At 72.6% G+C, this 112,930-nt stretch carries 104 protein-coding genes and 4 pseudogenes (1 of these 108 only partly in view); 38 read left to right on the plus strand and 70 right to left on the minus strand.

Going from position 1 to position 112,930, the window contains the following annotated elements:
- The 4 genes from ABGB06_RS11960 to ABGB06_RS11975 form a co-directional block, all read right to left on the minus strand.
- On the minus strand, positions 1 to 83 hold the beginning of the coding sequence (locus ABGB06_RS11960) for a sugar ABC transporter ATP-binding protein (protein WP_347588404.1). The gene continues 1,405 nt to the left of window position 1, outside the view; 83 of the gene's 1,488 nt are visible here — the first part of the coding sequence; it begins with the start codon at positions 81 to 83; its stop codon lies beyond the left edge, outside the window.
- 68 nt (positions 84 to 151) lie between these two features.
- Positions 152 to 1,423: an ROK family transcriptional regulator gene (locus ABGB06_RS11965; RefSeq protein ID WP_347588189.1), complete on the minus strand. Its 1,272-nt coding sequence runs from the start codon at positions 1,421 to 1,423 to the stop codon at positions 152 to 154.
- 206 nt (positions 1,424 to 1,629) lie between these two features.
- Positions 1,630 to 2,823 carry an ROK family transcriptional regulator gene (locus tag ABGB06_RS11970; RefSeq protein WP_347588191.1) on the minus strand — a complete coding sequence of 398 codons (1,194 nt, stop codon included), beginning with the start codon at positions 2,821 to 2,823 and terminating at the stop codon, positions 1,630 to 1,632.
- A gap of 411 nt (positions 2,824 to 3,234) precedes the next feature.
- Entirely contained in the window at positions 3,235 to 4,680 is a 1,446-nt protein-coding gene (locus tag ABGB06_RS11975) for a glycoside hydrolase (RefSeq protein WP_347588193.1), read from the minus strand.
- 242 nt (positions 4,681 to 4,922) lie between these two features.
- Between ABGB06_RS11975 and ABGB06_RS11980 the strand changes: the two genes are divergently transcribed.
- Positions 4,923 to 6,113, plus strand: coding sequence for an abortive phage infection protein (locus tag ABGB06_RS11980; protein ID WP_347588195.1), 1,191 nt, complete (start codon positions 4,923 to 4,925; stop codon positions 6,111 to 6,113).
- Between the two features lie 100 nt (positions 6,114 to 6,213).
- Here ABGB06_RS11980 and ABGB06_RS11985 read toward each other — a convergent pair whose 3' ends face one another.
- Positions 6,214 to 7,125 carry a lysozyme gene (locus tag ABGB06_RS11985; protein ID WP_347588197.1) on the minus strand — a complete coding sequence of 304 codons (912 nt, stop codon included), beginning with the start codon at positions 7,123 to 7,125 and terminating at the stop codon, positions 6,214 to 6,216.
- Between the two features lie 237 nt (positions 7,126 to 7,362).
- Positions 7,363 to 9,519, minus strand: coding sequence for a prolyl oligopeptidase family serine peptidase (locus ABGB06_RS11990; protein WP_347588199.1), 2,157 nt, complete (start codon positions 9,517 to 9,519; stop codon positions 7,363 to 7,365).
- Positions 9,520 to 9,786: 267 nt separating this feature from the next.
- Between ABGB06_RS11990 and ABGB06_RS11995 the strand changes: the two genes are divergently transcribed.
- Positions 9,787 to 10,671, plus strand: a complete 885-nt coding sequence (locus tag ABGB06_RS11995; RefSeq protein ID WP_347588201.1) for a glycerophosphodiester phosphodiesterase family protein — start codon at positions 9,787 to 9,789, stop codon at positions 10,669 to 10,671.
- 67 nt (positions 10,672 to 10,738) lie between these two features.
- Here the strand turns inward: ABGB06_RS11995 and ABGB06_RS12000 are convergent, their stop codons facing one another.
- Together ABGB06_RS12000 and ABGB06_RS12005 are read right to left on the minus strand one after the other, a co-directional pair.
- Complete coding sequence (locus ABGB06_RS12000) at positions 10,739 to 11,380, minus strand: peptidoglycan recognition family protein (RefSeq protein ID WP_347588406.1); 642 nt, start codon at positions 11,378 to 11,380, stop codon at positions 10,739 to 10,741.
- Positions 11,381 to 11,893: 513 nt separating this feature from the next.
- Complete coding sequence (locus ABGB06_RS12005; RefSeq protein ID WP_347588203.1) at positions 11,894 to 13,024, minus strand: substrate-binding domain-containing protein; 1,131 nt, start codon at positions 13,022 to 13,024, stop codon at positions 11,894 to 11,896.
- A gap of 338 nt (positions 13,025 to 13,362) precedes the next feature.
- Here ABGB06_RS12005 and ABGB06_RS12010 point away from each other — a divergent pair, with 338 nt between their 5' ends.
- Positions 13,363 to 14,862, plus strand: a complete 1,500-nt coding sequence (locus ABGB06_RS12010; protein ID WP_347588205.1) for a protein kinase — start codon at positions 13,363 to 13,365, stop codon at positions 14,860 to 14,862.
- A gap of 68 nt (positions 14,863 to 14,930) precedes the next feature.
- On the opposite strand, the gene gap is transcribed toward ABGB06_RS12010, so the two are convergent.
- Together gap and ABGB06_RS12020 are read right to left on the minus strand one after the other, a co-directional pair.
- Positions 14,931 to 15,929 (minus strand): type I glyceraldehyde-3-phosphate dehydrogenase, encoded by a 999-nt coding sequence (gap, locus tag ABGB06_RS12015; protein ID WP_347588207.1) that lies wholly within the window; start codon positions 15,927 to 15,929, stop codon positions 14,931 to 14,933.
- A gap of 118 nt (positions 15,930 to 16,047) precedes the next feature.
- A complete protein-coding gene (locus tag ABGB06_RS12020; protein WP_347588209.1) occupies positions 16,048 to 17,004 on the minus strand; it encodes a helix-turn-helix domain-containing protein in 957 nt (318 codons plus the stop codon).
- Positions 17,005 to 17,501: 497 nt separating this feature from the next.
- Between ABGB06_RS12020 and ABGB06_RS12025 the strand changes: the two genes are divergently transcribed.
- Entirely contained in the window at positions 17,502 to 17,993 is a 492-nt protein-coding gene (locus ABGB06_RS12025; protein WP_347588211.1) for a hypothetical protein, read from the plus strand.
- Between the two features lie 73 nt (positions 17,994 to 18,066).
- On the opposite strand, the gene ABGB06_RS12030 is transcribed toward ABGB06_RS12025, so the two are convergent.
- Together ABGB06_RS12030 and ABGB06_RS12035 are read right to left on the minus strand one after the other, a co-directional pair.
- Entirely contained in the window at positions 18,067 to 18,777 is a 711-nt protein-coding gene (locus tag ABGB06_RS12030) for a hypothetical protein (protein WP_347588213.1), read from the minus strand.
- Positions 18,778 to 19,225: 448 nt separating this feature from the next.
- The gene (locus ABGB06_RS12035; protein WP_347588214.1) at positions 19,226 to 19,678 is read right to left on the minus strand and encodes a helix-turn-helix domain-containing protein; all 453 of its coding nucleotides are present in this window, start codon (positions 19,676 to 19,678) and stop codon (positions 19,226 to 19,228) included.
- A gap of 91 nt (positions 19,679 to 19,769) precedes the next feature.
- Between ABGB06_RS12035 and ABGB06_RS12040 the strand changes: the two genes are divergently transcribed.
- Together ABGB06_RS12040 and ABGB06_RS12045 are read left to right on the plus strand one after the other, a co-directional pair.
- On the plus strand, positions 19,770 to 20,363 hold the full coding sequence (locus ABGB06_RS12040; RefSeq protein WP_347588216.1) for a dihydrofolate reductase family protein: 594 nt from the start codon (positions 19,770 to 19,772) through the stop codon (positions 20,361 to 20,363).
- On the plus strand, positions 20,360 to 20,806 hold the full coding sequence (locus ABGB06_RS12045) for a PPOX class F420-dependent oxidoreductase (RefSeq protein ID WP_347588217.1): 447 nt from the start codon (positions 20,360 to 20,362) through the stop codon (positions 20,804 to 20,806). Before ABGB06_RS12040 ends, ABGB06_RS12045 begins: the two co-directional genes overlap by 4 nt.
- A gap of 94 nt (positions 20,807 to 20,900) precedes the next feature.
- On the opposite strand, the gene ABGB06_RS12050 is transcribed toward ABGB06_RS12045, so the two are convergent.
- The 5 genes from ABGB06_RS12050 to ABGB06_RS12070 form a co-directional block, all read right to left on the minus strand.
- Entirely contained in the window at positions 20,901 to 21,524 is a 624-nt protein-coding gene (locus ABGB06_RS12050; protein ID WP_347588408.1) for a lytic polysaccharide monooxygenase auxiliary activity family 9 protein, read from the minus strand.
- A gap of 151 nt (positions 21,525 to 21,675) precedes the next feature.
- A complete protein-coding gene (locus tag ABGB06_RS12055) occupies positions 21,676 to 21,801 on the minus strand; it encodes a hypothetical protein (RefSeq protein ID WP_347588218.1) in 126 nt (41 codons plus the stop codon).
- A 387-nt stretch (positions 21,802 to 22,188) separates the two neighbouring features.
- Positions 22,189 to 23,049, minus strand: a complete 861-nt coding sequence (locus tag ABGB06_RS12060) for a carbohydrate ABC transporter permease (RefSeq protein ID WP_347588220.1) — start codon at positions 23,047 to 23,049, stop codon at positions 22,189 to 22,191.
- On the minus strand, positions 23,046 to 24,047 hold the full coding sequence (locus ABGB06_RS12065) for a sugar ABC transporter permease (protein ID WP_347588222.1): 1,002 nt from the start codon (positions 24,045 to 24,047) through the stop codon (positions 23,046 to 23,048). Before ABGB06_RS12065 ends, ABGB06_RS12060 begins: the two co-directional genes overlap by 4 nt.
- Positions 24,044 to 25,393: an extracellular solute-binding protein gene (locus ABGB06_RS12070; RefSeq protein WP_347588223.1), complete on the minus strand. Its 1,350-nt coding sequence runs from the start codon at positions 25,391 to 25,393 to the stop codon at positions 24,044 to 24,046. Before ABGB06_RS12070 ends, ABGB06_RS12065 begins: the two co-directional genes overlap by 4 nt.
- A 131-nt stretch (positions 25,394 to 25,524) precedes the next feature.
- Between ABGB06_RS12070 and ABGB06_RS12075 the strand changes: the two genes are divergently transcribed.
- Positions 25,525 to 27,141 (plus strand): family 43 glycosylhydrolase, encoded by a 1,617-nt coding sequence (locus tag ABGB06_RS12075; protein ID WP_347588225.1) that lies wholly within the window; start codon positions 25,525 to 25,527, stop codon positions 27,139 to 27,141.
- Here the strand turns inward: ABGB06_RS12075 and ABGB06_RS12080 are convergent.
- From ABGB06_RS12080 to ABGB06_RS12095, 4 genes are all read right to left on the minus strand, one after another.
- Positions 27,089 to 28,111 carry a LacI family DNA-binding transcriptional regulator gene (locus tag ABGB06_RS12080; protein ID WP_347588226.1) on the minus strand — a complete coding sequence of 341 codons (1,023 nt, stop codon included), beginning with the start codon at positions 28,109 to 28,111 and terminating at the stop codon, positions 27,089 to 27,091. The two genes, ABGB06_RS12075 and ABGB06_RS12080, sit on opposite strands and share 53 nt — an antisense overlap.
- A gap of 132 nt (positions 28,112 to 28,243) precedes the next feature.
- Entirely contained in the window at positions 28,244 to 29,215 is a 972-nt protein-coding gene (locus tag ABGB06_RS12085; protein WP_347588228.1) for a hypothetical protein, read from the minus strand.
- Positions 29,216 to 29,286: 71 nt separating this feature from the next.
- Complete coding sequence (locus ABGB06_RS12090) at positions 29,287 to 29,538, minus strand: hypothetical protein (RefSeq protein ID WP_347588230.1); 252 nt, start codon at positions 29,536 to 29,538, stop codon at positions 29,287 to 29,289.
- Positions 29,539 to 29,712: 174 nt separating this feature from the next.
- Positions 29,713 to 30,318: a hypothetical protein gene (locus ABGB06_RS12095; protein WP_347588232.1), complete on the minus strand. Its 606-nt coding sequence runs from the start codon at positions 30,316 to 30,318 to the stop codon at positions 29,713 to 29,715.
- Positions 30,319 to 30,736: 418 nt separating this feature from the next.
- On the opposite strand from ABGB06_RS12095, the gene ABGB06_RS12100 reads away from it, so the two are divergent.
- From ABGB06_RS12100 to ABGB06_RS12110, 3 genes are all read left to right on the plus strand, one after another.
- Complete coding sequence (locus ABGB06_RS12100; protein ID WP_347588234.1) at positions 30,737 to 31,048, plus strand: hypothetical protein; 312 nt, start codon at positions 30,737 to 30,739, stop codon at positions 31,046 to 31,048.
- Between the two features lie 150 nt (positions 31,049 to 31,198).
- Complete coding sequence (locus ABGB06_RS12105) at positions 31,199 to 31,594, plus strand: hypothetical protein (protein ID WP_347588236.1); 396 nt, start codon at positions 31,199 to 31,201, stop codon at positions 31,592 to 31,594.
- A gap of 5 nt (positions 31,595 to 31,599) precedes the next feature.
- Complete coding sequence (locus ABGB06_RS12110) at positions 31,600 to 31,755, plus strand: hypothetical protein (RefSeq protein WP_347588415.1); 156 nt, start codon at positions 31,600 to 31,602, stop codon at positions 31,753 to 31,755.
- Between the two features lie 21 nt (positions 31,756 to 31,776).
- Here ABGB06_RS12110 and ABGB06_RS12115 read toward each other — a convergent pair.
- The 4 genes and pseudogenes from ABGB06_RS12115 to ABGB06_RS12130 all read right to left on the minus strand — a co-directional run.
- Positions 31,777 to 31,893 (minus strand): annotated as a pseudogene (locus tag ABGB06_RS12115) (transposase family protein); the annotation flags it as partial.
- 111 nt (positions 31,894 to 32,004) lie between these two features.
- Positions 32,005 to 32,226 (minus strand): helix-turn-helix transcriptional regulator, encoded by a 222-nt coding sequence (locus ABGB06_RS12120; protein WP_347588238.1) that lies wholly within the window; start codon positions 32,224 to 32,226, stop codon positions 32,005 to 32,007.
- Positions 32,226 to 32,717 (minus strand): DUF2975 domain-containing protein, encoded by a 492-nt coding sequence (locus tag ABGB06_RS12125; RefSeq protein WP_347588240.1) that lies wholly within the window; start codon positions 32,715 to 32,717, stop codon positions 32,226 to 32,228. The genes ABGB06_RS12120 and ABGB06_RS12125 overlap by 1 nt, the downstream gene beginning before the upstream one ends.
- 250 nt (positions 32,718 to 32,967) lie before the next feature.
- A complete protein-coding gene (locus tag ABGB06_RS12130; protein ID WP_347588242.1) occupies positions 32,968 to 34,134 on the minus strand; it encodes a Dyp-type peroxidase in 1,167 nt (388 codons plus the stop codon).
- Positions 34,135 to 34,236: 102 nt separating this feature from the next.
- On the opposite strand from ABGB06_RS12130, the gene ABGB06_RS12135 reads away from it, so the two are divergent.
- Entirely contained in the window at positions 34,237 to 35,574 is a 1,338-nt protein-coding gene (locus ABGB06_RS12135; RefSeq protein ID WP_347588244.1) for a right-handed parallel beta-helix repeat-containing protein, read from the plus strand.
- 7 nt (positions 35,575 to 35,581) lie between these two features.
- Here the strand turns inward: ABGB06_RS12135 and ABGB06_RS12140 are convergent, their stop codons facing one another.
- A complete protein-coding gene (locus ABGB06_RS12140) occupies positions 35,582 to 36,346 on the minus strand; it encodes a hypothetical protein (protein WP_347588246.1) in 765 nt (254 codons plus the stop codon).
- A 233-nt stretch (positions 36,347 to 36,579) separates the two neighbouring features.
- Between ABGB06_RS12140 and ABGB06_RS12145 the strand changes: the two genes are divergently transcribed.
- The 4 genes from ABGB06_RS12145 (at position 36,580) to ABGB06_RS12160 (ending at position 40,823) form a co-directional block, all read left to right on the plus strand.
- On the plus strand, positions 36,580 to 39,066 hold the full coding sequence (locus ABGB06_RS12145) for an SdrD B-like domain-containing protein (RefSeq protein ID WP_347588248.1): 2,487 nt from the start codon (positions 36,580 to 36,582) through the stop codon (positions 39,064 to 39,066).
- 185 nt (positions 39,067 to 39,251) lie between these two features.
- Positions 39,252 to 39,578, plus strand: coding sequence for a hypothetical protein (locus ABGB06_RS12150; RefSeq protein ID WP_347588250.1), 327 nt, complete (start codon positions 39,252 to 39,254; stop codon positions 39,576 to 39,578).
- A complete protein-coding gene (locus ABGB06_RS12155) occupies positions 39,571 to 40,113 on the plus strand; it encodes a TetR/AcrR family transcriptional regulator (protein WP_347588252.1) in 543 nt (180 codons plus the stop codon). The genes ABGB06_RS12150 and ABGB06_RS12155 overlap by 8 nt, the downstream gene beginning before the upstream one ends.
- Positions 40,110 to 40,823: a hypothetical protein gene (locus ABGB06_RS12160; RefSeq protein ID WP_347588254.1), complete on the plus strand. Its 714-nt coding sequence runs from the start codon at positions 40,110 to 40,112 to the stop codon at positions 40,821 to 40,823. The genes ABGB06_RS12155 and ABGB06_RS12160 overlap by 4 nt, the downstream gene beginning before the upstream one ends.
- Here the strand turns inward: ABGB06_RS12160 and ABGB06_RS12165 are convergent.
- Positions 40,768 to 41,145 (minus strand): MerR family transcriptional regulator, encoded by a 378-nt coding sequence (locus ABGB06_RS12165; RefSeq protein ID WP_347588256.1) that lies wholly within the window; start codon positions 41,143 to 41,145, stop codon positions 40,768 to 40,770. The genes ABGB06_RS12160 and ABGB06_RS12165 overlap by 56 nt on opposite strands.
- A gap of 116 nt (positions 41,146 to 41,261) precedes the next feature.
- Between ABGB06_RS12165 and ABGB06_RS12170 the strand changes: the two genes are divergently transcribed.
- A complete protein-coding gene (locus tag ABGB06_RS12170; protein WP_347588258.1) occupies positions 41,262 to 42,338 on the plus strand; it encodes an alkene reductase in 1,077 nt (358 codons plus the stop codon).
- A gap of 35 nt (positions 42,339 to 42,373) precedes the next feature.
- Here the strand turns inward: ABGB06_RS12170 and ABGB06_RS12175 are convergent, their stop codons facing one another.
- From ABGB06_RS12175 to ABGB06_RS12205, 7 genes are all read right to left on the minus strand, one after another.
- Complete coding sequence (locus ABGB06_RS12175; RefSeq protein ID WP_347588260.1) at positions 42,374 to 42,805, minus strand: hypothetical protein; 432 nt, start codon at positions 42,803 to 42,805, stop codon at positions 42,374 to 42,376.
- Complete coding sequence (locus ABGB06_RS12180) at positions 42,753 to 43,493, minus strand: hypothetical protein (protein ID WP_347588262.1); 741 nt, start codon at positions 43,491 to 43,493, stop codon at positions 42,753 to 42,755. The genes ABGB06_RS12175 and ABGB06_RS12180 overlap by 53 nt, the downstream gene beginning before the upstream one ends.
- Positions 43,494 to 43,496: 3 nt before the next feature.
- Positions 43,497 to 44,375, minus strand: a complete 879-nt coding sequence (locus tag ABGB06_RS12185) for a carbohydrate ABC transporter permease (RefSeq protein WP_347588264.1) — start codon at positions 44,373 to 44,375, stop codon at positions 43,497 to 43,499.
- An 8-nt stretch (positions 44,376 to 44,383) separates the two neighbouring features.
- Positions 44,384 to 45,349 (minus strand): sugar ABC transporter permease, encoded by a 966-nt coding sequence (locus tag ABGB06_RS12190; RefSeq protein ID WP_347588266.1) that lies wholly within the window; start codon positions 45,347 to 45,349, stop codon positions 44,384 to 44,386.
- Entirely contained in the window at positions 45,346 to 46,662 is a 1,317-nt protein-coding gene (locus ABGB06_RS12195) for a sugar ABC transporter substrate-binding protein (protein ID WP_347588268.1), read from the minus strand. Before ABGB06_RS12195 ends, ABGB06_RS12190 begins: the two co-directional genes overlap by 4 nt.
- Before the next feature lie 39 nt (positions 46,663 to 46,701).
- Complete coding sequence (locus ABGB06_RS12200) at positions 46,702 to 49,224, minus strand: GH116 family glycosyl-hydrolase (protein WP_347588270.1); 2,523 nt, start codon at positions 49,222 to 49,224, stop codon at positions 46,702 to 46,704.
- An 894-nt stretch (positions 49,225 to 50,118) separates the two neighbouring features.
- Entirely contained in the window at positions 50,119 to 50,922 is an 804-nt protein-coding gene (locus tag ABGB06_RS12205) for an SAM-dependent methyltransferase (RefSeq protein WP_347588272.1), read from the minus strand.
- Positions 50,923 to 51,369: 447 nt separating this feature from the next.
- Here ABGB06_RS12205 and ABGB06_RS12210 point away from each other — a divergent pair, with 447 nt between their 5' ends.
- Complete coding sequence (locus ABGB06_RS12210; RefSeq protein ID WP_347588273.1) at positions 51,370 to 53,208, plus strand: S8 family serine peptidase; 1,839 nt, start codon at positions 51,370 to 51,372, stop codon at positions 53,206 to 53,208.
- A 359-nt stretch (positions 53,209 to 53,567) separates the two neighbouring features.
- Positions 53,568 to 54,971, plus strand: a complete 1,404-nt coding sequence (locus ABGB06_RS12215) for a beta-xylosidase (protein WP_347588275.1) — start codon at positions 53,568 to 53,570, stop codon at positions 54,969 to 54,971.
- A gap of 132 nt (positions 54,972 to 55,103) precedes the next feature.
- On the opposite strand, the gene ABGB06_RS12220 is transcribed toward ABGB06_RS12215, so the two are convergent.
- The 6 genes from ABGB06_RS12220 to ABGB06_RS12245 are packed head-to-tail and all read right to left on the minus strand — an operon-like array spanning position 55,104 to position 63,613.
- Positions 55,104 to 56,417 (minus strand): cation:proton antiporter, encoded by a 1,314-nt coding sequence (locus ABGB06_RS12220; RefSeq protein WP_347588276.1) that lies wholly within the window; start codon positions 56,415 to 56,417, stop codon positions 55,104 to 55,106.
- The gene (locus ABGB06_RS12225; RefSeq protein ID WP_347588277.1) at positions 56,414 to 57,808 is read right to left on the minus strand and encodes a cytochrome P450; all 1,395 of its coding nucleotides are present in this window, start codon (positions 57,806 to 57,808) and stop codon (positions 56,414 to 56,416) included. The genes ABGB06_RS12220 and ABGB06_RS12225 overlap by 4 nt, the downstream gene beginning before the upstream one ends.
- On the minus strand, positions 57,799 to 58,899 hold the full coding sequence (locus ABGB06_RS12230) for an alpha-hydroxy acid oxidase (RefSeq protein ID WP_347588279.1): 1,101 nt from the start codon (positions 58,897 to 58,899) through the stop codon (positions 57,799 to 57,801). The genes ABGB06_RS12225 and ABGB06_RS12230 overlap by 10 nt, the downstream gene beginning before the upstream one ends.
- The gene (locus ABGB06_RS12235) at positions 58,896 to 60,488 is read right to left on the minus strand and encodes an NAD(P)-binding domain-containing protein (RefSeq protein WP_347588281.1); all 1,593 of its coding nucleotides are present in this window, start codon (positions 60,486 to 60,488) and stop codon (positions 58,896 to 58,898) included. The genes ABGB06_RS12230 and ABGB06_RS12235 overlap by 4 nt, the downstream gene beginning before the upstream one ends.
- 10 nt (positions 60,489 to 60,498) lie before the next feature.
- Positions 60,499 to 62,076 carry a long-chain fatty acid--CoA ligase gene (locus tag ABGB06_RS12240; protein WP_347588283.1) on the minus strand — a complete coding sequence of 526 codons (1,578 nt, stop codon included), beginning with the start codon at positions 62,074 to 62,076 and terminating at the stop codon, positions 60,499 to 60,501.
- Entirely contained in the window at positions 62,063 to 63,613 is a 1,551-nt protein-coding gene (locus ABGB06_RS12245) for an NAD(P)-binding domain-containing protein (protein WP_347588410.1), read from the minus strand. The genes ABGB06_RS12240 and ABGB06_RS12245 overlap by 14 nt, the downstream gene beginning before the upstream one ends.
- 159 nt (positions 63,614 to 63,772) lie before the next feature.
- Between ABGB06_RS12245 and ABGB06_RS12250 the strand changes: the two genes are divergently transcribed.
- Positions 63,773 to 65,224, plus strand: coding sequence for an aromatic amino acid ammonia-lyase (locus ABGB06_RS12250; RefSeq protein ID WP_347588412.1), 1,452 nt, complete (start codon positions 63,773 to 63,775; stop codon positions 65,222 to 65,224).
- 75 nt (positions 65,225 to 65,299) lie between these two features.
- Here the strand turns inward: ABGB06_RS12250 and ABGB06_RS12255 are convergent.
- Together ABGB06_RS12255 and ABGB06_RS12260 are read right to left on the minus strand one after the other, a co-directional pair.
- Positions 65,300 to 66,385 (minus strand): annotated as a pseudogene (locus ABGB06_RS12255) (HAMP domain-containing sensor histidine kinase); the annotation flags it as partial.
- Positions 66,386 to 66,507: 122 nt separating this feature from the next.
- Complete coding sequence (locus ABGB06_RS12260) at positions 66,508 to 67,203, minus strand: response regulator transcription factor (protein ID WP_347588284.1); 696 nt, start codon at positions 67,201 to 67,203, stop codon at positions 66,508 to 66,510.
- Positions 67,204 to 67,692: 489 nt separating this feature from the next.
- On the opposite strand from ABGB06_RS12260, the gene ABGB06_RS12265 reads away from it, so the two are divergent.
- Positions 67,693 to 68,229, plus strand: a complete 537-nt coding sequence (locus tag ABGB06_RS12265; protein WP_347588285.1) for a hypothetical protein — start codon at positions 67,693 to 67,695, stop codon at positions 68,227 to 68,229.
- A 72-nt stretch (positions 68,230 to 68,301) separates the two neighbouring features.
- On the opposite strand, the gene ABGB06_RS12270 is transcribed toward ABGB06_RS12265, so the two are convergent.
- From ABGB06_RS12270 to ABGB06_RS12280, 3 genes are all read right to left on the minus strand, one after another.
- A complete protein-coding gene (locus ABGB06_RS12270; RefSeq protein ID WP_347588286.1) occupies positions 68,302 to 69,222 on the minus strand; it encodes a class I SAM-dependent methyltransferase in 921 nt (306 codons plus the stop codon).
- A gap of 70 nt (positions 69,223 to 69,292) precedes the next feature.
- The gene (locus ABGB06_RS12275; protein ID WP_347588288.1) at positions 69,293 to 70,099 is read right to left on the minus strand and encodes a nucleotidyltransferase domain-containing protein; all 807 of its coding nucleotides are present in this window, start codon (positions 70,097 to 70,099) and stop codon (positions 69,293 to 69,295) included.
- Positions 70,100 to 70,103: 4 nt separating this feature from the next.
- A complete protein-coding gene (locus ABGB06_RS12280; protein WP_347588290.1) occupies positions 70,104 to 70,862 on the minus strand; it encodes a TetR/AcrR family transcriptional regulator C-terminal domain-containing protein in 759 nt (252 codons plus the stop codon).
- Between the two features lie 92 nt (positions 70,863 to 70,954).
- On the opposite strand from ABGB06_RS12280, the gene ABGB06_RS12285 reads away from it, so the two are divergent.
- A complete protein-coding gene (locus ABGB06_RS12285) occupies positions 70,955 to 71,344 on the plus strand; it encodes a VOC family protein (protein WP_347588292.1) in 390 nt (129 codons plus the stop codon).
- Between the two features lie 51 nt (positions 71,345 to 71,395).
- Here the strand turns inward: ABGB06_RS12285 and ABGB06_RS12290 are convergent, their stop codons facing one another.
- The 5 genes from ABGB06_RS12290 to ABGB06_RS12310 form a co-directional block, all read right to left on the minus strand.
- Positions 71,396 to 71,746, minus strand: coding sequence for a DUF4190 domain-containing protein (locus tag ABGB06_RS12290; protein WP_347588294.1), 351 nt, complete (start codon positions 71,744 to 71,746; stop codon positions 71,396 to 71,398).
- A 36-nt stretch (positions 71,747 to 71,782) separates the two neighbouring features.
- Positions 71,783 to 72,355, minus strand: coding sequence for an META domain-containing protein (locus ABGB06_RS12295; RefSeq protein ID WP_347588296.1), 573 nt, complete (start codon positions 72,353 to 72,355; stop codon positions 71,783 to 71,785).
- Positions 72,356 to 72,399: 44 nt separating this feature from the next.
- Positions 72,400 to 74,172 carry a hypothetical protein gene (locus tag ABGB06_RS12300; RefSeq protein ID WP_347588298.1) on the minus strand — a complete coding sequence of 591 codons (1,773 nt, stop codon included), beginning with the start codon at positions 74,170 to 74,172 and terminating at the stop codon, positions 72,400 to 72,402.
- A gap of 120 nt (positions 74,173 to 74,292) precedes the next feature.
- Complete coding sequence (locus tag ABGB06_RS12305; protein WP_347588299.1) at positions 74,293 to 74,919, minus strand: hypothetical protein; 627 nt, start codon at positions 74,917 to 74,919, stop codon at positions 74,293 to 74,295.
- Between the two features lie 227 nt (positions 74,920 to 75,146).
- Positions 75,147 to 75,872 carry a hypothetical protein gene (locus ABGB06_RS12310; protein ID WP_347588301.1) on the minus strand — a complete coding sequence of 242 codons (726 nt, stop codon included), beginning with the start codon at positions 75,870 to 75,872 and terminating at the stop codon, positions 75,147 to 75,149.
- A gap of 215 nt (positions 75,873 to 76,087) precedes the next feature.
- On the opposite strand from ABGB06_RS12310, the gene ABGB06_RS12315 reads away from it, so the two are divergent.
- Positions 76,088 to 76,894, plus strand: coding sequence for a serine protease (locus ABGB06_RS12315; RefSeq protein WP_347588303.1), 807 nt, complete (start codon positions 76,088 to 76,090; stop codon positions 76,892 to 76,894).
- A 77-nt stretch (positions 76,895 to 76,971) separates the two neighbouring features.
- Here the strand turns inward: ABGB06_RS12315 and ABGB06_RS12320 are convergent.
- Positions 76,972 to 77,891, minus strand: a pseudogene (locus tag ABGB06_RS12320) (NADP-dependent oxidoreductase).
- Positions 77,892 to 78,027: 136 nt separating this feature from the next.
- On the opposite strand from ABGB06_RS12320, the pseudogene ABGB06_RS12325 reads away from it, so the two are divergent.
- Positions 78,028 to 78,260: pseudogene (locus tag ABGB06_RS12325) on the plus strand (dehydrogenase); the annotation flags it as partial.
- A gap of 31 nt (positions 78,261 to 78,291) precedes the next feature.
- Here ABGB06_RS12325 and ABGB06_RS12330 read toward each other — a convergent pair.
- From ABGB06_RS12330 to ABGB06_RS12350, 5 genes are all read right to left on the minus strand, one after another.
- Positions 78,292 to 78,972: a response regulator transcription factor gene (locus ABGB06_RS12330; protein ID WP_347588305.1), complete on the minus strand. Its 681-nt coding sequence runs from the start codon at positions 78,970 to 78,972 to the stop codon at positions 78,292 to 78,294.
- A complete protein-coding gene (locus ABGB06_RS12335) occupies positions 78,969 to 80,234 on the minus strand; it encodes a sensor histidine kinase (protein WP_347588307.1) in 1,266 nt (421 codons plus the stop codon). Before ABGB06_RS12335 ends, ABGB06_RS12330 begins: the two co-directional genes overlap by 4 nt.
- Before the next feature lie 89 nt (positions 80,235 to 80,323).
- Positions 80,324 to 82,618, minus strand: a complete 2,295-nt coding sequence (locus ABGB06_RS12340; RefSeq protein WP_347588309.1) for an MMPL family transporter — start codon at positions 82,616 to 82,618, stop codon at positions 80,324 to 80,326.
- A gap of 157 nt (positions 82,619 to 82,775) precedes the next feature.
- Positions 82,776 to 83,528, minus strand: coding sequence for a nickel pincer cofactor biosynthesis protein LarB (gene larB / locus ABGB06_RS12345; RefSeq protein WP_347588311.1), 753 nt, complete (start codon positions 83,526 to 83,528; stop codon positions 82,776 to 82,778).
- Between the two features lies 1 nt (position 83,529).
- Positions 83,530 to 84,948, minus strand: a complete 1,419-nt coding sequence (locus ABGB06_RS12350) for a lactate racemase domain-containing protein (protein WP_347588313.1) — start codon at positions 84,946 to 84,948, stop codon at positions 83,530 to 83,532.
- 103 nt (positions 84,949 to 85,051) lie between these two features.
- Here ABGB06_RS12350 and ABGB06_RS12355 point away from each other — a divergent pair, with 103 nt between their 5' ends.
- Genes ABGB06_RS12355 through larC form a run of 7 tightly spaced genes read left to right on the plus strand, consistent with a single transcriptional unit; the run spans position 85,052 to position 91,341 of the window.
- Positions 85,052 to 85,825, plus strand: a complete 774-nt coding sequence (locus ABGB06_RS12355; RefSeq protein WP_347588315.1) for an ABC transporter permease — start codon at positions 85,052 to 85,054, stop codon at positions 85,823 to 85,825.
- Positions 85,825 to 86,631: an ABC transporter ATP-binding protein gene (locus ABGB06_RS12360; protein WP_347588317.1), complete on the plus strand. Its 807-nt coding sequence runs from the start codon at positions 85,825 to 85,827 to the stop codon at positions 86,629 to 86,631. Before ABGB06_RS12355 ends, ABGB06_RS12360 begins: the two co-directional genes overlap by 1 nt.
- Complete coding sequence (locus ABGB06_RS12365; RefSeq protein ID WP_347588319.1) at positions 86,631 to 87,674, plus strand: ABC transporter substrate-binding protein; 1,044 nt, start codon at positions 86,631 to 86,633, stop codon at positions 87,672 to 87,674. The genes ABGB06_RS12360 and ABGB06_RS12365 overlap by 1 nt, the downstream gene beginning before the upstream one ends.
- Complete coding sequence (locus ABGB06_RS12370) at positions 87,661 to 88,584, plus strand: NAD(P)-dependent oxidoreductase (RefSeq protein WP_347588321.1); 924 nt, start codon at positions 87,661 to 87,663, stop codon at positions 88,582 to 88,584. The genes ABGB06_RS12365 and ABGB06_RS12370 overlap by 14 nt, the downstream gene beginning before the upstream one ends.
- Before the next feature lie 51 nt (positions 88,585 to 88,635).
- Positions 88,636 to 89,292 carry a GntR family transcriptional regulator gene (locus ABGB06_RS12375; protein WP_347588322.1) on the plus strand — a complete coding sequence of 219 codons (657 nt, stop codon included), beginning with the start codon at positions 88,636 to 88,638 and terminating at the stop codon, positions 89,290 to 89,292.
- Positions 89,289 to 90,140, plus strand: a complete 852-nt coding sequence (larE, locus tag ABGB06_RS12380; protein WP_347588324.1) for an ATP-dependent sacrificial sulfur transferase LarE — start codon at positions 89,289 to 89,291, stop codon at positions 90,138 to 90,140. The genes ABGB06_RS12375 and larE overlap by 4 nt, the downstream gene beginning before the upstream one ends.
- Before the next feature lie 10 nt (positions 90,141 to 90,150).
- Entirely contained in the window at positions 90,151 to 91,341 is a 1,191-nt protein-coding gene (larC, locus tag ABGB06_RS12385) for a nickel pincer cofactor biosynthesis protein LarC (RefSeq protein WP_347588326.1), read from the plus strand.
- A gap of 89 nt (positions 91,342 to 91,430) precedes the next feature.
- On the opposite strand, the gene ABGB06_RS12390 is transcribed toward larC, so the two are convergent.
- Positions 91,431 to 93,803, minus strand: a complete 2,373-nt coding sequence (locus tag ABGB06_RS12390) for a hypothetical protein (RefSeq protein ID WP_347588328.1) — start codon at positions 93,801 to 93,803, stop codon at positions 91,431 to 91,433.
- 429 nt (positions 93,804 to 94,232) lie between these two features.
- On the opposite strand from ABGB06_RS12390, the gene ABGB06_RS12395 reads away from it, so the two are divergent.
- Positions 94,233 to 94,964, plus strand: coding sequence for an alpha/beta hydrolase (locus ABGB06_RS12395; RefSeq protein WP_347588330.1), 732 nt, complete (start codon positions 94,233 to 94,235; stop codon positions 94,962 to 94,964).
- 144 nt (positions 94,965 to 95,108) lie between these two features.
- Here ABGB06_RS12395 and ABGB06_RS12400 read toward each other — a convergent pair whose 3' ends face one another.
- Positions 95,109 to 95,696, minus strand: a complete 588-nt coding sequence (locus tag ABGB06_RS12400; protein ID WP_347588332.1) for a TetR family transcriptional regulator — start codon at positions 95,694 to 95,696, stop codon at positions 95,109 to 95,111.
- Positions 95,697 to 95,799: 103 nt separating this feature from the next.
- Between ABGB06_RS12400 and ABGB06_RS12405 the strand changes: the two genes are divergently transcribed.
- From ABGB06_RS12405 to ABGB06_RS12430, 6 genes are all read left to right on the plus strand, one after another.
- Positions 95,800 to 96,843, plus strand: coding sequence for an NAD(P)-dependent alcohol dehydrogenase (locus ABGB06_RS12405; protein ID WP_347588334.1), 1,044 nt, complete (start codon positions 95,800 to 95,802; stop codon positions 96,841 to 96,843).
- Between the two features lie 154 nt (positions 96,844 to 96,997).
- Positions 96,998 to 97,681, plus strand: coding sequence for a hypothetical protein (locus tag ABGB06_RS12410; protein WP_347588335.1), 684 nt, complete (start codon positions 96,998 to 97,000; stop codon positions 97,679 to 97,681).
- Between the two features lie 402 nt (positions 97,682 to 98,083).
- Positions 98,084 to 98,821 (plus strand): ABC transporter permease, encoded by a 738-nt coding sequence (locus ABGB06_RS12415; protein ID WP_347588337.1) that lies wholly within the window; start codon positions 98,084 to 98,086, stop codon positions 98,819 to 98,821.
- On the plus strand, positions 98,818 to 99,678 hold the full coding sequence (locus ABGB06_RS12420) for an ABC transporter permease (RefSeq protein WP_347588339.1): 861 nt from the start codon (positions 98,818 to 98,820) through the stop codon (positions 99,676 to 99,678). Before ABGB06_RS12415 ends, ABGB06_RS12420 begins: the two co-directional genes overlap by 4 nt.
- Positions 99,678 to 100,445, plus strand: a complete 768-nt coding sequence (locus tag ABGB06_RS12425; protein WP_347588341.1) for an ABC transporter ATP-binding protein — start codon at positions 99,678 to 99,680, stop codon at positions 100,443 to 100,445. Before ABGB06_RS12420 ends, ABGB06_RS12425 begins: the two co-directional genes overlap by 1 nt.
- The gene (locus tag ABGB06_RS12430; protein WP_347588342.1) at positions 100,442 to 101,449 is read left to right on the plus strand and encodes an ABC transporter substrate-binding protein; all 1,008 of its coding nucleotides are present in this window, start codon (positions 100,442 to 100,444) and stop codon (positions 101,447 to 101,449) included. Before ABGB06_RS12425 ends, ABGB06_RS12430 begins: the two co-directional genes overlap by 4 nt.
- Positions 101,450 to 101,609: 160 nt before the next feature.
- Here the strand turns inward: ABGB06_RS12430 and ABGB06_RS12435 are convergent, their stop codons facing one another.
- The 5 genes from ABGB06_RS12435 to ABGB06_RS12455 form a co-directional block, all read right to left on the minus strand.
- Complete coding sequence (locus ABGB06_RS12435) at positions 101,610 to 102,416, minus strand: IclR family transcriptional regulator (protein WP_347588344.1); 807 nt, start codon at positions 102,414 to 102,416, stop codon at positions 101,610 to 101,612.
- A gap of 75 nt (positions 102,417 to 102,491) precedes the next feature.
- Positions 102,492 to 103,376, minus strand: a complete 885-nt coding sequence (locus tag ABGB06_RS12440; RefSeq protein WP_347588346.1) for a fumarylacetoacetate hydrolase family protein — start codon at positions 103,374 to 103,376, stop codon at positions 102,492 to 102,494.
- Between the two features lie 95 nt (positions 103,377 to 103,471).
- Positions 103,472 to 104,572, minus strand: coding sequence for a cupin domain-containing protein (locus ABGB06_RS12445; RefSeq protein ID WP_347588348.1), 1,101 nt, complete (start codon positions 104,570 to 104,572; stop codon positions 103,472 to 103,474).
- A 68-nt stretch (positions 104,573 to 104,640) separates the two neighbouring features.
- Positions 104,641 to 105,903 (minus strand): NAD(P)/FAD-dependent oxidoreductase, encoded by a 1,263-nt coding sequence (locus tag ABGB06_RS12450; RefSeq protein ID WP_347588350.1) that lies wholly within the window; start codon positions 105,901 to 105,903, stop codon positions 104,641 to 104,643.
- A 94-nt stretch (positions 105,904 to 105,997) separates the two neighbouring features.
- Complete coding sequence (locus tag ABGB06_RS12455; protein WP_347588351.1) at positions 105,998 to 106,225, minus strand: hypothetical protein; 228 nt, start codon at positions 106,223 to 106,225, stop codon at positions 105,998 to 106,000.
- Between the two features lies 1 nt (position 106,226).
- On the opposite strand from ABGB06_RS12455, the gene ABGB06_RS12460 reads away from it, so the two are divergent.
- Entirely contained in the window at positions 106,227 to 106,388 is a 162-nt protein-coding gene (locus ABGB06_RS12460) for a hypothetical protein (protein ID WP_347588352.1), read from the plus strand.
- A 91-nt stretch (positions 106,389 to 106,479) separates the two neighbouring features.
- On the opposite strand, the gene ABGB06_RS12465 is transcribed toward ABGB06_RS12460, so the two are convergent.
- The 7 genes from ABGB06_RS12465 to ABGB06_RS12495 all read right to left on the minus strand — a co-directional run bounded on the left by ABGB06_RS12465 (position 106,480) and on the right by ABGB06_RS12495 (position 112,763).
- Positions 106,480 to 107,043, minus strand: coding sequence for a dihydrofolate reductase family protein (locus ABGB06_RS12465; protein ID WP_347588354.1), 564 nt, complete (start codon positions 107,041 to 107,043; stop codon positions 106,480 to 106,482).
- A gap of 237 nt (positions 107,044 to 107,280) precedes the next feature.
- A complete protein-coding gene (locus tag ABGB06_RS12470) occupies positions 107,281 to 107,886 on the minus strand; it encodes a dihydrofolate reductase family protein (RefSeq protein WP_347588355.1) in 606 nt (201 codons plus the stop codon).
- An 82-nt stretch (positions 107,887 to 107,968) separates the two neighbouring features.
- Positions 107,969 to 108,310, minus strand: coding sequence for a MazG nucleotide pyrophosphohydrolase domain-containing protein (locus tag ABGB06_RS12475; RefSeq protein ID WP_347588356.1), 342 nt, complete (start codon positions 108,308 to 108,310; stop codon positions 107,969 to 107,971).
- 54 nt (positions 108,311 to 108,364) lie between these two features.
- Positions 108,365 to 109,726: a glycoside hydrolase family 43 protein gene (locus ABGB06_RS12480; protein WP_347588414.1), complete on the minus strand. Its 1,362-nt coding sequence runs from the start codon at positions 109,724 to 109,726 to the stop codon at positions 108,365 to 108,367.
- A 238-nt stretch (positions 109,727 to 109,964) separates the two neighbouring features.
- On the minus strand, positions 109,965 to 111,092 hold the full coding sequence (locus tag ABGB06_RS12485) for an endo-1,4-beta-xylanase (protein ID WP_347588357.1): 1,128 nt from the start codon (positions 111,090 to 111,092) through the stop codon (positions 109,965 to 109,967).
- A gap of 787 nt (positions 111,093 to 111,879) precedes the next feature.
- Entirely contained in the window at positions 111,880 to 112,161 is a 282-nt protein-coding gene (locus tag ABGB06_RS12490) for a hypothetical protein (RefSeq protein ID WP_347588358.1), read from the minus strand.
- Entirely contained in the window at positions 112,131 to 112,763 is a 633-nt protein-coding gene (locus tag ABGB06_RS12495) for a hypothetical protein (RefSeq protein WP_347588360.1), read from the minus strand. The genes ABGB06_RS12490 and ABGB06_RS12495 overlap by 31 nt, the downstream gene beginning before the upstream one ends.
- Positions 112,764 to 112,930: the final 167 nt, after the last annotated feature.

The following is a 112,930-nucleotide window of genomic DNA, read 5'->3' on the forward strand; positions in this document are numbered from 1 at the left end:
CAGTGCACCTCGCCCGGCCGGACGTCGAGTTCGACGCCGTCCAGGGCGCGGACGCCGGGGAACGTCTTGACGATGCCGCGCATCGCCAGCAACGTGTCCGGCACCGCGTCCTGCTTGGTCGTGTCCTGCTTGGTCGTTGGGGTTGTGTCCGTCACGCCGCGCCTCCAGACAGCCGGGTCGGGACCGAGGTGGGGTCGGTGAGCACGGCCTCGAGCGCCACGTGGGCGCCGCCGCGGCAGGCCGCGGTGAAGCCGAGCGAGGACAGCTCGATGCGGCAGCCGCCGCGTCCCGGCAGCACCACCCGCTTGTCCAGTTCGGCCTCCAGCGCCTCCCGGAAGAAGTCGCCGAGCACCGCGAAGTAGCCGCCGAGCATGAGGACCCGCGGGTTGAACAGGTTGATCAGGGTGGCCGTGCCCAGGCCCAGGCTGACGCCGATGGCGCGCAGCCCGCGCAGCGTTCGGCCGTCGCCGAGCTCCGCCCGGCGGCGGATCTCGGCGAGCCGGACCTCCAGGTCGACGGCCGGGTCGGCGACCCGGTCGGACGGGTCGGCCACCTCGCGGAGCAGGGCGGCCAGCCCGATCGACGTCTCCCAACAGCCGGACTGGCCGCAGCCGCAGGGCTGGGCCGGGTCGCCGATCGGCAGGTGGCCGATCTCGCCGCCGTAGCCCTGGGTGCCGCGGAGCAGGGCGCCGTCGACGATCACGCCGCCGCCGACGCCGGTCTCGCCGGTGATGTACAGCAGGTCGGACACGCCGGCCGAGGCGCCCATGGTGTGCTCCGCCAGGGCGCCGAGGTTGGCGGCGTTGTCGGTGTGCACGCCGGCCCGGATGCCGGCGCGGATCCTGGGGCGCAGCTCGCGGTCCGCGGTCGCGGCGCGGTCGGCGAGCCGGGCGGCCAGCTGGTCGGCCACGCCGACGTCGCGCCAGCCCAGGGTGGGCGCGTGCCGCAGCACGCCGGGCGCGGTCTCCACCATGCCGGGCAGCGCCACGGTGATGCCCGCCACCTCCCGGCCGCGCTCGCCGGCCGCGGCGATGCCGGTGGTGACGGCGGTGGCCAGCTCGTCCAGGGTGCGCTCGACGCCCAGCCGGGGCACGTCGAGCGGGGTGCGGGTGTAGAGCATCTCCTCACCCCGCAGGTCGAGTACGAGGACGGCGAGATGGTCGACGGTGACCTCGGCGCCGAGCCCGCAGATCCGGCCGTCGATCTCGACCGTCTGCCCGGGCCGGCCGACGCCGCCGCCGCGTTCCACCTCGCCGTCCCGCACCAGCCCCCGCTCGGCGAGCTCGGCCACCAGGCTGGAGACCGTGGCCTTGTTCAGCCCGGTGTCGGCGGCGATCCGGGCGCGCGAACGCGGTCCGGCCGCGCGCAGCTCGCGGAGCACCGTGGCCAGGTTGTGGCGCCGCAGGTGCTGTCCGTCACTCACCCGAGGCCTCCCCTCCCTGGCGGTGTCCCCGTGACATGAGTCACGGACGTTCGTCTGATGGCCCAACAAACTAGGAAGGCAGGAGTGCCCGGTCAAGAGCCTGGCGGCAGAATTTTCGCAGTCTCGGACGCTTGTATGCCGAACCGTTGTGAAACTTTCGACGGCGACTGGACAAAGTCGGGCCGTTTACCGTGCCGGGTGACCGCCTACGGGGTGGCGAAGACGGCGTCGCTGATGAGCGCCGCGGCCCCCACCACGCCCGCGTCGTCGCCCATCTCGCTGAGCACCACGGGGAGGTTGCCGGTGGCCAGCGGCAGCGACCGCCGGTAGACCACGCCGCGGATCTCCGCGAGCAGCGGATGGCCGAGCCGGGCCACCCGCCCGCCGATCACGATCAGGCCCGGGTTGAAGAACGACACCAGGCTGGCCAGCACCCAGCCGACCCGGTGTCCGCCGTCCCGCATCAGCTGCACGGCGTGCGCGTCGCCCTCGGCGATGGCCGCGGCCACGTCGGCGGCGTCGAGCTCGCCGCGCTCGGCGAGCCGCGTCGCCAGCGCCGGGGAACGGCCGGCGCGGGCCGCCGCCATCGCGTCCCTGGCCAGCGCCGAGCCGCCGAAGAACGCCTCCAGGCAGCCGGTGTTGCCGCAGGCGCAGGTCGGCCCGAACTCCTCGACCCGGATGTGCCCGATGTCGCCGGCGCAGCCGTCCACGCCGCGGTAGAGCTGGCCGTCCACGACGATGCCGCAGCCGACGCCGGTGCCGATCTTGACGAACAGGAAGTCCCTGGCGGTCTTGGCCACCCCGGAGTGCTGTTCGCCCAGCGCCATCACGTTCACGTCGTTGTCCAGCAGCACCGGGCAGCCCAGTTCGCGGGCGAGCGACTCGCGCACCGGATAGCCGTCCCAGCCGGGCATGATGGGCGGCGAGACGGGCACGCCGCTGTGGAAGTCGCACGGCCCCGGCACGCCGATGCCGGCGCCGGCCGGGCGCTCCACGCCCTGTTCCGAGAGCACCTTGCGGGTCAGCTCCAGGGCCCTGGCCAGCACGTGTTCGGGGCCGAGGCGCACGTCCATCTCCACGTAGCGCTGCCCGAGCACCGCCAACCGGCCGTCGGTGACGGCCACCGACATGGCGGTGGCGCCGATGGCGATGCCGACGAAGCGCAGTTCGGAGGAGAGGTCGACCAGCGTCGAGCGCCGGCCACCGCGGGAGGCGGCGGGACCGGCTCGTTCGGCGAGCCCGAGCTCGGTGAGGCGGGTCACCTCGCCGGCCATGGTGGTGCGGGACACGCCCAGCCGGTCGGCGAGCTCCACCCGGGAGAGCGGTCCCTCGTCGCGCAGCAGCTTCAGCACGCGTGCCTGGGTGGGCGTTTCCGGGCGTCCGGCGAGTGTGTAGGCCATGCCCAGATCATGCCAGCTTTCGAAAGTTTGCGTCGAAAGTTGGCTGGTATTCGTCTGGTCCGAACCGGCCCGTTCGTGCCCCGCGGCGCCCTCGCGCCCCGCCGCGCCGGCCCTCAGGTCATCGGACATGGGCGTCGACCCGCCGTCGTGGGGCGTGTGCGCGCCGCCGCGGCGGGCCACCGGCCGGGCCGTTCCCGTGCCGGTGGCCGCCGCGATGGTGGCCCTGGTGGGGCCGGGGTGCAACGCGCCGGCCGCTTCGCTGAGCGTTATTCATGATCAACTCCCGCCTTTCGCCGGGTTCCGGCGGAAGTTACACATCTATCGGGCAATGGTCAACGGGGCCGGTCTTCAATCCGCAACCCCAGGCCGATAGTCGGTCGGCTCCGCGCGCCACGCGCCACGCGGTCCCGGCTAGTCGAGCACCACCGTGGTGAGCGACCGCGGCGCCAGCTGCACGGCGAGCCGGCCGTCCGTCACCGTGGCGTCGCCGATCCGCTCCACCGCGTGGGTCTCGTCGGTGAGATAGACCGAGCCGCCGTCCGGCGCCGCGCCACCGGTCAGGTCGAAGGTCTGACTGACCGTGCCGGAGCCGGTGTTCAGTATCTCCACCACGACGCTGCCGTCCGCGTTGCGGAAGGCGGTGGCGTTCACCCCGCCGCCGCCCGACTCGGCGGCGATCCGGGTCGCGTCGGGGCGGATGAAGCGGCTGTACGCGGCCAGCGCCCACAGCCGGTCGGAGACGTGGTAGTCGGCGCCGTCCAGCTGGATCAGGGCGCGGGTGGCGCCGATCGAGGCACCGAACCAGTAGACGTACGCGCTCGCCCCGGCCTGCGCGAGCGTCGCGTGGATGTCCTCGGCGAGGCTCATCCCGTCGTAGCCGGTGCCGTCGTCCCACGCCTCGGTCCAGCGGTCGCCGTTCGGGTTCCACTCGGACATCCAGGTCGGCTGGTCGGTGGGCAGCGGGCTGCGGGCGGGATTCACGTACGGGTGTCCGGTGTGCACGTCGACGATGCCCGCGGCCACCGGGTCGGCCTCGATGGCGGCGCTGTACGGCCGCTGCACCTCCCAGCCGGCGGCGTCGCAGCACAGCACGTTCATCTCGGGGAACTCGGAGGCCGCGACGGTCGGGCCGAGCACCTTCACCATGTCCACGGCCTGCTGCGGGCTGAGCTGCATCGAGGCGTAGGAGGTGGCCAGGTCGGGCTCGTTGGTGAAGCCGAGGTCGGTGATCTCGACGCCCTCCTCGGCGTAGAACCGCGCGTACTGCACGAGGTAGTCGGCGTACGCCTGACGCCAGTCGCCGCTCGCGCACTGGGCGCCGGGCAGCCCGCACAGCGTGCCGCCGTTCGCGTCCGAACCGTTGGTCTTCATGTAGCCGGGCGCGCTCCAGGCGTCGGCGTAGAACCGCTCCACGCCGTACTCCTGGGCCTGTTGGGCCAGCCACACCTGCCCGCCGTCGTAGCCGTCCCAGACGTACCGCGGCTCGGCGTTCGGGCCGCCGGGGTTGGTCGGCTGGATCGACTTCATGTGGTCGTAGACCTCGTCCGACGAGGAGCCGATGCCCAGCCGCAGGATGCTGGAGCCGGCGCCCGCCTCCTGGTCGAACAGCAGGTCCAGCACCTCCCGCTGGTGCTCGGGGGTCAGTCCCTCGGCGCCGTTCACCTCGGCGCCGTTCATCAGGGCGGCGCGCTGGAACGCCTCGGAGATGCCGAAGCCGTCGATGGACTGCCGCGCCGCCCCGAGGTCGATGGTGCCGGCGGCCAGGCGCGCGTCGGTCTCGTCGGCGGACGCCGAGGCCAGGGGTAGCAGGGTCGCGGCCAGGGTCCCGACCAGGGCCGCGCGGATCAGCGTGATCACGAGAACTCACCTCTCTGTGATGGCCCCCTGAAAACTTCCGGAAGACTTCCGTAAGCGAGCCACACGCTAGGGACGCCCCGGACCCCGGTCAATCGGTCCGGCACCAAAGTGCCGTGTGGGGGCGGGAGTTCGCGTACCTCGGTCGGCGGCGGGGACACCATCGACCGACTGCGCGCGGGGCCTTCGCTCGGGAGGCTGAGGGCCGTTGGTCGAACGGAGAGCACGGGGAGGCGGAGGCGGACATGGGGAAGCGGACGATCAGCCGGGCGCGGTTCCTGGCCGGGGGCGGGGCCCTCGGCGTCGCGGCGGCGGTGGGAGCGCTCGGGGCGACGGGCGGCCTGGGCACGGCCGGCGCCGGCACCAGGACGGGTGCCGGGACCGGAGCGGGGAGCGAGGCGGGGACCGGTGGGGCGGGTGCGGGCGGCGGCGGGCTGACGCACCGCGGCGTGCTCTACGAGTGCGTGTCGGGCGAGTCGCCGGCGACCGGCTGGAGCGCCCGCCGGATGCGCCGGGACCTGCGGGTGATCCGCGACGAACTGCACGCCACCTCCGTCGGGGTGTTCGGCGACGGCGTGGAACGGCTCGCCGCCACGGCGACCGAGGCGGCCGAACGCGGCCTGCGGGTCTGGCTCCAGCCGCGGCTCGCCGACCGTCCGAAGCGGGAGATCCTGGACCATCTGGCGGAGACGGGCCGGGTGGCGGAGCGGCTGCGCCGCCAGGGCGCGGACGTGCACCTGAGCGTCGGCTGCGAGTTCCTGCTGTTCGTGCCCGGCATCGTGCCGGGCGACAACGTGCTGGAGCGGATCGAGAACGTGCTCGACGGGAACTTCGACCCGGAGCTGATGCAGCGGCGGCTGACCGACTTCATCGAGCGGTCGACCGCGGTCGGCAGGTCCGTCTTCGGCGGCCCGCTGACGTACGGCGCGGCGCACGGCGACGAGGTCGACTGGGACCTCTTCGACGTCGTCAGCGTCGACTACTACGAGTACCACCCCGACCGGTCGGGCTACGCCGCGGATCTCGCGCCGTACCGGCGCTGGGGCAAGCCGGTGGCGATCACCGAATGCGGCACCTGCACCTACGAGGGCGCCCCGCGGGACGGCGGCATGGGCTGGTACAGCGTCGACTACACGAAGGAGCCGGCGGAGATCAGAGGCGATCTGGTGCGCAGCGAGCGGACCCAGGCCGAGTACCTCGCCGAGGTGCTCGACGTCTACGAATCGATGAATCTCTACGCGGCGCTGGTGTACAGCTTCGTCAGCCCGGACTCCCCGCACTCGCCGGACCCCCGCTACGACCTGGACATGGCGAGCTACAGCCTCACGAAGCCGATCCGCGAGGACTTCCTGGACCCGGCGGCCGGCTGGCACTGGGAGCCGAAGGAGGCGTTCCACGCGGTGGCGGAGCGGTTCGCGCGGGCCGCGCGCCGCTGACCGCCGCCGCGCGGCGGAGCCGTGGTCACCGGCTCCGCCGCGCGGCGGCACGAGGGCGTCGGAACGGGGGCGTCGGAACGCGGTCGTCCGAACGGAGGGCTCAGGCGGTGTTGTTGGCCAGGGCGAGCAGCCGGTCCCGCGAGCCGTTGAACTTGTTCCGGTCCACGTTCCCCGAGACGCCGCTGACGGAGCCCGTCGAGGTGTACTGCCAGACCGTGTAGACCCCGAAGCCGCCTGGCAGGGTCGGGCTGCCGGTGGTCCAGTGCGCCACCCACAGCGGCGACTGCGAGGCCATGCCGGACCAGCTGCCGGTGCAGCTGTTCCACCAGCTCGGCGACGTGTAGATGACGACGTCGCGGCCGGTGCGCGCCTTGTAGGTGTTGTAGAAGTCCTGGATCCAGCTCCGCATCGAGGAGGTGGACAGGCCGTAGCAGGACGACCCGTACGGGTTGGCCTCGATGTCCAGCACGCCGGGGAGCGTCAGGTTGTCGGCCGACCAGGCGCCGCCGTTGGACGCGAAGAAGTTCGCCTGCGTCGCGCCGCTGGAGACGTCGGGACGGGCGAAGTGGTACGCGCCGCGGATCACGCCGGCGGCGTGCGCGGCCGGGTAGTTGGTGTCGAACCTGGGGTCCGTGTAGGTGGTGCCCTCGGTCGCCTTCATCCAGGCGAACTGGATGCCCGCGGACCGCACGGAGGACCAGTTGATCGAGCCCTGCCAGTGCGAGATGTCGATGCCCTGGGTGCCGCTGGTGTCGAGGGTGCTGACGCCGTCGTCGGCCTCGACACCCTCGTGTATCTGGGTGCCGACGCCCATGTACGCCTCGCCGGGCTCGAGCGAGTCGGTGGTGAGGGTGCCCGACGGCGGGCCCGAGGGGATCGCGGCCGGGGCGGCGCCGGCCGTCTGCGGGCTGGTCAGCAGCAGCGCGAAGACCGCCGTGAGCACGCCGACGAGGACGGCGGGCCTGAGGCGGGAGCGCGCGACGAGTGAGGGAAGGGATCTGCGGGAAAGCATGACTGTCTCCTGAGGCATCCGGAAGATCGCCGATGGGGGGACGGATCAGCAGTGCTTTGCACGCCCTTTACGAGGTCGCGTCACGAGTGACGCACGTAGACCCCCACGATGTGAAGACCTTTCATGTGAACTCTATGGTCTGTACCAATGAGTACGGGTCGCGCCTGCGGTGATGCGCGTGAGGCGGCGGAAACTTTCAGCTCGGGAAGCCGGAACCGCCGCCTCCTCTAGGGCGCGTCAGGTGTTCGGAGTGGTCGGAGGGTTCGGAGTGTCCCGAGGGGTCAGGGCTCGCCGGAGGAAGTCGAGTTCGAGGCGGAGCAGGGCGTCCGCCGTGCCCTCGCGGTCGACGAGGTGGCCGACGCCGGGCAGCGGCAGCACGGTGTGCGGGCGCCCGGCGGCGAGCAGCGCGGCCGAGAGCCGGAAGGCGTGGACCGGTCCCACGTTCTCGTCGGCGAGCCCGTGCACCAGCATCAGCGGGCGGCTCAGCCCCGCCGCGTGCGGCAGCAGCGAACTGCGCGCGTAGTTCTCGGGATGCAGCTCCGGATGGCCCAGATAGCGCTCCTCCCAGCACGCGTTGTACAGCCGGCGGTCGGTCGGCGCCGCCCCGGCGACCGCGGCGTGGAACACGTCGGGCCGGCGCAGCACCGCCCCGGCCGCCAGGTAGCCGCCGTAGGACCAGCCGCGGATGCCCACCCGGTCGAGGTCGAGCGCGTCGGAGCGCTCGGCCGCGTCGTGCAGCGCGTCGATCTGGTCGTCGAGGACGGGGCCCAGCCGGTCGCCGCGGATCGCCCGTAGCCAGGCGACGCCGCGGCCCGGGGTGCCGCGACCGTCCACGGCGAGCACCGCGAAGCCCTGTTCGGCGAACCACTGGGCGGCCAGGCTCCACCACCCCCGGGCCCGGGTGACGACCTGCACCGCCGGGCCGCCGTAGGGGCAGAGCAGCACCGGGAGCCGGCCCGCGCCCGGCTCGTACCAGGACGGCAGGTGCAGCCGGCCGTACGACTCGCGCCGGCCGAGCGTCAGACGCGTCGCGCGGGGCGTGACGAGCGGCTCCTCGGTCAGCACCGCGAGCCGGCCGGCGGTCCGGCCGCCGCGCAGCACCGTCACCGTCTGCCCGTCCTCGGTCCGGCTGTCCAGCACGAGCGTGTCGCCGCCGGCGACGGCCCGGTGCACGCCCGGCTCGGTCGTCAGCCGCTCGAAGCCGCGCCCGGCCGCGTGGCTCCACACATGCGTCTCGGTCGGCTCCTCGCTGGCGGTGAACCACACCCGTTCGCCGACCGCGGCCAGCACCTCGCGCACCTGGAGCCCCTCGGGGCCGACGACGTCACCGATCCGGACGGTGCGGGTGTCGCCGCGCACCTCCGGCAGCACCGGCAGGCCGGCGGCGGTCAGCGCCGGGGTGCCGGGGGTGACCGCCACCCAGTCCTCGTCGGTCGTCCGGTGCAGCGTCTCGACGGAGCCGTCCGCGGGATCGACCCGGAGTATCCAGGCCGTGCGCTGGTCGCGGCTCTGCACGGTGACCAGCGGGGCGGCGTGCGTCCAGTCGGCGATGACGTACTCGAAGGCGGGGCCCCAACCGTCCGCCGGGGCCTCGGCGGTGGGCACCTCGGCCGGCAGCCGCACCGGGACGTGACCGCCGTCGAGGCCGAGAAGGTGCAGCGTGACGCGCGGGTTGGGCGTGCCGGCGGCCGGATAGCGGTGGGTGGTGGCCGGACGTTCGGGGTCCGTGGGGTCGGCGAGGTGGCGGCGGCGCACCGGCGAGGCGTCCACCCTGGCCACCAGGAGGGCGTCGCCGCCGGGCGACCACCAGTAGCCGCGCGGGCCCGTGTTGGCCTCCGCCGCGTAGTAGGCGGCCCGGCCGTAGGTCACGTCGCCGGTCCCGTCGGGTGCCGCACCCGGGTCGGCGCCGGGGTCGGCCAGTGGCCTGTCGTCCGTGCCGTCCGCGCGCAGCACCCGCAGCACACCGCCGGCGAGGTACGCCACGTGGTCGCCGGCGGGCGAGGGCCGCGGGTCCCCGACGGGTTCGGGGCCCGCGGTCGGCAGGCGGCGTGGCGCGCCGCCGTCGGTGCGCACGGTCCACAGCGCGCCGCCCGCGACGTAGGCCACCAGCCGCGCCTCGGCGTCGGCCGCGTAGGCCGTCACGCCCGCGGCGTCGCCGGGGTCGGCGAGCAGCCGTTCGGCGCCGGCCTCGTGACACCACAGCAGGGCGCGCGGCTCCGTCCCGGAGACGGACCGCAGGAAGAGCACCCGCTCCCCGTCCCCGGAGACGGTGACGTCGCGTGGCGCGCCCAGCGAGAACCGGCGGGTCCGGGCGTACTGACGGGGGAACTTCTCCACATGTTCGGGGATGTCCATGTGCCTCTCACTCTCGACGGACGGATCGGTGTCGGACATGAAAAAGGCTCCAGGTCAATCGACCTGGAGCCGGCACATACCGCGGAACGCCACAGAACACTACGGAACACTACGGACGCGTTCCGTCCCCGGGACGCTATCAGACGCCGCCCCGACCCGGCCGTCCGGGATGACGTCGGGCGGCGTCGACCCCCGACCGACCGCCGACTGGTCACGCGCTGCTCCTGATCCGGCCAGGCCCAGGCCGCTCCCGTGTAACGTCCGCGCGTCAGCGTCACAGCCGTTCGTCGAGCACAGGAGGTCGTGATGAGAGCAGCTCAGGTGTCCCGAGGCGGTCGGGCCCGCAGACCGAGTGGGGCGGCGCTGGCCACCGTGGTGGGTGGTCTGGCCCTCACCCTGGCGCTGGCCCCCGCGGCGGCGCTGGCCGCCGAGGGGTCTGGACCCGACGTCATCGCGCACCGCGGCTCGTCGGGGATGGCGCCGGAGAACACGGTGGTCGCCAACGAGCTCGCCATCGAGCAGGGCGCCGACTTCGTGGAGATCGACGTCCAGCGCACCAGGGACGGCAGGTTGGTCAACTTCCACGACTGCACGATGGAGCGGACCACCGACATCGAGGAGGTCTTCCCCAACCGGTCCAGCTACCGGGTCTCGGACTTCACCTGGAACCAGCTGCGCCGGCTGGACGCGGGCTCCTGGTTCCACGAGGACTTCGCCGGCGAGCCGCTGATGACGGTGGACCAGGTGGTGCGCCAGGTGGACGGCCGGACCGGGCTGCTGGCCGAGATCAGCCCGTGCGGCCACTACGAGGGCATCGCGACCGACTTCGCCGAGTTCCTCCAGGCCCGGCCCGGCTACGTGGCGCGGGCGCTGTCCGCCGACCGGCTCGCGGTGCAGTCCTTCGAGCTGGACGACGCGCAGGAGTTCAACGCGCTGCTGCCCGGCGTGCCGATCGGCCTGCTGGACGCGGAGCGGCCCACGGAGGAGGAACTGGTCGCGCTGAGCGCCTGGGCGGACCAGGTGAACCCGCAGTACACGGTGACCGACCAGGCGCTGGTGGACCGGGTGCACGAGCTGGGCATGGTGATCAACGTGTGGACCGTGGACGAGCCCGGCGCGATGCGGCGGATGGTCGACCTCGGCGTCGACGGCATCATCACGGACTTCCCGCAGTCGCTCACCCAGCCCTGATCCGGGCGCCGTTCGGCCGGGCCGCGCGGATGCGCCGGCCCGGCCGGGGTGGTCGGTCGCAGGGGCGTCAGCCCATCGCGGCCGCGACCTCCTCACGCAACTGCGGCAGCATGTCGTGGAAGATGCCGGGGCACAGGGTCGCGCCGAAGTCCATGTGTCCGTAGAGCTCGGTCGGCGGGATGCCGTACTGCTGGCAGGCGTACGCGCACAGGGCGACCACGGAGTCCCACTGCTCGGTCGGCGGGACCGCGCCGTCGTGGTACGCGCCCTCGTTGCAGATGCCGATGCCGTTGGTGTTCTGGCCCGAGGTGTGCGCGCCGAACACGAAGCTGGTGCCGCCGAGCAGCGTCTCCAGGCTCCGGTGCCGACCCTCGGTGATCCAACCGCCGCGGCTGACAACGAAGTTGTAGCCGGTGTCGGACCAGCCGTTGTCGTCCATGTGCAGGTTCTGCACCCAGCGCGCGTGGGCGTGCGCCTGGGTCTGCGAGAAGTCGTTGGTGTTCGCGCTCACCGCGTGGTGGATGATGATCATGCTCGGCGTGTAGTCGAGTATGTCGATGGTTCCGGCCGGGGGTCGCGCGCCCCACACCTCGGTGCCATCGATCTGCGGTTGGGGAGCGGCGGCGGTCGGGGCCGCTCCGGCGGTGCCCGGCAGCGCGGCGCCGGCGACGCCCGCCGCGGTGACTCCCGCGGCGGCGGCGAACAGCATCCGGCGGCGAATCGCGTACTCGCGGTCCACGGTTTCTCCTTCGGAACGGCCCGGTGGGGGGACAGTTGTCGAGGCCACGTCATAGTGACGCACGTAGACCCGGGCGGCGTGAAGAGCCGTCAGGTCGCCTCTATGGTCGAGACCTGTGAAGAAGGGATACGCCTGGGGCGATGCGGCCTGGCCGCTCACAACTTTCACGCCCTGAAGGCGGGCATGGCCGCCACGACCCACGATCCATCACAATGTCATCACATTCTGCGCAAACTCCGCGCCGGGGCACGGACTTTACCGCCACCATCGCTCCACCCCCACATCACGCCCAGAGCACCGCCGTCCGCGCGAGCAGAGCGAGCAGAGGGGGAGTGCCGATGATCCAGCCGGACGACCGGCAGCCGTGGTCCGTGCCCGAGCACCCGGACGACGCGCCGCCCTCCTGGACACCACCCTCCTGGACACCGCCCTCCGGACGCCCCGGCGGACGCCGGCTCGGGCGTCCCGGCCGACAGCGTCGGCTCAGGACTCGCGCGCCGCGGCCTCGGTGGGCGCCGCGCCGCAGGACTCGCGGACGATCAGGCGGGGCTGCACGGTGAGCTGACGGGCCGACACCGGCTCCGTGGCGTCGAGTCGGTCGAGGAGGAGCCGCGCCGCCTGCTCGCCGATCTCCTGTTTGGGCGGCGCGACGGCGGTGAGCGGCACGTCGGCCAGCGCGGCGATCTCGTCGTCGTAGGCCACCAGCGCCATGTCCTCGGGGGTGCGCAGTCCCCGGGCGCGCAGCCGCTGCATCAGCTCGATGGCGTCGTGGTCGGAGTGCACCAGCGCGGCGCGGGTGCCGCTGGCCAGGCACGCCTCGATGAACGCGTCGTACTGGCGGGCCGCCTCCTCGGAGCCGAGGGTCGGCCGGCCGCCGTCCAGGGCCGGGGCCGCCGGCACCAGGTCGAGCCGTTCGACGGCCGCGGCGTGGCCCTCGCGGACCAGCGACGCCGTGGGACTGCCGTTGGTGTAGAGGCCGACCCGGTCGTGCCCCAGGTCCCGCAGGTGGCGCACCGCCGAGTAGGCGCCCTGCCGGTGGTCGGACACCACGAACTCGCACGGCTCGTACGGACTCTCCGGCTGGCGTTCCACCAGCACGAAGGGCAGCCCGCCGGCGCGCAGCCGGTCCAGGGTCTCCTGGCGGAGGTGGTGGCCGCCGGTCGAGGTCACCAGCAGGCCGGCGACGCCCGAGGAGTACAGCTCGTCGATCTGCCGCGCGTCGCGCGGCTGCGCGTAGTCGGTGAGGCCGATGACGACCCGGGCCCCCCGCTGGGCGGCGACGGCCCGCACGCCCGCGACGACCCGCGGGTAGTAGTAGGTGGCCGAGGGCACCAGCAGGCCCAGGGTGTGCCCGGCGGTCGGGGCGCCCGCACCCGGCGACTCCGCCGACTCGGGCCCGGTGCTCGCGTCGGCGTCGCCCGTGGGCTCCGCCAGCACGGCGCCGCCGCGCACCTTGGTCACCCGCCCGGCGGCGGCGAGATCGGCCAGGTCGCGCCGGATCGTCCCGCCGGAGACGCCGAAACGGGCGGCGAGTTCGGTGATCCGCACGGCCCCGGAGGCGCGCAGCTCCCGCAGCAGCAGCTCCTGACGCTGTGCGACGAGCAGGTCACTCATGCGCGCACCTCTCCCAGACCCTGAGCAGTTGTGGTGCATCGTAGGCGAAAATTGAAAGTCCTGAGAAGCCGGCCGCCCTGTCGACCAGTTCTTGCTCATCGTGCGCCCGGCGCGTGCGGCCCCGGGCCGGTCGCTGGCCGGTCGCAGGCAGGTCGCAGGCAGGTCGCGCGAAAGGGTCCTCCGGGCGGCGGCGACGCGCCACAATGTGGGACGCGACCGTCTCGTCCCTGAGGCGGGGGCCTCAAGGGGGAACGACAGGTGCTAGTGGTGACAGTGCCCGCGGCGGTGCGGGCGATCGGACCGGCGAACGGGAACGACTCGTGAAGCCGCTCACCGCCATGGACCCACGTGAGCTGGGCAGTTACCGGTTGTTGGGACGGCTGGGCACCGGTGGGATGGGCCAGGTGTTCCTCGGCCGGTCGCCGGACGGGCGGACCGTCGCGGTGAAGCTGATCCATCCGCACCTCGCCCAGGAGCCGGAGTTCCGGCGTCGTTTCCGGCATGAGGTCGCCGCCGCCCGGCGGGTGTCCGGCGAGTGGACCATGCCGGTGCTCGACTCCGACGTGGAGGCGGACATCCCCTGGCTGGCCACCGGCTTCGTGCCCGGCCCGTCCCTGACCCGGGTGGTGGACGAACTGCACGGCGCGCTCCCCGAGTTCGCGGTGTGGCGGCTCGCGGAGGGACTGGCCAGGGCGTTGGCGGCGGTGCACGAGGCGGGCGTGACGCACCGCGACCTCAAACCGTCGAACGTGCTGATCACCCTGGAGGGCCCGCGCGTCATCGACTTCGGCATCGCCCGCGCGACCGACGTCAGCGTCGCGACCCGCACCGGCGCGGCGGTGGGCTCGCCCGGCTACATGTCCCCCGAGCAGATCCGCGGCGAGCGCTCCACGGAGGCGAGCGACGTCTTCGGCCTCGGCGCCGTGCTGGCCTACGCGGCCACCGGAAACGGCCCCTTCGGCGGCATCGACTCCGCCGCCCACACGCTGATGCACCGGGTCCTCACCGAACCGCCCGCCCTGGACGACCTGACCGGGCCGCTGCGCGCACTGGTGGAACGCTGCCTGGCCAAGGACCCGGCGCAGCGCCCCGTTCCGGCGGAGATCGCCGAGGAGGCCGCGCGCCACCAGGACCCGGACGCGGCCGAGGGAGTGTGGCTGCCGCCCGCGCTGACCGCCCGGCTCGGCAAGGAGGCGGCGCGGCTGCTCGCCCTGGACGGCCGCTCCCCCGCCTCCGACGATCCGACCGGGACCCGGGTGTCCCAGCAGGAGCCGTCGACGCCCCACAACATGCCGACCATGACGTCGTCGGCGAGCGGCACCCCGCACCCGCCGAGCCCGCCGCCGTCCCACGCCACGCCGGCGCCCGGCCACACGCCGTCGCCCTATCCCGCGCCGGCGCCCGGCCACACGCCGTCAAGCTTTCCGACGCCGATGCCGGGCCACACGCCGTCCTCGTATCCGACGCCGATGCCCGGCTACGCCGTGCCGCCGCACGCGACCTCGCCCTGGCCCCAGCCCGCGCCGATGCATCCGCGCCCCGCGGTCGGGTATCCCCCGGTCGGCTACCCGGTGGCCGCCGCGTACGTGCCGTACTCGCCGTTCGGCTACGACCACCTCGGGCGGCCGCTCTCCAACAAGTCGAAGGTCGTCGCCGGCCTGCTCCAGATCTTCCTCGGCGTCTTCGGCGTCGGCCGCTTCTACACCGGCCACACGGGCATGGGCATCGCCCAGTTGCTGACCTGCGGCGGCTGGGGCGTCTGGGCCATCATCGACGGCATCATCTTCCTGGCCAGCAGCACCAGCACCGACTCCCACGGCCGGGTGCTCAGGGGCTGACGCGGGACGGTGCGGGGGCCGATTCCCGGCATCGGGAGGCGGCCCCCCTCGTCCTCGGCGGGGTCCGGTCAGGAGGCGGCGAGCAGGGTGACCGTGTCGATCACCCGGTGGGAGAAGCCCCACTCGTTGTCGTACCAGGCGACGACCTTGACGTGGCGGCCGTCGACGCGGGTGAGGGCGGAGTCGAAGATCGACGAGGCGGGGTTGCCCGTGATGTCCGAGGACACCAGCGGATCCTCCGAGTACTCGAGGATGCCGGCCAGCGGCCCCTCCGCCGCGGCGCGGTACGCCGCCAGCACGTCGTCGCGGGTCACGTCGCGGGCGACGGTGGTGTTGAGCTCGACGATCGAGCCCACCGGAACCGGCACCCGGATCGAGTCGCCCGACAGCTTGCCGTCGAGGTTCGGCAGCACGAGGCCGATCGCCTTGGCGGCGCCCGTCGTGGTCGGCACGATGTTGACGGCGGCGGCGCGGGCGCGGCGGGCGTCGCGGTGCGGGCCGTCCTGCAGGTTCTGCTCCTGCGTGTAGGCGTGCACCGTCGTCATGAAGCCGTGCTCGATGCCGGCGAGCTCGTCGAGCACCGCGGCCAGCGGGGCGAGCGCGTTGGTCGTGCACGAGGCGTTCGAGACGATGGTGTGCCGGCCCGGCTCGTACGCGTCGGTGTTGACGCCGAACGCGAGCGTGACGTCGGCGCCGTCCGACGGCGCGGTGACGAGCACCTTCCTGGCGCCCGCGTCGAGGTGGGCGCGGGCGGCCTTGGCCGACGTGAAGCGGCCGGTCGCCTCCAGCACGACGTCGACGCGGAGCTCGGCCCACGGCAGCTGCCCGGGTTCCCGCTCGGCGAGCACGCGGATGCGGCGGCCGTCGACGACGAGGGTGTCCCCGTCGACGGTCACCGGGCGGCCGAGCCGGCCGGCCGTGGTGTCGTAGGCGAGCAGCCGCGCCAGGGTGGCGGGCTCCGTGAGGTCGTTGACGGCGACGACATCGAGGTCGCTGTCGCGTTCGAGCAGCGCGCGCAGCACATTGCGTCCGATGCGGCCGAAACCGTTGATGGCGATGCGAGTCATGAGAGCTGTTCCTTTCTCCTCGTCCTCAGGTTCGCGCCCGGTATCCGCCCGCGACAGCGGCCCGATCGCCATGGTCCGCGAGGATCTCGCCACCCGGATCTCGCCACGCGGGGGCGGGTCATTCGCCCTGGGCGAAGGTGCGCCGGTAGTCGCTCGGCGTGGTGTCGAGGATGCGCTGGAAGTGCAGCCGCAGGTTCGCGCCGGTGCCGAGGCCGACGTCGGCGGCGATCTGCTCGACGCTCCGCTCCGACCGTTCGAGGAGTTCGCGGGCCACGTCGATCCGGGCGCGCAGCACCCACTGCATCGGCGTGTACCCGGTGTCCTCGACGAAGCGCCGCGAGAACGTCCGGGTCGACACCCCGGCGTGCCGGGCGAGCGCCCCGAGGGTGAGGGACTCGCCGAGCCGGTACAGCGCCCACTCGCGGGTGGCGGCGAACCGCTCGCCGAGCGGCTCGGGCACGCTGCGCGGCACGTACTGCGCCTGGCCCCCGCTGCGGTAGGGGGCGGCGACCAGGCGGCGGGCCGCGTAGTTCGACGCGGCCACCCCGAGGTCGCCGCGCAGCACGTGCAGGCACAGGTCGATGCCCGAGGCGGCGCCGGCCGACGTCAGCACGCTGCCCTCGTCGACGAACAGGACGTTCTCGTCGACCCGAACGCGCGGATGCTTCGCCGCCAGCGCCCGGGTGTAGTGCCAGTGGGTGGTGGCGCGCCGGCCGTCGAGCAGGCCGGTGGCGGCGAGCGCGAACGCGCCCGTCGAGATGGCGGCGAGCCGCGCGCCCCGGTCGTGGGCGGCGACCAGCGCGTCGATCACGGCCCGCGGCGGGTCGTCGCGGTCCGGGAACCGGTATCCGGGGACGAAGACGATGTCGGCCCAGGCCAGCGCGTCGAGCCCGTGCGCGACGTCGTACGACAGGCCGTCGCCGCCGGTCACGAGGCCGGGCGTCGCGCCGCACACCCGCACCTCGTACGGCATGCTCGCGCGGGTCGTGAAGACCTGCGCGGGAATGCCGACGTCGAGCGGTTTCGCGCCCTCCAGCACGAGGACGGCGACGCGACGCAGGCGGGAGGCTGACACGGGAGACGAGGGTACGCGGGGGCGCGGCGCCGACACGCCGGCCGCGGCCCCACTCACCGATGACACGGCCGAGGCCCGGGACCGACACCGGAGTCAACGCCGAGGCCAGGGCCGAGGTCTGGGTCGAGGCCGGGTCCAAGGCTGAGGTCGACGCCAGGGCCAAGGCTGAGGTCGGGGTCAACGCCGAGGCCGGGTCAGGGCCGAAGCCGGGGCCGGGGCCAACGCCAAGGTCGGGGCCGGGGCCGGGGGTGTCGGCCCGCGCCGGGGCCGGGGGCGGGCCCTCGTGCCGGTCTCCGCCTCGGGCCGCCCGGCCCGACCACATCCGGCCACGCGGTCTTGCGGCGGCTCCCCCACGGCTCCACCCTCTGGCGGTGGCCGGCGCCGCCGCGCGCCCCGCAGTCGGGCCAGCACCGCGGCACCGCGCGTTCCACCGCACCGTCCGAGATCCATCCCCCGAGCCATCCGCCACCCGGCTTCCCCGGAAGGAAGACCCGACGATGAGCCGCATCACCTCCATGGGACGGACGGCGCCGCGCGCCGCCGTGTTGGCCGCCGCCGCGCTGGCGGCGTTCGCCGTCCCGCTGACCGCGCACGCCGAACCGCCCGGCACGGAGACCAAGTTCGCCGCCGACACCGGCGACGACTGCCTGCTGGGCAGCACCAGGGGCGTCATGACGTGGAAACCGGCCCTCGCAGGCGAGCACATCACGGTCGACATCCTGGGCACGGTCACCGACGGCAGCGCCGTCTGCGACTTCGTCCAGGACGACGGGAGATACGCGGTCGCCTCGTTCGCCGCCTATTCGGGCGACCGCCTCGTCGAGGAGGGGGCCGCCGAGGCCGACAACGGCGCCGAACCCGTCTCCCTGTCCATCACCGCCCCCGTCATCGACCGCATCGTCGTCCAGGTGTGCCGCTACCCGTTGGGCACCGACCCGGCCACCGCCCCCGGCACCTGCGGCCAGCCCCGGACGACCGACCGCCCCTGATCTCCGGCCGGTGCCCCGGCGGTGGGCGGTGCCGCCGGGGCACGGGCGCTACCTCACACGTGAGGCCCGCGGATCACTGGTAGCTGACGCTGAACTGGTTGGTGACGAAGTCGAGTCCGCCCGACGACGAGGTGATCTCGTAGCCGAACTGGACGTCGCCGATGGGCTCGCTGGAGCTGATCCAGCCGCGGCCGGCGATCCAGCGGAGGATGGGCAGGATGTCGACGGTGCCGGCGGAGGTGTCGCCGGTGCGCATGAACGAGTAGACGTTGTTGCTGCCGTTGCTGCCCCGGTAGACGTCCCAGGTGTGGCCGCCGACGCTGACCTGGGTCTGGTACGTCCCCAGCGGGCCGACCGGGCCGTACCAGTTCATCCAGAGCATGACCTCGTGGTCGTAGTCGGTGTCCCAGATGTCGTACGCGGTGTTGTACGCGCCCGCCGACGGGACGCTGACGTTGAAGGTGCTGGTGAGCGAGGAGAGCTGGTTGAGGTTGCGGTTCACCACGCGCTTGGCGTTGGGGTAGGACTTGATGCCGCCGGTGTTCGGGTGGTTGGCCCACACGCCCCAGTTGCTGTAGCTGTTGGCCCACATGCCCTGGTATCCGGCGCCGCCGCCCCAGATGTTGTTGTAGAGCGTGTAGCCCCCGTTGTCCCACTGGCCCCACTGCTGGTCGGTCGACCAGGTGGCGGCGTGGGCGGGTGACGTGCTCACCCCGACGAACGCCGCCAGGGCGACCACCGGGGTGAGGAGTCTCAGGAACGATCTTCGTGCGGCACGTCTCACGGTTCGTGTCTCCCTAGGTCGGTCCCGCCGGGGCGGGACGGTGTGTGGTGCGGGCCGGGACCCGGGGCCGCGGCTCCGGGACGGTCCCGACCGACCTCCTCGGAGCGGGGTCGCGAGGAGGAAGCCGTGAGGAGCGGGAGGAGCGGGAGAGAGGGAGAGCGGGAGGAGCCTGTGGCGGAACGGTCAGCCGTGACACGCGCGCGGACGGTGGTGCGTGAGGCGGATCATCGAAGCGCTTCGATCGCGATGAGGGTAGGACCGCTCGCCGGGTCGCACAAGCCCTGCGGACGGAAAAACCAATGACCGAGAGTCCAGGCGTTGTTGACCGGGAGAGGAACGACGTTCCCCCGTCGGGGCAGACGCCGCCGGGAAGGGCTCTGTTCCGAGGCCAGCATCGAAGCGCTTCACACGTGCCGCCGCGCCGCCGGGGCCTCCGGGCTCGTTCCGGTCAGCTGGCCGAGCCGGGGCCCGCCAGGGGGTCGACGTCGTTGGCGTGCATCGGCCCGCCGCAGTGGGTGCAGCGCAGGTCGACGTCGCTGACCTCGCCGCACGCGCGGTGGCGGTAGAGCACGGGCGGGCCGGCCTCGCCGGCGAGCCATCGGTCCCCCCAGCGGGTCATGACCATGAGCAGGTCGACCAGCTCGGTGCCCTTCGGGGTGAGCACGTACTCGTAGCGCGGCCGCCGGTCGTAGGGGCGACGCTCGACGACGCCCTGGTCGACGAGGTGGTTCAGCCGCTCGGTGAGCACCTTGCGCGAGATCCCGAGGTCGGCCTGGAGCTGCTCGAAGCGGGTGAGCCCGACCCATATGTCGCGCAGGACCAGCGGCGACCAGGGCTCCCCGATGACGTCGAGCGTCCGCGCGATCGAGCACGCCATCCTGCTGAAGTCCGTGCGCTGCATGAAACCAGTCTAGCAATCGGGGTTCCCTGAGGGAACTCTGGATGCTACGGTCCCAGAGTCTCTTCAGGGAACCCCAGAAAGGACCACGGAGATGAGCAAGGTCATCAGCGCCCACGCGGTGTCGGTCGACGGGTACATCACCGGCCGCGAGCCCGGCCCCGGAAACGGGCTCGGCGACGGAACGACCCTCTTCGACTGGTACTTCGACGGCGACACGCCCAGCCAGGTCTTCGACGGGTTCAGACTGAGCGAGCCCAGCGCGCGCGTCTTCGACGCCCTCGCCGCGCGCGTGGGCGCCATCGTGGCGGGCCGCAACACCTACGAGGACTCCGACCACTTCGGGGGCGGCAGCCCGCACCCGACGGCCCGGCTGTTCGTCCTCAGCCACCGGCCGGCCCCGGAGATCACCGAACGGCAGACCCTCGTCACCGGCGGCATCGAGGACGCCGTCGCCGCGGCCCGCGAGGCCGCCGGCGACAGGGACGTCGGCCTCATGGGCGGCGGCGCCCTGACCGCGGCGTTGGCCGCGGGGCTCGTCGACGAGGTGGTCCTCCACCAGGTGCCCGTCCTGCTCGGCGGCGGCCGGCCCTTCTTCCAGGCGCTGCCCGAACACGTGCGCCTGCGCCTCGTCGAGGCCGTCCCGACGCCCGGCGTCACCCACCTCCACTACGAGGTCCAGCGATGACCCCCGCCGCCGACCCCCGCCGGAAGCCCAGCCACGACCCACACCAGGAGATGACCACGATGCTCGACCCCGACGTGCGCCGCGTGCTCGACGGCACCCCGATCGCCCACCTCGCCACCGTCCTGCCCGACGGCGCCCCGCACTCCGTCCCCGTCTGGATCGGCACGCGCGGCGACCAGCTCGTGTTCCTCACCGGACCCGGCACCCGCAAGGCCCGCAACCTGCGCCGCGACCCGCGGGTCGCGCTCTCCCTCGCCCCGGCGGACAACCCGTTCGAGCCGGTCGTCGTCCGCGGCCGGGTCGTCGAGTGGCTGGCGGGCGACGCGGCCTGGACGATCGTCGACGAGCTGTCCGGCAAGTACATCGGTCAGCCCTACCCGCGAGACCAGGAACGCGTCGTCGCGGTCATCGAACCCGAGCGACAGACGGTGGGTGTCGCCTAGCCGGCCACGGCCACGACAGCGGGGGCCGGGGCCGGGGCCCCGCCGGATGGGCGGTGTCCGGCGGGGCCGTGAAAGGGTCGGCGTCGCGCCGGGCTCAGAACGTGACGTCGCTGCAGGTGAAGTAGATCTGGTCGCCGTGCGAGGCCTTCCAGATCGTGTAGACGACGTGGTGGCCGCTGCGTCCCGGCGCGCTGACGTCGGCGTAGTAGTGACTGTTCGGGGCCTGCTTACCGGTCTCGGCGACCAGTTCCAGGTCGGCCCAGTCGAGGGCGTCGGTCCTGGCGTCGTAGCCCTGCTTGGTCACGTAGACCAGGAGGTAGTCGGCGCCGTGCTTGGCCTCGTCGAAGAGGTCGACGGTGAAGCTGCTGTCCACCTGGGTGGTCCGCCACGCCCCGGGGGTGTCCATGGGCGCGTAGCGGCCGCTGTCGGTGAGGCCGGCGCTGCACAGCTGGTTGTCGGGGATGTAGGCCTGGAAGTCGCCGCCGGTGCCCTCGCGGTAGAGGGCGTTCCAGAGCCACATGGCGCCGGTGGGGCTCTGCCATGCCTGGTAGCACATGGGATCTTGCTGCTCCATGTCCGGGTTCATCCAGTCGCTGCCCCAGCGCAGGTAGCAGCCGTAGATGCGGGAGAGGGGGTCGGCGACCGAACCGTGGGCGGCGGCGGGCGGGGTGGACCACGGGGTCAACAGCAACGTGGCCGCGGCCAGGGCCGCCAGCAGGGTGCGGAAGGGCCAGCTCGATGCGCCGGCGCGGTCGGGTCGACCGTCGTGCCGGCGGCCGTGTCGGAGGTCGTGTCGGAGGGATAACACTGCGGCTCCTCGCTTCTCTCACTGTGGGGGGTCGGGGATCTTCGGATCCTGTGGTGGCTCGTCAGGCGGCTCCTCCGTCCTCGTCGAGGAGCCGCTGGTAGAAGTCGCGCAGCTCGTCGCCGCCGTTGCGACGCCAGTCGTCGACCGCGTTGCGCAGGTCGCGGAGGGACCGGCGGCCGCGGACCACGTTGACGTCAACGGCCCTTTCGTGGTGCTGCTCGTCGAGGCGGACGGCCGGGCCACCGCGTCCCTCCGCCGGCTCGGCCCCTGCGCACGCCCGGCGGGGCGGGTGATGTCCCGGCGGGCTGGGCCGTCGCGCGCCAGCCTCCGCACGAGCACCTACCGAGCCGACGGTTGACGCCGGATCGGCAACATCAACCGCTTGATGTCAGATAGTTTCGCACTCTTACATCCGACAGTTTCTCCGGGAAGCGTAGCGACGGCCCTGGCGGCGGTCAACGGATGTGCCCGCTCGGCGACTTCGCCGGATCCCGGCCGACGGTCGACGCGCCGTCACGCCCGCCGGCGTACCCGGGGAGCGGGAACGATCGGCGCCGTTCCCGCCCTCCGCACCTCAGCCCTTGAGTCCCCCGGTGAGGAGGTCCGCCCGCCAGAACCGCTGCAGCACCAGGAGCAGCGCGATCAGCGGCAGGATGGAGAGGGCCGAGCCGATGATGATGAGCGGATAGAGGTCGGTGTCCCCCGCCCCCTTCGAGAGGAACGAGTACAGCCCGAGCGTCATCGGGTACTTGTCCTGGTCGGAGAGCATGATGAACGGGAGCAGGAAGTTGTTCCAGATCCCGACGAACTGCAGCAGGAACACGGTCACCAGACCCTGCGTCATCATCGGCAGCACGATCGTCGCGAAGATCCGCGCCTCGCCGCCGCCGTCGACGCGCGCCGCCTCCAGGGTCTCGGTCGGCACCGCCGTCTGCGCGAAGACCCGGCAGAGGAAGATCCCGAACGGGTTGATGACGGACGGCAGGAGCACGGACCAGTACGTGCCCGCGAGCCCCAGTTCGGCCAGCAGCAGGTACTGCGGGATCGCCAGCACGATCCCGGGCACGAGGACGCCGGCGAGGATGAAGCCGAAGAGCACCTCGCGGCCGCGGAAGACGAACTTCGCCAGGGCGTAGCCCGCCATCGCGGAGACCAGCGTCGACGCCAGGGCGCCGACCCCGGCGTAGATCAGGCTGTTGAGGCCCCAGCGCCAGAACTGCCCGTCGCCGTAGGTGCTGATCCCGACGAGGTTGTCCCACAGGCCCGTGCCCGGGGCGAACGAGAAGCTCGTGAAGAGCTCGCGCGGCGACTTCGAGGACGCGACGAGCACCCACACCACCGGCACGAGACAGTAGATCGCGCCGACCAGGAGCACCAGGGTCGCCGCCGGGGCCATGCGCGGCCGCGGCGGCCTTCGGGTGGCGGTGCCGCTCATGAGGCGCCGCCGAACGTGCGCTTCTGGAAGAAGCGGAGGATGAGGAGTGAGACCAGCAGCGTTCCGGCGGCCAGGACGACGGATGCCGCGGCGGCTCCGCCCAGGTTGTCGTTCATGAACGCCTCCTGGTGGATCTTCATCAGCGGCACCCACGTCGAGGAGATGGTGGTCGTGATCGGCCGCAGCGTCGCGGGTTCGCTGTAGAGCTGAATGGTCCCGATGACCGAGAACAGGCCTGTCAGGACGAGAGCCGGGCCCAGGAGAGGCACCTTGATGCGCCAGGCGATCGTCCATTCCCCGGCGCCGTCGATCCGCGCGGCCTCGTATATCTCCGAGGGGATCGACCGCAGCGAGGTGTAGATAATGATCATGTTGAAACCGACACCCGACCACAGGGCGATGTTGGCCAGCGAGAAGTAGAGAGTCGGGTAGGACAGCATGTCGAGCGGGCCATGGCCGAGCGACCGGGCGAGGTCGCTGATCGGGCTGGTGCTCGGCAGGTAGAGGAATCCCCACAGCAGGCTCGCGATCACGCCAGGCACCGCGTAGGGCAGGAAGATCGCGGTCCGGGTGAAACTCGCGAAGCGGACCCTGGGGGTGTCGAGCAGCAGAGCGAAGAGCAGGGCCAGGCCCAGCACGGTCGGCACCGCGATGAGGCCGTAGACGAGGAGCCGGCCGAGGCCGGCCACGAACTCCGGGTCCGTCAGCACGCTTTCGTAGTTGTCCAGCCCGATGAATCCCTCCACCCGTCGGCCGTACGCCCCGGCGCCGTCGACCCGCAGTCCGCGGAAGCTCAGGTAGAGCGCGTAACCGATCGGCACGAGGAGCAAGGCGACGAAGAAGAACGCGGCGGGGGCGACGAACAGCCACGGGACGAATCCCCGCCGCCGAGCCCGGCCGCGGGGACGCGCCGGGTCCCGCCGGGCGCCGGCCACGGTCGGAGCGCCCTGCGGGAGGACGGCGCCCCCCTCCCGCGGGCCGGAGCTGTCAAGGCTCATTGGCGCACCGTGTATCCGGACTCTTCCAGGTCCTCGATCACGGCCTCCTGCGTGTCGCGGTAGACATCGCGGAAGGAGGTGCCGTCGAGCGCCGCCTGGTTGAGCGCGTCGCCGAACGCGCTCTGCGCCACGTTGACGTTCGGACCCCACGTCATCGGGATCGTGGTGTCCTCGATGACCTGGTCGGCGATCTCGTAGAAGTCCGTCTGCTCCGGCATCAGACGCGGCGGATCGCTGGCGAGCGTCGCCTGACGACCCCCGTTGCCCGCGGGGTAGAGGTCCAGGCCGAGCAGCAGTTCGGAACCCTCGTCCGAGGCGCCGAGCCAGGCGGCGAACTCCGCGGCCTCCTCGGGATGTTGCGACTGCTCGGGGACGAGATAGGTGGATCCGCCGAGGAACGGCACGGCCGGATCGCCGGCCGTCCACTGCGGCAGCGGCGCCGACGCCCACTGCCCGGCCGTGTCGGGGGCCACGGAGTACAGGACGCTGGGCGCCCAGGAGGCGGCGGCCCAGCTGAGGATCCTGCCGTCGTTGACCTTGGCGTTCCACTCGGGTGTCAGCAGCGGCTCGACGGAGACGAGATCGCGCTCGACGAGATCCTGCCAGTAGTCCGCCGTCTCCAGCGACGCCTCGTCGGCGATGCCCACCTCCCATGCGTCACCGTCGGTGCTCCACCACTGGGAGCCGGCCTGGGCGGCCTGCGCGGCGGCGAACTCCAGCCCGGTGGCCGAGAAACTGGTGATGTAGACGTCGGGGTCCTGGGCGTGGATGGCCTCGGCCGCCTCCGCGTACTCCTCCCACGTCGTGGGCACCTCGACCCCGTACTGCTCGAAGAGGTCCTTGCGGTAGGTGAACATCATGGGCCCGATGTCCTGCGGCACGCCGTAGACGCGGTCGTCGATGCTGCTGAGCGCCCATATGTTGTCGTCGACGTTGTCCCGCACCCCGGCGACGTCGTCGGTGATGTCCCGGACGGCGCCGGACACCACGAGGGAGGGCAGCGCGCGGTACTCGACCTGCACGATGTCCGGTGTGTCGTCGGCGCGGTCGGCCGCGAGGAGCTTGGAGGACGTCTCCTGCGTGCCCCCGACCTCCGAGAGCTTGATGTTGACGCCCGGGTGCTCGTCCTCGTACCGCTCGATGATCGCCTGAGCGGCGGGATCGGCGGCCTTGAGGCTCCAGTTCCAGAACTCCAGCGTGACGGGCCCGTCCGCCTCGTCCGAACCGGAGCCGCAGCCCGTCAGGGCGGCGGTGACGCCGACGACGGCCACGGTCGCCAGTACCCGGGTGAGCCGAAATCGACCGATACGACTGCTACTTCTACGAGTCCGGGGCGGGGCGGGCATGCGCTTCTCCTTGGCCTGGGCGGGACAACCATCCGGCTCGTCCCTGCTTGGGGGTGCCTTGTGCTGAGCACACGTTGATGGAAACGTTGTCATTCGTCAAGTCCCCGCTCCCCGACAGCCCAGGAGCCGATGTGCCCGCTGCCGAGATCAACCCCGTCCTCCCCGGCTGCCACCCGGATCCGTCGATCTGCCGCGTCGGCGAGGACTACTACCTCGTCACGTCGTCGTTCGCCTACTTCCCCGGGCTTCCCGTGCACCGCAGCCGGGACCTGGTGCGGTGGGAGCTGGTCGGGCACGTCCTCGCCGAGCCGGCCCACGTCGACCTCGACGGGCTCGACGTCTCCGACGGCGTGTGGGCCCCCACCATCCGGCACCACGACGGCCTGTTCCACGTCGTCTACACCGTCGCGGAGGACCGCCGGGGCCGCGGCACCTTCGTGACGACCGCCGCCGACCCGGCGGGACCGTGGTCCGCGCCGGTCGACCTGCACGCCGAGGGCATCGACCCGTCGCTGTTCTTCGACGCCGACGGCCGCGCGTGGTTCACCGCCGCCCGCGACGCGCTCTCGCCCGACGCGACCGGCCCCGGCGAGATCTACCTGCGCGAGTTCGACCACCGCGCGCTCCGCCTCGTCGGCCCGACCCACGTGCTGTGGCACGGCGCGGTCACCGGCGCGTGGGTCGAGGCGCCGCACCTGTACCGGCGGGGCGACGACTACCACCTGCTGGCGGCCGAGGGCGGCACCGGGCGCGACCACGCCGTCACCGCCGCCGTGGCGAGCTCACCCACCGGGCCCTACGCGACCGACCCGCGCAGCCCGCTGCTGACCCACCGCCATCTCGGCGCCCTCGCGCCGGTGCGGAACGTGGGCCACGCCGATCTGGTCGACACCCCGGCCGGCGACACCTGGGCCGTGGTGCTGGGCGTCAGGACCGTGGCCGGCGTGCACACGCTCGGCCGCGAGACCTTCCTCGTGCCGGTTGCCTGGGAGCCGGCGGGGCCCGTGTTCGCCCCGGGCGTCGGCGCCGTCACCGGCCTGGGCGGGCACGACGGGCCGGCGGGTGGCCCGGCAGGGGGTCCGGCAGGGGGTCCGGAAGGCGGTCCGGAAGGGGGTCCGGAAGGGGGTCCGGAAGGCGATGTGGCGGCCGACTGGGTCGGCGTGCGCGGTGCGGTCCCCCACCGGTGGGAGGGCGGGGACCTGTCCCTCGCCCCCTCGCCCGACGACCTCGCCTCCCGGGGGCGGCCGGCGTTCCTCGGCCGGCGCCAGGACCGGCACGCCTTCGCGTTCTCCGCGCTGGTCCCCGCACCGGCCTCGGCCGAGGGGCACACCGCGCTGGTGGCGTTCCAGAGCCAGGACCGTTTCGTCGCCCACTCGGTGCGGAGCGAGGCCGGCGGCGTCGTGGTCGAGACCGTGCTGCGGGCCGGCGGGGCCGACACCGCCCTCGCCCGCCGCCCCGGCGCGGGCCGACAGCGCCTCGGCATCCGCTCCGACGGGCACCACTACGCCTTCGGCACGCTGTCCGACACCGGCGCCTTCGACGCCCACGCGACGCTCGACGCGCGGGAACTCAGCAGCGAGGCGGCCGACAGCTTCGTCGGCGTCCTGCTGGGCGTGGCCCACCACGGACCGGCCGGGGCGCCGTGGGTTCGCGTCGCGGACGTGACCTACACGGCTGCCGGCCGGGACGTGCCCGTCACCGGGGCGGCGGCGCCGAACTCCGCCGAACGACGAGGGTCGGCGCGATGAGGTGGTGACGCGGCCGCGCCCCGGCCATCAGGCCGACGAGCACGTCGATGGACGTGCGGCCGAGGGCGACGAAGTCCTGACGCACCGTGGTCAGGGAGGGGACCAGGTACTCGGAGCCCATGATGTCGTCGAAGCCGACGAGCGACACGTCCCCGGGGACCGCCACCCCCTCCTCCGCGAACGCCGCGAGCACGCCCATCGCCATCTGGTCGTTCCCGGCGAAGACGGCGGTGGGCCGCCGCTTCCTGCGCGCCACCTCCCGGCCCAGCCGGTAGCCGCTGGCGGCCGAGAAGTCGCCCTCCAGAACCTCCGGCTCCGACACCCCGGCCTCCCGCATCTTCGCTCGCCAGCCCTCGACGCGCGCGCGGGCGTCGAAGGCGGTCAGCCGGCCGGTGAGATGGACGATGTCCCGATGGCCGAGTTCGAGGAGGTGGCGCGTTGCGAGCCGGGCGCCGAGCTCCTGGTCCAGTTCGACGGAGCCGATGGCCGGGTTCATGAGATTGCCGGACGTGACCACCGTCATGGGCACGCGCGCGACCATGCGCTCCAGGGCGCTCGCCACCACCGGACGGTCCGCGATGATCGCGATGCCCTCGGCCGCCTGGCTCGTCAACCGGTCCACCGTCGCCGCGAGCTGGTCGGTGCCGCCGCCCTGCCAGCTGCTCATGTTCACCCAGTAGCCGGCCTGCTGCGCGGCTTTCTCGACGCCGAGCAGAGTGCGGGGGAGCTCGAAGAGCTCGGAGCCCGCGATGACCAGGCCGATGGTCATCGACCGCCCGCTCTTCAGCGACCGCGCCAGGTCGTTCCTGCGGTAGCCCAGCCGCTCGATGGCGGCGACCACCCGGTCCCGGGTCTCCGGACGCACCGAGGGGTGGCCGTTGAGCACACGGCTGACGGTGACGTGCGCCACGCCCGCCTCCCTGGCCACGTCCACCATGCTCGGGGGACGCGCCGAACGTCGCTCGGCCACACCACTCCACTCCCGGCCGGCCCTCCGGCCGGCGATCACGGCATACTAACCTCCGCGCCCTGCCGGCCTGGCCAGGCCGGCTTCGGTCTGCTCGGGTGGGCCTGCCCGTGGCCTGTGGACGGAGCCATCAGCTCACCCACCGGCCGGTTGGAAGATCACTTCCGAGAAGTTGCCGAGGATGTCCAACTCCATCACGACCTCGTATCCGGCGCCCCCGATCTCCAGTTCCAGCACACCGCCGTCGTCGGACCGGTGCAGGTCGAAGGCCAGGGGCTCGCAGGACGCGTCGACGACGTCCAGGACGTCGAGCCCGAGATGACTCTCGTAGGAGGTGCGGACGGCCGCGACGGTCTCGCCGTCCTGCTGCAGGATGAGGGCGGCCGGATGTTCGGAGTTTCCGCTGTTCATGTAGCCGCTGGCCGTTCTGCCGAGGGGAAGTTCGTACTGGGCGATGACGTCCGGTTCCTGGGAGAACAGCTCCTCCAGACACGACCAGTCAGCGGATTCCGACCCGTCGGGTGTGCCCGGGGCCGGGGTGGGAGTCGGCTCCGCTGTGGTCCCCGCCCCCTCCCCCGCCTCGGCCTGGGACGTGGGTTCCGTGGCCGTTGCCACCGGTGCGTTCGCCGTCCCGGGATCGTCACCCGCGACGAGTTCGCGGCCGCCGTAGACCGCCAGGGCGACCAACGCGACGAGCACCGCGGCTGCCGCCGCCAGTGAGAAGCGGGCCTGTCGGGTGTTGTTGACGGTCAGCGGGCCGAGCACGATGTGGCTGTTGCGCATCTTCGTCCCGCTGACCGTCAGGTTCCCGGTGGCGGATGTCGGTGCGGGCGGGCCGCCCATCGCGCGAGCCAACTCCTCGACGAAGCCGGGGTCGCGAGCCGACTCCCGCTGCAACGCCACGAGCAGCGCGACCGCCGTCGCGGGATCGGCCGGCTCGCCGTCCACCCGTGTCAGCGCCGCCTGCCCCTCCGTCGACCCGCCTAAGCGTTCCCGCACCAGCGTGAAAACCGCGTCGCCCGCACCTGCCCCCACCGCGTTCACCGCGCTGGCGGCCGCCCCCGTCATCAGCCCAACGGCCGCGGCCAGAATTTCCGTCGAATCCATGGGTCCCCCTCCACCGCGTCACGCGGTCCGTTTTTCCAGCCCACCGAAGAAAACATTCCTGCGACGTGTGTTCACCACACCTCCGGGCACGTTGCATTCCGCCGACACAATCGGAAGAAGAGGCGATGCGGTGCCTGGGCCGGGCCGCGACGGAACAGGCCGAGGCCCGCGTCGATCGGCGCGCCGCGCTCGTAGTCGTACACCAGGGCAGCATCCGCCGGCGCGTCACCCGTCGTCGTGACGTGCGCGGAACCGATGATTTTCCCGGCGAGGAAGGGGCATTCCGCGCGTCCGATGGAGTCGAGGGCATGGCTGCGCGCCATCCTGTCCCAGGTGTTCCATCAGCGCGTCCCTCAACTCGCGCCGCGCACCGCCTCGAACTCGGCACGTCCTGGACAACACCTGCGTTGAGACGCCACCCGCCGCCCGCGGGGTGGTTTCCCGATCGGCGAGCAGCGGCCTCGTCGCTCCGGCCGGGTGAGGGCTCCTTTGTCGCGTCAGCGGGGGTCCTGCGCGCCGGCGTGCGGCGGCGCGGCCGGCACTGGACGCCCGGCGTCCCACAACGTCTCGACGTGCTGCGCGAACCGGTCGAACATCCCGTCGTCCTGGAGGCGCCGAAGATGCAGCATGGGCGAGTCGTGTCCCACCAGATTGGACAGGTGCGGGGTCACCAACATCTGATCGTCGAAGCGGAACACGCTGAGGGAGATATGCCCCTCGTGAGCGCTGTACCGGGCTTCCAGCCCTTCGATGGCGCCGAGTTGGTGGAGATGTTCGAGCGTGATGCGGATGCGGGTGGACACCGTGAGGGCGGTGCGTTCGACGCTCTCGCGGCGGAGGGTGACGTCGGATTCGGGGTCGCCGAGGAGGAACCGCACTGCCGCGCCGGTCCGGGCCTTCCGCCGTAGCGCCGCGGCGAGGTTCGGCTGTTCCAGCCAGAGAAAGTAGTTGGTGTAGCCCGCGAACGTGAGGTTGTCGATGGCGTCGGTGATGAGCGACCGCCAGACCGATGACGGACAGGCGGAGCGGTAGGGATAGACCGATACGATCTCGCGATCCGGCCCGGTCTTCATGACCGCCTTCGCGGCGGCGGGCCACAGCACTACTTCCTCAACTCCCAGCTCTCGGGCGACGGTCGCGCGCGTTCCGGGGCGCGGGACGCGTCCCTCGTACAGCCATCTGTCCACGGTCCGGTCCTCGACCCCGCACGCACGCGCCAGTTCGTGCGCGGTCAGGCCCGACTCCGTGATGGCCCGCCGTAGCGTGTCGCTCAACGCCACCCTCCTCGTCATTAGTGACATTCCAGACGCTAGCCAGGTTGTGTCAGTAATGGCAGACGGATGCCGTGGTTATGCCCGAAAAGGTGCGCCACTTTGAGTCATCGCACGAACGCGATGACTGTGAGGGGTCCCGATGCCCGAGCCCGCCGCACCGCCTCCGCCGGCGCTTCCTGAGTGGCTGCCGTCTCCTGAGCAGGGCTGACGCCCGGCGCCGTGCGGACGGTGGTTCGACGGCGTCACGGTGGACGCCTTCGACGGCGTCCGGGCTCTGGCGCACCTCGGCACCGACTCCGGGCCGTATATCAAGGACGGCGGCTCCCACACGATGACGTGGCTCGTGCACGCCGGTGCGACGGCCGGCTGGGCGCTGCGTGGGGTGAGCGTGCGCGGCCGGGGGCAGTGGCTGACGGTGCCGCCCGCAACGTGGGAGGGCTCGCCGCGCTGGCGCGTCCCACCCGGACGGCGAGGGTGGTTGACCCGGCCGACGCTGCTGCACGCCGCACTCGGTGCGGTCCTCCTGCCCACCGACGGTCGGGAGCCGCGCCGTGGCTGACGCCTCCCCACAGCCCGCCGCGCCTCCGCCGCCCGCGACGCCGGTCGGGTCGGTCTGGTGCACGCGCTGCTGGACGCGGTTATCGGTCGTCGGCGACACCGTCGAGGCTCACGCCTGCCCCGGACCCCGGCCGGACCCGGAGCAGGCCAGGTGACCGCCGTGACGGTCGAGCACCCCGCCATCGCCGACGTGCCGCTGCCCGACGCCGAGCGGCTGACGGAGCGACAACTCCTCGGCATCGACTGCGCCCACTGCGGCGCCTACCTCGGCGCCCACGCCCGCCGCCTCGGCGACATCGAGGACTGCGGCTATCTGCTCCAGTTGTTCGGCTGCGACCCACGGTGTGTGCCGTTGCCGCGCCGCGAATCCGCACCGCCGTGGCGGGGGTCCCCCCTCGACCGCCTGCCGCGCTGGACCGCCGCCACCGACGACAGCCCGGACCCGCTGGCGGACGACTACGACACCGACCCCGCGACCCTGCGGCGGGTGGTGGCCGGCCTCCGCGCCCTGCCCGACACCACGCCGGCCCCACAGCCCGGGAGGTGACCGCCATGTCAGGCACGTGGATGCCGCCCATCCCCAGGGGCCAGGCCCGCTACCTGCACCGCCAGAGCGAACCCGTGGCCCAGCAGCCCCGGCACCGTCGCCTCCGCCGGCAGGCACCGCTTCGGGGACGGCGGATCGGGCCGTACGCCGAGACGCTGTAGGACGGACGGCGGGGCGTCGGTGATCCGCTCACCCACCGCCAGCAGGGAGATCGCTCCGGCCAGAACCGCGCCCGCGGTCAGCGCAAGCATGACGACCAGAGCGTGCCGTACGCCGCGCGGATCGCGAGGGTCGGGCATCTCGGCCAGACGCTCCAGCAGGCCCGAGATCTCCCCGGGTACGGTGCCGGGTTGCTCGCGGAGTTGGTCAAAGGCAAGTGGGATCGGCGATGACGCGTCGGCAGGCACGGTTTATTCGCCGGCGGTGTCCTCGGGCTCCCAGCGGAGCAGGTCGCCTGGCTGGCACTTGAGCACCTCGCAGAGCGCGGCGAGCGTCGTGAAGCGCACCGCCTTGGCGCGGCCGTTCTTGAGTACCGCCAGATTGGCGGGCGTGATGCCCACGCGGTCCGCGAGCTCGCCCACGGACATCTTCCGCCTGGCCAGCATCACGTCGATGTCGACGGCGATCGGCATCAGATCACCTCGTCCAACTCGGCCTGCATCTGCGACGCTTCGACGTCGCGCGCGACGGCCTGGGCGAGCAGCATCCGCAGCACGAGCACGATGAGCGCGACCCCCAGGATGGCCACGCCGACCCCGCCCGCGATGAGGCTGACGCCCGGATCGTCCCGCTGGCTCGGCGCGTTCAGGGCCGTGACCGCGAACCACACGAGAGCAGCTGCAACGATCGCGCCGATGATGACATCCACGTACCGGAAGGCGGCGTGGGAGAACACGGTTCCGCGCCGCACCATCGTTACCAGTCGCCATACACAGACCAGGGCGACCTGAGCCGTTCCCATGCCCAGGATCGTGATCACCCGCAGCGGGGTCAGCGGGAGCGACCCGTCCTCCGGGTCACTCCCGCTGATCAACGCCCACACCATCAATGCCTGTACGAACACGGTGCCGGTGAGCACCACCACGAGCACGGCGCGGAGCCCGCGCACCGTCAGCTTTCCCATGCCTTGTCCTCCCATCGACATACGATGAGAATCTATCGAATAACGATAAGTCAAACAAGGGCTGGGTCGGCGTGCGGGCGGCGGTTTCGCCACACGCCATCCGCCGGCCCGAGGAGTCCTGGCTCATGGCGATGGCGGAGGCGGCCGAGGCGTGGGCCACCCACCGAGGGCTGACTGTTAGGTGACCGCGCTCGAGCGACGGGCCCCGGCCGTATCCGGGTCGCGCGGGTGGGGTCCTTCCACTCGTGGGTCAGCCGAACAGGGTGGAACCGAGTGGGCGTCGGGCGTCGTAGCCGGGGAGGATCAGGAAGGTCGCGCTGGCGGTCGTGGTGGTGAAGGGCAGCAGCGCGTCGGAGGCGTCCATGCGGGCGAGCGTGGCCGTGAAGGTGCGCAGGTCGTTCTGGAAGCTGATGAAGAGCAGGCCGGGGGCGGGGTCGTCGATGCTGTAGGAGCGGCGGAGCATGTGGCCGACGCCGACCACGGTGGGGTTCGCCCTGCGTACGTGGGCGTCCACGGGGACGAGATAGCGCCCGTCGGGCGTCTTGGCGTTGAGTCCGGGGGCCGAGTCGACGCTGCCGCCGGAGAGGGGTACGCCGCTGGCCCGGCGCCGCCCGAAGACCGCCTCCTGCTCGGCGACGGACAGGGCGGCGAACCGCGTCAGGTCGATTTCCATGCGCCGCAGTACGGCCAGGGTGCCGCCGGCGACCGCGTCAGGGCCAGCCAGCCACAGGTCACGTTCCTGCTCGGCGGTGGTGTGCGGGCCCACGATGCCGTCGATGAAACCGAGCAGGTTGCGCGGTGCGGTGCGGTCCTCGGCCACGGGCACCTCCGTGCCGCGGCGTCCGAACTGCCGCCAGCGCTCCTGGATGCGGTCGCCGGCCTGGTCCAGGAGCGCGGCGGCGGCGACCGGCAGGAGCAGGGCGTCGCCGGCGCAGATCTGGATCAGCAGATCGCCGCCGCGTTCCCGCGAGGCGACCCGCTCGCGGGAGAACGGCGGGAGGTCGGCCGCGCCGGGCAGGGTGGCGCCGGCCGTCCGCACCAGCCGTGGGCCCACGCCGACGGTCACGGTCACATCGCCCGGGGGCAGGCCCAGCAGGCGTGGGTCGGATCCGGCGGTGAGGGTCAGGATGGTCTCGCCGAGTTCGGCCAGGAGCAAGCCGGGCGTCACCGTGGCGCCGAGGTCGGCCACCAGGGCCAGCAGGTGGGGCTGGGCCGACCCGGGACGCGTCACGCCCGCCTGGTACCGGCCCGTCACCGCGACCGGCGTGGGCGTGGCCGACGCGGAGGGGACGGGATCGTCGGACCGCTCGGACCGGTCGGAGTCCCCCGAACCCCCGGCGAGGAGACCCGCGGCCACCGTGACACCCGCGACATCGAGGAACGCGCGGCGTGACGGGGGGCGGTCGGCGCGGGGCATGACGCGTACGATGCCACACCCGGTCTGAGGCCGCCGCCCAACCACCATATTGTGAGCGGGAGTTCGACATTTCGACGACGAGACGCGTGCCAGACTGGGATCATGTCTCGATTAGCTCTTCGCATGATGGCGGCTGCCCTCGGCGTGCTGACGCTGGTGACCGGCTGTGGCGGCGGCGACGACGGATCGGCCGAGGGTCGGCGGCCGGACGGCGCGGAGGTGACGATCCGGGTGCCTGCCGACGCTCCGACGATCTCGGACGCGGTGTCCCTGGCCCAGCCCGGTGATCTGGTGCTGGTGGCGCCGGGCGTGTACCACGAGTCGGTGCTGATCGACACGGAGCGCATCACTCTGCGGGGCGAGTCCCGGGCGGAGGTGGTCATCGACGGGCAGGTGCGGCGGCCGAACGGCGTGGTCGTCACGGCGCCCGGGGTGGCCGTGGAGAACCTGACGGTGCGGAACAACACGCACAACGGGGTGCTGGTCACCGGTTCGGCGGCGGCGGTCGACGCACTGCCGGGGAGCGGTGGCTACGACACCGGCGACGAACCCGTCAGCCTCCTGGACTCGTTCCTGGTATCGCATGTGACCGCGACCCGTAACGGCCTCTACGGCATCTACGCGTTCTCCGCGCAGAACGGTGTCATCGAGCACTCCTACACCTCGGGCGGGGCGGACTCGGGGATCTATGTCGGCCAGTGCAGGCCGTGCGGGATCGTCGTGCGGGACAACGTCTCGGAACTCAACGCGGTCGGTTACGAGGGCACCAACGCCAGTGGTGACATGTATGTGGTCGGCAACCGGCTGGTCGGCAACCGTGTCGGACTGACCACCAACTCCGACCACCAGGAGAAACTGCTTCCGCAGCGCGACGCCGTCATCGCGGGCAACCTGATCGCGGACAACCAGCAGCCGCGGACCCCCGAACAGGCCGACGGCGGCTGGGGCATCGGCATCGGCGTCGACGGCGGCAGCGACAACCAGTTCGTCCGCAACCTGGTCACCGGCAACACCAACGCCGGGCTCGTGATCACGGCGACCGCCGACCTCACGGCGGACGGCAACCGGATCACGGACAACACCTTCACCGACAACGGCGTCGACATCGGCTGGACGTTCCCCACCGCCACCCGGGGACAGGGCAACTGCCTGGAGGGGAACGAGCTTCGGACGACCGTGCCCGAAGGCCTCGCGTCCACCGCGTCCTGCCCCATCCCCGCCACGTCCCCGACGCCCTCGGGCAGTTGGCACGGCCCGGCGGCGCCCGCGGGCATTCCCTTCACCGACGTGGCCGCGCCCGGCCCGCAGCCGGAGTTCCCGGGGGCCACCACGGCCGGAGCCACCGTCGTGCCTGACGTTCCGGAGCTGCCGGACATCGCGGACATCGCGCTGCCGTCGCCGTCACTGCTCGCCGACGACGCGCTGGTACCGACCTCATGAGCGGCGGCTACGGCGTCGGGGTGGCCTCGGGCAGCGGCTCGACGGGGACATACGTCTGGGTGTCGAAGTCGAGGACCACCGGCTCGGGCGCGGAGGCGATACCGACCTCAACCCGGTACATGGTGCCGTCCGAGCCGATCCAGTAACGCACGCTCTGGGACGAACTGGTGCTGGTGTCGCCGCCGGGGACGTCGGCATCGGACTCGGCATCGGCGTCGGCACCCGCACCGGAATCGGCCTCGGGACGCGGCCCGCTCATGATGTCCGTCCGATGGCCGCGTACCTGCTCCTGCCCGACCCAGGTGGCGCCGTTCTGCGGCAGCAGCGCGGCGTTGTCCGGCCGGTCGCTGCCGAGGTCGAGCACGATGGCCAGCGCGCTGTCCAGGGTCATGCCGGATGTCTGCAGCGGACGGCTGTACCAACCGGACGCGGGCGGCGACGCCGGGGCGACCGCCGGGGGGTCCGCCATGGGGTGGACGAGGACGGTGGTGGGCGTCCACCGGATCAGCCCGTCGCTGGACGTGTCGCGCCCGGTCCCTCGCACCACCCCGTAACCGGTGTGGGTGCGGTAGTCGACGGATGCGGTGATGATCAGCCCACCGTCGACGTTCGGCACGTTGATCGTCACCGCCCGGCCGCCGGCCTGGTAGTTGAGGAATCGCGTGACGGCCAGCCGGTTCGCCTCGTCCGAGGTCAACGCCCGTGGGGCGGCGGGGCCATCGTCGCCGAGGAGGATGAAGGCGCTGGTCGCGGCGGCCGCGACGCAGACCACGGCTGCCGCTGCCCAACGTAATCGTGGCCACCGGCGACGCCGCCTGGTGCTGGTGCCCCGCGCTCCGCCGTCCCGGCCTCTACTGCTCCAGATGCTCCGCACGCGGCGCGAGCATAACAGTTCTCACCGAGAGGCCCCCAAAACTCCGCGTCAGCAGGACACTACGGCTCGTCAACTGTAGTCTCTGCGCGGAAGTCGCTGGGTTTGCGTTGACTCAGGACGAAGGGAGCGCTATGCGATTACGTGCACTGCTGCGGATGGGGCTGTCCGGTGTGCTCCTGGCAGGGGGCGCTGTGGGCACGACCCTGACGGGGGCCGGGCAGGCCGGAGCCGCGGCCCCTGACGGCACACTGACCGTCGAGGTACTGCGGGACTTCTTCGGCACCGGCGTGATCAACTCGACCATGGATGTGCCCCAACAGGGAATCCAGGTCGACGTCACCGACCTCTCGGGGAACCGTGTCACCGGTGTCACGGATGTCACGGGAAGGGTCGTCGTGCCGCCGACGAGCGAGCTGACCGGCGGCCGGTACCGGGTCGACGTCAGCGTCCCGGAAACCTACCAGGACTATCTGCAGGCGGCGCCCGCCTCGACCGCGCCGAACCACTTCGACAGCTTCACCTCGTTCGTGGACGTCTCGGACGGCCGGGACGACTCGGTGACCACCGGGGTCTGGAATCCGGCCGACTACGCACTGCCCGACACCCGTTACTTCGTGCCGATCCAGAGTGGCGCGGGCGGGACGGACACCCGGGCACTGGTGGCGTTCGGGACGGACGCCCGGGGGATCTGTTCCGAGCAGGAGGCGTGCCCGGAGGTCCTCAACACCCAGGACCAGGTGGGCACGACCTACGGGCTGGCCTACGACCGGTACCGCGACCAGCTGTTCCAGTCGGCGTTCGCCCGGCGGTACACCGAGTACGGGCCGGAGGGCGGTGGCGCGATCTACGTCCAGCCGGCCGACGGCGGTGCCCCGACGCTGTTCGCGACGGTGCCGGACGCCACGGAGACGGAGCATGACACCGACAACCTGATCAAGGACGCCGGGTTCACCGACGCGCCGGGCAAGGAGAGCATCGGCGGCCTGGCCCTGTCGGAGGACGGCTCGACCCTGTACGCGGTGAACCTGCTCACCCGCAGCCTGGTCAGCTTCGACGCGACCGGGCCCACGGCCTCGGCGCCCGAGGAGACCGTGCCGATCCCCGACCCGGGCTGCGCCTCGGCCGACGACTGGCGTCCGTACAGTGTGGCCGCCCACGACGGCAAGCTGTACGTCGGAGGTGTGTGCAGCGCCGAGAGCACCCAGAACCGTGCGGACCTGAGGGCCGTCGTCGCGACCTATGACGGCGAGGAGTTCACCACCGTGCTGTCCCAGCCGCTGGACTTCGAGCGCGGCAACGTGCATGTCGGCAACTCCGGCAGCGGCCAGGGCAACCACTGGAACCCGTGGAACACCGACCTGGAGGACTGGGACTCCTTCCAGTTGGGCGGCGCGATGATCAATCCGCAGCCGGCGCTGGCCAGTATGGCCTTCACCCGCGACGGCTCGCTGATCCTCGGCTTCCGTGACCGGTTCATGGACGTCGTGAGCTGGGGCGGTCTTGACCCGAGGCCGGGCAACGACACACCACAGAACGGGATGTCCGGCGGCGACATCAACATGGCCTGCGCCAGGCCCGACGGCGGGTACGACTGGGAGGGCACCGGAATCTGCCCCGACAACGCCACGGACCCCACTCTTGACGGGGCCCAACCCGGCGGCGTCGTCGAGTACTTCCCCGGTGACTTCTTCCCGAACGGCGGCTCCGCCACCCAGGCCGGGCCGCACCAGGAGTCCGCCCTGGGCTCTGTCGCCTACATCCCGCAGCAGCCGTGGGTCGTCAGCACCCAGATGGACCCGGCCGGCCGGGTCATCACCAGTGGGACCGGCTACTACGACGTCGCCACCGGCCTCGGCCCCGGCAACGACCCGGTCAACAACGCGTACGAGTTCGTCGGCCCGAACCAGAACGGGTTCGGCAAGGCCGGCGGCCTCGGCGACATCGCGTACGCGGCGGCGAACGCTCCGATCCAGATCGGCAACGTGGTCTGGTACGACGGCGACCGCAACGGCCTCCAGGACCCGGGGCACGTACTGCTGCCGGGTGCGACGGTCAACCTCCTGGACGCCGATGGCGAGCAGGTCGCCACGACCACGACCGATGCCGCCGGTGAGTACTACTTCGGCGGGGTCGGCGCGGAGTACGAGCTGACACCGGGCGCCGAGTACACCGTGCAGTTCGATGTCTGCACGGCGGACACCAGCGGGGTACCGGACCAACCGGCCGCCAGCGACCTGCGGTTCACACAGCCGCGCGCCGGTGACGACCGGGCCCACGACTCCAACGTGACCCCGCCGACCTCCGGCCAGCTCTGCAACGGCTACGCCCCGGTCACCGCGCCGGACACACCAGGAGAGGTGGATCACACGATCGACGCCGGCGTCCACATCCCGGAGCCGGAAACCCCGACACCGACACCGCCCGCGTCGCCTCCCGCGGAGGAGCCGACGGACCCGGCGCCCAACACGCCGGCACCGGACGGGGAGGATCCGGGCGGCAACCTCGCCGAAACCGGTACGTCCGGCCTCGGCAGTGCCATCGCCCTCACCGCCGTGCTGCTCGGCGCGGGCACGGCAGCGGTCCTCCTCACCCGTCAGCGGCGCGCAGGACGCCACTGACACCGGAAACACCAAGAAACACCCCGAAACACCCGACGGGCCGGTGCGACGCACCGGCCCGTCGGCCATGCGGTCCGGTTTCCTGGGCTTGACGGCTAACGGTGTTAGCCGGATGATGGACGCACCGGTCAGGCTAACGCCGTTAGCCGACGAGCCGGGAGGCCAGACGACCAGGAGGTGTCACCGTGACCACGATCACCGGCGGCAGAGTCAGGAGCGGTTCCGTCGCGACGCGGGTGCGTCGAGGCGGCTGGGGGGTGCTCGCGCTGTTCCTCGGGGCGTTCGCCGTCTTCGAGTCGGTGAAGTACGGGGTGCCGACCACCGCCGCCGCGCTCGTCTTCTTCGCGGTGCCGGACCTGTTCCGGCGCCACCGCGCGGCGCACCTCGGGTGGATCCCGCTCGCCGTGCTCGTCGTCTACACCGTCACGCCCATCGTGTGGCCGCCGATGTTCACCGCCGGACTCGGCTGGCTCACCCGCATCGCGATCGACCGGACGGTGCGCCGTGGCTGACCGGGTGCGCGAGATCACCGCCGCCGCCCGGCACCTGCTCGACACCGAGGGGCCAGAGGCGCTGTCGATGCGGCGGATCGCCGAACGCGTCGGGATCCGGGCGCCGTCCCTGTACAAGCACTTCCCCGACAAGGCCGCCGTCGAGGCCGCGCTGCAGGCGCAGGGCATGGCCGAGATGGCACGGGAGCTGGAGGCCGCCGAGGCCGGGGTCGGGGCCGGCACCGAACCGCCCCTGCTCGTCCTCGCCCGCGCCTTCCGGCGCCACGCGCTGGCCCACCCCCACCTCTACCGCCTCACCAACACCCGGCCGCTCGCCCGCACCGCGCTGCCCGAAGGACTCGAGGACCGCGCGGCGATGCCCCTGCTCCGCGCGGTGCGCGGCGACATCGACGTCGCGCGCACGTTCTGGGCCTTCGCGCACGGCATGGTCGTGCTCGAACTCGACGGCCGCTTCCCGCCCGACGCGGATCTGGACGCCGCCTGGCGCACCGGCTGCGAGGCGTTCACCCACACCATTCGAGGAGAATCCCGATGACCGCCGTCGTCACCACCAACACCTCCCGCACCCGCGCCGGCGGGTACGTCCACGCCGCGGGATGGGTCGCCGGACTCGCCGTCGGATGGGGCGCCACGCCCGAGGCCGGTGACTCGCACGCGGAGATCGCCACCGCGTACGCCGACCATCCGGCCCAGGCGATCGGCCAAGCCCTGCTCACGCACGGTGTGGCCGCGGCCGGCCTCGCGGTCGTCGCGGCCGGGCTGCTGCGCTGGGCCCGTCGCACCGGCAGCCGCGCCGCCCGGACGGCCGGATGGGCCGGAACAGCCGCGGCGGCCCTCGCCTGCGTCCAGCTCCTCCTGGAGCTGGTCTCCGTGCCCGGCGCCGACCCGGCGTCACCCGGTACGGCCGGCACGCTCTTCGACGCGGGCCAACGCGTGGACGGCGTCAAGATGTTCGCCCTCGCCGTGCTCGCCGCCGGGGCCTGTGCCGCGACGCGGCACGCGACGCTGCTGCGGCGCCGGGAGTCCCTCACCGGCTGGGCACTCGCCGCCGCGATCACCCTGTCCGGAATCGGCTACGTGCTGCTGTCCGACGCCCTGACGCCCGTGGCGTTCGTCTCGCTGCCCCTGCTGCTGGTCTGGATCGTCACGCTCGGCACGGCCCTCGCCCGGGCCGGTGATGGCGACGCGGTCAGCCGGCCACGGTCGCTCGCTGGCGCTCCCGGTGCGCCCGGGCCGAGGCGATGACCGCGTCGAGCGTGTCCCGGGTGCGCATCAGGTCGGCGATGTGCCGGGAGAGCCGGTCGCGCTCCTGCGTCATCCGCTCCAGCGCGGCCTCGGAGTTCTCCTGGCTCGGCGCGTCGACGCAGGGCAGCAGCTCGGCGATGGTGCCGCTGGACAGGCCCGCGGCGTACAGCCGCTGGATGAACGAGACCCGTTCGACCTCGTGCTCCGTGTAGTGCCGCTGCCCGCTGGGGCTGCGGGTGCTGCTGAGCAGTCCCTGTTCCTCGTAGTACCGCAGGGACCGGACGCTGACCCCGGTCCGTGCCGCGAGATCCCCGATGCGCATGCCGCCCTCCCGGCTGTGAGCCGCGACACAGCCCTTGCCTCTGACATCAATGTGAGGTTTTAGCGTACCTGGCGGGCCCGGAAACCGGGCGCCTCGCCGTACGAGGGAGTCCTGACGTGACCACGCTTCTCGACCGCCATCCGCTCGGGGACCTGACGTTGCCCAACCGGGTGGTGATGGCCCCGATGACACGGGTCCGGGCCGCCGCCGGCGGCCTGGCGACCCCGTCGATGGCCATCTACTACGCGCAGCGGGCGACGGCCGGTCTGATCGTGAGCGAGGGCGTGCAGCCCAGCCTGATCGGCCAGTCCAACCCGGGGACACCGGGGCTGCACACCGACCAGCAGGTCGCCTCGTGGCGTCCCGTGACCGCCGCCGTGCACGCCAACGGCGGCCGGATCTTCGCCCAACTCATGCACGGCGGACGGGTCTCCCATCCCGACACCACGGGAACCCGGCCCGTCGGGCCCTCGGCGGTCCCCGCCGTCGGTGACGTGTTCACCCCGACCGGACCCCAGCCCGCGCCCACGCCGCGCGCCCTGGCGACGGCCGAGGTGCCCGAGCACGCGCGGTCGTACGCCGAGGCGGCCCGCCGCGCGATCGACGCCGGCTTCGACGGCGTGGAACTGCACGGCGCCAACGGCTACCTCATCTCGCAGTTCCTCTCGTCGAACGCCAACCTGCGCGCCGACCGCTACGGCGGCTCGGTCGCCAACCGGATCCGCTTCGCCGTCGAGGCGACCAGCGCGACCGTCGAGGCCGTCGGCGCGGCCAGGACCGGCGTCCGCCTCTCCCCCGGCGCGACGTTCTGGGGCGTCGCGGAGACCGAGGTGCCCGCGCTCTACGCGGCGTTGCTGGGCGAGCTGGCCCGCCTGGACGTGGCCTACGTCCACCTTGAGGCCACCACCGACGAGGAGGTGCTGGTCGGGCTGCGCCGCGCCTGGCCGGGCACCCTCATCATGAACCCGACGGTGCCGATGGGCCCCAAGCAGGTCGGACGGGCCGAGGCCGACCACTGGCTCGGCCTGGGAGCCGACCTCATCAGCTTCGGCCGCGCGTTCATCGCCAACCCCGATCTGGTCGAACGCCTGCGCACCGGTCTCCCGCTCGCCCCCGTCGACGACACCACCTACTACCAGGGCGGCGACGCGGGCTACCTGACCTACCCGACGTACCACCACACGGCGGCCTGACGCCGCCCCGGCCGTGGCGCGCGGCCGGGGCCCGCTCACTCCTCGAGGTCGCGGGCCAGTTCCTCCCAGGCGAGCGCGCGGAGGGCTGGTTCCGCGTCGGCGCCCGACGGGATGTCCGCGGCGGGCTGGAACCAGACGACGGTGAGCGCGGAGAAGTACCAGCCCGAGTCGTGGTCGGGGTCGATCTCCGTGGAGCGGAACGCGCCGACGCACGCCACCGCGGGCAGCTCCGCGTAGGGCCCCGAACTGCCCGCGGGCCGATCCGGGAACTCGACGACCGGCGGAACGAGGTGGACCGGCCGACCGGGGTAGGCCTCCCCGGCGACGCGCAGGCGGCTCCTGATGACGAACTCGTTGACGCGCTCGCACGGATAGCCCTCCAGAAGTCCGCCGTAGGTGGAGGACATCCGTATCTCAGCGAGATCGACCGAACGGCCGGACAGGAGCACGAGGCGACTCAGGGGCATCCGTTGACCCTACGTCCGCCAGGGTCGTCCACACCGCCGCCGCCGTGACGACGGCCGCCGGGCCGGGGACCAGCAGCAGCACCGAGGCGGTCCAGTGCACGGCCGCCCACACGCCCAGCACCGCGAGCGCCGGTCCGGCCAGGAACCGGTGCGGCCACCGGGCCACCAGGTACAGGCCGCACAGCCACAGCCGCCGGCCGCGCAGGTCGCCGCGCGCCGCGCCGAGCGGCAGCACCGCCCCCAGGGCGGGCAGCGCGAGGACGCTGGCCGCGCCGCTCACCGCCAGCGACGGCAGCGCCCACGCGCCGCCGCCGTTCTGCCACACGGCGAGCGCGGCCAGGAACGCGGCGACCGGCACCGCCACCAGCAGGCCCTGTGCGGTGCCGAAGCGCCACAGCCGGAGCAGCCCGCGCCACCATCCGGCGACGGTGGCCTCCCGCCCGGCCGCCAACGCGTTGCCGACGTCGGCGAGCGCCGCCGCGCACGGGGCGACCAGCAGCCCCGCCAGCAGGGCCGAGACCGGGGTGACCCCGGGCGCCAGCAGCACCGTCAACGCACCGGCGAGGCACACCGCCACGCTGCCGAACAGCAGCGCGGGCAGGGCCGGCCAGGCGGCCCGCAGGGTGCGCAGCAGGGTCTCGTCCGCCGCCGGCGCGCCGGCCGGGGATCCGATCACGTGGTCAGCCATCGGTCATCCCCTCACGCCGGCCGAGGCGATGCTGGCCACGAAGGCGCGCTGGAAGGCGAGGAAGACCACCAGCACCGGCACCACCACCGCGGTGATCGCGGCCAGGACGACCACGGAGGAGCCGCCCTGCCCGTTCTGGAGGGTCACCAGGCCGATCGGCAGCGTCATCTTCTCCGGGGAGCTGAGGAAGATCAGCGGTCCGAAGTAGTTGTTCCAGGACAGTTCGAAGGTGAGGATCGTCATCGCCGCCAGGGCGGGCCCCGAAAGCGGCACGATCATCCGGAAGAGAATCCACAGGTGTCCTGCACCGTCGATGCGGGCCGCCTCGTCCAGCTCCCGCGGGATGGTGTTGAAGTACTGCCGCAGGAAGAAGATCGAGAAGACGTTGATCAGCGCCGGCAGCCAGAGCGCCGCCAGGGTGTCGACGAGCCCCAGGTTGCGCATCAGCACGAAGACCGGGATCACCGTCATCTGGGTCGGCACCATCAGCGCGCTCAGCATGATCAGGAAGATGCCGTCCCGGCCGCGGAAGCTCAGCCGGGAGAACGCGTACGCCGCCAGCACGCTGACCAGCAGTGACCCCGCGGTGGAGAGGACCGCGACCTGAAGGCTGTTGAGCGCCATCCGCCCGAACGGGACGAGGTCCGGGATCGCTCGGAAGTTGTCGAGGGTGAACGGGTCGGGCACCCACTTCGGCGGCAGCGCGAACGCCGCCTCCTCGGCCGTCAGGCTCTGGACCACCATCCACAGCAACGGCGCCACCATCAGCAGGCCGACCAGCCACAGCGCCAGGTCGGCGCCGAGCCGACCGATCCTTCTCCTGGTCGGACCCGCGCTCGGCTTCACGTTCGGCTTCGAGTTCGGCTTCGCGTTCGGTCTCACGGTTGTTCTCACTGGTGGTGCACCCACTTCCTGGCTCCCCAGAACTGCACCAGCGTGACCACCAGCATCACCGCGAACACCAGGAGCGAGACCGCCGCGGCGTAGCCGGCCTGGAACGTCTGGAAGCCCTTCTGGTACAGGTACATGACGATCGTGAGGGTGGAGTTGTCGGGTCCGCCCTGCGGAGTGATGATCTGCACCGGGTCGAAGACCTGGAACGCCCCGATGAAGGTGATCACGACGGCGAAGAAGATCGTCGGTGACATCGCGGGGAGCGTCACGTGCCACAGGATCTGTCGCCGGTTGGCCCCGTCGCAGCGGGCCGCCTCGATCAACTGCGCGGGGACCGTCTGGAGGCCGGCGAGCATGATGACGAAGGTGAACCCGATGGTGTGCCAGAGGTCGATGCCGATGATCGCCGGCAGCGCCCAGTCCGGGTCGATGAACCAGTCGGGGCTGGTCAGGCCGGCCTCCCCGACGTAGTGCGTGACGACGCCGAAGGTCGGGTCCAGCACGTACCTCCACAGCAGCGCGACCGCGGCCCAGGAGATCACGAACGGGAAGAACAGCGCGGTGCGCACGAAGTACGAGAGCACCCGGCTCATGGTCCGGTTCACCGCGAGCGCCAGCAGCAGACCGCCGACGACGTGGGTCACCACGGAGGCGAGGGCGAACAGGAAGGTGTTGCCCAGGGCCCGGTAGAGCAGCGGGTCGCCGGCCATCTCGGTGAAGTTCCCGAGACCGTTGAACTCCGCGGCGGTGAGCAGGTCCCAGGAGTAGAAGCTCAGCGCAACGGCCGCCACGAAGGGACCGGCGACGAAGACCACGAAGAGCAGCGCCGCGGGGGTGAGGAACAGGTACCCGATCCGTTGGTCGCGGGATCGGCGGCCGGGCCTGACGCGGCGGGCCCCGGCGCGTGCCCGGGCGGCCCCTCCGTCGGGCGGCACCGGACGCGTGGAAACGGTGGTGGTCACAGCAGCCCTCCCAGCCTCTCGTTGGCCGACTCCAGGGCCCCGCGCACCGAGTCCGTTCCGGTGATGGCGGCCTGCCAGCCCTGGGTGACGGCGGTCTGCACCTCGCCGCCGCGCTCGGGAGACGGGATCGGGGTGCCGTAGGTGACGGCCTCGGGCAGCGCCTCGCTGCCCGGCGGCGCCTCGTCGAGGAACGGGGCGCTGGTCGCGACCGAGTTGCGCGCGGGCACCGTCGTGCCGCCGGTCGTCGCGTAGAAGACGGACGCCTCCCGGGACATCAGCCAGGTGAGGAGGGTCCAGGCCTTTTCCTTCTTCCTGGATGCCTTGAGGATGGGCCAGCCGTCCCAGCCGACCGGGGACCCGTGGCCGGCGTTGACCGGCCAGCTCACGATCCGCACCCGGTCGAGCATCTCGAGGCGGCGCACGTCGAGGGTGGGCCACCGGCCGCCGCCGAGGGTGGCCAGCGCGTTGTTGTTGAACTGGCCCATCGCGTCGTAGGCGCCGCCGGGCTGCGGTGAGAGCCCGTCGTCGATGAGCCCCTTGACGAAGGTCGCCGCCTCCACCGCCGCGTCGCTGGCGAAGGTGCCCTCGTCCCAGGCGTCGTTGAGCGTGCTCGCCCCGTTCGTGAGCAGCCAGGGCATGATGTCGACGAACGGGAAGCCGAAGCCGAGCGGTATCAGGAACGCCCCGGTCCGCTCCTTGATCTCCAGGCCGGCCTCGCGGAACTCGTCCCAGGTCCACTCGTCGGTGGGGAGGTCCACCCCGGCCTGGTCGAAGACCTCGGTGTTGCAGTAGAGCACGGCGGTGTTGTAGCCGCCGGGTATGTAGTAGGTCTTCCCGTCGGTGGAGCCGTACGTCTCGGTCCACTCCCGCAGCCGCGGGTCGACGTCCGCGAAGTACGCGTCGACCAGCGCGCGGTCCCTGGCGATGTAGGCGTCCAGCGGTTCCATCAGGCCCTTGGAGGCGAAGAGGCGCTGGCCCTCGGTCGCCACCTGGACCACGTCGGGCACCTGCCCGCCGGCGATCTGGGTGGAGACGGTGCTGGCGAAGGTGCCCCAGTCCCGGGCCGCGAGGCCGCGAGCCCGCACCTCGATGTCCGGATGCGCCCGCTGGAAGGCGTCGAAGAGCGCGTTGAACGCCTCCTGCTGGGTGGCGTCGCCCATGTAGAGCACGTCCAGCGGCCCGTGCGGCGAGCCCTCCACCTCCAGGCTCAGGCAGGAGGACAGGGCGGAGGCCAGTGGCAGGGAGGCGGTGGCCGCGGCCGCGGCGCGCAACACCCGGCGCCGTGGGACGTGGGCGGATCTGTGCGGGTCCATGGGGTCCCGTCCTTTCATGATCGGTCCGGCCTCTCGTGGTCAGCCCGCGCGCAGCACCACGGTGAACGACTCGCGTCCCCCGGCGCCGACGAGGCGCGCGGCCGGTCCGTCCGCCCCCGCGGTCACCTCGACCACGCCGAGCAGTTCGCCGGCGATCACCGGCCAGCGGCCCGGCAGCGGGTCGAGTTCGATCGTCCGGGCGGTGGCGTCGACCACCGTGCGAGGCCAGGCGTGGGCCAGGCCGAAGGAGGCCATGGAACGGACGTAGTGGTGTCCGCACTCGACCTCGTCGAAGGGATTGCGGGTGCGTCCCGAGTAGCGGGCGCGCACGTCGGCCACGACGTGCTCGGCCCGTTCCCGCTCGCCGTGCGCGGCCAGCGCGACGGCCGCGGTGTACTCGATGCCGGTCCACACCTCGTTGCAGTAAGGGAACGGGCGCTCGGGACGGCCGCCGTGCGGATAGGTGCAGTTGAGCAGCCCGTGCTCGTCGCCCAGGGCGTAGGTGCGCAGATGGTTGAAGTGGCCGTGGAATCCCGCCCGGTGGTTGTGCCGGACGATGCTGTCCAGGGCGGTCGCCGTGTGGGCTCGGTCCAGCCGGTCGTCGAGCCCGCAGGAGAGGGCCAGGGCGTGGCCGGCGAGTTGGTCGGCCATGCAGCCCGGGCCGATCTGCAGGTCGGGGTTCACCAGATCGTCGGAGCCGACGTCCGGGTTGTCGCCGTCGTCGTAGCGGATGCGCAGCCCCTCGGCGATGCGGTCGACGGAGCCGGCGGGCAGCACCCGGTGCTCGTAGTACTCGCCGTTGAACAGCTCCGCGTCCGTCTTCGCGGCCCCGCTGCGCAGCACCTCGGCGCAGGTGGCGGCGAAGTCGGCGTCGCCTACCGCCTCGGCCATCCGCGCGCAGGCGGCCAGCGCCGCCAGGTACCAGGACTGGTTGACGCCGCTGGGCCCGTAGTACTCCACGTCCGAGGTGCTGTGCTGGCAGCCCTCCATGAGGCCGTCGCGGTCGGCGTCCCAGCCGAGCGGTATCCAGGCGAACTCCAACGCCCGCCGCGCGGCCGGCCAGTGCCGGGCCAGCAGGTCGTCCCGGCCGGTGAGCTGCCAGGTGCGGCACAGCCGGACCAGCGCGCCCATCTGCCCGTCGGCCGCCGCCGTCCGCCAGCCGGTGCCCTCGGTGGCCAGCGGCAGTCCGGTGCGGAAGCTCATCATGCCGTGCTCGTCCAGCGAGTGGACGAACTCGACCTCCCGCATCGTCCACGCCAGGTCGGGGAAGAGCTGCTCCAGCGCGTACTGGTAGTTCCACACGTGGGTGCAGCTGCCGTGGCAGCTGCCGTGGTCCTCGTTGGTGCCCTCCCAGGCGAGGAAGGTGCCGTCGGCGATGCGGAAGCAGGTCGGCGACTTCAGCACGGCGGCGTTCGACAGCACCGCGTCCTGGACGGAGAGCGGCAGGTCGGAGCCGGTGACGGTCTCCACGTAGGCGCGGGTGCGGCGCTCGTACTCGGCCAGCCTCGGGACGGCCTGGCGCACCACGTCGGCGGCGTCGGCGAACCGCCCGGCGTAGTGGTTGCCGACCACCGGGCCGCCGTGCCCGTGGACCGGCGCCGGGGCGGGGCGATGGGTCCAGGCGCGCCGGTGGGGGAAGTGCCAGGCGATCAGGAAGGTGAACTCCGCCACGCCGCCGGGCGGCAGCGCCGCGCCCACCACCAGCGACCCGGTCGGCACCCGGGCGCCCTGGTCCGGGGCGGCGGGCTCGTCGAGCTGGCCGTCCTCGCCGAGGTCGTCCCAGAACTCCAGCAGCGAGTCGCCCCAGGAACGGTCCGCCCAGGTGCGCCGGTGACTGGTGACCGGGGTGCCGACGGCGGCCAGGGCGAGGCTGCCCCACGCCTCGTCGTCCTCGGCCACCGCGTCGCCACAACCGCCGGCGAGCAGCGTGACGTCGCCCTCGCGGGCCAGTTCGAACCGGTTGCCCGCGGGCACCTGCCCGTCCGCGCGGCGGCCGGCGACGTGCTGGAGGCTGCCGCAGAGGCTCACCGCCAGCGGCGCGCCACCGGTGTTGCGCACCCGGACGCGGTAGACGAGCAGCGGCAGTCCGCTGGCGTCCGCGTCCCCGGGGATCAGGGGGTTGTACGCGGACACCACCACCGCCACGGGCAGCTCCGGGTCGGTCAGTTGGACCTGCCCGAAGGGGTAGGCGGCGGCGAACTCGCCGTTCCGGAAACGGGGCAGCCCGTGCAGGGCGGACCGGCTGCCGTGCCCGCCGGCGTACTCGTCCTCCAGCAGGGCCGCCTCCAGTACCCGGGTGGTGCCCGGCGTGCCGGGGACGCCGTCGGACACGTGCAGGGCGAAGAAGGTGTCGGGCGTGAAGCCCTTGGCGGGGCGGTTGAACAGCTCCCAGTCGCGGAGCTGGCCACGGCCGCCCAGGCTGACGCACCCGGTGCCGACGCCGCCGACGGGCATGGCGACGCGGGCCAGGTCCCGGCCGCGGTAGGTCCGGACGACCGGCCAGGGCTCCGCGGCGGCGCGGTCGTCGTGGGGGTTCGTTCCGGACGGTGGCGGCATCTCCATGGGGGAACTCCTGGGAGGACGTGTGGGAAGGCAGGACGACGTGGCGAGAAATCGATTCCTTTCAACCAGCCGCGAAGTGTAGGAGGGAAGGATGCACAGGCTGTGCAATCGATTTCAAGACCTGGGAACGAAGTCCCTCGTGGAACGGCCCTTCTCGGTCAGGCGAGGACCTTGCCGGCCCGGCAGGGAAGAGTGGCCGATGCCGTGGGCAGGGGCGGGCAGGGTGGAGGTCAGGGACCGACCAGGGCGGCGCGGGCCGGGGCCCTCACGGGCGCGCCAGGGGCCGACGAGGACCCGGACGTTCACGCACGCGCCGGCGGCGTTCTCCGCCGGCCAGCCGGGCCGCGCGTCGGACGGCCGGCGGATCGACGGGGCGAACAGCGCTGGCCCGCGTTCCCACGTCGAACGGGCGCGCCGCCACGGGCCCATGTCCCCGGCGCCGGGGGCCGGCAGGCCGGACGATGCGCCTGCCCCGGCTCCGCGTGCACGGCGCCGAGCGGCCGGCAGGTCGGGCGGGTGCGGCCGGCCGGGGCGCCGGCCCCCGGCGCCGGGGTGGCCAGCAGATCGGACGAGTGCCCCCGCCCCGGACCCGCGTCACCGACCAAGCGGCCAGCAGGCCGAACCCGTGTGCCCGCCCGCACCCACGCGTCCCCGGCATCCAGCTGCCAGCAGACCGGCCAGGTACGCCCGCTCGGGTGCCGTGATCACCGCGCCGGGCGGCCGGCAGATCGGACAGGCACGTCCGCCCCAGCCCGCGATCACCGTCCCGGTGCGGCCGGCAGGCCGGACAGGTGTGCCCGGGGCGCCGGGTACACCGCACCGGGCGGGCGGGCGGGCGGGCGGGCGGGCAGGCAGGCCGGCCGGTGGGTCGGGCGGAGTAAACGACGCGGAGCGTCACCGCTTGCGGGCCACGAATCCCCACTGCGGGAGTTCGGAGTTCAGGGTCGCGTCGGCGACGTCCTGTCCCGGGTCCGGATGCCAGAGGCTGACGGGGACGAAGCCGTTGCCGAGGAGTTCCAGCCCCATGGCGTCGACCGGGGCCCGGATCTCGTCGAGCTCACGGGCGACGTACGGGTCGGCCTCGGCGTCGGCGTACTTCCGGTTCATCTCGTCCACCTCGGGCGAGCGCCGGGTGTCGCACAGGGCGAGCCAGCTGCCGGGCGGGAGCCACTCGACGTAGGAGCAGACCAGCTCGTTGGCCTCCGCGATGTGTCCGAGCATCGACATCATCGTCAGGCCGATCGGCTCGTCCGGGTCGAGGATCTCGCTGACCGCGTCCAGGACGGCCGCGGTGTCCCGGGCGTCGGCGTGGACGTAGGCGGTCTCACCCTCGGGGGTGGTGTTCCCCGTCAGCGCCTGCTGGTGGGCGAGGATGACGTCGTCGTGGTCCACGTACACCACCCGGCAGGCGGGGGCGACGGCCTGGGCCAGCTCGTGGGTGTTGCGGCCCGGCAGCGGCATCCCGACGCCGATGTCGAGGATCTGCCGCAGCCCGCTGCGGGCCATGTGCTCGACCACGCGTTCGTGGAAATACCGCGAGGCGACGGCCAGCCTCGGGACTATCGGGTACTCCTCGGCGATCATCCGGCCCACGACGCGGTCCACCTCGTAGGTGTCCTTCGCGTCCTGGTCGAGCCAGTACAACCAGGTACGGGCGGAGCTCGGCCGCACGCCGGGTGGGTCCTTGCGATCGTTCATCGGTGGTCATCTCCAGTCAGGTGTGCACGGCGGCCCGGCCGGTTTCGGGTAGCTCTCTGATCCGCGCGCACAGCGCCCGCGCGTGGGCGACGATCCGCATCGACCCCGCACCGCACCACCCGGTCACCCGAACACGTCAGGGACCGCGGCAACACGTCCCGTTCGGCATCCGAAAGATCACAACGACGAACCACCCGCACATGATCCCTCATCATCCGATCAACTCTGAAGTCGATCTCCTCGGTAACCGCCGCGTCCTCACGAGAAGGCCACCCACCCGCACAGCGACTCCACGCGCCACCCACCGCGCCGCCCACCGGTCGCCGGCCGCCCCCTATCTCCTCCCGCCGGTCCCCGCTTCGGCGGCCAACCCACACAAGGCCCCCACGTCACACGGGCATCAGGTCGGACGCGCGGCGGGATCTCACGTGCATGAACAGATTTTCGATGGGTTCACGTTCGGCCAGGGCCGCGCTCGTCTCCGCGGTGCTCGCCGCGAGCCTGGCGGCGGCCTCGCCGGCGGCCGCCCAGGACCAGCGGGAGGTCACCCTCGTCACCGGTGACCAGGTCGTGCTCGACGCCCAGGGGAAGGTCGCCGACGTCCTCCCCGCCGAGGGCCGGGAGAACGTTCCGCTCCGGATACTGCGGGACCAGGGCTCCACGCACGTGATACCCGACGACGCCCGGCGGTTGATCGACGACGGCGTGCTCGACCCGCGCCTGTTCGACGTCGCCGAACTCGGCCGGGCGGCGGCCCAGGCGACCGACGCGGAGGACGCGGAGGACGCGGACGGCACCGACACCGCGGACGCCGCCTTGCCCGTGATCGTCACCTACGCGGAGTCGGCGGAGGGCGACGACGTCAGGTCCTCGCTGTTCTCCGGCGCCGCCGACGCGCCGAGTCCCGAGGTGACCGCCGAGTTGTCGGCCATCAACGGCGAGGCGCTGAGCATCGCCGGCGACGACGCCGCCGCCACCTGGCGGGCGCTGGCCGACGCCCCCGGCGTCGCGAGCATCTCCCTGGACGCGGCGGTGCACGCCACCCTGGACGAGAGCGTGGCGCAGATCGGGGCGCCGCGGGCCTGGCGGGCCGGCTACGACGGCACCGGGACCACCATCGCCGTCCTGGACACCGGGATCAGCACCCGCCACGAGGACCTGTCCGGCGGGGGAGGCAAGGTGATCGCCTCGCGGAACTTCACCGACGCGGCCGACGCCGACGACCACTACGGGCACGGCACCCACGTGGCGTCCATCGCGGCCGGCACCGGCGCCCACCACGGCGGCGACTACGCGGGCGTCGCGCCGGGCGCCCGGCTGTTGAACGGCAAGGTCCTCGGCGACGACGGTTCGGGCCAGACCTCGGACATCATCCAGGGCATGGAATGGGCCGTCGACCAGGGCGCCGACATCGTCAACATGAGCCTGGGCGGCTCGGCCCCGGTCACCGTGGACGCGTTGGAGCAGGCGGTGAACACCCTGTCGGCCGAGTCCGACACGCTGTTCGTCGTCGCGGCCGGCAACAGCGGGCCCGGGGCCGGCTCGGTCGGCACCCCGGGCACCGCCGACGCGGCCCTGACGGTCGGCGCCGTGAACGACGCGGACGCGCTCGCCGACTTCTCCTCCGTCGGCCCGCGGCTGCGCGACGGCGCCGTGAAGCCGGACGTCACCGCGCCCGGCGTGGGCATCGCCGCGGCCGCCGCCCCGGGCAGCATCGTCGAGACCGAGGGCGTACCGGTCGCGGACGGCTACGTCGGGTTGGACGGGACCTCGATGGCGACGCCGCACGTGGCCGGGGCCGCCGCGCTGCTCGCCGACCAGCATCCGCGGTGGTCCGGCGAGCGCCTGAAGGCCGCACTGGTCGGCTCTGCCCGCCCGACCGCCGACGCCACCGAGTTCCAACAGGGCGCCGGACGCGTCGACGTGGCCGCCGCCGTCGAGCAGACGGTGGTCGCCCAGCCGTCCTCGCTGGCGCTCAGCTCGGGTCTGGTGGACCTCGACGGCCAGACCAGCCGCAAGCTGGAGTACCGCAACCTGGGCGACGAGGACGTCACGCTGCGGCTCTCGCTCAGCGGCTCCGCGCCGGACGGGCTTTTCACGCTCGGACGGGACGAGTTGACGGTGCCCGCCGGCGGCACCTCCGGCGTCACGGTGAGCGCGAACCTGTTGCTGGGTCTGCCGCACCTCTACAGCGTGACCGTCACCGCGACCGGCGAGGGCCAGACCGTGCGCACCCCGGGCGCGGTGACCCTGCAGGTCGGCGCCGGGGACCTGCTGAACCAGTAGGCGCGTCCCACGGATCGGCCGCCGGGGCACATCCCGGCGGCCGATCCGATGGTTGACGCGTCACCCCGCGGCAACTCCCGGACCAGCCGGACCACATGGTGCGATAGCGCCGTCTTTCGAACCGGTTCGATGTTGGCGTGTCCGCGGCGTTGTGCTGCCGTTGATTGGCGCGTACGTTGCTGTCGAACCGGTTCGACACAACTGTCATCGGCCCGTCCGGAGCCCCTCATGGTGCACAGGCGAACTCCCCCCGGCGCGCTCCCCACCGCCCGGACCGCGCGACGGCTCGTCGGTTCCCGGGGCGGACCGCGGTTCCGTGATCTCCCTATCCCCCTTCCCCCTCTGCCACGGAGGCACGTGTGGACATCACACCCAGCAGGCGGCGCAGACGCCGACTCTCGATCGCCGCGTTCCTCGCGACGTGCGCCGTCGTCGTCACGTCCCTGGTCACGCTCAGCACGCCGGCCCAGGCCGCGGACGAGTCCCTGACCGTCAACTTCGCCAACGCGGGCGGCTCCCCGACCTACCGGGCCTCCGGGTGGATCTACGGCATGACGGAGAACGCGTCGGGCCCGGCGGACCACTTCTACGAGGACGTCAACTTCCAGTACATGCGGGCCGGCGGCGCACAGCTCGACGGCCCGGGCGGCTGGGTGTCAGGACGCTACGACCGCCGGTGGAACTCGACCCGCGACCAGTTGCTGCGCACCCGGGAGCTGGGCGGCGAGTTCATCCTGCTGGTCCACGACCTGTGGGGCGCCGACGGCTATCCGATCTCCCGCTTCCCCGGCGACAACGGCGACTGGAGCGACTACGACGCCTTCCTCACCCGGCTGATCAACGACGTGCGGGCGACGGGCGTCCCGGTGCAGTGGGACCTGTGGAACGAGCCCAACCTCTCGTTGTTCTGGAACCGGTCCCAGTCCCAGTACTTCGAGCTGTGGCGGCGCACCTACGAGCGCGTCCGCCAGGCGTTCCCCTCGCATCTGATCGTCGGCCCGAGCCTCGCCGGCGTCCCGTCCACCGGCGGCTCGTGGTGGACGCAGTACCTCGACTTCGTCCGCGCCAACAACGTGATCCCGGACATCTTCAGCTGGCACGCGCTGCCGAGCGATCCGGTGGCGAACGTGGCGGCGGCGAACGCCAGCCTCGACGCGCGCGGCATCCCACACCCGCGTCCCTACCAGATCAACGAGTATGCCTCGCCCCAGGAGCAGAACCCCGGCGACGGCGCCTGGTACATCACCCGCCTGGAGCGGGCCGGCGCCGACGGCCTACGCGCCAACTGGGCCAGCGGCGGGGCTCTCCACAACGACCTCGCCGGCCTGCTGGTCCGCGATGCGGCGGGGCAGCACCAGCCGAAGGGCGAGTGGTGGGTCTACCGCTTCTACGCGTCGCAGACCGGTCAGATCGCCGCCACCACCCCCAGCCAGTCGTACGACGCGTTCGCCACCAAGGCGAACGGTTCGGCGAAGATCCTCGTCGGCGGTGGCGGCACGACGGGCAACGTCGCGGTCAACCTGCAGAACCTGAACACCGTCAGCGGCGTGGTGCAGAACAACCAGGTGCGGGTGCTCGTCGAGCGCATCCCGTACAACAACGGCGGCGCGGTCCAGGGCCCGGTCACCGTCCAGAACTCCGTGGTGACCCTGTCCAACAACGCCACGACGGTCAACCTGCCGCACACCAACGCCGACGAGACGTTCACCATCACCCTGCTGCCGCCCTCGGGGGCCGGCGCCCAGTCGGCCGGTCAGGGATGAGCCGGCGGCGGCCGTTCGGGCGGGTCCCCGAGCCCGTCGGCCGCATGTCCTTCCCCGCCCGGCGGGGGTGAGCGCGCGGACGCCGGTGGGGGATCGTCCAGGCCCTGTGACGGTCCCCCACCGGCAGGGAGGTCACGGCGCGTTCGGGTCCGCCGCCGGGACCAGTGGCGCCGGGACATGGCCCGTGGGGGCGACGTCGGACCCGGCCCGGTCCTGTCCGCCCGGCAGGGACGCCCGGTAGATCGGCATCGCGGCGGCGGTGGTCACGATCGCCACCGCGACGAGGATGGCGAACGTCTCGTCGGACACCATGTCGTGTGCGAGGCCGATGTTGATGAAGACCAGGATCATCAGTCCGCGCGCGTTCATCAGCCCGCCGACGGCCGACGCGTACCGCCACGAGTAGCCCTGCAGCCGCACCACCGCCGCGCATCCCAGGTACTTGCCCGCGAACGCGACCAGCATGATCACCGCCAGTGGCAACCACAGGGTGCCGCCCGCGCCGAAGCCGGAGACCTCGGTGTTCAGCCCGCTGAAGGCGAAGAACACCGGCAGCAGCAGGATGGAGTTCAGGTCGGTCAGGCGAGTCTCCAACTCCCGGCGCATCGTCGCCGACTGCGGCATGGCGAGGCCGGTGATGAACCCGCCGAACACCGAGAACACCCCGATGTAGTCGGTGAACCACCCCGCCACCAGCACCAGGAGCAGGACGAGGGCCATCATGTCGCGGCTCATTCCGGCCTCGCGTTCCACCCGTTCGCCGAGCCTGCCGAGCAGCCTGCGCCCGACGGTGAGCATCAGGGCCGCGAACACCGCCGCGCCCGCCACGGTGTCCAGCGCGTCGAGCGGGCTGCCCGCCGCGCCGACCGCGATGATCACGGCGAGGATCACCCAGGCCGCCGCGTCGTCGATCGCGGCCGCCACCAGGGTCAGGCCGCCGATGGGCGTGTTGGCGATGCCGCGCTCCTGCAGGATCCGGGCCAGCATCGGAAACGCGGTGATCGACAGCGCGCCGCCGACGAACAGCATGAACTCCCATCTGCTGGCCCCGTCCAGGCTCAGCGTCGAGAAGAACAACGCCCCCGCCGCGGCCCCCAGCAGGAACGTCGGCACGATGCCGGACACGGCGAGGACCGACGCGCGCCGCATGTTCCGTCCCCCGGTGAGGCCGTGGTCGAGCGAGGCGCCCACGAGGAACATGTAGAACGTCAGCCCGATGGTACTCAGCACGTACAGGACGTCCTTGACGTCCGCGGGGAACAACTGGGCCTGCACGCCGGGCGTGACCGCGCCGAACAGCGCGGGCCCGAGCAGCACCCCGGCGACCATCTCGCCGACCACCCTGGGCTGCCTGACCAGCATGGCGAGGCGCCCGCACAGCGTTGTCGCGGCGAGCACCACCGCCAGTGCGGCGAAGACCTTCAGCGCGAACTCGATCTGGTTCACTCGGTGACCTCCTCAGGTCGGGTGGCAACGGGGCAGCCCTGGGTGTCGTGCGTGTCGAAGTAGCGTCCGGCCAGGCGCAGCCTGCGCGCGTCGAGGACCATCCAGGTGCCGAACGCGAGCTGCAGGACGCCGAGCCAGGTGCCCTCCCACCGGTCCCGGACCCGCAGGAACACGCCCAGCAGGGCCAGGCGCCACGGCGCGATCGGCGCGGCGGCGGCCCGCAGCAGCAGGCACGGGCCCCGGCTCGGCAGCGACCGGGTGTGCGTGACGGTGGAGTGCAGCCGGAAGCGGCGCAGCACCTCGGCCGTCGCCGCCCGCAGCGCCAGCGGCGAGAGCCGCCACGCGGGGCACGGCCGGTTGGCGGCGACGCCGAACGGGATGTGGTGCGCCGTGCGGGCCGAGACCCGGTCCCAGCGGTCGGGGTCGAACACGTCGGGGGCGGTGTGGCCGGTGGCGTGGTAGTCGGGGTAGCTGAAGCACAACACCGATCCCTCGGGGATCGTGGTGTGCTCGTCCAGCGCGATGTCGGCGGTCGTGACGCGGTGCGCGATGCCGAACAGCGGGTAGAGCCGCAGGGTCTCGTCGAGGACGTGCGCGAAGTAGCGCTCGTCGGCCGGGTCGCCCGCGAGCCGGGCCGCGACGTGCGGGTGGTGGGCGAGCGCGAGCAGCAGGTGCGCCATCGCCTCGGACATCTGCACCACGGCCGTGTTGAAGAAGGTGCCCTGCAGGTAGTGCACCTGTTCGGCCCGGGTCAGGGTCGGGGGCAGCGGCAGGCGCACGTCACCCGCCGCGACCCGCCGGGCGAGGTAACGGGTCAGCCGCGCCCGCCGGGCGGGGTGGCGCAGTCCGGTGCACTTCAGCGCCGTCACCACGTCGTCGGCGTGCCCGACGATCAGGTCGCGCGCCGCGCGGGGGCAGGGCTCCGCGAACACCAGCTCGTGGAAGTACTCCGCCCACACCGGCATCATCAGGTCGCGCAGCCGCACGAGGGTGACCCGCCCGGTGACCAACTCGTCGAGCACCCGCCCGGCGCAGCGGGCCGCCGCGGCCGACAGCGCCTCGCTCGGCCCGGACAGCAGGGCGAGCGTCGTCCGCGCCACGTCGTCGTAGCGCGGGCCCGCCTCCAGATGCTCCTGGTGCACCTCGGGGCCGGGGGCGAGCCAGTACCAGAACAGGTCCGAGAGCCTGGCGCCCCTGCTGCGGCCGTTCGCCGCGGGATGACCGTAGAGCTCGCGGAAGCGCGCGGGGCCCAGCTCGGCGTTCGGGAACGTGATCGCGTTGTCCCCGTTGACCTTCTCGAACACCTTGGCGCGCAGGGCGACCACCCGCCCGGGCAGCCAGCGGGGGGCGGTCAGCACCGCCGCGGCGGCGAGCAGCCCGGTCACCCGCATCGTCCGCACCTCCCCGGTCCCCGGGTGACGACCAGATCGGGGGTCAGGTCGGCGAGGCCGCGCCCGCCGCAGAGCGCCAGCACGTGGTCGAACTCGTCGCGCAGTACGGCGAGCACCCGCGCCACCCCGGCCTCGCCGTCCGCGGCCAGGCCCCACAGCACCGGTCTGCCGATCCCGACGGCCGCCGCGCCGAGCGCGAGGGCCACGGCGACGTCGCCGCCGCGGCGCACACCGCCGTCCAGCACCACCGGCATCCGGCCCGCGACCTCGGCCACCACGGCCGGCAGGGCGTCGAGGGCCGCGGGCGCCAGGTCGGACTGGCGGCCGCCGTGGTTGGACACGAAGAGCCCGTCCACGCCGTGCCGCACCGCGCGCCGCGCGTCCTGTGGATGCAGGACTCCCTTGAGCCACAACGGGAGTGACGTCAGCTCCCGCAGCCGGCTCAGGTGGTCCCACGACACCGCGGGGGACATCTCGATGTCGCGGGTGCCGCCCGGCGGGCCGCCGGAGAGGCCCCGCATGTTCTCCGCCGCGAGACCCGCCGGCAGGTCGTGGAAGCCGTGTCGGACGTCGCGGCGGTGCCGGCCGAACACGGGCGAGTCGGCGGTCACCACCAGCGCCGTGCAGCCCGCCCGTTCGGCCCGCCGCACCAGGTTCGCCGTCACGTCCTCGTCCGGCTGGAGGTAGAGCTGGAACCACACGGCCGCGTCCGCGTCGACCGCGCGGGCCGCCGTCGTGACGTCGTCGATCCCCACCGTGGACGCCATGCCGGACACCAGGACGGTGCCCGCCGCCGCGGCCGCCCGGGCCGTCGCCAGCTCGCCGTCGGGGTGCGCCAGCCGGTGGAAGGCGGTCGGCGCGATCAGCACCGGCAGGCCCAGCCGGCCACCTGGCAGGTCGACGGCGATGTCGCGGGCCGGGCTGCCGCGCAGCACCCTGGGCAGCAGCGCCAGCCGCCGGAACGCCGCCTCGTTCTCGGCGAGCACGACCTCGTCGCCGGCGCCGCCCGCGTAGTAGTCGTAGTGCACGGGGTCGAGCGCCGCGCGGGCCTTCCGGTGCAGCTCGCGCAGCCCGGACAGGTCCGCGCTCACGGGGCACCCACGGCGGGCCTGGCGAGCTGGGTGCGCAGGAACGCCAGCAGGGGCGCGCGGTGCACGTCCTCGCTGTCCCATTCGTTCTCGAGGTTCTCGGTCAGGTGGTGCTCGGCGACGAGCGCGCCGGCGCGGAAGTGCCGCACCACCGGGTGGAGGTAGCGGCCGTCGAGCCCGCTGGTGTCCTCCTGGGAGGTCCGGCCGGCGGTGACGTCGAACGGGTTGACCTGGTCGTGGCCCGCGCCGTACTCCAGCGTCACCGCGAGGTAGGAGTCGACGCCGCCGAAGTCGCCGCGCCCGACCGCCTCGTGCAGGTGGTCCACCGGCACCTCCTCCGCGTAGCGCACGGAGCCGTCCGGGCCGGCGAGCACGGCGTCGCACATGAACGCGAACATCTGCCACAGCGCGGAGGTGCGGTTCACCCGCTCGATGACGGCGTCGGCCACCGGAGCCAGGCCCTGGGCGAGGTTCCGGCTCGGCCACGGCACGCCGTGGTAGCGGTGTTCGAGGATCCGGTGCAGGGCGCGCACGTTGTACCGGAAGCCGTGGATGAACCCGCTGGTCGACTTCTTGAAGTCCCGGGACTGGGTGATGGTGCCGGCGAAGAAGAGATCGGGCACGTTCGCCGACTCCCACGCCGCGGTCAGGTCCGGGAAGCGGTCGTTGATCGTCAGCCGGGGGCGGCACTCGTCCGCGAAGATCGACGCGTCGAAGCGGAAACCGGTCGCGAGGATGACCCGGTCGTAGCGGATCTCCTTCACCCGCTCCGCGACCCGCGTGAAGGCGACCGGCACCAGGTACCCGTCGCCGTCGCGCCGGATGCTCAGGACGGTCCCGTCCAGCACCGCGTTCTGCGACTTGAGCTGGTAGGTGTCGAGGAAGTTGTTGTTGACGGCGCGCAGGTGGCCGACGAAGTGGGTCTGCCAGGCGAGGCGCAGCGAGCCGGGCCCGGCGAGGTGGATCACCGCGGCGGTCTCGATGAGGTTGTCGGCGGTCTCGAACGCCGAGTTGCCGCGCCCGATGATCAGCACCCGCTGTCCGGTGAAGTCCGCCGGGTCCACCGACACGTCGCCGTAGTCCTCGGCGTGCTCCACCCCCTCTATTGGCGGGACGTAGGGCCGGGAGACGCCGGTGGCGACGATGATCCGCCGGGCCCGGTAGGTGGCGCCGTGCTGGTCGGAGACCGCGAAGTCGCCACGGCCGTCGGGTCGGGCCACCGACACGGCCCTGGTGCCGTAGCGGACCGGCAGGTCGTGCTTGGCGGCGAAGTCGGCCAGATAGCGGACCATGTCCTCCGCGGCCGGGAAGTACCGCGGGGTGTAGCCGGTGAAGAGCAGCGACGGGTCGTCGGACAGCAACGAGTTCCAGTCGGTCCGCAGGTTCAGCTCGGGATCGTCCCAGCCGGTGTTCGGCTTGTTGATGGAGATCAGCGTGCGGTGCCGGGGGAAGCGGGTGAAGAACGTGCCGGGCGCGTCCCCGGCCTCGAGCACCAGGTGGTCCCGGCCCGCTCGGGAGAGCAGATACGACGCCTGCAGCCCGGCGGGGCCGGCGCCGAGGACGAGACACTCCGTCGAAACCTCGCTGGACACGGCTCTCTCCTCACGTCTCGGTGATGTCTGGGTGATGGGCGAGCCGGGACAGCAGCAGGCGCTTGTCCGGCTTGCCGCTCGGCGCGACCGGCGGTTCGGCGATCGCGGTCAGCCGCACCGGCGCGCAGGCGGCCCCGAGCCGGGCGGTCACCAGCGCGCGCAGCGCCGGCAGACGGGGCGTCCGGCCGGTGGCCGGCACCACGAACGCGTGCACCGCCTCGCCGGTGTCCTCGTCCGGCACGGCGACCACGTACGCCTCGGCGACGTCCTCGTGCTCGGCGATGACCCGCTCGATCGGACCCGCGTAGTGCAGGTTCGCGTTGACGATGACCACGTCCCGGGTCCGGCCGGTCAGGTGGAGCCGGCCGTCGCCGTCGAGGTGGCCGAGGTCGCGGGTGCGCACCAGGCCGCCGGTGAACACCTCCGCCGATCGGGCGGGTTCGCCCCAGTAGCCCGTCGCCTGGGCCGCGGTGCGGACGAACAGCTCGCCGTCGACCCCGGCCGGGACCGGCGCGCCGTGCGCGTCGCGGATCCGCACCTCGACCGCGGCGGGCGGGACGCCGACCGATCCGGGGACGTCGTCCGGGGTGGCCATCGCGATCATGCCCGTCTCGGTCTGGCCGTAGCCGTGGAACACGACAGGACCGAGGACGTCCAGCGCCTCGCGGTGCCGGTCCGGCGTCAGGGGCGACCCGGACACCATCAGTGCGCGCAGCGTCGACAGGTCGGCCGGATCGCGGCGTTGTGCGGCGACGAGCCTCGCCAGGCGCGGCACGGTGATCACACTGGCGGTGCCCCGCAGCCGAGTGATCGCGGCGGCGAGCGAAGCGATATGGGGGTCCCCCCGGCCGGAGGCTGGGGGAGGGTTGTCGGCGACGACCGCGGTTCCGCCGGCGGCGAGGGTCAGCACCGCGTACTCGAACATCACCTGGCTGGACAGCGACCCGAACACGAGGAAGCGGTCCAGCCGGGCGGCCAGCGCGCGGATGGCGGGCGGCCACGCCGCCGGCCGCGCCGCCCACGCGGCGGTCATCGCCGCGTAGGTCTGCGCGCACGCCTTGGGCGTGCCGGTGCTGCCGCTGGTGTGGAGCAGCCGGGCGACGTCGTCGGGCCGACCCTCCGGCGACAGGGGCGCGGCCGGGGTCGCGCGCAGCGCGTCGACGGTGAGCGTGCGCTGGTCGCGCCGCGTGGTGGCGGTGACTCGGGGGGCGGAGCCGTCGGTGAGCACCGCGGCGATGTCGAGGCCGAGGAGGTGGCGCAGATGGGCGTCGGGCAGGCCGGGACGGACGCCCACCACCCGGGTCCCGACCGCGTGGGCGGCGAGGATCGTGGCGAACGCCTCCGGGGTGACGCCGAGCAGCAGGGCGACGCCGTCACCGGGGCGCAGCCCCTCGTTCCGCAGTCCGGCCGCGATCCGGGCGACGAGGTCGAGCAGTTCCCCGCCGGTGAGCGTGCGGTCGCCGTGCTCGAACACCGGCCGGTCCGCGGCGGCGGCGAGCGCGTCGAGCACCGCGCCAGGGAACGGACGGGCGTCGGGCCCTGTCTCCGTTTCGAGCACCGTCTCGGGCCGCGCCTCAGGCCCCGGCAAGGCATTCCTTCACGAACAGGGCGAGCGGCTGCTGGTGCACCGTCGGCAGGTCCCAGTGGTTCTCCAGGTTCTCGGCCAGGTGGTGGGTCGCGGCGAGCGCGCCGTCGCGGTAGTGGCGCACCACCGGATGCAGGTAGCTCGCGTCGTGCGCGTTGGCGGCGTCGTTCTCCGCGACGCGGGGGATGGAGATGTCGAACGGGTCCACCGTGTCGTGGTCGGGACCGTACTGCAGCGTCGTGACGAACCGGTGCTCCGCCGGGCCGAGTCCGCCGTCCGCGACGTAGGCCACCGGCACCTCCTCGGCGTACCGGGCGGTCGCGCCGGACACCGTCACCACGTCGCCGATGACCCCGAACTGCTGCCACACGGCGGAGGACCGGTTCACCCGGGCGACGATCGCGTCGCTGATCGCGTCCGGCGACGCGTCCAGTGCGGTCGTCGGCCACGGGGTGTCGTGGTGGCGGGCGCCGAGGATCCGGTGCAGCGCGCGGGCTCCGTACCGGAAGCCGTGGATGAACCCGTTCGTGGACTTCTTGAAGTCGCGGGCCTGGGTGAGCGTGCCGGCGAAGTACAGTCCCGGCACCGTGGTCGACTCGTAGGCGGACGTCTGCTCGGGGAACCGGTCCTTGATCACCAGTGCCGGACGGCAGCTCTCGTCGAACACCGAGGCGTCGAACCGGAACCCGGTGCACGCGATGATCCGGTCGTACTCCAGCTCCCGCAGCCGCTCCACGGTGCGGGCGTAGCGGAACACGACGCGGAATCCGCCGCCGGTCCTGGGCTCGATGCGCTCGATGGTGCCGTCGAGGACGGCGTTCTCCGACTTGAGCTGGTAGGTGTCCAGGAAGTTGTTGTTCACCGCGCGCAGGTGCCCGACGAAGTGCGTCTGCCACGCCAGCCGCACCGAATGCGGGCCGGCGACGTGGATCACCGCGGCGTGCTCCATGAGCGAGTCCGCGGTCTCGAACCCCGAGTTGCCCTTGCCGATCACCAGGACGCGCTGGTCGGTGAACGACGCCGGGTCGGTGTCGAAGGTGTCGTAGCGCTCGACGTGTTCGATGCCGGGGATCGGCGGCACGTACAACCGCGAGACGCCGGTCGCCATGACGACCCGGGCGGCCCGCCAGGTGCGTCCGCCGCGGTCGGTGACGGCGAACCCGGCGTCGTCGCGGGAGATCCGCGCGACGTCGGTGTCGTAGTGCGCCCGGACCCCGGTGGCCGCCGCGAAGTCGGCCAGATAGCGGACCAGGTCGTCCGCGGCCGGGAAGTACCGCGGGCTGTAGCGGGTGAACAGCAGCTCGGGGTCGTCGGACAGCAGCGAGTTCCAGTCCATGCGCAGCCGCTGCTCCGGGTCGGAGTAGCCGGTGTGCACCTTGTTGATCGAGATCAGGGTGCGGTGCCGCGGGAAGCGGGTGAAGAAGGTGCCGGGGCCCGGGCCCCGTTCGAGGACGGCGTAGTCGCGACCGTCACGTTCGGCCAGGGCGGCGAGCTGTAACCCGGCCGGCCCGGCCCCGATGATCAGACAGTCGTGAACCATGTGGTCGTGAACCATGTGGTCGTGAGCCATGCGGCAGGAAGCTACCCACGTGATCTCAGAACCCTCTGAGATCGGGCACCTACCGTCGGGGACGTGACTGCGACCGTTCCGACCGATCCCACCGCACCCGCCGCCCCGCCCGTCGACCTCGGCGCCCCGCTGCACGGGGACGACCTGCGTCGTGCCGCGGCGCCGCTGCCCGTTCTCCTCGGCTCCGCCGTGCGGGCGCGGGTCGACCGCGGCCGCACGTACCTGCGGTCGGTGCTCGCCGACGACGAACGACCCGTGTACGGCGCCAAGACCGGCTTCGGCGCGCTGGTCGGCTTCGCGGGCCGCGCCGACGAGGCCGACCAGTGCGACAACACGCTGGCGCATCTGGGCGCCGGGCAGGGCCCCGACCTGCCCGCCGACATCACCCGTGCCGCGCTGCTCGTCCGCGCGTGGTCCCTCGCCCAGGGCTTCTCCGGCGTCTCCGGGCACGTCGTGGACGGGCTGGCCGCGATGTTCGCCACCACGTTGGTCCCGGCGGTGCCGCGGTACGGCTCGGTCGGCGCGAGCGGCGACCTCATCCCGCTCGCCTACGCCACCCAGGCGCTGCGCGGCCGCGGCCACGCCTACGTCGACGGCGAGCGGCTGCCCGCCGCCGAGGCGCTCCGCCGCGCCGACCTGGCCCCGCTCGCCCTCGACGGCCGCGACGCGCTGGCACTGGTGAACGGCACCTCGGTCACCACCGCGGCCACCTCGCTCGCGCTCGACTGCGTCCGGGCGTCGCACCGCGCGCTCTGCGACCTGACCTGCCTGCTCGCCGACGTCCTCGGCTGCGACACGGGGTTCCTCGAACCGCGCCTGATCGCCGCCTACGGCCACCCGGGCGCCACCGCGGTCGCCACGCGCATGCGCACGACCAGCGCCGGTGCCGTACCGAGCGGCGACCGGCCCCTCCAGGAGCCCTACAGCATCCGGTGCTCCCCGCAACTGCTGGGCGCCGCCGAGGACGCGCTGCGCTACGTCGACGGCGTGGTGGCCGCGGACCTCGCGAGTGTCAGCGACAACCCGCTGTTCTTCCCCGACGACGACCTGGTCGCCCACGGCGGCAACTTCTTCGGTCAGCCCGCCGCGTTCGCCGCCGACGTGCTCGCCATGGTCACCGCGTCGCTGGGCAATCTCGCCGAACGCCAGCTCGACCTGCTCGTCGACCCGGCGCGCAACACCGGCCTGCCGCCCATGCTCGCCGCGGGCCCCGGGCGCCAGCACGGGCTGCAGGGCGTGCAGTTGGCCACCACCGCGTTCGTCGCGGAGATCCGCCGCAACGCCGTGCCGGCCAGCACCCAGAGCCTGCCGACCAACCTGCACAACCAGGACGTCGTGCCGTTGGGCACCCAGGCGGCGCTGCGCGCCTACGACCTCGCCGAACTGCTCTGGCTGCTGTGCGGCTCACTCGCGCTCGGCCTGCGCCAGGCCGTCCACGTGGGCGGCCGCCGCCCCACCGCGGCGAGATGCGCCGCGCTGCTCGACGCCCTGGCCGACGCGATCCAGCCCGTCGACCCCGACCGCCCGCTCGACGCCGACGTCCGGGTCGCCGCCGAGCTCGTCACCCGGACCCGGTGCTGACCCGTCCCTCTCCCCGGCCCCGGCCACTGCCACGGCGCCAGGGCCGGCGCCGGGGCCCGGGCCGGCCACGGGCAACCGCAGCGTGAACCGGGCGCCCCGGCCCGGCCGGCCGGTCGCCTCGACCGTGCCCCCGTGGCTCGTCACGATCTCCCGCAGCAGCGCCAGCCCCAGCCCGAAGCGCCGGTCCGACTCGCCCGGCCCGCGGTGGAACCGGTCGAAGAGCCGGTCCGCGTCGGCCGGATCGAACCCCTCGCCGGTGTCCACGACGGTCAGCTCGACGTGCCGGCCGCCCACCGGCCCGAGGCGCACCTCGACCCGGCCGCCGGCGGGGGTGTGTCGCACCGCGTTCGCCAGCAACTCGTCGACCACGCGCCGCAACGCGGTCTCGATCCCGGTGACGACCAGCGGGCCGGCGGTCCGTTCGACGGTCAGCGCGATCCGCCGCTCGCCCGCCCGGTCCGTCTCCGCCGCCACCGCGGACTGCGCGAGGGCGGCGAGGTCGACCACCCGCCCGCCGAGTGCCTTCGACCGCTCCGACAGCCGCGCCGACAGCAACAGGTCGTCGACCACGTCCCCGATCTCGCGGATGGAGCCGGCCAGCTTCGCGAGCCCTTCGCGGTGTTCGTCGGGAAGGTCGGCCACCGCGGCGCGGCGCGCGAGGAGTTGCACCCGCGTGTGGGCCCGCGCGAGCGGCGTGCGCAGCTCGTGACTCGCGTCGGTGACGAACCGTCGCTGCCTGGCCAGCGCCTCCGCCAGGGGCGCGACCGTGCGCGTGCCGACGAGCAGTCCCGTGACGACCGCCGCGAGCAGGCCACCGAACTCCGCGATCGCCAGCGCCGCCAGCAGGTGCCGCCGGTCGGCGATCTGGTAGCGGGTGTCGAACACCGCCTGCACCGTGCTGCCGCCCGCTCCCGGCCGGGTGAGCACCAGGTACACCGTGCCGTTGCGCCTCACGGTGCGCTCGATCTCCTCGCCCGACACCCGCACCGCGTCGAGGTCGCCGCGCAGCGGGAAACCCGCGGGCGCCGGCAGCACCCCGCCGTCGACGTCGCCGCCGTCGAGGGAGAACAGCCACGTGCAGCCCGGCGGTGTGGCCGGCGTCCCGTGCTCGGCGTTGTACCGCAGCTCGCGCTCGACCTGCACGTCCTGCGCGTGCTTCATCACCGCGTAGGCGACCCCGCCGACGACCGTGACCAGCACGGTGATCGCCAGCCCCACCAGCACGCTGACCCGCAGCCGCGCCCGCCAGATCACCGCCCGTTCCGCCTCGGCCCACGAACCACTCACAGCGTCCCCAGCCGGTAGCCGAGCCCCTGCACCGTGTGCACCACCGAACGGCCGAGCTTGGCCCGCAGGTAGTACACGTAGGTGTCGACGATCGACGCCGCGGACGCGTCACCGAACACCGTGCGCCGTAGCACGGCCCGGGTGTGCACCGTGTCCGCGTGGGTCGCGAGCACCCGCAGCAGCGCGAACTCCCGCGCCGAGAGCGGCACGTGTTCGCCGGTGGGGAGCACGGCCTCCCGCTGCACGATGTCGAGGTACCCGGAGCCGATGGGCAGCGCGTCGGTCAGCTCCAGCGCCCGCCGGCACAACGCGCGCAGCCGCGCGCTCAGCTCGTCCAGTTCGAACGGCTTCACCAGGTAGTCGTCCGCGCCGGCGTCCAGTCCGTCGATCCGGTCGTGCACGGTGCCCAGCGCGGTGAGCATCAACGCCCGGGTCCGCACGGCCCGCGACCGCAGCCGCACCAGGAGGTCGAGACCGTCGAGGGCGGGCAACCTGCGGTCGATGATCACGACGTCGTACGGGCGGGTCAGCCCGAGGTGTAACCCGCGGTGCCCGTCCAGGGCCACGTCCACGGTGTAGCCCTCGTCGCGCAGCGCGCCGGAGAGCAACTCGACGAGCTCGTGGTCGTCCTCGATCAGGAGCAACCTGCAGCGGTCGGCCTGTCGGAACCGCGTCGTGCCCTGCACACTCATGACATGCCACTCCCGCACTGCGGTCGATGCGAAGTGTCCGTGAGCACACCGGAGTCGGTACTGGGCACGGGCGCGACGGACATGGTGTGTTGCGAGCTGCGATCAATATAAGCAAGCTCACCCGCCCCACGAGCACCCCGCTTTCGGACAGGCCTGGCGCGTTCCACACGTCGAGCCCGGAGCCGGACCGCCGGGGCCACGGCGGCGGGTCCCGCCCGCACGGCCGTACGCCCCGCCCCGGCCGGTCGCCGCCGGGCCTCAAGCCCCGCCAGGAATACCAGTGCGACGCGGAGCGCATTCGCTCCCCGACCCCGACCGCACAGGAATTCCGCACGTATATCACGTCGAATATTTCATACTCCGCTTTCCTGGTTCTTTCTCGACACTTTCCCGCGGAACCGATTGGAATTTCCCTCGTGGATTCATTATCGTGAGGCCCATTAATCGTCCCATCACAGCAATGACGGGGGAACATCCATGGGCACACGCATGAAACTCATCGCTCCCGCGGCCGCGATGGCGGCCGCCCTGCTGCTCACCGGCTGCGGCGACGACGACGAGGGCGGCGGCCTCGGCGGCGGCGGTCTCACCGGCGGCAGCCTGACCGGCGGCGGCGGCGGTGAGGACAGCGGGGGCGCCGGGCTCCCCGACGCCGACGAGCTCGAACTCGAGACCACCGGCGGGTCCAGCGGCATGCCCGGCGATGGTGCCGGAGGCGGCGAAGGCTGGTACGCCCACTGGGAGGCCGACGGCGTCACTCTCTACACGACCCAGGACGGCATCCTGTACGGGAACTCCGGAACGGGCAGCGTCTGCTCGCAGGAGCCGGGAGTCACGGGCAGCCTTGACTGGGAGCCGGTCCTGTTCTCCTGTGAGCCTTTCTCCTTGGAGAATGTCACGCTCCGGCTCAACGGCGACACCCTGGCGATCGAATGGGACGACCGCACCGAAGAGTTGTCGAAGGTCGAAAGCCTCGTGGGCCAGGACGTGGACCTCACCTCCCTCGAGGCGACCATCCTCAACTGACCCGAGACCGTGGGTGCCGGCCACCGCCACGGCCGCCACCCACGGTCTCGGGAGAGAAATCGGCACGGGCGTTCAGCAGTTTCCACTTCGCTGGGTCGCGTCATCGAGTTGGAAGTGCCAGACGACCACGACCGGGGAGTCGTCCAGGGCCGTCGCCGAGGCCTCCGGGCACCAGTACGGCAGGTCCCAGGAGAGCTGCGTCGGCAGCGGATCCGGGGCGGTGTCGGGGTCGAAGCTGGGGCGGGGGCGGCGGGGCTCCTCGCAGTGCCGGACCTGGAAGCCGAGCGGGAGTGCGGCGGCGAGGTAGGCGCTGAGCGGGCGGTGGTACTCGGTCAGCAGGGCCGGGCGGCCGTCCGGCCCGACGCCACGGGGCAGGGTCGGGCTGAGGTAGGGGACGAGCGGATGCGCGTCCGAGATCACCAGATGCCCGCCCGGTCGCAGCACCCGTGCGAACTCGGCCAGCACGGGGACGAGTTCGGGTACGTGCGTCAGCGCGAGCGCGCACACGACGGTGTCGACCGCGTTGTCGGCCAACGGCAACCGGTCCAGGTCGCCCGCGCGGAGGTCGACGTCCGGGAGTTTCCTGCGGGCCCCGGCGAGCATCTCCGCGGAGGCGTCGACGCCGATCACGCGGTGGCCGAGCCGGTGCAGATGGGCGGTGTGCCGGCCGGTGCCACAGGCCGCGTCCAGCGCGACGCCGACGGGCAGCCCGTCCAGGATCCGCTGGACGACGGGCTGCTCGATGTCGATCATCTGATTGCCGGGAGCGTCGTAGTGCGCCGCCCAGGACCGGTAGACATCGGCCGTGCCGATCGCTCCGCGGGCCGCCGTCACGCCCTCGGCCCGCGCCAGCGCCGGAGTGTCGAGCAGCCCGCGGATCTCGGCGATCCGAGCCTCGACGAACGCGCGGTCCGCGCTCCCCTCCCGGAGCCCCCGCAGCAGGGCGACCCCCTCCAGCCCCAGCAGGTACCCCAACGCACTCAGATAGGTCACCCCGCGGACGCTACCGACCCACGATCAGCCGACTCCACCGGTTTCCGGCGTGCGCGGGTCGGCCGGCTCCTCAACGGCGCGGGGTCTTCTCGCCGTGGACGGTGGTGTATTCGGCCGCGAGCCAGGGGGCCAGGTCGTCGATCAGCAGGCTGAGTGTCGCGGGGTCGGACGACGGGGTGCGGCCGGTGGTGGCGGCCAGGTGCATCTGGTCGGCGTGGTCGGGGTAGTAGCGGGCGAAGAGGTCGGCGGACTCGGCCAGGTCGCTGGTCCAGCCGCCCCAGCGGGGCATGACCAGGGTGAACCCGGTGCGCACGAGTCGGCGGCCGACGCTTCGGCTGAGGGTTTTGCGTTCGGCCTCCGTGCCGGCCGCGGCGGCTCGGGCCCGCCAGTCCGGGAGCAGGAGGGCGAGGTCGCCGTTCGTCTCGCGGGCCAGCAGCGGCGTTGGGCGGTAGCGGGGCAGGTGGCGCGCCAGGTCCTCGCCGAGCAGCGGAGTGCACAGGCAGGCGACGAAGAAGCCGAGGTCGTGACGTTCCAGGTCGCTCAGCACGGTCCGGGTACTCAGCAGTCCGATCCCCACCCCGTCGATCTGCGGGAACGCCGCATCGAGCGCGGCCTCGACGGCGTGCGCGTCGGCCCGGTCCACGTCAGTCGGCTCGTCGTGGAGGACGAGCAGGACGTCGAGGTCGGAGATCCCGGGCAACGCGGCGCCCCGGGGAACGCTGCCGTAGAGATAGGCACTGTGCAGCCGGCCGCCGCCGAACGTCCCGGCCACGCGGGAACGGGCGGCCTCGACGACGGGCTCGAACGTTGCCGACACGCGGTCCAGAGCACCCTCGCGGGCGATCGTCCCGTCGGGATCCAGCCCTCGCCCGCTCATGGGATCATCCCGCCCCGCTCGCGTGGCGGTCGATCAGGCCGGCGAAGGCGTCGAGGACGCGTTGCAGGCCGAAGGCGTAGGCGTGGCCGGGATCGTAGGCACTGCCGTGTGCGGCGCCCGCCGCCGCGCCGACGCGGACGGCGGTGGGGTAGACGTTCTCGTCCAGGACCTCGGCCAGGAGCGGCGCGCTGGCCTCCCACCACTGCTGGTCGTTCATGGCACCGTCGTGCTGGGCGGTGCGGGCACACGCCTGGACGAAGGTGAGCAGGTAGGTCAGGCAGTCGTCCATCTCGACGTCGCTGAGGCCGAGGCCGTCGAGCGCGGACAGCTCGTGCTCGTACTTCGACATCTGTCCCGGCCCCAGGAGCGGCCGGGCGGTGGAGACGGTCGCGGCCCACGGGTGGCGTTCGAAGAGCGCCCTGTTCTCCTCGGCGACGGCGGTGACGCGTTGGCGCCACGGCTGTCCGGCGGTGTCGGTGCGCGGCATGCGGGCATAGGCGGCGTCGAGCATGAGGTCGAGGAGCTCGGCCTTGCCCGGGACGTAGGTGTAGAGCGTCATCGGCACCACGCCGAGTTCCTTGGCCACGCGGCGCATGGTCGCCGCGTCCAGGTCCTCGGCGTCGGCGACGGCGGTGGCGGCCTCGACCACCGCGTCGATGCTGAGCCCGCGTCGCGGTCCTCGGCGAGGGTCGGGAGAGGAGCGACGCCACAGCAGTTGCAGGGTGCGAGCCGGGTCGCCCGCGCTGGTTCGTTCCGTCGGCACGGGGGCATCCTCTCGCAACCAATCTTCTTACGATGTATAATGTACGAAGTACAGAGTTTGGCTCAACGATGATCACCGATGTTGGAGTCTCTTTGAAGATCACCTCCAGTGCCGTATCGCTCACCGTCGACGACGTGGCCGCGTCCAGCGCCTTCCTCGTCGAGCACTTCGGCTTCCGCGAGGAGATGGCCGCGGACGGCTTCTCCTCCCTCACGCGCGACGACACCGGGATGAACGTCATCTTCCTGCGACGCGGGCTGGAGACCCTCCCGGCGGACCAGCGCGACGAGCACGCCGCCGGCCTGATCCTCGCCTTCGTCGTCGAGGACCTCGAAGGCGAACTGGCGCGGCTGCGTTCCGAGGGCGTCACGATCACGATGCCGCTGACCGACGAGGAGTGGGGCGAACGCGCCTTCCAGGTCCGCGACCCCAACGGCGTCATCGTCCAACTGGTCGACTGGAACGCGCCCACCGACGGCTGAGCCGCTCGGGGGCCGCTTCCCGGCATCGGGAAGCGGCCCCCGAGTCGTGGTTCACCCGTATCCGAACTCGATCGCGTCGAGGTACGCGAAGAAGGCGACGAAGAGCGCGCAGGCGACGGTGAACGCGATGGCGATGCAGCCCGTGACGATGCCCGCGACGGCGGTTCCGTCGTTGTCGGCGCGCCCGGCCCGCACCGCCTTACGGCCCTTCAGGCCCAGGATGATCGCCGGGATCCCGCCGATGAACAGGAAACCGAACATGCCCAGGAGGCCGAGCCCCAGCGCGGCCACGCCGAGGTGGTTGTCCGGCATCGGCGGCCGGACCGCGCCCGGGTAGGCCGGCTGAGTCGGTGGGGGCGCGGCGGGCGGCGGGGTCCAGCCGGCGCCCTGGGGTTCGGTCATGAACGGCACGCTACCCGCCGGCCATCAGGGCCGCTCCTAGGTGGTGGGCACCGGGATCGGCAGATCCTCGGTGAGCGTGATGGACCCGCCCGTGGGGTTGGTGAGCGTGAGGGTGGCGGGCTCGTTCATGCCGGGGCCGTCCGCGTCGTCGAGTTCGTAGGCGAGCCTGCCCTGGAAGACGTCGAGGAAGCTCTCCTCGAAGGCGGCCCCGTCCTCGGCGCAGCCCGTGTCCGTGCTGACCACCTCGCCCACCAGCAGGGTGGCGCCGTCGACCGTCACGTCGGAGCCGTAGCGGCACCCGTACGCGTCGAGGAACTCCCGCACGTCGGGCACGGCCAGGTGGACGAGGGTCAGGCCAGGCGGCCGGGGGTGCTCGGTGCCGTCGACCGTGACGTGCTCGGGAAGCCAGCGGGAGTCCGTCAGCTGCTCCGCGACGCCGGCACCGTCGTCGGCACGATCACCCGCACCGCCGTCGGGCCCGTCGTCGGCACCACCGCCGGTGGGGGTGCCGCTGCCGGCGCCGCCCTCGGTCTCGGCCTCGCAACCGGCCAGGGTCGCCATGACCGCGAGGGCCACCGCCGCCACCGGGAGGAGCCGTCCACGTCGCATGCCGCTGGGACGTTCGACGCCCGCATCGGGTTCCACCCCACGGGTCATGGTTGTTCGAGGAGCCAGCCCGAGGCGACGGCGTCGGGCCGGTCTCCCCGCTTGGCCTGACCCATGCGTTGGGTGATCAGGTCATACAGACTCGTCTGGATGTCCAGGTTCACCCACTCGTCGCCCACCTCCTCGTCGACCCCCTGCCAGACGAGGCCGAGGTAGGGGCCCTCCCGGATGACCTCCAGAAGCGCCCGGGGATTCCCCCCGTTGACGACGGTGGTGTAGTCGTGGAAGCCGAGGGCATCGTCGCCGACGTCGTAGCCGAGGTCCTCGTCCCCGGGTTCGATGGCGGGGCCGAGGTTCAGCCAGTCGTGGCTGTCGGCGTAGTAGGCCTCCACCGCGTTGAGGGCGTCCTGGGCGGACTGGGCGCTGTCGTAGGCCAGGGTCTGGAACTCCAGCGCCCAGTGCTCGTCCGCCGTGGTGTACTCGACGTCGCCGTATGCCTGGAGGGATTGGCACAACGCCTCGATCGCGGCGCACACGTACGCCTCCGGCCCGGTGCCGGTCTCGGGCTCCTCGCTCTGGTCGACGAACCTGGTGCCCTCCATCGCCCGCGGGTCGGGAAGGATCGCGGCGACGGTGTCCGCCGTCGCGGGCAGGGCCTGTTCCCACTCCCGCGGCGCCGTGGCGTCCGGGTCGGGGGACGCCGTCTCGGGGGCGGGTCCGTCGAGCCGCTCGTACCGCTCCGCGGGGCCCAGGTTCGTCGCGTTCTCGTCGTCCGGCAACGGCTGCGCGATGGGATCGACCGTGCACCCGTGACGGGCGGCGGACTCCGCCACGAACGCCTCGAACGCCTCGTCCAGCGCCTCGGGGTCTTCCGGCTCCTCGTTCCCGTGCCCGCCGGCCATGGCGGAGTACCAGCCCTGCCGCTGCGCCCCGGGGCAGGTGGCCGTGGCGACCTCCGAGTACTCCTCCGCCCAGGGCTCGTCCTGGGCGAACGTGGCGGCCGCGCTGTAGTTGGCGGACAGCCGGTAGGTCTCGTAGGGCGGGCCGGTGGTGTGGATCTCACACTGCTCGGTCAGGGCCCGGCCGGCCGGCCACTCCGTGACCTGGCCCGCGCGCAGTTCGCGAGCCAGGTCCTCGCTGAGGATGCCCTCGCAGGTGCCGGCCGCCTCCCCCACGGGCGTCGACGTCGGGCCGCCCTCCAGCACGGTCACGGACTGCGGGACGTCTCCGGTCCGCTCGTCACACCCCTGTGCCCGGCCGGCGTTCTGCGCGAGGCGGGCGGCCACGACGCCCAGTTGCGCGTACTTCTGCTCGCGCAGGTCGGGGTCCTCGTCGTCCCAGGAACCCGAGACGATGACCATCAGGCCTCCCCCGGGCTGGTCGGCGCAGTCCACCAGCAGCGTGGCCGTTCCCACTCCGGCTCCGGATGAGTCGGGGTTCAGACCGTAGCTGCCCACCCAGCCGGCGCCGAACGGCACCGTGTCCTCGACCGACTCGGACAAGAGGTGGTCCTCCGCCCCGTCGACCGGGGCGATCACGACTCCGATCGACGCCTCCGCGTCGGCCTCGGAGTCGGTCACGACCGGCGCGATCCGGCACTCCACCGCCCAGGTCTCCGCCGGGGGCTCCTCCCGCGTGACCGCCATGTGGTCGGTCTCCAGGAAGGTCTTCGCCGCGTTCACGGGCACCGTGTCGTCGCAGCGCTCGCCCAGGTCATCCACCACCGGATCCGAAGCCAGCACGCGGCCCCCCAGGAAGCTGGCCCCCGCGACCACGACCACCCCGACCGCCACGGCCGCACGCCGACGTAATAACACCACGCCACCCCCGCCTGTCTAACGCCTCGTGATGAACTACCGCCCCGCTGTCACCGTAGCAGTATCGAATACGCTTTCGATCATGGCCGGCGGCGGGGCCATCGCCGGGCCGGAGCCCTCGGATCAGGACGGCGCCTGGTCGGCCGTCAGCGGCGGGAGTCCCAGGTCCCATTCGGCGTAGGACTCCGGGCGGGCGCCGGAGTAGTCGGCCGAGATGCGTGCGCAGCCGGCTCGGGCCTGGCTCTCCAGCCTCGCGCCGGCGTACTCCCCGGCCTCATCCCAGGCCACGCCGAGGAACATCGAGTAGGACATCCCACCCCGTGCGAGGGCGACGTACGTGCGGTCGGCCCGCGTGGATTCCTCGGTGACGCGCCATCCGTCCGCGACCAGGGCGTCACGCGCCTCGTACATCGCGTCCGCGATCGCGTACGGCGGCATCTCCACCGCCCAGGACTGGGACATGCTGTAGACGTCGGGCGCGTCGGGTGGGGACGGATTCCACCCGGCGTCCCACCTGCCACGCTCGGGGCACGGGCTCCCCACCACCCAGACCTTCTCCTCCCGCGTCAGGTCCAAGGTGCCGTAGACGGTCTGAGAGGCGGCGTGCAACTCGCCGCCCACTTCCGCGGGGTTCGCCACCGGGTACGGCTCCGCGTGCCACCACCCAGGCACCTGCCGCACCGCCAACACCGCCACGAGGACCACGAGCACCGCGGCGACGACCAGCGCCCCCCGCCGAGCCCGGGCCACACTCCCCCACCTCACCCTCATTCCGCGGACGGTACGCCGCCCGGCCACTGCGGCACCATCCGTCCACGTACTCACCTGGAACCTGAGTACCGCCAGCGAGACCGGCCCGCGGACGTTGCCGACCGTTCACCTGACCCATCCCCACGACCGCGACTCCGCCTGGGTCGACTACCGCACGGCCACCAGCCTGCCGATCTTCCCGCCGATCGGCCGGGGAGCTGAGTGCACTAGCCGAGAGGTTGTCGCCGGTGAGCCCCGAGCGGCCGCTCGACGAGGTAGAGCAGCCCGGCGACCACGCGCTCGTCCCACGCCGGATGGTCGCGGACCTGGAGCAGTTCGCGGCGGGGTCGGTAGCGCATCACCTGCCGCCGCCAGCGCCCCCGCAGCCGGATCGACAGCGGATGCCACACCTGGATGGGGTTGAGTTGGCAGTAGCTGGCGACGTAGGTGGCCAACTGGAGCGGCAGGCTCGGCCACCAGAGCCACCACAGCAGGATTCGGCCCTGCCGCCCCACCACCGCCCGCTCGGCGTCGGCGGCCCGTACCGTCCAGCGTGGCCGCCGCAGCCGCCATAACGACCCGTACCGGTGCTCGACGGCAGCCAGCAACTCACCGTCGGCGTCGGTGATCTCGTACTCCGCGTGTCGCGTGGCGAGCCGGGCGCGGCGTACCCGGGCGGCGGGTTCGCCCTGCGACTCGCCGCACCACAACGCGACGTCGCGCGCCGCGAGGCGAGCGGCCCGGTCGGCCCTCTCCGACTCTCGTTCACCCCCCTCGGGCGCGGATTCCGCCAGCCAGCCGACCGCCCGCCGCCCCCGTCGGCGGGCCGGGCCGCGCCATACACCCTTCTCGGCCACGTACACCGTCGTCCGCGACGGCGGCGGCCCGCCCCCTCGGCCCGCTCCCCCGGCGCCCAGGTCCTTGACCCGTTCGGTGACCAGCCACACCAGCATGGCGCCCCCTCCCAGTAACACCATGATGTCGCGACGTCACGCCCTCCCGCGCCCGCTCCGCGAACTCGACGGTTCTGTCACGGTCCTCGCAAGTGGTTAACCAATGGCCAATGCATGGCTAATCTGCCTCCGACGCACCGAAGTTACCGCGCGGTTCACTTGCCGCGTGGCCGGTGGGTCAGACCGCCACGTGCACCCCCACATCAGGAGGATTCGTGCAGAACCCGTCCCGAGCACAGGGCAGGGCCCGCATCACCGTCTCCCTCACGGCCGCCGCCACCGCCGTCGCGGCCACGCTCGTCGCGGCCCCGGCGGCGTTCGCCGACGCGCCGCAGCCGCGCATCGTCGGTGGCGAGCCGACCACGACCGACGCGTACCCGTTCATCACGCAGATCACGGACACCAACGGCTTCCAGTTCTGCGGCGGCACCCTGGTGGCTCCGAACAAGGTCGTCACCGCCGCCCACTGCCTGCAGGGCGAGCGGCCGGCCACCATCGAGGTCGTCGGTGGGCGCACCAACATCGACGGCACCGACGGCACCGTGTCCGCCGTCACCGGCATATGGCGGCACCCCGAGTACGACCGCGTCAACTTCGTGAACGACGTCGCGGTGCTCACGCTCGCGGACGCGATGCCGTACGACACCCTGCCGATCGCGCAGGCGGCGGACTCGGGCCTCTACGAGGAGGGCACCCTCACCCGCATCCTGGGCTGGGGCGCGACCAGCAGCAACGGCTCCTACCCCAACCAACTCCGCACCGCTGAGGTCCCCGTGGTCTCGGACGAGTCGTGCGCCGCGGCCTACGACCCGGGCTTCGACGCCGACGCGCACGTCTGCGCCGGCTACGAGGAGGGCGGCGTCGACACCTGCCAGGGCGACAGCGGAGGCCCCCTGGTCATCGAGGGCCGGCTGGCCGGCATCACCTCCTTCGGCAACGGCTGCGCCGAGCCCGGCTGGCCGGGCGTCTACACCCAGGTCAACACCTATGCCGACCTGTTGACGGAGCAGATCAACTCCTGACCCGCACGCCGCGACACGCGTCTGGAAGAGGGCTGCCCTCGGCAGGGTCTCCCCGTCCGAAGGCAGCCCGCACCGGGCTACGGCCGGAGCACGATCTTGCCGTGGGTGTGCCGCCGTTCCAGCTCGCGGAACGCCTCCCGCACCTGCTCCAACGGGTAGGTGCGGGCGATCGGCACCTCCAGCTCCCCGCGCGCGACCAGCCGGGCCAGCTCGCCGAGCACCACCGCACACGACGCCGACGCCTCTCCGTAGGTCCGCGCGCCCTGGCCGCGGCCTGCCAGTCGCGGATGGTGTTGATCCGCTCGGGCCGCACGCCCAACTCCACCGCCAGATCCACGTATCCGTCGCCGAACGTGTCGATGAACGCGTCGACGTCGACGCCCCCGTCGGTGGCCCGCCGGATCCGCTCGGCCACGCCCTCCCCGTACGCGACCGGAACGACACCGCGCTCCGCCAACCAGGCGTGGTTCCGCTCGCTCGCCAGCCCGATCACCGTGGCGCCGCGCCGCCGCGCGAGCTGCACCGCGAGCGACCCGACGCCGCCCGCCGCGCCGGACACCACCACCGTGTCGGCCGGTCCCGGATCCACCGCGAACACGCTGGCGTACGCCGTCGTGCCGACCACGTACAGCGAACCGGCCACGTCCCAGGGCAGCCCCTCCGGGCGGGAGACCAGGTCCACGCCGTCGACCACGACGAACTCCGCGTGGCTCGCCCGGTCACCGGTGAAGCCCAGGACCTCGTCGCCCACCGCGAAGCCGCTCGCCCCCGGGTCGGCCGCCACCACGACGCCGGCCAGATCGCTGCCCTGCCCGGAGGGGAACGTCGTCGGCCACAGATGGTGCAGCGCGCCCTCCCGGATCGCCGCCTCGCCGGGCTGGATCCCGGCCGCGCGAACCTCGACCAGCACCTGCCCGGCCCCGGGCGCGGGCCGCGCCACCTCCTCCACCCGCAGCACGTCGATCCCGCCGTACTCGTGGAACCGGACCGCCTTCATCGTGATCTCCGCACCTCATCGTTCGGACAGGCCTCGGACAGCCCCGCGGGGCCATTCTCGAAGACCACCGACGGCCGAGCTGGAACGACACGACGTCAGCGGCGTAAGGCCGCCGTCGCGAAGCTGCGGGCCGCCGGCGCCGTCGAAGTCGTTCCTCAACGCCGTCACCGTGCAGCACGCCCGGCAGTTCGCGACAGCAACATCCTGATCAACGCCGCCTGCCCGGGCCTGGTCGCGACCGACTTCACCGGCTTCCACGGGCCGCGCACCCCCGAGCAGGGCGCGGCCACGGCGATCCGGCTCGCCACGCTGCCCGACGGCGGCCCGACCGGTTCGTTCTTCGAGGACGCCGGCGTCGTCCCCTGGTGATCCCGAAGCCGTCCCGTACGCCCGCGGTTCGTCAGAGGCTGGGTGGTTCGGGGCGCACGACGCCGTTCTGGTAGGCGATGACCACGAGCTGGGCGCGGTCGCGGGCGCCGAGTTTGGTCATGGCGCGTTGGATGTGGGTGCGGACGGTGAGGACGCTCAGGACGAGTTCCTCGGCGATCTCGTCGTTGGACCTGCCGTGGGCCGCCAGGACGGTGACCTCCTGTTCCCGGGGGGTGAGGTCGGCGAGGCGTTCCGCCGGGGCGAGCGGCGGCCCCGAGGCGGGGGTGGTGAGGAAGCGGGCGATCAGCGCCCGGGTGGCTCCCGGTGACAGGAGGGCTTCGCCCGCGGCGACGGTGCGGATCCCGTCCAGCAGCGCGTCCGTGGTGACGTACTTGCCGAGGAAGCCGCTGGCACCCACGCGGAGCGCCTGGGCGACGTACTCCTCGGTCTCGAACATGGTCAGGATGAGGACCCGGGTGCCCGCGAGGTCGGGGTCCGAGCAGATGGCGGCGGTGGCGGCGAGGCCGTCGGCGCCGGGCATCCGGATGTCCATGAGGACGACGTCGGGCCGGTGGGCACGGGCGAGCTCCACCGCCTGGTGGCCGTCGGCGGCCTCGCCGACGGCCGCCATGTCGTCGCACGAGTCGATCAGCAGCCGGAAGGTCCCGCGCAGCAGGGCCTGGTCGTCGGCGAGCAGGACGCGGATGGTCAACGGGTGTCCTCGTGTCGTGGTCCGGACGGGGCGTCCGTCGGTGCGGCGGAGTCCGCCCGCGCCGGGGCGTCCGCCGGGGTGCGGGGCTGGAAGGGGAGGGCGGCCGCGACCTCGAAGCCGCCCTCGGGCCGAGGGCCGGCGCGCAGCTCGCCGCCGACGGAGTGGGCGCGTTCGCGCATGCCCATCAGCCCGTATCCGCCCCCGGGCATCGGCGGGACCGCCCCGCCGTTCGCCGTGCCGTCGTTGGTGACGGTGATGAGCAGCCGCGAGCCGTCGTAGCGGAGCCGGACCCGGGCCGCGTGGTCGGGCGCGTGTTTGGTGGCGTTGGTCAGGGCTTCCTGGATGATCCGGTAGGCGGTCAGGTCCACTCCCGGGGACAGGGGTTGGGCCTCTCCCTCGGTGGTGAGGGTGACGGTCAGGCCGGCCGACTCGCAGGCCGCGACCAGTTCGGGCAGGCGGTCCAGGCCCGGGGTGGGCTCCAGCGGGTCGGCGCCCGGGTCGGCGGTCTGGCGCAGCACGCCCACCGTGGCGCGGAGTTCCAGGAGCGCGGAGGTGGTGGTGCCGACCAGGTCGGCGAGGATGGAGCGGGTCTGCTCGGGCCGGGTGGCCGCGAGGTGGGCGGCGGTGCCGGCCTGGGCGTGCGCGACGGCCATGTGGTGGGCGACGGCGTCGTGGAGTTCGCGCGCGATGCGCATGCGTTCCTCGGCGACGCGGAGCCGGGCCTCCTCCTCCCGGGTGCGTTCGGCGTGCGCGGCGCGGGCCTTGACGGATTCGAGGTAGGCGCGCCGGGAGCGGCTCCAGCCGCCGAGGGCCACCGGCAGCAGCAGCCACAGGACCGTGCCCACGGTCCGGAGGATGAAGTCGTCGCCGAGCGGCGCGGCCGCCAGCGAGGTGGCGAGCAGCAGGGCCACGGTCGCCGAGCCGTAGAGGCCGGTGGTGCGCGAGTCGGTGAGCGCGGCGAGCCAGAACAACGCCGTCATGACGGGGGCCAGCAGCAGCGGGCTGGGCAGGTAGCCCAGGGCGGTCAGCACGGCGGCCGCGACGGCGGTGACCGCGAGGGTGGCGCGCGGGCGGCTGCGGCAGGCCAGGACGGCCACGCCGGAGACGACGATGATCCAGGCGGGCCAGAGGGCGTGCGGGGGCGAGGAGTCGGACGTGCCGATCTGGGCCCCGAAGAGCGCGCAGACGCACAACGCCACCGCCGTCACCACGTCAGCGGCCCGGGCATGGCGTTCCGCGTACCGTTCGAGATTGCTGGTCATCGTGCTCTCCGTGAGGGGCGTGCCGTGCGGGGCGTGCCGAGGTCCATGGTCGCCGATGCGGACGAGGACGGGCCCGCGGGCGGAGCCGGTCACACGCGCGCCTCGACCGGCCGGTCCGGAGCGGGGCCGGGACCGGGGCCGGGGCCGGGGCCGGGGCCGTCGGACGGCGCGTGGCCGAGCGTTCCGCCCTCCACGTCGACGCGGGGCAGGGCGCGACCCAGCCACGTCGGCAGCCACCAGGCCCGGTCGCCGAGCAGCGCCAGGACGGCGGGCACGATCGCCATCCGGACCACGAAGGCGTCGAAGAGCACCGCGGCGGCCAGGCCGAACCCGAGCATCTTGATCATCGAACCCTCCTCCCCGATGAACCCGGAGAAGACCGCGATCATGATCAGCGCGGCGGCCGTCACCACCCGGGCGCTGTGCCGGAACCCGGACACGACCGCCTGGTCGGCGGACTCCCCGCGGGTGTACGCCTCCCGCATCCGGGAGACCAGGAACACCTCGTAGTCCATGGCCAGCCCGAAGACGATGCCCATCAGGAAGATCGGCATCAGGCTCATGATCGGCCCGGTCTGCTCCACCCCGAACAGGTCCGCGGCGTGTCCCTGCTGGAAGACCAGCACCATCACGCCGAGCGCCGCCAGCACCGAGAGGACGAAGCCCAGGGCCGCCTTGACCGGCACCAGCACCGAGCGGAAGACCACCAGCAGCAGCACCACCGCCAGGCCGCCCACCACCGCCAGATACGGCACCAGCGCGGACTGCACCTTCGCCGCGACGTCGATGTTCAACGCGGTCGTGCCGGTGACCTCGAACGTCGCCGACGCCTGCTCCTCCACGGCCGGACGGTCGCCGCGGATCGTCTCGACCAGATCCTTGGTCTCCTCGTCGGTGGGGCTGGTCGACGGCGTGGCCCGGAAGACCGCCGTGTCGCCGGCCTCGTTGAAGCTGGCCTGTGAGACCGACACGATGCCGTCCGTGGCGTCGATCCGGTCGCTGATGGTGCGCACCGCGGCGAGCGGGTCGGCCGCGCCGCGCGCGTCGACGACGATGGTCAGCGGGCCGTTGAAGCCGGGGCCGAAGCCCTCGGCGAGCGCGTCGTAGGCCCGCCGCTCGGTGGTGGCGGTCGACTTGGCCTCGTCGCCCGGCATGCCCAGCTGGAGCGACGCCATCGGCACGGCCAGCGCGCCCAGGCCCACCACGCCGAGCACCAGCACCGCCACGGGGCGCCGCAGCACGAAACGGGCCCAGCGGGTGCCCAGGTTGTCCCGCCCGCCGGCGGCGTGGTCGCCGTGCTCGGGGGCGCCGTGCCACGCGCCGGCCCCGCGTGCCCCGCGGGCCCCGCGGACCCTGCCGGCCTTACGGGCCCTGCGGGCCAGCACGGCGTTGGGCCAGAACCCGAGCAGCGCGGGGACGACCGTCAACGCGACCAGCACGGCGACCGCGACGGCCCCGGCGGAGGCCAGGCCCATCTTCGTCAGCGTCGGGATCCCGACCACCGACAGGCCCGCCAGCGCGATCACCACGGTGACCCCGGCGAACACGACCGCCGACCCGGCGGTGCCCACCGCCACACCGGCCGCCTCCTGCGGTGCCCGACCGCGCCCGCGCTCCTCCCGGTAGCGGGACACCACGAACAGGGCGTAGTCGATGCCCACCGCCAGGCCCAGCATCATCCCGAGGGTGAGCGTGTCCGCGGACAGGCCCAACGGGCCCGCCAGCAGCACGATCCCGAAAAGGCTCACGGCGACGCCCACGACCGCGGTCAGCAGCGGCAGGCCCGCGGCCGCCAGCGACCCGAACGTGATCAGCAGCACGAGCGCCGCCGCCGAGAGGCCGACGAGCTCCGCGGTCCCGCCGGGCCCGCCGCCGGCGTCCATCGCCGACCCGCCGGTCTCCACCGTCAGGCCCGCCGCCCGCGCCTGGTCCGCCGCCTGGTCCACCGCCGCTCGGCTGGCGTCGGTGACCTCGGAGGGCTCGACCTGGTAGGTGACGGTCGCGAACGCCGTCGAACCGTCGTCGCTGACGGCCTCCGACGCGAACGGGTCCGCGACGTCGGCCACCTGCGGGCCGCCGCCCAGCGAGCCCACCGCGTCCTCGACGGCCCGCCGCAGCTCGCCCGCGGTCACCTTCTCCTCGTCCGGGGCGACGAAGACGACCTGGGCGGTCGCGCCGTCCGCGGCCGCTCCGGGAAAACGCTCCTCCATGAGATCGAACGCCTTCTGCGACTCGATCCCGGGCATCGAGAACTCCTCGTCCGAGGGTCCCGACGCCCCCGCGGCGCCCACCGCGACCGCGGCCAGCACCCCCAGCCACACCAAGACGACCAGGCCGCGCCGCCGAAAGGCGCCGCGCCCGAGCCGGTACAGAAAAGTCGCCACGTCAGGGTCTCCCTCTCCACAAGCGATGACCCCTTCAGGCTCGCCGGGGAGGACCCGTCCCGTCGTCATGCCGCTACGGACACTTCGACCTACCGAAACCGCAGGACCGCCTACTGAAATCGCAGTAGGCGCGGGCCCTCGCCGCCCGCCCCGACGCTCAGCGCCGCGGGCCTCCGGCGGCCCGGGCCACGCGGGCGGCGTGGACGCCCGCGCCGTACCCGTTGTCGACGTTGACGACGACGATCCCGGCGGAGCAGGAGTTGAGCATCGACAGCAACGCGGCACGGCCCCCCGCCCCCGTGCCGTAGCCCGTGCTCGTGGGAACGCCGACCAGCGGCGTGCCGCTCAGCCCGCCGACCACGGACGGCAGGGCGCCCTCCATGCCGGCGACGACGACGAGGCAGTCGGCCTCGTCGAGGCGGTGGCTGACGGCGAGCAGCCGGTGGAGGCCGGCGACCCCGACGTCGTCGATCCGCTCGACCCCGGCGCCGTGCACCCGGGCCGTCACCGCCGCCTCGGCGGCGACGGGCCCGTCGGAGGTGCCGGCGGCGACCACGAGGACCAGGCCGCGCGGCTCGGGCAGCGGGCCGAGCACCGCCGTGCCCGCGACGTCGTCCACCTCGGCCCCGGTCAGGCGGGCGCGCACCTCGGCGCGGGCGGCCGGATCGAGCCGGGTGGCCAACACGGCCCGGTTCCGGTGCCGCCGGCGCAGTTCGCCGAGGGCCGTCGCCACCTGGTCCGGCGTCTTCCCCGGGCCGTAGACGACCTCGGGGTCCCCGGTGCGCCGGGCCCGGTCGAGATCGAGGCGGGCCCAGCCGAGGTCGGCGACCGGCGGCGGTGCGGGCGCCGGCGCCAACTCCGGCTCGGGCTGCGGCTGCGGCTCCAGCTCCGGGGAGGGGCCGTGACTCATCTCACTCCTCGGTGGCGGTGAGGTGGAAGGCCGGGCTGGACAGGCGCGGCACGGCGAGCACCCGGGGCTTCCGGCCCAGGATCGCCGTCGCCTCGGCGAGCGCCTCCTCGACGGTCGCGGTGGTGCGCGCGCCCATGCCGCGGGCCAGGCCGGGGCGGCGGGCCCCGGCGACGTACACGGCCGAACTGTGCTCGCGGGCGATGCCGCCCATGTAGATCATCGAGAAGGCGTGGAAGGGGTGGTAGCCGTAGTGGTGCCGGTACCGGTAGATCCACTCCGGGTCGGTCGCGAGCTGCTCGTGGTACTCCCGCATGTCGGACGGGTGCTGGCACTGCTGGAGCACGTCGTAGGCGGCCGCGTACGGCGGGAACTCGGTCTCGTTGAACCACCCGTCGCAGACCGCCGCCGCGATCACCACGGGCTTCTCCACCAGGGCCTTCTTCGCCCGGACGACGCTGGCGCCGATGGCCTGCGTCATCAGGATCGGGTTGGAGCCCATGCCGGCGCCGTAGTGGAAGTTGCGCGGCACGCCGATGACGAGGACGTCCGCGGGCGGTCCGGGCACTCGCAGGTCGGTCCGGGCGGTGGCCAGCGGCCATGACGCCCGCTCGACGTCGGGAATGGCGCCGGCGTAGACGCCGAGTTGGCGGGAGCGGCTGTCGAGGACGGCGTCGACGGAGAAGAACGGCCGGGGCATGGCCGCCTCCATCCGCTGGCCGATCGCGGTCAGCTGCTCGCGGAAACGGCTGGTGGTGGACGCCGGCACGAAGTCGTCGCGGTAGAGGCTGCGCGGCGCGTGGTGGCTGGCGATGGAGCGCCAGGTGGTCAGCCCGGTGCTGGGCATCTTGTAGCCGCCGCTGAAGCCGCCGTAGGGATTGCCGGCGGTGTGGCCGACGAGGATCGAGAGGTCGGACTCCGCGAGCGCGGCGTTCATGCCGACGGGGTCGCCGAGCGCGGAGGTGCCGAGGTCGATGATGCCGTTCGGGTCCTCGGCGTCGTGGTTGACCAGGTTGGCCTCCGGCACCGCGTCCACCACGGCACGGCCCAGGTAGTCGACGAACTCCGCACGGCGGTTCTTGCGGTGCAGGCCGATCGCGCACACCAGCCGGATGTTCTCGCGGCGCACGCCCGCCCTGTCGAGCTGCTCCAGCAGCGCCGGGAGCACGACCTTGCGGTGCGCGGTGGCCTGGGTGCCGCCCTTGACGCGGTCGGGGAAGGCGATGGTGACGGTGCTGCCCGGGCCCACCAGCTCGGTCACGGGGTCGGAGCCCAGCGGTGCCGCAAGTGCCTCGCGGGTGGCCGCGACCGGATCCGGCAGCGGCTCGGGCTCGTGCGTGGCGGTCTCGGGCCGAACTACCACGCTGTCATCGGGCAGTTCAGCGGTCAGATGGCCGTCGCCGTACTCGAGCTCGACCTGCATCCGTTCGACTCCTTTACGCAATGGGTTGCCAGATCTACACATTACATGTAATCGTCGGCGGCCTCGGCGATGAGTGCCGACGCCCGACCGAAGGACCTCACCCGTGACGAACGTGACGAAAGTGTTGAGCCGGATTCTCTTGCCGGCGAGTGGATTCGCCCTGTTGCTGGCCGCCTGGTACGTCGTCGCCTTCGTCGACGTGCTTCCGGAGGGCCAGATGCCTCGCCCCGACGAGGTCCTCACGGTCCTCGTCGACCGATTCCGCGAGCAGGACCTGTGGCGTGACATCCAGCTCAGCGTGCTGCGCGTGCTGATAGGCGTCGCGGTGGGCTGTGCCGTCGCGCTGCCGGTCGGATTCCTGCTGGCGTGGTACCGCACGCTGCGGATGATGTTCGACCCGGTGATCAGCTTCTTCCGGGCGCTGCCGCCGATCGCCCTCATTCCGTTGGTGATCGTCTACCTCGGCATCGCCGAACAGGCGCGCCTGTCGATTCTGATCTACGCGGCGTTCTTCGCCTCCGTGGTCGTGATCTACGAGGGCATCGCCGGGCTCGACGAGATCTACATCCGCGCCGCCCGGGCCATGGGCGCCTCGCAGTGGGAGCTCTTCTCGCGGGTCGTCGTACCGCTGGCCATCCCCCAGGTCCTCGTCGGCGTCCGCGTCGCCCTCGGCGTGTGCTGGGCGACGCTCGTCGCCGCCGAGCTCATCGCGGCCCGTCGCGGCCTGGGCGCCACGATCCAGGACGCCGCGAACTTCTTCCAGATCGACATGGTCTACGGCGGAGTCATCCTCATCGGTGTCTGCGCCCTGGTCATGGACCGGGGCCTCGCCCTGGTCATGAAGCGCGCCGTGCGCTGGCAGGAAAGGGTGGCCTGATGGCTGCGAAGAGCACAGACAAGATCAGCTTCTCCGACGTCCGGATGGGCTTCGGCACCGGCAAGACCCGCAAGGAGGTCCTCGACGGGGTGTCCTTCACGGTCCGCGACGGCGAGTTCGTGAGCGTCCTCGGCCCCAGCGGCTGCGGCAAGTCCACCCTGCTGACGATGGCCGCGGGCTTCTCCGAGCCCGAGGGCGGCGACGTGGTCGTGGACGGCCGCCGGGTCACCGGCCCCCACCATGACCGGGGCGTCGTGTTCCAGCAGTACGCCGTCTTTCCCTGGATGAGCGTCCGGCGGAACATCGCCTTCGGCCTCACCCTGCGCGCCAACAAGCACGAGAAGGCGGCCATCGACTCGATCGTCGACCGCTACGTCGGCCTGATGGGCCTGCGAGGCTTCGAGGACACGCTGCCCAAGGCCCTGTCGGGCGGCATGCGCCAGCGGGTGGCGATCGCCCGCGCCTACGCCACGAACCCCAGCGTCCTGCTGATGGACGAGCCGTTCGCCGCCCTCGACGCCCAGACCCGGGAGTTCATGCAGGAGTTGCTGCACACCGCCAACCAGGAGGAGCAGCGCACCGCCATGTTCATCACCCACTCGGTCGAGGAGGCGATCTACCTGAGCCACCGGATCGTCGTGCTCTCCAACCGGCCCGCCAGGGTCCACGAGATCATCGACGTCCCCGTGCCGATGCCGCGGGACCCGTCCTCGCGCACCTCGCCCGAGTTCATCGAACTCCGCCGCCACCTCGAGGAGGTCATGCGCGGCATGTCCGGCTTCGCCCGTCCCGAGGTGACGGCCTGATGCGCCGGCGCATCAGGGCCTGGGCCGCCGGCCTCGCGGCGCTGACGCTGGCGCTGTCCGGCTGCGGGCTCCTCGACGAGGGCGGGCTCAGCGCGCCCGACGCGCCGGCCGGCGCCGAGACCGTCAAGATCGGCTACCTGCACACCATCGCGGTGGACGACAAGCTGACCTACGGCGTCACCGAGGGCCACTTCGCCGAGCAGGGCGTCAACGTGGAGGCGATCGAGTTCGACACCGGGATCGCGGTCAGCCAGGCCCTGGTCAGCGGCGACATCGACGTCGCGATCATGGGCGGCGTGACGTCCAACTTCCCCGCGCAGGGGCAGGGCCGGATCTTCATGGTCAACTCCTTCGAGACGGCCACGGCCAGGCTCTACGTCCAGGGCGACTCGGGCATCGAGAACGTCGAGGACCTCAGGGGAAAGACCCTCGCGCTGACCGAGGGAACCACCGCCGACGTCTACCTCCACGCCGCCCTGGAACACGCCGGCGTCGACCGGTCCGACGTCGACATCGTCAACGCCACGATGCCCAACGCTCTCCAGGCGTTCGTCTCGGGCTCCGTCGACGCCGTCGCCCTCTGGGTCCCCTACGACCTGCGGCTGAGCGAGGGCGTGCCCGACGCTCGCGAGATCGACCACGCCGGCAACTACCCCGAGGCGGCCGTGGCCGACGGCTGGATCGCCAACAACGGGTGGTACGAGAAGAACCCCGACCTGGTGCGCAGTCTGATCCGCGGCTGGCTGGCGTCCAACGAGGCGTTCCGCGCCGACGACGACGCGCTCCAGACCGTCCTCGACGCGTCGTACGCCGGTCAGGCGACCCTCGACGACCTGGAGTACCAGGTGCGGTTCCAGCAGGACTTCTCCAACGAGGAGTGGCTGGAGAAGTACCGCAACGGTGAGGTCCTCGACGTCGTCGGCCAGGCGGAACAGGCGTTCGTCGAGCTGGGGGGCGTGCCGGAGTTCGTTCCGCCCGAGGACTTCTTCGACACCGCCCCGTTCATCGAGACCGCAGAGGAGTACCTGGATGAGCAGCAGTGACAGCGTTCCCGCCGGAAGCGCCGGCGTCGGCGTGGTCGGCCTCGGGGCGATGGGGGCCCGGTTGGCCGCCGGCATCGCGGGAGGGGACCGCCAGATCCTCGTCCACGACGCGGCCCCGGCCGCCGTCGAACGCGCCCGGCAGCAGCGGCTCGTGCCGGCCGACGGGCTTTCCGACCTGGTCGCGCGCTCGGAGGTGGTCGTCCTCTCCCTGCCCACCCCGGCCATAGTCCTGGACGTCGTCGGCCAGGTCGCCGAGGCGGCCGGCGGCCGCGCGGTGACGGTGCTGGACACCAGCACCATCGACCCGGGCACGGCCCGCCGGGCGGCGGCCGTGATGGCGGCCGCCGGCGGGCGGTACGCCGACGCCCCGATCCTCGGTCGCCCCGGCTCGGTCGGGTCCTGGACCTTCCCGGTCGGCGGCGAGGAGGATCTGGTCGCCCTCGCGGCGGACGTCCTCGGCCCGGTGGCCAAGCAGATCGTGGGGGTGGGTCCGACCGGCGCGGCCGCCGCGACCAAGGTGCTGAACAACCTCATGCTCGGCACCATCAACGCGGTCACCGCCGAGGTGCTCGTCCTCGCCGAGGCCGCCGGGCTCGACCCCGGCGCCTTCGTCGACGTCGTCGTCGACTCCGGCGCGGCGTCCGTGAGCCCACTGTTCCGCGACGTCGCCGCCCGCGCCGTCGACGGCGACTTCAGCCCGACGTTCTCGCTGCGCCTCATGCACAAGGACAACGCCCTCGCCCTGACGATGGCCGACGAGCTGCTCGTGCCGGTCAACACCGGGCGTGCCGCGCAGCATCTCAATACGATGGCGCTTGCCTCCGGCCTGGGTGACGAGGACTCCATCGCGGTGCTGAAGACGCTCGAGGACCTCACCGGACGGCGAGCACGGCGACATGACGCCGGCTGAGAGCCGCACGACCGGTGTGCACGCGCCGGTCGTCCTCGCAGGGAGACATCGGTGAACGAGACGATCAACAGGGCCCGCCTGGCCGACCAGGCCTACGAGCTGCTCAAGGACCGCATCCTGAGCCGCAAGCTGCTGCCGGGACAGCGGCTCAGCGTGCCCGCCCTCGCCCAGGAGCTGAACCTCTCGCGCAGCCCCATCCGTGAGGCGGTCCAGCGGCTGGTCCAGGAGGGCCTGGGCACCGAGCGCCCGCACCAGGGCGCGGTGGTCGCCACGGCGGACCTGTCGGCACTCGTCCACCTGTACCAGGTCCGCGCCGAACTGGAGGGCCTCTCCGCCGAGTTGGCGGCCACCTCCGGCGGCGCGGACCTGGCCGCCGGCCTCGAACAGATCCACGTCGACCACCGGACGGCGTTCGAGAACGACGAGGCGGCCGGGCTGATCCGGGCCGACACGGCCTTCCACTCCCACATCCTCGCCGCGTCCGGAAACCCCGAGCTGACGCGGATTCTCCAGCCCATCCTGCAACGCGTGGCGCTCGCCATGGTCGCCGGTGGCCGGAACTGGCCGGCCCACGCCCTGGCCGAGCACCAGGCCGTGCTCGACGCCGTACGGGTCGGCGACGGGGCGCTCGCCCGCGCCCGCATGACCGAGCACATCGCCCGCGTGCGCGAACGCCTGCTGTCCCTACTCCACGAGGAGGAAGCGTGAGCAACCCGCCCCCCGCGGCCGAGGCCGTCCTCGACCCGCGGGTCCCCCTCACCGGCGAACTGGCCGCCGCGGCGGACGCCTTCCACATCGCCCTCGACGGCGCGTCCAGTGTCGCCGTCGCGTTCTCCGGGGGGGTCGACTCCTCCCTGGTGTGCGCTCTCGCGATCCGGTCGCTGGGCGCCGCCTCGGTGGTCGCGGTCCTCGGCGTGAGCCCGAGCCTGGCCGCCGCCGAACGCGAGCAGGCCCGCCGCACGGCGGCCGACCTCGGGATGCGGCTGGTCGAGGTCACGACCTACGAGATGGACGACCCCCGCTACGTCGCCAACGCCGGCGACCGCTGCTACTTCTGCAAGCACGAGCTCTACACCCGGGCCTTCACGGAGGCCGTGGCGGGGACCGGCGGCGAGCTCCTCCTCAACGGCGACACCGCCGACGACCGGCTCGCCGACGACCGCCCCGGCGCGCGGGCCGCCGCCGAACTCGGCGTCCGCTCCCCCCTGGCGGAGGCCGGCATCGGCAAGCGGACGGTCCGCGCGCTCGCCCACGCGATCGGCCTCCCCGTCTGGGACAAGCCGTCGGCGCCGTGCCTGGCCAGCCGCATCCCCGTGAACACCCCCGTCACCCGGGAGCGGCTCGGCCGCGTCGAACGCGCCGAGGCGGACCTGCGCGATCTCGGCCTGCGGATCCTGCGCGTGCGCCACCACGGCGCCAACGCCCGGGTCGAGCTGGGACCCGACGACCTGACGTTCGTCCGGGAACACGACCTGGTCCAGCGGGTCGTGGCCGTGGGCCGCGCGGCCGGCTACCGCGACGTCGAGCTCGTGCCGACCCCGCTCCGAAGGACCTGATGGGGACGACGTGGTGGACGCGTGGTTCCAGTGCGCGAGCGGCGCGAGCGGCGACATGCTCCTGGGCGCCCTGCTCGACGCCGGGGCCTCTCTGGACGTGGTGCGGGACGCCGTCGGCGCGGTGCGGACCGAGGGCGTCGAGATCACGACCGAGCGGGTGCGGCGCGCCGGGCTCGCCGCGTTGAAGGCCCACGTCCGCGTCGCCGAGAGCCACCACCACCGGGGCTGGAACGAGGTACGACGCCTGCTGGAGGACGCCGGCCCCGGCCTCGCCCAGGACGCCCGCGAACGGGCCGTCGCGACCTTCCACCGTCTCGCCAGGGCCGAGGCCCGGGCGCACGGCCTGCCGCTGGACAAGGTGCACTTCCACGAGGTCGGCGCCCTCGACGCGATCGCCGACGTCGTCGGCGTCTGCGCGGCGTTGCACGACCTCGGCGTCGACCGGATCGGCGCCGGCCCGGTCGCCCTCGGCGGCGGCACCGTCCAGACCTCCCACGGCCGGCTGCCCGTGCCGGTCCCCGCCGTCGTGGAACTCCTCTCCGAGGTGAACGCCCCCGTGACCAACGGCGGCGTCGAACGGGAACTGTGCACCCCGACCGGCGCCGCGCTGCTCGCGCACCACGTCCACGACTGGGGCCCGGTGCCGGCGATGCGCCTCGCGGGCACCGGGACGGGCGCCGGCACGGCCGACATCCCGCGCGCCCCGAACGTGCTGCGGGTCGTCCTCGGGAACCGGCCCGCGGCGTCCACGCCACGCGAGCCCGGCCCGACGGTGGTGCTCGCGGCGAACGTCGACGACCTCGACCCACGCCTGTGGCCGGTCGTGCTGGACCGGCTCCTCGCGGCCGGCGCCGACGACGCCTGGCTCACCCCCATCCTCATGAAGAAGGGACGCCCCGCCCACACCGTCTCCGCCCTGGTGCCGGCCGACCGGCGGGCGGCGGTGCGCGAGACGATCTTCCGCGAGACCTCCAGTATCGGCGTCCGCGAGGTCGACGCCACCAAGTACGCCCTCGACCGGACCGAGACCACGGTCGAGCTGTCGGGCCACCGCGTGCGGGTGAAGGTCGCCTGGTTCGACGGCGAACCCGTCAACGTCCAGGCCGAACACGACGACCTGCTCGCCGCGGCGACCGCGACCGGCGTCCCCGTCAAACGCCTCCTGGGCCGCGCCCTCGCGTCGATCACCCCGCCCGACTGACCGACGCGCCGAGGCCGAGCGGCACGCCGTCGCGGACCCCGCCGACGCCCAGCGGCGAACAGCCCGGCCTCGCCCCCGTCGCCGCTCGGTCAGTCGCTGCCGTCCACGACCGTCGCCGTGGTCAGCAGCTCCGGGATCGTGCCGTCGAACTCCGGCAACAGGGTCAGGGCGCGCGCCCACGCCTCGACGTCGTTCCCGAGGTGGCGGGCGGTCAGCGCGCGGGCGGCCCGGAGGACGTCGGGGCGTCTGGTCGTGGCGAGGGCGGTGACGGCGCGCGGGGCGGGGCGCAGGTCGTGCAGGGCCGCCACGCACAGGGCCAGGGGGCAGCCGCTCGTCTCCACGAGAACGGCCAGCAGCGAGTCGGGCAACGGGTCCGCGCGGTGCGCCTCGAGCAGCGCCTCCCACGGGACGGGCAGCGCGGTCTCCTCCGTCAGATGCTCCAGCGCCTCGCGAGCCCGCTTCTCCGACCTGGAGCCGCTGGCCCGCAGGTACGCCGCCCGCCCCGCCGGGCTCCACGCCTCCTCGTCCAGCCTCCGGAGCAGCGCGAGCCCCGCCTCCGGCGTCCCGGCCGCCAGCGCCCGCTGGGCCAGGGTGTGCAGCTTCCTCGGCAACGGATGTGTGCGGCCGCGGCGGCCGGGAAACGTCGTCTCCGCGAGCAGGTCCCGCACCGCCTCGGGACCCCGCCGTTCCCACAGGCGCAGCAGCAACCGGAACTGGGCGGTCGGGGTGTGCACCCTGAGCCGGCCGAGCAGCATCCGGACCAGCTCCGGGTGGCCGGACTCGCACAGCGGCCCGAGGTGATGGCGGTCCCAGAAGGCGTTCAGGCGGGAGAAGTGGTCGACCATCATCTCGCTCAGCGGCACCCGCTCCGTACGGCCCGCTCCGTGCGGCCGGCCGGCCATCACCGCGCGACGCGCCGCGGGGGACAGCCAGCCGTGGTGGTAGAGCGTGGCGTTGACGTCGGGGTCGTCGTGGCCGAGCAGGAAGTCGGTCGCGTCGCGTTCGGGGCCCCGGGACGCGGCCATGGCGACCAGCGCCTGCCTGCCGCGCTCCCTGGTGACGTGGTCCCAGACCTTCGGAGCGTGCACGTGGTAGATCAGCATCTGCTGCGCGGTCCGGTCGTCCACATGCGGCAGGACCGCACACTGGACGTCGTCCGTGGCGTGCCGCAGCAGGAACTGGAACGCGACGTGGTCGGGCGTCGCCCTGGCGGGATGAAGAGGGCTGGCCTCCGCCCAGCGCGCGGGAAAGAGCGCGGTCAGGTCGCTCGGCCAGTCCTCGCCCCGGTGCTCGGGGGCCTGGTCGACGGCGGCGGCGACCAGCTCGGTGGCCGAGCCGGTGAAGCGCGGAAGCAGGGTGAACAGCGCGCGCCAGGCGGCGACGTCGGCCCCGAGCGGGGCGACCAGGTCGGCCACGGCGGGGCCCACGCGTTCCGTCATCCTCCGGTACTTCGCGCGATAGGGGTCCACGGTCCACTGGTAGAAGAGCCCGTTGACGGCCCACTGGGCGGTCCGCACCTCCGCCAGCGCCCGCTCCGCGGGGCACCACCCCTCCTCGATGCCCTGCTCCAGGGCGTCACGCAGCTCGTGGATGCTCTTCACCGTGTTCCAGCGGTGGCCCAGCAGGCGTTCGCGGACGGCGGCGGTCGCCAACTCCTCCGGGCATCCGGTGAGGTCGCGCAGCTTCAGGAGCTCCGCCACGGTCAGCTCGCCCCGCCGGTGCCCGGCCAGCGCCGCGTCCCAGTCCGTCGCGCTCGCCTCCGCGATCCAGGCGGCCACCGTCGCGTCGTCGGCGAGGGCGGCGGATGCGTCGCGGGCGTCCACCGCACGCCGGACGACACCGGCCACCTCGGCACGGAGTTCGGGCAGCCCGGCGAGCTCCGCGAGTCGCTCCCGCCCTCCGAAGGCGAGCATGGCCCGGCAGGCGGACAGCTGGTGCGCCATCCCGAGATACGGGCTCCGGGCGAGGGCGTGGCGTATCAGCTCGGGGAACGGTCCGGCCAGCGCGGGTCTGAGCGATGCCGCGTACATGCCCGAGCCGAACGTCGGGTCGAGAAGCGTCGGCACCAGGCCGCCGGGCTCCCGCCAGCCCGGGGCGTCCGGGTTCCTCGCCGCCCCGGCCAGCACGGCGGCGCGGATCTCGTCCAGCCCGCGGTAGGTGAGCGACGGCGCGTAGAGCAGCGGCCCCAGCCGGGGATCGCCCGCGGCGGCGAGGCGCCGGAACACCCGTGGCTGCCGTCGCCCCAGGGTGAAGGTCCGCTCGCTCCGCGAGCCGGCGACGGCCTCCAGCAGCTCCCGATCGTCCGCGGCGACGAACAGCTCCACCAGTCGCGACGGGAGCGGCTCGCCGCTGCCCGCGAGTCTCCGGGTGTCCTCCCGGAGTCGCCCCACCAGCGCGGGGACGACGGCGGGCGGGGCCAGGTGGAAGGCGAGGGACAGGTTGTGCGGTTCGACAGGTGCCATGGTTGCCAGGGACTTTCCGGGTGGGTCGGCGGACGGGTCGATCGGGAGCGAGGGACTCCGGGTCCCGGCCGCCGCCGGGTCGTCGATCTGAGGGCCCGAATCCGACAGGGGCTCGATCCGACGGAGCCTCGATCTGACAGGCCATCACCGTCCGAGGGCCGCTGACCTGGACGAACGCGCTCCCCGCGCCCTTCCCTCCCGCTTGCCGCAGACCCTACCCGTCGGCTCTGACAGCCCGGGGCGACCGCCGACGCGAAAACCCGTTGGCGGGCCGCGGCGACCGCTGCTAGCTTTCCGGAGGCCGTGCCGGAGAACGAGGAGGTGGTACCCGTGAACGCAGTATCGACATGGGTGCTCCCCTCCGGGGTCGCGGTCGGGCGATAGGTCGTCCGGGAGCGCCGTTCTCGAGCACTCCCGAAAGGCACGACCGTGCTCTTCACTTCCGAACGGCGCCTCGACGACGACGTCCTCGAGCGCGAGTTCACCCTCGGCGAGATCCCCGGCATCCTGTGGACGCCCGGATCCGCATCCGCACCGGCCCCGCTGATCCTGCTCGGCCACCCCGGCGGCCTGCGCGGGATGTATCCCCGACTGGCGGCCCGGGCCCGGCACACCGTGGCGGAGGGCTACGCCGCCGCCACCATCGAGCTCCCCGGGGGCGGCGACCGGCCCCGTTCGGCTGCCGCCGAGGCGGCCCGCGCCGACCTGCGGCGGGCGCTGAAGGCCGGCGAGCCGGTCGACGACGAGATCGTCGACCGGCTCGTCCTCCCGCTGGTCGACCAGGCGGTCCCGGAATGGCGGGCCACCCTGGACGCACTCCTGTCGCTGCCCGAGATCGGCGGCCCGGTCGGGTTCGCGGGCGGGGTGATCGCCGTCGGCGTCCGGCTGGCGGTGGTCGAGCCGCGCATCGCGGCCGCCGTGCTGTTCGCCGGGAGTTTCGTGCCGCGCGCCATGTTCGAGGAGGCCCGGCAGGTCACCGTTCCGCTGCTGGTCCTGCTGCAGTGGGACGACGAGGGGAACGACCGGCAGGCGGCCCTGGACCTGTTCGACGCGTTCGGCTCCGGGGAGAAGACGCTGCACGCCAACATGGGCGGGCACACCGGCATTCCGGGGTTCGAGGGGGACGACGGGAGTCGGTTCTTCGCCCGGCACCTGAGGTGAGTCCGGGCCGTCAGACCGCCGGCAGACGCTAGGAGCCGCCGGCCGGGACGCCGCTCAGCAACCGCCCCGATCGCGCCGGTGCCGGCCATCGCCGGTACCGGCCGGTCGGGGCTGGCCGGTCGGGGCCGGCGCGCCTCCGCCCGGTCAGTCGGTCGCGACGGCGCGCCGGACGCATGCCCGGAGCAGGGCGCGGCGCTGTTCGTGCGCGGCGGAGGGCTCCTCGTCGCTCGCCGCGTAGACGTTGCTGACCGGTGACCAGGCCATGGACATGGCGATGACCATGGCCATCACGTCGAACGGATCCCCCTGACGCACCCGCCCGGCGGCCTGGGCCTCGGCGATGGCCCGCAGCTTCCGGTCGTCGTGGCGGTCGTGGTCGGCCACGAGATGCCCGACGGGACGGCGCTCCAGCCGCGCCCAGGTGGCCAGCCGGATCAGGTCCGGCCGGCGCAGGTACTCGTCGTAGAGGCGGACGGCCCAGTCCGCGAGGTCGGTGGCGTCGATCGGCACGACGTTCGTGATCCGCTCCAACGAGCCGAAGAAGATCGCGTCGAAGAGCCCTTCCTTGCTGCCGAAGTAGGCGTAGAGCTGGGCCTTGTTGGTGCGCGCGGCCGACACGATCCGTTCGATGCGCGCCCCGGCGATGCCGTGCTGCGCGAACTCCCGGGTGGCCACGTCCAGGATGCGCTGGTAGGTCGCCGCGCCGCGGGAGGTCAGGGGCTGGTCCGGCATGGTCCGAGATTAGCAAACAGAACGGTTGGTTTGCCTCTCTCGGGAACACAGCCTACGCTCACGGACAGACCGAACAGTCTGTTTGAGAAGAGGTGCGGGCGCTGTGCGGACAACGACCGGATGGCAGGCGGACGGCCCGACGGCGACGCTTCGGCGTACCCGGCTGGAGCGTCGCGACCTGCGCGTGGACGATCTCGCGGTGCGCGTCGACTACTGCGGTGTGTGCCACACCGACGTGCACGCCCTGCGCGACCACGACGCCGACGCGGGACTCCCCCTGGTACCAGGGCACGAGTTCACGGGCGTGGTGACCGAGACCGGGCCCGCGGTCACCGGCTTCGCCGTCGGTGACCCGGTCGCGGTCGGCAACATCGTCGACTCGTGCGGCGAGTGCGCCATGTGCCGGGCCGGCCAGGAGAACTTCTGCCGCGCCTTCCCGACCCTGACCTACGGTGGCACCGACCGGCGGGACGGATCCACCACGCTGGGCGGGTACTCCCGCGAGTACGTCGTCCGCGACCGGTTCGCCTACCCGCTTCCCCCGGGCCTGGACCCGGCCGCCGCCGCCCCGCTGCTCTGCGCCGGTGTCACCGTCTGGGAACCCCTCAACGCCCTGGGGGTGGGTCCCGGCAGCCGCGTCGCCGTGGCGGGACTCGGCGGCCTGGGCCATCTCGCGGTCAGGATGGCCGTGGCGCTCGGCGCCACCACGTCGGTCATCAGCCGCTCGCCCGACAAGGCCGACGACGCCCGCCGCCTCGGCGCCCACGGCCTCGTCGTGTCCACGGACCCGCGGCGGATGGCCGAGGCCCGGGACGGGTTCGACGTCGTCATCGACACCATCTCCGCCCCGCACGACCTCGGCCCGTACCTGCGGCTGGTCGCCATGGACGGCACCCTCAGCCAGCTCGGACACCTCGGCCCGGTCACCGTGGACACGATGGACCTGCTCATCGGCCGCCGGAGGCTCACCTCGGCCGGCAGCGGCGGCCGCCCCGGGACGGCCGCCATGCTGGACTTCTGCGCCGACCACGGCATCACCGCCGAGATCGAGCTGCTCCCCTCGGCACAGGTGAACACGGCTCTCGACCGCCTGGCCCGCAACGACGTCCGCTACCGCTTCGTGCTCGACCTGTCCGACCTGGGCTGACGAAGGACGCCGACGGCCTCTCCGCCAACCTCGGCCCCCGCCCGCGACGGGCCGACCGGGTATCGTTTCGCCTCCTGTAGGGCGGGGGCAGCCGAGGCTGTTGCGTGGGCGCGACCGGTGCCGCGCGCCCGCGAAGCACGAAGGGGCGCGTCGGGTGAGCAGCGTACTGGCCATGAAATTCTCCCGGAGAAGCGTCCGCGACGACGGCACCCCGGCGCCCGACATGGGCATGGTCGAGTTCTCCGACGGATCGGGACCGGCCCGGGTGGTCGCGTACGCGGAGCGCGAGCTGCCATCCGGCGGCATACCCGCCTACCTCGCGGCCCGCGGCAGCGGCGCACGCTCCCTCGTCCTGTGGGCCGACGAGCACCGCCGGGAGCGGGTGGCCACCGTGGTGACCCGGTCGGCGACCGGCGGCGTCGCGACGTTTCAGGTGCTCGACGCGGACGGCGAGCTCATCGGCACGTTCGTGCGCGAGAAGGCGCTCCGCGGCAGGGGCCTGCGCACCCGCTGGACCGTGTCCCAGCCCGGCGGCCCCGAGGCGGTGGGCCTCAAGGGTCGGATCCTCTGGTGGTGCGTGTGGTGGCCGTTGGTGCCCGTGATGGCGCTGATCCTCGTGTTCTCCGTTCTCGACGGTGTCCCCGGCAACGAGGGTGGTGTCGCGCGCGGCCCTCGGCGGATCCGCTGGCGCGCGGGTGGTCGGAAGCTGCTGGAGTTCCGGTCCGGAGGCAACAAGCTGCATCTGCACGCGCCCGAGACGGACTGGCGACTGGGGGCCGCGCTGGTCGTCCTGCTGCGCACCTTCGGTTCCAGCTCGTGGGACACCGCGAAGACGTGACCGGGTGGCGCGACAGCGACGTCGACGCTGAATGACCACGACCACTCCGGGCCGGCCGGGTGGGGCGATCGCCCCGCCCGGCCGGCCCTTTCCGGATGGCGATCAACGGTCCGCCGGCCGGCCATCGATGGCCACTTTTTCCTATAGAGGGAAGTTCCAGCGAATGTATTGCTGTAGGCGGAATTAAGTCGTAGCTTGCAGGACACCTGCGTTCCAGCACGAGGGAGTCACCATGAGCCGGTCCGAACCTACCCCTGTCATGTCATGAGCCTCGAAGGGACCGCAACGGTCCGAAGCGCTCCACAGGGGACAGCTCGGGCAGCCGCGCCAGGCGCTCCCGGCCGCGTCCGGCGGCTGCTCGGTCGCCGGTGGCTGCGGGACCTGGGCATCAGGATCAGCGGGGTGCTCACGGTGCTGCTGGTGCTGGAGCTGTGCTCGCGCACCGGGCTGCTGTCCGACGAGTGGTTCCCGCCGATCACCGACACCTACGTGGAGCTGTTCAAGCTCGCCGCCGGCCACCCGCTGTGGACGGAGATCGGCCGCACGCTCAGCGGCTGGGCGATAGGCATCGCACTGGCCACCGTGCTGGCCGTCCCCACCGGCATCCTGCTCGGCTCGAACCAGACCGCCTACCGGCTCTCCCGGGTGGTCATCGAGTTCTGCCGCCCCGTGCCCTCCGTCGCCCTGATCCCGCTCGCGGTGCTCGTCTACGGCGTCGGCCTGGAGATGAAGGTCTTCCTGATCGTCTTCGTGACGTTCTGGCCCATCCTGCTCCAGGTGATCTACGGCGTGCAGGACGTCGATCCGGTGGTCAAGGACACCGCGCGCAGCTACGGCCTGCCGCCCGCCGCCCGCTTCTTCCGGATCACCCTGCCGAGCGCCGCGCCCTACATCGCCACCGGCCTGCGGATCGCCTCGGCCATCGCCCTCGTGCTGGCGGTCACCGCCGAACTGGTGGTGGGCGCTCCCGGGCTCGGACAGTCGATCGTGGTGGCCCAGTCCAACGCCAACCTGCCCCGGATGTACGCGTTGATCATCGTCACCGGGCTGGTCGGCTGGGTGCTGAACATCGCCTTCCAGTCCGTCGAGCGCCGGTTGCTGAAATGGCACCCGTCACAGCGCCAGGAGGTCGCCCAGTGAACCGCCGCGTCCTCGGATTCCTGCTGGAACTCGCCCTGCCGCTCGCCCTGGTGGTCGGCTACGGCCTGTGGGCCCAGCAGGCGCAGAGCTTCTACTTCCCACCGCTGGACGAGATCCTGCGGTACTTCAACGAGCTGTGGCTCTTCGACCGGGTGGGCAGCGACCTGGTGCCCAGCCTGCTGCGGATGCTGGCCGGTTACGCGGCCTCCGTGGTCATCGGGGTGGCGCTCGGCCTGCTGCTCGGCATGTCCCGGGTGCTGCGCACCGCCGCCGAGCCGGTGGTGGAGTTCCTGCGGGCGCTGCCGGCGCCCGCGCTGATCCCGTTCTCCCTGCTGCTGTTCGGCGCCGGCGACAGCTCCAAGATCTTCGTGATCGTGCTGGGCGCCGTGTGGCCGATCCTGCTCAACTCCATCGACGGGGTCCGCGGCGTGGACAGCCAGCAGCTGGACATGGCCCGCGCGTACCACATCCCGCTGGCCGCGCGGGTCGGCCGGATCATCCTGCCGGCCGCCGCACCGCGGATCTTCGCCGGGATGCGCACCAGCCTGGCGATCGCGATCATCCTGATGGTGGTCTCCGAGATGGTGGCCAGCAGCAACGGGCTCGGCTACTTCGTGCTGGAGCAGCAGCGTTCGTTCGCCATCCCCGAGATGTGGACCGGCATCATCCTGCTCGGGGTACTGGGCTACGTGCTCAACTGGCTGTTCCTGAAGGTGGAACGCCGGGTGCTGGCCTGGAACTTCGGCCTCAAGGGGCTGGCCGCCCCAACCACCGCCGCGCCCGCCACCTCGTCCCGCTCGCGGTTCGCCAAGCGCGGCGCCGCGCCTTCCGCCCCCTCGTCCGACGGAGAAGTCTGATGCTTGAGGTTTCCCACCTGCGGAAGGTCTACGGGTCCGACCCGACCGCCGCACCCGCTGTCGCCGATCTGAGCTTCACCATCGCCGACCAGGAGTTCGTCTGCATCCTGGGCTCCTCGGGCTGCGGCAAGACCACGATGCTGCGCTGTCTTTCCGGCCTGATCCCCTCCACCTCGGGGGAGATCACGCTGCGGGGCACGCCGGTCACCGGCCCGCCGGACGACATGGCGTTCGTCTTCCAGGACTACAGCCGCTCGCTGCTGCCCTGGATGACCGTCCGCCGCAACGTCGCCTTCCCGCTGCGCTACAAGAACGTGGACCGGCGGGAGGCCGCCGCGCTGACCGACGAGGCGCTGGACGCCGTCGGCCTGGCCGACCGCGGCGACCGCTACCCGTGGCAGCTGTCCGGCGGCATGCAGCAGCGGGTGGCCATCGCCAGGGCGCTGGCCTACCGGCCCAGGATCCTGCTGATGGACGAGCCGTTCGCCTCCGTCGACGCGCAGACCAGGTCGGGCCTGGAGGACCTGCTGCTGCGGGTCTGGGAGCGCTACGGCGTCACGGTGCTGTTCGTCACCCACGACATCGACGAGGCGGTCTACCTGGCCGACCGCGTGCTCGTGCTGCGCCCGCCGGCCAACGTGGGACACGAGGTCACGGTGAACCTGCCGCGGCCGAGGGACCAGGTGCTCACCAAGCAGAACCCGGAGTTCGCCCGGCTGCGCGGCGAGCTGTTCGCGGCGATCGACGGGAAGTCGGTGGCGGCATGAGACGGCGCTCCCTCCCCGGCTCCGCCGGCCGCCGGGGCGCGGTGGCCGGCGCGCTCGCCGGTCTGCTGGTGCTCTCCACCGCGGCCTGCTCCGACTACGGCGGCGACCTGTCCGGGGCGAACATCTCCGGCGGCGGTGACGGCGACACCCTGGTGGTCTCGGAGACCGCGGGCGTGCCCTCGTCGTTCCTGGCCTACGGCATCCAGCGGGGCTACTTCGCGGACGAGGGCATCGACCTCGAGGTGAGCCCGTCCAGCGGTGGCGCCAGCGTGATCCCGGCGCTGCTCAGCGGCGACATCGACGTGGCCGGCTCCAACGTGGTCTCGGCGCTGATCGCGATAGGGCGGCGGATGCCGATCGAGATGGTCGCGGCCGGCACCAGCACCGCGGAGCGGCCCGAGAACGACTTCGCGTCGCTGGTGGTCCCCGAGGACAGCCCGATCACCACGGCCGCCGATCTGGACGGCGCGCGGATCGCGGTCAACTCGCTGCAGAACATCAACGACGTGGTGGTCAACTCGGTGTTGACCGAGGTCGGGTTGACCAACGACGACGTCCACTTCGTCGAGATGCCGCTGCCCGACATCCCGGCCGCCATCCAGCGCGGGGACGTGGACGCGGGCGTGCTGATCGAGCCGTTCGCCACCATCGGCCGCTCGCAGGGCCTGCGGGTGCTGGCCAGCCCCTACGTCAACACCCGGCCGGGGCTGCAGATCGGCACCTATCTGATGACCTCGGACAAGGTGTCGGACGATCCGGAGCTGATGGCGGCGTTCCGCGCGGGCGTGGAGACCACGGCGCGGTCCATCGCCGAGGACCCGGACTCCTTCCGCGACGCGCTGCCGGAGATCAGCGACCTGTCACCGGAGTTGGCCGGCCAGATGAACCTGCCCCAGTGGCGGGGCACCACCGACCGCGACTCCATCGAGACCATCCACGACGTGATGCGCGAGATCGGCCTCACCGACGCCGACCTGGACTACGACGAGACGGTGGCCGACTGAGCGCCGACTGAGCCGGGCCGGTGCCCGCGGGTTCGACGAGACGACCCGCGGGCACCGGCCTGATGCGACGGGTCGTCCAGGGCCCGGCCGGTCGGCCGGTTCGCCCGGTTCGCCTCGGCGATTCGCACAGCCGGTCAACGCGGCCGGCTCACCCAGCGGTTCAGTCGGCGATCTGGCCGCGCAGGGTCTCCTGCAGCTCGTCCCTGGCGGCCAGCAGGGCGCGGGCCAGCTCGCCGGCCTCGGCGCGGGAGGGCAGGCGGTTGACGGGGACGACCACGGCGACCGAGGCCAACGGCGTGGCGGCGCGGTCGCGGAGCACGGCGGCCACGGCCGAGATGCCGCGTTCGCCCTCCTCGATGTTGACCGCGTAGCCGGCGCGGCGGATCTCGACCAACTCCGCCTCCAGGCGCTGCCAGTCGGAGACCGAGAACTCGGTGCGGGTCGCCAGCTCGCCCCCGGCGAACCGGCGGACCAGCTCCGTCTCCGGCATGGCGGCCAGTATCGCCTTGCCGGCCGCGGTGCAGTGGGCCGGCAGCACCACCCCGGTGCGGTTGCCGACCCGCACCGCGCGAGGGCTCTCCACACAGTCGATGAAACGGACGTTGCGTCCCTCGAGAAGAGAGAGGCTGACCGTCTCCTGGGTGCGGTCCCGCACCCCTTCGAGGACCGGGCGGGCGACCTGCCTGATGTCCACCCGGCCGATGGCGGCCAGGCCGATCTCGTTGAGCACCGGGCCGGGGCGGTAGGCGCTGTTGGGCTTCTCCTGCAGCACGAAGCCGCGGCGGCGCAGCGCGTTGAGCAGTCGGTGCGCCGTCGAGGGGGCCACGCCCAGCTCGACCGCCGCCTCCGAGACCCGCAACGCCTGCCGCTCACCGATCAGCTCGAGCAGTCGCAGGGCGTTGTCCACCGAACTCGCGCCGCTCTGCGTCCCCGCGGCCGAGTCGGCCCCCGAACCGTTATTCGACATGAAGGAACTCTAGCCCAGTTCTTTTCCGTTTTGGGAGGGCCTCGGGCGGCAGAAAGTGCTGCCGCCCGAGGTCGCTCAGCCCTGGCGGACGGCCAGCGTCAGCTCGCCGATCCGGCTGATCGAGGCCCGGACGGTGTCCCCCGGCTCGATGGCGCCGACCCCGGGAGGCGCTCCGGTGAAGATCAGGTCGCCCGGCAGCAGCGTCATCATCGTCGAGGCGTAGGAGACGATCGCCGGCACCGGCGTCAACAGGTCGCCGGTGTTGACGTGCTGCCGCTCGCCGCCGTTGACGTCGAGCCGGATCTCCAGGCCGCCGGCGTCGCCGATGTCGTCGGCGGTGACCAGCACCGGGCCCAGCGGGCTGAAGGTGTCGTAGCTCTTGCGCCGCGACCGGTCGGCCGCGCTGCGGACCGTGATGTCCAGGCCGAGGGTGTAGCCGAGGACATGGTCGAGTGCGGTCTCCTCGGGGATATCGGCGCCCCCCTCACCGATCACGATCACCAGCTCCGACTCGTGGTGGATCTCCTGGCCGGCGGCGACGATCTCGCGGGGCAGCACGATGTCGTCGGCCGGGCCGGAGAGCGAGGACGGCGCCTTCAGGAAGACGTCGAAGTTCATCATCCAGGACTCCACCCCGCCCAGGGTGCGCTCCTGCACGCCGTGCATCTCGGCCACGTGGTCCGCGTAGTTGCACGCGCAGGCGACGATCTTGCTCGGGTTGAGCGCGGGGGCGCGCAGCGTCACCTCGGAGAGCGGCCGGCTCCGGCCGGTGGCCGCCGCCTTGGCGAGGCGCTCCCTGACCTCGGGGAAGTCCCGGCAGAGCCGGCGCCACCAGCCGGCGGTCAACGGGTCGGCGTCGTGCGGCCAGCCCAGCGCCTCGGTGACGTCCACCAGCCGCGCCGGATCAGCCGTGTCGTCCACGACGCCGAGCCGGTTGGCGTCGAACAGCGCCAGCTTCATCTCTTCAGCCTTTCCAGGGGGCCGGCCGCCGCGTTCGGTTCGGCCGGTGCTTCGGGTGGGTGCGGTGTACGGGGAACGCCAGCGTCGATGTGACCTCAGCCGAAGACATCGGTGACCGGCTGCGGCTGGGGCAGCGTCTCCTCGCGGTAGATGCCGAGGGCGCGCAGCACCGGGTCGTCGCCCAGGCTGAACAGGTCGGCGCCGCCTTCCGAGGCGTGCCGTTCGGCGGCCCAGGACGGCACCACGAACATGTCGCCGGCCGTCCAGTCGAAGCGCCGGCCCTCGATCACGCTGTGGCCCTCGCCCCGGAACACCACGTAGACGCGGTTTCCGCTGCGCCTGGTGGTCGCCGACGTGCCGCCGGGGCGCAGCCGGTGCATCCCGCAGGAGAGCGTGGGCAGCACGCTGGCCCCGGAGTGCGGGTTGGTGAACTCCACGCTGGCCATGGGCGCCGGATCCGACGCGGCCAGCTCGGCGAGCCGCGCGTCGGTGTCCGTCCAGCGGTACACCAGAAGCGGCGAGTGCGCCGCGTCCAGCGGTCCGCGCACCGCGCCGGCGACCATGGTGTCGCGGGCCGTGCCGCCGGCCTCGCGGAAGTCGGCCTCGGAGCGGTTGTGCTCGCCCTCGACCGGCTGCCGCAGCTCGGGGTGCTGCTCGAAGAAGACCGCGTCCAGCGCCTCGACCATCGGCAGGTCGAGCCCGTCGAACCAGAACATGTGCCCGTCGCCGCCGTTGGCGTGGTCGTGCCAGGCGCCGCCGGGGGTGAGCACCAGGTCGCCCGGGCGCATGTCGCAGGCGTCACCGTCCACCGTGGTCCACACGCCCTCGCCCTCGATGACGAAGCGGATGGCGCCCGGGCTGTGCCGGTGGGCGGGCGCGGTCTCGCGCGGGCCGAGGCACTGGAGCGCGCCCCACAGCGTGCCGGCGGCGTAGGGCCGACCGCCGAGCCCGGGATTGGTGAGCGAGAGGACCCGGCGCTCGCCGCCGCGCTCCACGGGCACCAGCCGGATGGCGCGCTCGGCCAGCGGGCGCAGCACCGAGCCGCGCCACAGCCACGGGATCGCCCTCGGGCGCGGGGTGGGGGTGAGCAGCTGCTCGGTGATGGTCCACAGCGGGCGCAACTCGGCGGCGGCGATGTCCTGGTAGAGGGAGCGCAGCTCCGGGTCACCGACCTGGGATTCCTCGACGGTGGACATGATGGCCTCCTGCTTGGCGGGTCGGTGGGGTTGGCGGGGCGGTGGGGTTGGCGGCTGGTGGGCCGGACTCAGCGCGCGGTGCTGGACGCGGTGGTCGACCGTCCTGGTGGGACGCCGATGCCGAAGCGGCGCACGCTCTCCAGCAACGAGGCGCGCCGCATGTAGGCGCGGGCGCGGTCGGGGTCGGCGGCGATGGCCCGCATCTCGTCGTGCGCGGCGCGGCGCCTGGCCTCGTCGGCCTCCATCAGCCGCTGGGTGTTGCGCTGGGTGTCGGCCTGGACGTACTCGACGGCGACCCGGTGCCGATGCTCGGCGAAGGTGTCCAGTTCGGCGTCCGCGTCGGCGTTGCCCGCGGCGATGCGCCCGATGCGGCGGGCCAGGTCGACGGCGTCGTGGATGCCGCTGTTGAGGCCGACGCCGCCCATCGGGCTGTTGATGTGCGCCGCGTCGCCGATCAGCAGCACGTCGCCGACCCGGAAGGTGTCGGCCACCCGCTGGTGCACCCGGTAGAGCTGCCGGTCGATGATCGGATAGCCCTCCGGCCGGGGCGCGACGCCCTGGAACTGCCGCCGCAGGGTGTCCTCGTGCAGCGCGTCGGCCTCGTTCTGCTCGGCCGGCACCGGCCAGACCGCGCGCCAGGACTCGGGGGTGCGCAGCAGGAACAGCCACTCGCGGGGGTCGGCGATGTAGTTGACCTCGGCGATGCCGGGCAGGGCCTGGGCGAGGTCGACCGACGTGCTGGCGATCAGGAAGCGCTGGGGGTACGTGAACCCGGTGAAACCGGTGCCCAGCGCGCCGCGGACGGTGCTGCCCGCGCCGTCGGCGCCGATCACCAGGGAACCGACCAGCTCGCGCGGCCCGTCCGGGGTGTGCGCCACCACCTGCGCTCCGCCGCCCGGCAGGTTCACCACATCGCTGACCCGGGTGCCGAAGAGCAGCTCGACCCGGGGTGTCCGACGCAGCCGCTCGTGCAGCATCCGCACCAGATGCTGCTGGTTGAGCTGGAGCCGGTAGGGGAACGGGGTCTCGTCGGCCAGCAGCGTGAAGTCGAACTCGGCGACCAGCCCCTCGCGGCGGTCCCGGAAGTGGTAGATCGGCACGCGCAGGCCCTCGGCGTGCATCTGGTCGGCGACGCCCAACTCGTCGAGCAGTTCGAGGGTCGCGGCGTGAAAGGTCGACGCCCGCCAGTCCGTCTTGGGCTCGTCCTCCGCCTCGATGAGAACGACTGGGACATCCAGTCGGGCGAGGGAGGCGGCCGCGACCATGCCGACCGGGCCGCCACCGACCACGACGACCGGCCCCTTCGAAAGTCCACGCTGATCTGCTGCCATGAGCTCAATCTCTCACAAGTTCCGCACATGAGAAATAGAGCTCTAGAAACTTCCTCTCACTGGAAAACTTCCCTACCGGGCCCTTTCCTGCCGGTCAGGCCAGCGGGACGCGGTGGATGGTGTACGAGCACGGGGGAACGGAGATCACCGGCGTCCAGTCCAGTTCGACGTCACTCCACTCGGGTGCGACGACGTCGGGTGCGGCGACCGTGTTGACGCTCAACGGACTCGGCGCCGACAGCTCGCAGCGCCGGGCGGGACCGGCGATGCGGGCGCCGCGCAGGTCGATCTCGACGTCGTGGGGCGACTCGAACCTGTTCACCGTGCCGCTGAGTCTGCGCATGTTCCTCGACTCCAGCGGTGACTCGGCTTGGGGGCCGATGCTGGCGATGAGCACCCTGGCCCTCGTTCCCCCGCTCGTGCTGTTCGCGACGTTCCAGCGCCCCATCGTCGACGGAATCGCCACCACCGGCCTGAAGGGCTGACCGGGGCCGCGGCCGCGACCCAACCCGACCCAACCCGACCCAACCCGACCCAACCCGACCCGCGGCCACGGTCGAGTCGCGTGACGGGCGCTCAGCGCCTCGTCTCGTACCTGGTCAGGATCACGCCGCAGGGAAGCGTCCGCGTCTCCACCAGGTCCAGGTTCACCCAGCTGTCCAGCGCGGTGAAGAACGGCGTGCCGCCGCCCACCAGGACCGGCGCGGTGACCAGCACGTACTCGTCAATCAGCCCGGCCCGCATGGCCGCCCCGGCGAGCGTCGCGCCGCCGATGTCCATCGGGCCGCCGTCCTCGGCCTTGAGCCGGGTGATCTCGGCGACCGCGTCGCCGGTGACCAGGCGGGTGTTCCAGTCGACCTTGTCGATCGTCGAGGAGAACACCACCTTCGACATGTCCCGCCAGCGCCGCGCGAACTCGATATGCGCCGGGGTGGCGTCGGGCTGCTGGTCGGCGGTCGGCCAGTGGGAGCTCATCGTCTGCCACAGCTTGCGCCCGTACAGCGTCAGGTCGGTCGCCCGCAACTGGTCCGACCAGAACTGGAACATCTCGTCGCTCGGCACGCTCCAGCCGATGTCGTCGCCGGGCGCGGCGATGTAACCGTCCAGGGACAGGTTCATGCCGTAGATCAGTTTCCGCATGGCGCCAGCCTTCCGTGAGGTCAGTCTCACGCGTACAGACCGGCGCGGCGCGGAGAACTCATCGGTGCGCGCCGGGCGGGACTCGTCCCTCGAACTGATCGCTCGGGCAGCCCAGCGGTGGGTGGAAGAGAAGACGGCGTGGAACACCACCCGGGCGATCTCTCAGCACGGCTGTTTCTCCAGCCTGCCCCGCGCCGGCCGGCCTGGCGGCGGTCCAGACCGGCGGACGGGGCGACGTCACGCGGGGGCGCCGAGCGGCGGGTGCTCGAGCACGCGGGGCTTGTACTCGACCAGCTGGATGCCGCCGTCGAAGGTGCGGTGCTCGATCATCTCGAGGGCGACGTCCGGATAGCCGTCGTAGATGCGTTCCGCGCCCGTGGCCCCGGTGATCACCGGGAACATCCCGACCCGGAAGCGGTCGACGAGTCCGGCTCGCAGCAGGGACCGGCACAGGCTCAGGCTGCCGATCGTGCTCAGGAGCCCGGAGCCACTCGACTTCATCGCGCGCACCGCCTCGACGGCGTCGTCGCGGACGAGCGTGGAGTTGGCCCACGTCAGCGGCTCCTCGAGCGAGGAGGAGAACACCACCTTGGACGCTCGCGTGAGCTCGTCGACGGACGCCTCTTCCTCGGGCCTGAACTCCTCCTGGCCATCCGGGACCTCGCCGGCGGCGAAGCCCGACATCAGACGGTAGGTGTTCGCTCCCATCAGGTAGGTGACCTCGGGCTGCTCGCCGAGCCAGGCGAGGTACTCCGGACTCTCGAGGCCCCAGAACCCGGGCCATCCCTCTCCCGACGCGTAGCCGTCGAGGGAGGTGATGAAGTCGACGAGAAGCTCCGACATGGCGGTGTCCTTTCCTAGGGCGTCACGAGCTATGACCGACCGGGAGCCACAAACTCATCGGCCGCCCTCGTGGTCGGTGCTCTCACCCCGGGGCCCCGCCCTCCGCGAGCCGCGCGCTGATCGCCTCGTCGAGTTCTGCCATGGTGCGCCGGAAGGCGTTCTCGAGATCCACGTCGTAGCGGTGCGCGAGGATCATGACCGACCACAGGCAGTCGGCGAGCTCGTGCTCCAGCGCCGCCCGACCGCCCGGGACCTCGCGGGCGCCCTCCTCGGCCATGACGAGCTTGGCCAGATCCCCGACGTCTCCCATGAAGCCCAGCATGAAGTCGCCGCGCGACCAGACCCGCCCGCGCTCGCGGCGGTTCAGCTCGTCGTAGAGGTCATGGACGCGGATCGCCCGGGCCGTCAGCTCGCCGAAGTCCACGAAATCTGTCCCTTCTCCTGCCGAGGCCGGCCGGACCGAGGCGGCGGACCGGGGTCAGTCGGAGAACTGCCACCAGTTGATGTTGAAGAGGTTGCCGCTGCCGCCGGTGTACCTGAAGTAGACGTCGTGGGTCTGCGTCGCGCCGCTCACCGGGCAGGAGACGGTCACCCAGCTCTGCCAGCCGCCGGTGCCCGGGACGTCGCAGGTGCCCACGAGCGGGCCGTTGGCGCTGTCCAGGCGCACCTCGATGGTGCCGCCGCTGGTCGCCGAGGCCACCCGGACGTCGAGGGAGCTGGCGCCGGCGCCGAAGGCCGCGCCGTTCACCCTGATCCAGTCCCCGTTCTCGATCCACCCGACGTTCATGCCGCCCTCGCCGGAGGGTTCCGTCTCGACGCCGGACGCCCAGGCGATCGTTTCGGCCTGCTGCCGGGCGTAGGGATCCAGGGTGCCCACCTGGGGTGCCCCGGCATCGGTCATGGTGATCGTGGGAAACGAGCCGTCGGCGTTGTACTCGAACTCCTCCACGGCCACCGAGCGGGTGAAGCCACCGCCGCCCGGCAACGCGCCGTTGTGGTAGAAGAAGTACGAGCCTCCGTTGAAGTCGATGACTCCGGGATGGTTGGTGAAACTGCTGCCCTGCCGGGGCATGATCGTCCCGCGATACGTCCACGGTCCCGTGGGGCCGGGCGCGGTCGAGTAGGCGATGAACTCGGAGCAGCATTCCGCCGCGAACACCATGTAGTACAGCCCGCCCCGTTGGTAGACCCAGGGCGCCTCCTCGTAAAGCGTCGGACGGTCCGGGTTCCCCTGACGCGCGCCGAAGCCCGTGGTCGTGAGGGGAATCTGTGTCGGGCTGCCCGAGAAGGAGACCATGTCGGCGTTCAGTCTCACGTACCAGAGGTTCGGGTTTCCCCAGTACAGGTACGCCTGTCCGTCGTCATCGACGAGAACGTTGGGGTCGATCTCCCCGTTCTCGACCAGCGGACGCCCGAGGGCATCCTCGAAGGGACCCGTGGGATTGTCCGCGACCGCCACTCCGATGGCCATTCTGCCGGTCGCGCGATTCGTCACCGGGACGTACCAGTAGAACCTGCCGTTCCTTTCGGTCACGTGGCCGGCCCAGGCGTTCGTGCTGGCCCACGCGAACGTCTCGAGGCTGAGCGGAGAACCGTGATCCGTCCAGTTCACCATGTCCGAGGACGAGTAGACGCGCCAGTCCCTCATGGTGAAGTTCGTCGAGCCGTCCTCGTCGTGCCCGGTGTAGAGGTACACCGTGCCGTCGTGCACGAGCGGAGCCGGGTCGGCCGTGTAGATCGTCTGGACGATGGGATTGTCCGCCTTGGCCGCGGCGGGCTGGAAGACCGTGATGACGCACAACAGACTGACGAGCCAGGCGACCCGGCGCCTGGATCTCAGCTGGACCAGGAACGGTGCTGCGAATGACACTGTCACTCCCAGGGCAGAGGGTGGTCGGACCGAACGTTGCTGGTGAGCCGTGCCGCTCCGGTTTCGTGGGGGGTTGCGGCGCGGGTGGGCGAGCAGGGGCGGGGCGCGCCGATGGGCACGGGCCCGCGGTACGTGGGGGGACGCAGGGCCTCTCGTGGGCGGCGGCGCCCCGCCCCTGCCGGACGGGACGGGTCAGCTGGCCAGCTGGTCAGGTGGCCCGGTGCGTGGACGTGCCCTCCCGCCACGCGGCGGGGAGGTACGAGCTCGCGGTCCCGTCCTCCTGATCGCCGTCCCCCGCGGGAGCGGCGGCGTTCAGGGCGTCGAGGACGGCGCCGTAGGCCTCCTTCTTCTGGTAGTTGGTGTCGAACAGCAGCGGCGTGTCATCCGCGCGCCACGAGTACTTGTCCGTGAAGCCCCAGATGGTGATCCCGGCGCATCCCTGGACGGCGACGCAGGCCTCGGTGACCGTGCGGTACGCGTTGGCCTGGGCGCTGCCGGAGCCGCCGATGTCCAGCTCGGTGATCTGCACCTCGACGCCGAGGTCGGCGAAGCGCTGCAGGTTCTGCTGGTAGCTGCTGAGGTCGGAGTTGGAGTCCAGGTGGCTCTGGAAGCCGACGCAGTCGATGGGCACGCCGCGGGCCAGGAAGTCCTCGACCATCCGGTAGATGCCGTCGCTCTTGGCGTTGATGCCGTCGGTGCCGTAGTCGTTGTAGCAGAGCGTGGCGTCGGGGTCGGCGGCGTCGGCGGCCCGGAACGCCTCCTCGATCCAGCCGTCGCCCAGCTGCTGCTGGAGGTTGGACTGCCGGCGGCTGCCGTCCCATTCGAACGCCTCGTTGACCACGTCCCAGGAGTCGATCTGGCCGGCGAAGTGGCCCGCGACTCCGTCGATGTGATCGAGCATCGCCTGGCGCAGGCTGTCGCCCGTCAGGCCCTGGACCCAGCCCGGCTGCTGGGCGTGCCAGACCAGGGTGTGGCCCCGCACCTCCATGCCCTGGCTCTGCGCGTGTTCGACGAGCCGGTCGCCGCCGCTGAAGTTGAACTGGCCCTGGCTGGGCTCGGTGGCGTCCCATTTCATGTCGTTCTCGGCGACGACGCTGTTGAACTCCTGGTTCAGCGTGGCGGCGTAGTCCGCCTCGCCGAGCAGATGAGGGCCGATGGCGGTGCCGAAGTAGCGGCCGCTCTCGGCCGCGGCGGCGCCGAGCGTGTCGGCGGCCCGGGCGGTGCCGGAGAAGGCGATGACACCGGTCGCCGCCAGGCCGACGGTCGCCACGGCGGCGACCGACGCCCGGACGCGACGGCGCCCGCGTGGTGTGGGGGAACTGCTGGTCAAGGACACGGAGAACTCCATGGCGGCTCGGCCGGAAGGCCCAACCCACGTGAACAACGCCTGTCCTGGCGTCCGGTCAGCTTGTGTGGGGGGAGCCTCACCGGAACAACAACGGATGGTGCGCGAACTGTGGTGCACGGCCCGCGGCCTGTGGGGCGGACGCAAACCGACTCAGCCAGTCTCGTTCGATATGGAGAACGTTGACCGACCTACCAGACGCCCACAGCATCACAGACGGCACCCGGGGTCCGTCAAGAGTCGCACCATGTTTTCTTTCGGTTGACGATGCGAAAATATTCGAGACGCGAATCAGGCTGCGGCAGCGGCGGACGGGAGACACCCACCAGTGGCGGATGGTGGGACCGCCGGGGCGCCGCGCCTGTTCCGCCGCCCGGCGGGGCACGGCCGACCCGACACCTCCGCATCCCACCGTGGGCGGGCGTTCAGTGCTTAGTTTCCGCCGCTGCCTCGAAAGGTTGCCGCACGGCCCGAGTTTTTTTCCTCCAGGCCGACATACCGACCAGCGACCCGCGGGGACACCGGGGCGCGAGCGGTCGACTCGTTCGCCGGTCAGGTCGAAAACCGGGACCACCGAAGGGCCGCGGTCCCCGCTGCCGCGGGCACTCCGCGTCTCAGGCGTCGCCGACGGGCGGTCTGACCGCCCACCCGTCAGGAACCGGGGGCGGGACCCGGATCGGGTTCCGCCCCCGGACCGTCCGTCGACGGCGCGGGCCACGCGGGACCGGGGGATGCGTGTCGTCGCATCGGCGCCCGCCGGCCAAACGCCGGGACGGGGCTAGAACTGCGTGATGAACTCCCACGCGGCTGCCGGCACCCAGGTCCGGGAGCCGCTGTCGCCGGGGGCGCCGTCCTGGGGAGCGGCGATGTGTCCTCCGTCGAACGCGGCCCAGACGACCGGGTGGTCGGCCGAGCATCCGGAGTAGGTCGTGGTCACGTGCGTCAGGCTGCCCGGTGCCGGCTCGGGTGTGTCCTGGGCGGTGCAGCCGTTGTTCCTGACGAACGTGTCACGCAGCGACTCCCCGCTTCCTATGTTGTCGCCGGTGCCGTGCACGCCCATGTAGCGACGGGCTGGGTGCCGCCGGCGCATCCGCTGAGCTGTCCGGGGGAGGACTGGACCACGACCGCGCGGAAGACGTCGGGACGGGAGCAGGCCAGCGAGTAGCTCATGGCGCCGCCGTAGCTGAACCCGATGGAGAAGCGTTGCTCCGTGTTGACGCACAGGTCCGACTCCAGGAGGCGGAGGATGTCATCGATGAAGGTGACGTCCTGGCCGCCGGAGTTGGCCCAGCCGTTGTCGATGCCCTGGGGTGCGACGAAGATGGTGCTGCTGTTCGCCAGCCGCTGGAGCCCGTAGTAGGCCCAGGTGCCGGTCTCCACGGTCCGGCCCGTGGCGACGTCCTCGGCGGTGCCGCCCCACCAGTGCAGTCCGAGGACCAACCGGTAGGGGTGGTTGGGGTCGTAGTTGTCGGGGAGGTCCAGGATGAACGTGCGGGACTGCCCGCCGCTCTGGATCGTGTGGGTGCCGTCCCGCAGCGTGGGGTTCTGGCCGCACGCCGCGGTCGCTGTGGGGGTCGCGATCTCCGTGGCCGCCGGGGCGTCGCCGGAGGCGCTGCTCACCGCCGGGCTCGCCGCGGCCAGGACGAGAACCGCCGCGGCCACGATCGAGCCGAAAGGGACCTACGCTTCGCCATCGCGCAACTCCCTCTCTCGCTGAAGTACCGACATCGACTGCTCCTTCATCGGGGTGGGGGGAGCGTCGGTCGGCACGGACGTGCCTGACGACGCCTCCCGAGACGGGTCGCACCGCTGGACCACCCCGCGGCATC

Origin of the sequence: Streptomyces sp. B6B3 (assembly GCF_039871525.1) — a bacterium.
Classification (GTDB): domain Bacteria; phylum Actinomycetota; class Actinomycetes; order Streptomycetales; family Streptomycetaceae; genus Streptomyces.

What these genes read in the sequence shown, in the direction of transcription:
- ABGB06_RS11970 (WP_347588191.1), bottom strand. Translation starts at nt 2,823, where the DNA reads ATGGCCTACACACTCGCCGGACGCCCGGAAACGCCCACCCAGGCACGC.
- ABGB06_RS11980 (WP_347588195.1), top strand. Translation starts at nt 4,923, where the DNA reads ATGGGGAAGCGGACGATCAGCCGGGCGCGGTTCCTGGCCGGGGGCGGG.
- ABGB06_RS11985 (WP_347588197.1), bottom strand. Translation starts at nt 7,125, where the DNA reads ATGCTTTCCCGCAGATCCCTTCCCTCACTCGTCGCGCGCTCCCGCCTC.
- ABGB06_RS11990 (WP_347588199.1), bottom strand. Translation starts at nt 9,519, where the DNA reads ATGTCCGACACCGATCCGTCCGTCGAGAGTGAGAGGCACATGGACATC.
- ABGB06_RS11995 (WP_347588201.1), top strand. Translation starts at nt 9,787, where the DNA reads ATGAGAGCAGCTCAGGTGTCCCGAGGCGGTCGGGCCCGCAGACCGAGT.
- ABGB06_RS12000 (WP_347588406.1), bottom strand. Translation starts at nt 11,380, where the DNA reads ATGCTGTTCGCCGCCGCCGCGGGAGTCACCGCGGCGGGCGTCGCCGGC.
- ABGB06_RS12005 (WP_347588203.1), bottom strand. Translation starts at nt 13,024, where the DNA reads ATGAGTGACCTGCTCGTCGCACAGCGTCAGGAGCTGCTGCTGCGGGAG.
- ABGB06_RS12010 (WP_347588205.1), top strand. Translation starts at nt 13,363, where the DNA reads ATGGACCCACGTGAGCTGGGCAGTTACCGGTTGTTGGGACGGCTGGGC.
- gap (WP_347588207.1), bottom strand. Translation starts at nt 15,929, where the DNA reads ATGACTCGCATCGCCATCAACGGTTTCGGCCGCATCGGACGCAATGTG.
- ABGB06_RS12025 (WP_347588211.1), top strand. Translation starts at nt 17,502, where the DNA reads ATGAGCCGCATCACCTCCATGGGACGGACGGCGCCGCGCGCCGCCGTG.
- ABGB06_RS12035 (WP_347588214.1), bottom strand. Translation starts at nt 19,678, where the DNA reads ATGCAGCGCACGGACTTCAGCAGGATGGCGTGCTCGATCGCGCGGACG.
- ABGB06_RS12040 (WP_347588216.1), top strand. Translation starts at nt 19,770, where the DNA reads ATGAGCAAGGTCATCAGCGCCCACGCGGTGTCGGTCGACGGGTACATC.
- ABGB06_RS12045 (WP_347588217.1), top strand. Translation starts at nt 20,360, where the DNA reads ATGACCCCCGCCGCCGACCCCCGCCGGAAGCCCAGCCACGACCCACAC.
- ABGB06_RS12060 (WP_347588220.1), bottom strand. Translation starts at nt 23,049, where the DNA reads ATGAGCGGCACCGCCACCCGAAGGCCGCCGCGGCCGCGCATGGCCCCG.
- ABGB06_RS12065 (WP_347588222.1), bottom strand. Translation starts at nt 24,047, where the DNA reads ATGAGCCTTGACAGCTCCGGCCCGCGGGAGGGGGGCGCCGTCCTCCCG.
- ABGB06_RS12070 (WP_347588223.1), bottom strand. Translation starts at nt 25,393, where the DNA reads ATGCCCGCCCCGCCCCGGACTCGTAGAAGTAGCAGTCGTATCGGTCGA.
- ABGB06_RS12085 (WP_347588228.1), bottom strand. Translation starts at nt 29,215, where the DNA reads ATGGATTCGACGGAAATTCTGGCCGCGGCCGTTGGGCTGATGACGGGG.
- ABGB06_RS12090 (WP_347588230.1), bottom strand. Translation starts at nt 29,538, where the DNA reads ATGGCGCGCAGCCATGCCCTCGACTCCATCGGACGCGCGGAATGCCCC.
- ABGB06_RS12110 (WP_347588415.1), top strand. Translation starts at nt 31,600, where the DNA reads ATGTCAGGCACGTGGATGCCGCCCATCCCCAGGGGCCAGGCCCGCTAC.
- ABGB06_RS12120 (WP_347588238.1), bottom strand. Translation starts at nt 32,226, where the DNA reads ATGCCGATCGCCGTCGACATCGACGTGATGCTGGCCAGGCGGAAGATG.
- ABGB06_RS12125 (WP_347588240.1), bottom strand. Translation starts at nt 32,717, where the DNA reads ATGGGAAAGCTGACGGTGCGCGGGCTCCGCGCCGTGCTCGTGGTGGTG.
- ABGB06_RS12130 (WP_347588242.1), bottom strand. Translation starts at nt 34,134, where the DNA reads ATGCCCCGCGCCGACCGCCCCCCGTCACGCCGCGCGTTCCTCGATGTC.
- ABGB06_RS12135 (WP_347588244.1), top strand. Translation starts at nt 34,237, where the DNA reads ATGTCTCGATTAGCTCTTCGCATGATGGCGGCTGCCCTCGGCGTGCTG.
- ABGB06_RS12145 (WP_347588248.1), top strand. Translation starts at nt 36,580, where the DNA reads ATGCGATTACGTGCACTGCTGCGGATGGGGCTGTCCGGTGTGCTCCTG.
- ABGB06_RS12160 (WP_347588254.1), top strand. Translation starts at nt 40,110, where the DNA reads ATGACCGCCGTCGTCACCACCAACACCTCCCGCACCCGCGCCGGCGGG.
- ABGB06_RS12165 (WP_347588256.1), bottom strand. Translation starts at nt 41,145, where the DNA reads ATGCGCATCGGGGATCTCGCGGCACGGACCGGGGTCAGCGTCCGGTCC.
- ABGB06_RS12175 (WP_347588260.1), bottom strand. Translation starts at nt 42,805, where the DNA reads ATGCCCCTGAGTCGCCTCGTGCTCCTGTCCGGCCGTTCGGTCGATCTC.
- ABGB06_RS12180 (WP_347588262.1), bottom strand. Translation starts at nt 43,493, where the DNA reads ATGGCTGACCACGTGATCGGATCCCCGGCCGGCGCGCCGGCGGCGGAC.
- ABGB06_RS12195 (WP_347588268.1), bottom strand. Translation starts at nt 46,662, where the DNA reads ATGGACCCGCACAGATCCGCCCACGTCCCACGGCGCCGGGTGTTGCGC.
- ABGB06_RS12200 (WP_347588270.1), bottom strand. Translation starts at nt 49,224, where the DNA reads ATGGAGATGCCGCCACCGTCCGGAACGAACCCCCACGACGACCGCGCC.
- ABGB06_RS12205 (WP_347588272.1), bottom strand. Translation starts at nt 50,922, where the DNA reads ATGAACGATCGCAAGGACCCACCCGGCGTGCGGCCGAGCTCCGCCCGT.
- ABGB06_RS12210 (WP_347588273.1), top strand. Translation starts at nt 51,370, where the DNA reads ATGGGTTCACGTTCGGCCAGGGCCGCGCTCGTCTCCGCGGTGCTCGCC.
- ABGB06_RS12225 (WP_347588277.1), bottom strand. Translation starts at nt 57,808, where the DNA reads ATGCGGGTGACCGGGCTGCTCGCCGCCGCGGCGGTGCTGACCGCCCCC.
- ABGB06_RS12245 (WP_347588410.1), bottom strand. Translation starts at nt 63,613, where the DNA reads ATGGTTCACGACTGTCTGATCATCGGGGCCGGGCCGGCCGGGTTACAG.
- ABGB06_RS12260 (WP_347588284.1), bottom strand. Translation starts at nt 67,203, where the DNA reads ATGAGTGTGCAGGGCACGACGCGGTTCCGACAGGCCGACCGCTGCAGG.
- ABGB06_RS12265 (WP_347588285.1), top strand. Translation starts at nt 67,693, where the DNA reads ATGAAACTCATCGCTCCCGCGGCCGCGATGGCGGCCGCCCTGCTGCTC.
- ABGB06_RS12275 (WP_347588288.1), bottom strand. Translation starts at nt 70,099, where the DNA reads ATGAGCGGGCGAGGGCTGGATCCCGACGGGACGATCGCCCGCGAGGGT.
- ABGB06_RS12290 (WP_347588294.1), bottom strand. Translation starts at nt 71,746, where the DNA reads ATGACCGAACCCCAGGGCGCCGGCTGGACCCCGCCGCCCGCCGCGCCC.
- ABGB06_RS12295 (WP_347588296.1), bottom strand. Translation starts at nt 72,355, where the DNA reads ATGCGACGTGGACGGCTCCTCCCGGTGGCGGCGGTGGCCCTCGCGGTC.
- ABGB06_RS12310 (WP_347588301.1), bottom strand. Translation starts at nt 75,872, where the DNA reads ATGCTGGTGTGGCTGGTCACCGAACGGGTCAAGGACCTGGGCGCCGGG.
- ABGB06_RS12335 (WP_347588307.1), bottom strand. Translation starts at nt 80,234, where the DNA reads ATGACCAGCAATCTCGAACGGTACGCGGAACGCCATGCCCGGGCCGCT.
- larB (WP_347588311.1), bottom strand. Translation starts at nt 83,528, where the DNA reads ATGAGTCACGGCCCCTCCCCGGAGCTGGAGCCGCAGCCGCAGCCCGAG.
- ABGB06_RS12350 (WP_347588313.1), bottom strand. Translation starts at nt 84,948, where the DNA reads ATGCAGGTCGAGCTCGAGTACGGCGACGGCCATCTGACCGCTGAACTG.
- ABGB06_RS12360 (WP_347588317.1), top strand. Translation starts at nt 85,825, where the DNA reads ATGGCTGCGAAGAGCACAGACAAGATCAGCTTCTCCGACGTCCGGATG.
- ABGB06_RS12365 (WP_347588319.1), top strand. Translation starts at nt 86,631, where the DNA reads ATGCGCCGGCGCATCAGGGCCTGGGCCGCCGGCCTCGCGGCGCTGACG.
- ABGB06_RS12370 (WP_347588321.1), top strand. Translation starts at nt 87,661, where the DNA reads ATGAGCAGCAGTGACAGCGTTCCCGCCGGAAGCGCCGGCGTCGGCGTG.
- ABGB06_RS12390 (WP_347588328.1), bottom strand. Translation starts at nt 93,803, where the DNA reads ATGGCACCTGTCGAACCGCACAACCTGTCCCTCGCCTTCCACCTGGCC.
- ABGB06_RS12400 (WP_347588332.1), bottom strand. Translation starts at nt 95,696, where the DNA reads ATGCCGGACCAGCCCCTGACCTCCCGCGGCGCGGCGACCTACCAGCGC.
- ABGB06_RS12425 (WP_347588341.1), top strand. Translation starts at nt 99,678, where the DNA reads ATGCTTGAGGTTTCCCACCTGCGGAAGGTCTACGGGTCCGACCCGACC.
- ABGB06_RS12430 (WP_347588342.1), top strand. Translation starts at nt 100,442, where the DNA reads ATGAGACGGCGCTCCCTCCCCGGCTCCGCCGGCCGCCGGGGCGCGGTG.
- ABGB06_RS12435 (WP_347588344.1), bottom strand. Translation starts at nt 102,416, where the DNA reads ATGTCGAATAACGGTTCGGGGGCCGACTCGGCCGCGGGGACGCAGAGC.
- ABGB06_RS12440 (WP_347588346.1), bottom strand. Translation starts at nt 103,376, where the DNA reads ATGAAGCTGGCGCTGTTCGACGCCAACCGGCTCGGCGTCGTGGACGAC.
- ABGB06_RS12445 (WP_347588348.1), bottom strand. Translation starts at nt 104,572, where the DNA reads ATGTCCACCGTCGAGGAATCCCAGGTCGGTGACCCGGAGCTGCGCTCC.
- ABGB06_RS12450 (WP_347588350.1), bottom strand. Translation starts at nt 105,903, where the DNA reads ATGGCAGCAGATCAGCGTGGACTTTCGAAGGGGCCGGTCGTCGTGGTC.
- ABGB06_RS12465 (WP_347588354.1), bottom strand. Translation starts at nt 107,043, where the DNA reads ATGCGGAAACTGATCTACGGCATGAACCTGTCCCTGGACGGTTACATC.
- ABGB06_RS12470 (WP_347588355.1), bottom strand. Translation starts at nt 107,886, where the DNA reads ATGTCGGAGCTTCTCGTCGACTTCATCACCTCCCTCGACGGCTACGCG.
- ABGB06_RS12490 (WP_347588358.1), bottom strand. Translation starts at nt 112,161, where the DNA reads ATGGGCGTGCACGGCACCGGCGACAACATAGGAAGCGGGGAGTCGCTG.